We start from the raw sequence: 110891 nt of genomic DNA on the forward strand, positions 1-110891 counted from the left end.
AAGCTGAGCCAGGGTGCTGCCGATCGGGCTGGTCAGCGTAAGTTCGCCGGCCCGTGGCGCGCCGCGCAGCTCGAACAGGGCCGAGAAGGTTTGTACCGGCTCGCTATCGATGCGCAGCGACAGCCGGCCGCTCCAGGCTTCCGCGCCGGTTGCGCTGGTCGGGCCGACCGGACTGGCGCAGCCTGCCAGCAGCAACACGCCGGCGCAGCCGGCGCTCAATGCCAGGCGACGGTTCAAAGCTTCACGCGCAGGCGCTTGAGCGTTTCCTGCAGCGTCTCGTTGTCGGCATCGACCAGGTGAGCTTCCTTCCAGATGGAAAGCGCACGATCGCGCTGGCCCTTGGCCCAGAGAACTTCGCCGAGATGCGCGCCGATCTCCGGGTCGGGCCGGCGCTTGTAGGCCGCTTCGAGGATGCGCATGGCTTCGTCTATGTTGCCGAGCCTGAACTCGACCCATCCGAGGCTGTCCGCGATGAACGGATCTTCCGGAGCCAGCTGCACGGCCTTCCGGATCAGCGTGCGCGCCTCTTCCAGCCGGACCTTGCGATCGGCCAGCGAGTAGCCGAGCGCGTTGTAGGCGTTCTGGTTGTCGGGCTTGAGCTCGATCAGGCGGCGCAGCAGGCGTTCCATTTCGTCGAGACGGTTCAGCTTCTCGGCCACCATGGCCCGGTCATAGATCAGGTCGGTGTCCTGAGGTGAGGAGGTGCTGGCCTCGGTCAACATGTCGTAGGCGGCCTGGTACTGCTTGGCATCGCGCAGCAGCTGGACCTCGGCCAGAAACTTCTGCTTCTTTTCGTCCGCAGTGCGTTCCGGCAAGCCGCGGACCAGCTCGCGGGCCTGGGGCAGCTTGCCCTGGCGCACCAGCAGTGCCGCGCGGCGTGTCTGCGCGCCTACCAGGTCTTCGGTGCTGTCGATGCGGCCCAGCCAGTGCTCGGCACCCGTGAAGTCTTTGCGGCGCTCCGCCAGTTGCGCCAGCAGCAAGAAGGCCTGGGTCTGGCCGCGGCTGCGCGCCTCGGCATCGCGCTGCGTGTCGGCCAGGCCGATGTAGCGCTTGAGCGAGCTTTCGGCCGCCGCGTCCTGGCGCGCCTGTGTCTGCAGGCTGCCGAGCAGCAGCCAGGGTTCGGGCAATTCGGGACGGGCCACGGTGAGCGCGGCGAGTTCCGCGCTGGCATCCTCATAGCGGCGCCCTTCCACCAGCACCCGTGCGTAGGCGACGCGCAGTTCCGGGAGTGCCTTGGGGCCCGCGAGGTAGCGCTTCACCAGCGGTTCGGCCAGCGGCTGGCCGGGGTCCATCAGTTCCAGAGCCAGCATGGCGGGGCCGTCCGAGGAAGGATCGGCTTCCTGGCCTCTTCGCGCCGCCTCGAGTGCGCCCGAGGTGTCGCCCGCTGCCAACCGCAGGCGGCCGACCGTGCTCCAGGCCGCACCGCCCGTCGCGGGGCTTTTGAGTTCGTCGGCCAACGCCTGTTCGACCACCGAAGCGGCGAGCTTCTTGTCGGTGGCTCGCGCATAGTTGCGCGCGATCACGGCCATGAGGAACGGACGTTCCACCTGCGGCGTGGCGGCCAGTTCAGCCCGCAGCGGTTCGGCGGTTTCGCCGATGCGGTTCAGCGCGATCAGGATTTGCAGCTCGAAACGCCGTGCCTCGCGCGACTCGGGCAGCGTTTCCTTCCAGGCGCGAGCAGCTGCCAGTGCGGCATCGCCGGAGCGCGCCTGCAATGCGATCTCGACCGCCCGCTGGAACACCTTGCCGTCGCGCGACCTGCGCGCAGCATCGAGGACCAGCGCGTAGCCTGAGCCCGGATCGCCGGTGCGTGCGGTCAGCTCGCCCATCAGCACTTCGTAGAACAGCTCCGCCGTGAGCGCCGAGGCCTGGGCCTTTTCGGCGCGTTGGACCGCGGCGGCCGGTGTCGTTACCGCAGGCGCGGCCGGTTCGATGATGGGAGCCGGGCTGGTCGGCGCTGCAGGGACTGGCGTTCCGGGCTGCGCCTGGACGGCGAGCGCGGCAAGAGTCAGAAGCGCGGCCGCCGCAAGGCGGGATCGGCGGAGCGATGGGGTCATCGAACCATAATAATCCAGGCTTTTGAACGATGGTCACGCGGGGGCTTCGGCCTCGGCTTCTTTTCATGTCAGCCTTCGTCCATGCCGGAATTACCTGAAGTCGAAGTGACGCGGCTCGGCTTCGCCGATCGCATTGCCGGCGCGCGCATCGATGCCGTGCGCGTGGGCAAGCCGCTGCGCTGGGCGCTGGCCGTGGAGCCGGCTGAACTGGTGGGACGCACCGTGCGCGCCGTGCGCAGGCGCGGCAAGTACCTGCTGATCGACCTGGATGCCGGCCTTTTGCTGATGCACCTGGGCATGTCGGGCAGCCTGCGTTTCGATGCGGGCCTGCCTGCACCCGGTACACACGACCATTTCGACTTGGTGACCAGTCGCGGCACGCTGCGCCTCAACGACCCGAGGCGCTTCGGCGCAGTGGTCTATGTGCAGGACGAAGCCGCGCCGCTGGCGATCAAGCTGTTGGGCGGCCTGGGAATGGAACCCCTGGGCGAGGCTTTCGATATCGACCGCTTTTACGCCGGGCTGCGGCGGCGCCGGGCGCCGATCAAGCAGGTGTTGCTGGCCGGCGACGTGGTGGTGGGCGTCGGCAACATCTATGCCTCCGAGGCGCTCTTTCTTGCCGGCATCCGCCCGACGATGTCTGCTTCGCGAATCAGCCGGCCGCGCGCCGTGCGCTTGCATGCCGCGGTGCGGGAAATTCTGGCGCGGGCCGTCGAACGTGGCGGCAGCACCTTGCGCGACTTCTCCAATGTCGACGGCCAGAGTGGATACTTCCAGCTGGAAGCAACCGTTTACGGACGTACCGGGGAACCATGCCGCGTGTGCGCGACACCTGTCCGGCAGATGCGCCAAGGCCAGCGATCCACTTATTTCTGTCCAAAATGCCAAAAGCACTGAAAGCCCTACAGACAGATGCGGCGCCAAGCCCCGGTGGGTGCTATATTTTGTAAGCAACTTTTACATCGCCCTTGACACGTTCTTTCAATCAGCAATTCGACCAGCATGGCGCCTGGCGACGCAACTTCGCGCATCGCCTCAAATGGCTGTCGCGCTGGCTGGATGAGAACGAGCTGCTCGATCAGAGCGTGGCCGAGCGGTTGCGCGATCTGGAATCGCAGATGCGCACCAGCAAGGTCATGGTGGCCTTCGTCGCCGAGTTCTCGCGCGGCAAGTCCGAGCTGATCAATGCGATCTTCTTTGCCGCTTACGGGCGCCGCATCATGCCGGCCAGCGCGGGCCGCACGACGATGTGCCCGACCGAACTCGGTTACGACGCTGCCCATCTTCCCTGCCTGCGTCTGTTGCCGATCGAAACCCGGCTCGAGCCGTATTCGCTCTCTCATTGGCGTGACAAGCCCGAGCACTGGACCGAGATCTCGATCGACGTCGAGGATGCCGAGCAGTTGTCGCAGACGATGAACAAGGTGGCTGAAGTCCGATGGGTGCCCAAGGCCGAGGCGCGCTCGCTGGGCTTCTGGAACGACGGTTCCCCCGAGGACAACCCGGTGCCCGACGCCGAGGGGCGCGTCGAAATCCCGCGCTGGCGCCATGCGGTGCTGAACATGCCGCATCCGCTGCTCGAGCAGGGCCTCGTGATTCTGGATACGCCAGGACTCAACGCGATCGGCGCCGAGCCCGAACTGACCGTGAGCCTGATCCCGCAGGCCCACGCCGTGGTCTTCATCTTGGGCGCGGACACCGGCGTGACGCGCTCCGATCTCGCCATCTGGCGCGAGCACCTGATCACCGAAAGCGAGGCGGGCGAAACCCGCATCGTGGTGCTCAACAAGATCGACACCATGTGGGACACCCTCAGCACGCCGGCGCAGATCGACGCGCAGATCCAGCGCCAGCGCAAGGGCGCTGCCGAACTGCTCGGCGTGCCGCTGCCGCAGGTGCTGCCGGTGTCGGCGCAAAAAGGACTGCAGGCCAAGATCCGCCGCGATGTGCCGCTGCTGCAGGCAAGCCGGCTTCCCGCGCTCGAAGCCGTGCTGGGCGAGGGCCTGCTCGGCAAGCGCGAAAAGATGCTGCGGCTCGCCGTCGATGCGGGCATCGCGGCCCTGCAGGCCGAAGCGGCGCGCATCCTCAAGGTTCGCCAGCGCGATCTCTCGGAGCAGGCGCTGGAACTGCAGGGCCTGCGCGGCAAGAACGTGTCGGTCATCCGCCACATGCGAAGCCGCATCGAGCAAGAGCAAACCGAGTTCGAAGGCAGCAACGCGCGCATCCTGGCGCTGCGCTCGGTGCAGGGCAAGCTGTTGCGCGAGGTGTACGCGGTGCTCGGCAGCACCGCGCTCAAGGCCGACATGGGCCGCTTGGCCTCTGCGCTCAAGCGCCCGGGCATCAAGTTCAACGTGCGCAAGGTGTACGGAGAAACCTTCGACTCGTTACGCAACAATCTGCGCGAGGTGCAGGCGACCACGGCCGAGATCCAGTCGATGCTGCACGCCACGTTCCGCCAGCTCAATGCCGAGCACGGCTTTGCGCTGCAGGCGCCGGCGGAGCCCGACCTGCTGGGCTTCGAACAGCAACTGAGCCAGATCGAGCGCAGCCACATCCACTACCTCGGCGTCGGCAACCTGCTCAAGCTCGCGCAGCCGGATTTCTGCGACAAGCTCGTGCGCGCGCTGGCAAGCCGGCTGCGCGTGGTCAACGAAGCGGCCATGACCGAGGTGGAGCGCTGGAGCAAGGGCGCCGGCGCCCAGCTCGATGCGCAGCTCAAGGAGCGCCGCCGCAATTTCACCAAGCGCATCGAGGCGGTCGAGCGCATTCAGGGCGCGGCGGGCAATCTCGATGAGCGCCTCGCCGAGCTCGCTGCCCAGGAAAGCGGTCTTACGGAACTGCACATGCGACTGCGCGAATTCACCGGCCTGCTCACGAGCAATGAAGCGCCCACTGCCGCTGCGGCGCGCAACGAACTCAGTGCCGCCTAAAGATCCGGAACCAGCGGTGCAGGAGCTGGCGCCCTGCTTCGCCACGCACATCGTCGGCTGGCAACGCAGACATGGGCGCAGCGAGCTGCCATGGCAGAACACGCACGATCCCTATCGCGTCTGGCTTTCCGAGGTCATGCTCCAGCAGACCCAGGTGTCGACCGTGCTGGGCTACTTCGCGCGCTTTCTCGAACGATTTCCGACGGTGCAGGCTCTTGCTGCCGGCACCGAGGACGAGGTCTTCGGCTTGTGGAGCGGCCTGGGTTACTACAGCCGGGCGCGCAACATGCACCGCTGCGCGCAGGAGGTGGTCGAGCGCTTCGGCGGCGCATTTCCGCGCACCGCTGCCGAACTCCAGACTCTGCCCGGTATCGGCCGTTCGACAGCCGCCGCGATTGCTGCCTTCTGCTTTGGCGAGCGGGTCGCCATCCTGGACGGCAACGTGAAGCGGGTGCTTGCGCGGGTGCTGGCTTTCGAGGGCGATCTGTCGTCCGCCATGCAGGAGCGCGCTCTGTGGACCATGGCGGCCGAGCTGCTGCCGCTGGCGACACAGCGGCGTGCCATCGCACGCTATACGCAGGGATTGATGGATCTGGGCGCCACCGTCTGCCTGCCGCGCAAGCCGAGCTGCATGATCTGTCCGGTCAACGAGCTGTGCGCGGCGCGGCGCGAGGGCGAGCCCGAGCGCTTTCCGGTCAAGACGCGCAAGCTCCGGCGCAGCGCCCAGTCGCTGTGGATGCTGCAGGCGCGCGATGTGCACGGCCGCGTGTGGCTCGAGAAGCGTCCCTCGCGCGGCATCTGGGCGGGGCTTTATTGCCTGCCGGTCTACGAGAGCCGGGCCTCGCTGCTGGACGAGCTGGCGCCCGACGACCGCAGGACCGCACGCGACGATGCGGCTTTCGTGCACGTGCTCACGCACAAGGATCTGCACCTGCATCCTGTGTCGGTCGAGTGCGTTGCTGCGCAGCCCCTCAGCGACGCCGGCGCATGGTTCGAGGCCGGCCGGTGGTCGACGCTCGGCCTGCCCGCGCCCGTGCGCAAACTGCTGACGGCTTAGGGCCTGAACAGGCCCTACACGCTGTCGAGCTCGCGATGCCGCTTGAGCGCCGCCCAGCGTGCGCCGAAGCCGCGCGCCAGCTGCTCGACGAGAAAGACCGAGCGGTGCTGGCCGCCGGTGCAGCCGATGGCTACTGTGACGTAGCTGCGATGGTCGCGGGCCAGCGCGTCGAGCCAGCGATCGAGGAACTGTTCGATATCGCCATACATGCGGGCGACATCATCGTGTTCGCGCAGCCAGTCGATCACGGCCGCGTCGCGCCCGGTCAGCGGTCGCAGCGCGGGCACGTAGTGCGGATTGGGAAGCATGCGCACGTCGAACACGTAGTCGGCATCGAGCGGCACGCCGCGCTTGAACGCAAAGGATTCGAACACCAGCGTGAGCGTGCTCTCCGGCGCCGCGATCAGCGCCTTGATGTAGCTCTGCAATTGGGCCGGGCGGATGATGCTGGTGTCGATCACGTCGGCCCCGTCGCGCAGATCGGCCAGCAACTCGCGCTCGAGCTCGATGGCCTGGATCAGCGCTCGCTGCTGCTCGGGGGAATCGGTCCGACCTTCCTGGCGCGACAAGGGATGGCGGCGCCGGGTCTCCGAATAGCGGCGCACCAGCGCATCGGTGGTCGAATCGAGGAAGAGCGAGCGCAGCGATATGCCGTCGCGCCGCAGGCCGTCGAGCTGCTGCGGAACGAGCGGCAACGAAACCCCGCTGCGCACGTCCATCGCGATCGCGACCCGCGGCGTCTGCTGTTGCCGCTGCAGCGCGATGAAGGGCGCAAGCAACTCGGGTGGCAGGTTGTCGACGCAGTAGTAGCCCGCGTCTTCGAGGGCATGCAGCGCGACGGACTTTCCTGAGCCGGACATGCCGGTGATCAGCACGAGTTCCAGGCTCACGACGAGGTCTCCGGCGTCTTCTTGCCGAGCATCTCGCGCGCGTGCGCGAGCGAGGTCTGCGAAACGCGCTCGCCGCCCAGCATGCGTGCGATCTCGCGCGGCCGGGTGTCCTCGTCGAGCACCGAGACACCGCTTTCCGTGCGAATGCCGTCCTGGCTCTTGGCGCTGGTCTGATGCTTGGCGACCAGCAGATGGTGGTCCGCACAGGCGGCGACTTGGGGCAGGTGGGTGACCGCCAGCACCTGGCGGTCGCGGCCCAGTTGCTTCATGAGGCGGCCGACGGTTTCGGCCACGGCGCCGCCGACGCCCGCGTCGACTTCGTCGAAGATCAGCGTCTGTGCCGCGCCGAGCTGGCTGGTCGTGACCGCGATCGCCAGGGCGATGCGCGAGAGTTCACCGCCTGAAGCCACCTTGCCGATGGGGCGCGGCGTGCTGCCGGTGTGGCCGCTCACGAGAAAGGCGATGTCTTCGAGCCCGGCTCGGCCCGGTTCGGCGAGCGGCTCCAGTGCGACTTCGAAACGCCCGCCCTGCATGCCGAGGCCCTGCATGGCCTGCGTCACCGCCTGCGCCAGCCGCGGTGCCGCCTGCTTGCGCGCCTTGCCCAGCGTCTTGGCTTCTTTCATGTAGGCCTGCTGTGCCGTCTGTTCGGCACGCTCGAGGGCTTCGAGGTCGCTTTGCGCGTCCAGGGCTTGCAGCTCGGCCTGCCACCCGGCCAGCAAGGCGGGCAGCTCGGCCGGCGTGCGCTTGTAGCGGCGGGCGAGCGACATCCAGAGTCCCATGCGCTCGTCCAGTTCGGCAAGGCGCTCGGGGTCGGTGTCGGCCTGGCGCAGGTAGCCATGCAGCGAATGCGCAGCGTCTGAGGCTTGCGCCACGCTCGATGCCAGAACCTCGCCCAGCGCCTTGAACTCCGGCTCGATGTGCTCGCAATTCTGCAGCAGCGTGACGGCGCGGCTCAATGCGGCGAGCGCGCCGCTGTCATCGTCTTCCAGGGCGCTGCATGCGCCCTCGGCGGCATCGATGAGCGCCTGCGCGTTGGAGATGCGGGTGTGGCTGGCCGAGAGTTCCTCCCACTCGTCGGCGCCGGGCGCGAGCTTCATCACCTCGCCAACCTGCCACTGCAGTCGTTCTCGCTCGCGCTGCAGCGAGTCTTGCGCCGAGCGCGCCTTGTCGAGCGCAGCGATCGCCTGCCGCCAGTTCTGCCAGGCGCTGTCGAGCGCGGCAGTGCCGACACCGGCATAGGCATCGAGCAGGCCGCGCACGGCTTCGGGCCGGGTGAGGCTCTGCCAGGCGTGCTGGCCGTGGATGTCCAGCAACTGGTCGCCGAGCTCGCGCAGCTGGGTCGCGGTGGCGGGGCTGCCGTTGATCCAGCCGCGGCTGCGCCCCTGGAGGTCGACGGTGCGGCGCAGAAGCAGGACATCGCCCGCTTCGAAGCCACCTTCGTCCAGCCAGGCGGCCAGGGCAGGATCGGTGTCGAACTCCGCGCTCACGTCCAGGCGCTCGGCGCCTTCGCGCACGGCGCCGGCATCGGCACGGTTGCCGAGCGCCAGCTGGAGCGCGTCGATCAGAATCGACTTGCCCGCGCCGGTTTCGCCGGTGAGGACGGTGAAGCCCGTGGAGAGATCGAGTTCGAGCGCGCGCACGATCACGAAGTCGCGCAGGGCGATGCGGCGCAATGCCATGTCAGGAACCTCCTTCGTTCCAGTGCAGCTTCTTGCGCAATGTGTCGAAGTAGCTCCAGCCTTTCGGATGCAGAAAACGCACGCGGTAGTCGGAGCGGCGCACCACGACCTGGTCGCCGATGGCAAGAGAAGCCAGTGATTGCATGTCGAAATTGGCGCTCGCGTCGCGCCCGCCCACCAGCTCGATCAGGACCTCGTCGGCATCCGGCAGCAGGATCGGGCGGTTCGAGAGCGTGTGCGGCGCGATGGGCACCAGCACCCATCCCGGGACCGCGGGATGCAGCAGCGGGCCGCCGGCCGACAGCGCGTAGGCGGTGGAGCCGGTGGGCGAGGCGATGATCATTCCGTCGGCGCGCTGGTTGGCAACGAAATGGCGGCCGACCGAAACACGCAGTTCCACCATGCCCGAGGTGGCGCCGCGATTGACCACCACGTCGTTCATGGCGAGCGCATCGAACACCGACACGCCGTCGCGCATCACCTGGGCGTGCATGAGGCTGCGGTGGTCTTCCTCGTATTCGCCGGCCAGCATCGGGATCAGGGTCGCCTGGTAGTTGTCGAGGGAAATGTCGGTGATGAAGCCGAGCCGGCCGCGGTTGATGCCGATCAGCGGAACGCCGTAGCACGCCAGCTGGCGCCCGATGCCGAGCATGGTTCCGTCGCCGCCGACCACCAGGCCCAGATCGCATCGCTGGCCGATCTCTTCGACAGTCAGCGCGGGGTAGCGGGTCTGGCCGCACTCGCCGTCGCGCGGCTGTTCGACAAAGACCTCGCAGCCTTGCGCTTCCAGGAAGGCGCCGATGCCCTCCATGACCTCGTCCAGCGCGCCGGCCTGCGCCCGCGCGCCCGAAGCCTGGTATTTACCTATCAGGGCGACGCGCCGAAAGCTGGATGTCATGTACAAATTACAACATTAAAATCAGTCGATGCTGGACGATCGCGCCAAGTTGCTTCTCAAGACGCTGGTCGAGCGCTATATCGCCGAGGGCCAGCCGGTGGGCTCGCGCACGCTTTCTCGGGCTTCGGGGCTGGAGCTTTCGCCTGCGACCATCCGCAACGTGATGTCCGACCTCGAAGGGCTCGGGCTGATCGCCAGTCCGCACACCTCAGCAGGCCGCATTCCGACTGCGCGCGGCTATCGGCTTTTCGTCGACACCATGCTGACTGCCCAGCGCGAGCAGTTCACGCCGCCGAGCCTCGCGCCCGACCAGCCGCAAAAGGTGATCGCGAACGCGGCGAACCTGCTGTCGAACCTGTCGCAGTTCGTTGGCGTGGTGATGGCGCCGCGCCGCGCATCCGTTTTTCGTCAGATCGAGTTCCTTCGCCTTTCCGACCGCCGCCTGCTCGTGATCATCGTGTCGCCCGACGGCGATGTGCAGAACCGGGTGATCTTCCCCGAGGTCGACTATTCGCAGTCGCAACTGGTTGAGGCATCGAACTACATCAACACGCACTTTGCGGGTCTGTCGATCGAGCAGGTGCGCGATCGGCTTCAGTCCGAGATGGAGCAATTGCGCGGCGAGATCGCTGCGTTGATGCAGGCCGCTGTCCAGGTGAGTTCCGAGGTGCTGACGGAAGCCCAGGACGAAGTCGTGATCGCGGGCGAGCGGAATCTGCTGGCCGTCACCGATTTCTCCAGCGACATGAGCCACCTGCGTCGTGCGTTCGAGCTGTTCGAGCAAAAGGCCCAACTGATGCGCCTGCTCGACGTGTCGAGCAAGGCGGACGGCGTGCGCATCTTCATCGGCGGGGAAAGCCAGGTGGTGCCCTTCGACGACCTGTCGATCGTGAGCGCGAACTACGAGGTCGACGGCGAGGTGGTGGGTACGCTTGGCGTCATCGGTCCGACGCGCATGCCCTATGAGCGCATGATCCAGATCGTCGACATCACGTCGCGGCTGGTCACCAATGCGCTGAGCCACCGCAAATAGCGGCGCCCGGCGCCTACTAGAATCCCTGATGTGCGGGCCGTTAGCTCAGCTGGTTAGAGCAGCGGACTCATAATCCGTTGGTCGATGGTTCAAGCCCATCACGGCCTACCACCACGCCTTGTCGCCCTCAGTCGCGGGCCAACTCCTCAGGCCTTTGCCTGTGTCTCGATCCGGCGACCTGGATCCAGGGCATAGAGGACCGCTTTCTCGTCCTGGCCCTTGGTGGATGCGTCCCCGAGCGGCATTTGTGCCGAGCCGTAGAGCTCGCGCTCCAGTCTTTTGGCGCGTTCGGAATACATCCGGGCCAAGGCCCCGTGATGTTCGGCAGCAGCCTGATGCTCGATACGCGCGAGATGGGCTTCTTCGAGAAGCGCCATGACTCGCCTGAGGTGGCCGTTTCGATTGGGCTGGAAAAAGCTGAACATCGGGACCTCCATCCAATAAACCAATGGAAGCCGTTTTTAGCGCCAGTCGGCCAAGTGGCGCTGTAGGTGCAGTGCCCATGTGGTCGAAATGTCATGATTTAGTTCACATTTCTGCCAAGACTTTGATGCACAACTGACTCGACGTAGACTCACAGGCGGTTGATCGACGGCTCAAGTCCAACACGATCTACTGCTCTCTTTCTTTCGCTGCCCAGCGATGGGGTGTTGCGAGGATGCTATAATCGCAAGCTGTGCGGCTGTAGCTCAGTTGGATAGAGTACTTGGCTACGAACCAAGGGGTCGTGGGTTCAATTCCTGCCAGCCGCACCATCATCAGGAAAGCCCGCAACGAAAGTTGCGGGCTTTTTTCATTGGAGCTTTCTGCGATGAGCAAGGCATTCACCAAAGAAAACGATGCAGGCGATGATGACGACGGTACGGCCGGCGCCGCGCCGCCTCTCCCCGCCGGGAGCAAGAACTACATCACCCCGCAGGGCTACGCGCGCCTGCGTGCCGAGCTGCTCGAACTGATGGATGTCGAGCGGCCCAAGGTCGTGGAGGCCGTCCACTGGGCGGCCAAGAACGGCGATCGCTCGGAGAACGGCGACTACCTCTACGGAAAGAAGCGGCTGCGCGAGATCGACCGGCGGATCCGCTTTCTCACCAAGCGGCTCGAGGTGGCGGAGGTGACGGACCCTTCGGTCCATCATGGCCGCGACCAGGTCTTCTTCGGCGCCACCGTGCGCTACGCCGACGAGACCGGCGAGGAGCGCGTCGTGACCATCTTGGGCATCGATGAAGCCGAAAGCGCGCAAGCGCAGGTCAGCTGGATTTCTCCGATTGCCAGGGCACTGCTGAAGTCGCGGGAGGGGGATGTGGTCAAGCTTGCGACACCGGGCGGCGTGCACGAGATCGAGATATTGGCGGTGAGCTATCCGCCGCCCGCTGCAGCTTAAGGGGCCGGCACTGTCCGTGCGGCCGCGAGCACGGATGGCGTACGCCGCGCGGCCCGCAGCACGGCCTCGAGATGCGTGCGGTCGCGCACTGCGATCACGAAACGCAGATCGGTGGAGTCCTGCGGAGTTTCGTCGGCCATCTCCACGTGGGTGATGTCGGCCTCCGCGTCCGCCAGCGTTGCGGCGACGCGTGCGAGCACACCTTTGTCGTTGCGCACCGTGATGACGACGCCTGTCTCGAAGGTCCGGACCGGGTCGTCGGCCCATTCCACGGCAAAGAAACGTTCGCTGTCCTTGTGGCGCAAACGTTGGCCAACCCCGCACGCTTCGGTGTGCACGACCAAGCCTTCGCCATGGCCGAGGTAGCCCATGATCGGGTCGTCCGGAATGGGGCGGCAGCAGAGCGCGAAGCGGACCGAGGAGTTCTCGCTGCCGTCCAGCGTGACAGCCCCTTGCGAGACGGCTTCGTGCGCGGTGAAGCGCTCGCGGCTCAGCATCAGCGCATCGGGCTTCTCGCCGCGTTCTGCCAGGAGCGCCATGAGCCGCTTCGCAACGATGCTGGCGATGCGCTTGCCGAGACCGATGTCGGTCAGCAACTCCGAACGCGTGCGGTTGCCGGTGAATCGCAGCAGCTTTTCCCAGATCTGCTGGTGCTCCTCGTCATCGTCGGGCAGGTTGCCGAGGCCCTCGGCGCGCAACGCCTGGGCCAGGAGCTTTTCGCCCAGGCCTTCGGATTCGGCATGCGCCAGAGTCTTGAGGTAGTGGCGGATCTTGGAGCGGGCCCGTCCGGTTCGCACGAAGCCGAGCCACGCGGGATTTGGCGTCGACACGGGCGCCGTGATCACCTCGACCACGTCGCCATTCTTTAGCTCGGTGCGCAGCGGAACCTGGTCGCCGTTGATGCGCGCGGCTGAAGTGTGGTCGCCGATGTTGCTGTGGATCGCATAGGCGAAATCGACCACCGTCGCGCCACGGGGCAGCGCCAGGATCTGGCTCTTGGGCGTGAACACGTAGACCGCGTCGGGAAACAGGTCGACCTTGACGTGATCCCAGAATTCGGCCGCATCGCGCGTTTCATCCTGGATGTCGAGCAGCGACTGGAGCCACTTGGCGCCCAGACGATCGCTGGTCGCCGCGCTGGGCTCGGCCGCCTTGTAGAGCCAGTGAGCTGCCACGCCGGACTCGGCCACCACGTGCATGGCCTCGGTGCGCAGCTGGAATTCGACGTTGACGCCGGCCGGGCCGACCAGCGTGGTGTGCAGCGACTGGTAGCCGTTGAGCTTGGCGATCGCGATGTGGTCCTTGAACTTGCCGGGCAGGGGCTTGTACATCTGGTGCAGGATGCCGAGCCCGGTGTAGCAAGCGATCACCGTCGGCACGATCAGGCGGAAGCCGTAGATGTCGGTCACCTGGGCAAAGCTCAAATGCTTTTCTTCCATCTTGCGGTAGATGGAATAGAGCGTCTTCTCGCGGCCGGCCATCCGCACGCTCATGCCAGCTGCCGCGAAGGCAGTTTCGAGTTCCTGCTGCACCTTCTGAATCAGGTCGCGGCGTCGGCCGCGGGCCTTGGTGACCGCTTTTGCGAGGATCGCATAGCGCCAGGGCCTGAGATGGCGGAACGACAGATCCTGCAGTTCCCTGTAGGTCTGGTTGAGCCCGAGCCGGTGCGCGATGGGCGCGTAGATTTCGATCGTCTCACGCGAGATCCGGGCCCATTTCTCGCGCGGCGCATCGTCGAGCGTGCGCATGTTGTGCGTCCGGTCCGCCAGCTTGACGAGAATCACCCGCACATCGCGCGCCATGGCGAGCAGCATCTTGCGGAAGGACTCGGCCTGGTTCTCCTCGCGCGTGTTGAAGCGGAGCTTGTCCAGCTTGGTGAGGCCGTCGACGAGCTCTGCGACCGGTGCACCGAAGCGCTCGATCAGCTCCGACTTGGTCACGCCACAATCCTCGATGGCATCGTGCAGCAGGGCGGCCATCAGGGCCTGCGCATCGAGCTTCCATTCGGCGCATTGCGCCGCCACCGCGATAGGATGCGTGATGTAGGGTTCGCCGCTGTTGCGCAGCTGTCCCAAGTGCGCCTCATCGGCGAAGCGGTAGGCGCGGCGCACCTGTTCGACGTCTTCGACGCTCAGGTAGTCGAGCCGGTCGGTCAGCGCAGCGAAGCTGGCGGCAGCCGCGTTCAACGCCGCCGGACTCGGCCGTGGCGTGCCTCGGGGGGCATCGGACTGGGACTTGACAACCACGCTCATGGCTTCCACTTTAGCGTGGCAGTCGATTCGACGCGTCCAGGCATAAAAAAAGCACCGCAAGGCGGTGCTCTTTGTTGCAAGCGTGCGTCAACTCAGCCGGGCACTTTCTTGAGCATCTCGATCCCGATCTTGCCCTCTGCGATCTCGCGCAGGGCAGTGACACCGGGCTTGTTCTTGCTCTCGATCTTCGGCGCGTGGCCCTGGCTCAGCATGCGCGCACGGTAGGTGGCTGCCAGCACCAGCTGGAAGCGGTTCGGAATGTGTTGCAGGCAGTCTTCGACGGTGATGCGGGCCATGAGGATCTTTCGACGTACAGGTGATCGGGATCAGGGAATGTTCAGCGCGGCAAAAGTGTCGGCACGCGCGCGGCGCTGTGCCGAATACCGGAGCCGCTGAGCGTGGACAATCGCCTTGAGGTCAAAAAGTGCGCGCTCAAATAACTCGTTGATTATAACGAAGTCGAATTCGTTTGCGCGTGCCATCTCCTCGGCGGCGTTCTGCAGCCTCAGCTCGATGACCGCGGCGCTGTCCTCCCCGCGCCGTTCGAGCCGGGACCGCAGTTCCTCCCAACTCGGCGGCAGGATGAAGATCGTCACCGCGTTGGCAAAGGTCTTTCGGATCTGGAGCGCGCCCTGGAAGTCGATTTCGAGGATGACGTCCGCGCCTTGGGCGATCCGCTCTTCGATTGCCTTCTTCGAGGTGCCGTAGCGCTGGCCGTGAACGTGCGCCCATTCGACGAAGGCATCGGAGGCGACCATCGCGTCGAACTCCGAGTGCGAAGCGAAAAAGTACTCGCGACCATGCTTTTCCTGGCCGCGCGGGGGGCGGGTGGTGTGCGACACCGATGGCTGCACGGCGGAATCGAGCTCCATCAGGGCCTTGACCAGGCTTGATTTGCCGGCGCCGCTCGGCGCTGCGACCACGAAAATGTTGCCGGGGTAATCCATTCGCTCGTTCTCTGCTTATTCGATGTTCTGGACCTGCTCGCGCATCTGCTCGATCAGCACCTTCATGTCGACGCCGATCCGGGTGAGTTCGAGCGTCGCCGATTTGGAGCCCAGGGTGTTGGCCTCGCGATGCAGTTCCTGGATCAGGAAATCGAGGCGCTTGCCGATCTCGCCGCCCTTCTTGACCAGCCGCTCGATCTCTTCGAGGTGCGAGTTAAGGCGCGTCAGCTCCTCGGCGACATCAATGCGGATCGCAAAGGCCGTGGCTTCGGTCATGGCGCGATCCTGCGCCGCTTCCGGTGGCGTGCCGCCGGCGGCGAGGCCCATGGCCTCCTGCCAGCGCTCGAGAAAGCGGGTGCGCTGCTGCTCGACGAGCTGGGGCACCAGCGGCAGCGCCTGCTCGACCAGCTTGCGCAGCTGGGCAAGGTGATCCTGCAGCATCCGCGCAAGCCGGGCGCCTTCGCGCTCGCGCGCCGAAACAAGCGCCTTGAGCGTCTTCTCCGCCACCTCGGACAGCTCAGGCCCCAAGTCACCCTTCGCCTGTGTGTCGCCGGCCGCCAGGCGCAGCACGTCCGCCACGCTGAGTTCCCGGGCAGCCGGCAGCCAGGACTTGATGTTGTCCTGTACGCCGTTGAGCCGCTGGAGCAACTTGGGCGAGGGTTCGCCGATGCCCGCGGTACCGCCGCCTTCGATCGAGGCGCGCAGCTCGACCTTGCCGCGCTTGAGCTGCCCCGTCAGCAGTTCGCGCAAGGCCGGCTCGTGCTGGCGCAACTCCTCGGGCAATTTGAAAGTGAGGTCGAGAAAACGGCTGTTGACCGAGCGAATCTCGACCCCGAGCCGGCCCGCGCCATGGGGCCGCGGCTCGGTGTCGGCGTGGCTGCCCGCGGGGCCGTTCTGGCCGCTGGCATAGCCGGTCATGCTGTAAACTGGCATTGCGCCTCGCTGTGAAATTGTGTGTACGCACCGAGACGACGGCACGGCGTTCGCTTGCCGCACCATCGCCTTCGGGCGAAACTCCCGGATTATGTCAAAGGTCAAACCTTCGCCCCTGTTGCCTGACACGGTCATCGGCGGTTATCGCGTCGTGCGTCGGCTTTCTGCCGGTGGTTTCGGCGTCGTCTACCTCTCCGTCGACCAAAGTGGCCAGCAGGTGGCCATCAAGGAATACCTTCCTTCCTCCCTGGCAACCCGGGGCACCGGCGAGCTTGCGCCCCAGGTGCCGCCCGAAAAGCTGTCGCTCTACCGGCTGGGGCTGAAGAGCTTTTTCGAGGAAGGGCGTTCGCTCGCGCAGATCTCGCATGCCTCGGTGGTCAGCGTGCTCAACTTCTTCCGCGAGAACGAAACCGTCTACATGGTCATGAACTACCTGGAGGGCGCCACCCTGCAGGATTTCATCGTGACCGCGCGGGACCTCAAGAAACAGAAGGTCTTCCGTGAGTCCACCATCCGTTCGCTGTTCGACGAGATCCTGCGCGGCCTGCGCATCGTGCACCAGCACAAGATGCTTCACCTGGACATCAAGCCGGCCAACATCTTCGTGACCGACGACGATCGCGCGGTGATGATCGATTTCGGCGCCGCGCGCGAAGTGCTCTCCAAGGAAGGCAACTTCATCCGCCCGATGTACACGCCCGGCTTCGCGGCGCCAGAGATGTACCGCCGCGATTCGTCGATGGGCCCCTGGACCGACATCTACGCCATCGGCGCCTGCATCTATGCCTGCATGCAGGGCTATCCCCCGAACGACGCCCCGCAGCGCATCGAGAAAGACCGGCTCGGCCTGTCGCTCTCGCGCCTGCGCGGCATCTACTCCGACAACCTGATCGAAGTGGTCGAGTGGTGCATGTCGCTCGACCCGCTCTCGCGTCCGCAGTCGGTCTTCGCGCTGCAGAAGGAGCTGAGCCGCGAAGGCGAGCGCCGCTACACCAAGCTCACGGTGAGCGAGAAGGTCCGGCTGTCGATCGACAACATGCGGTCCTTCGAAAAGAAGGGGTTGCCGAAGGCGGCAGCGCCGACGACACGTCCGGCATGAAATTCTCCGTCTTCCAGGTCAGCCGCAAGGGTGGCCGTCTCAAGAACGAAGACCGCATGGGCTACTGCTACACGCGCGAATCGGGCCTCTTCGTGCTGGCGGACGGCATGGGCGGGCATCCCGAAGGCGAGGTGGCGGCCCAGCTGGCGCTGCAGACCATCGCGGCGCTGTACCAGCGCGAGGCGCGACCGATCGTCAAGGACGTCAAGGCATTCCTGACTGCGTCGGTGATGGCCGCGCACCAGCAGATCATGCGCTACGCAGGCAACAAGGGCATGCTCGACACCCCGCGCACGACGGTGGTTGCCGCCGTTCTGCAGGGGACCACCGCCACCTGGATCCATTGCGGCGACTCGCGGCTCTACGTGGTGCGCGACGGCGAGCTGCTGACCCGCACGCGCGACCACTCCCACGCCGAGCGGCCGCGCGCCAACGCCGGGGCCGAGATCGTCAACCGCAACCTGCTGCTGACCTGCCTGGGTTCCCCGACCACGCCGCTGTTCGACATCTCGGCGCCGCTGCAGCTCCAGCGCGGCGACCGCATCATGCTGTGCTCCGACGGCCTCTGGGGCGTGCTGGACGAAGCCCTGATCGTGCACACGCTCTCCTCCGGCAAGCCCGTCTCCGATGCGGCGCCCGACCTGGCCGAGATGGCACTGCGCAACGGCGGCACCCACAGCGACAACGTGACGCTGATCGCGCTCGAGTGGGAGATGCCCGAGGCGACGGGCCAGGCACGCGGCGTGTCGACCGACAGCATCAGCGACGGCGTGTTCGCCTCGACCATCCAGGCCGGCATGCCCTCCGACAGCGAACTCGACGACCTCGACGAGGACGCGATCGAACGCTCGATTGCCGAAATCAACGAGGCGATACGACGCTCCGCTGCGCGCAAAGCCTGATTTTTCTTCCTTCTTTTTTCGCTCCACATGACAGTTTTCGTACGAAGCGGCGGCCGTGCCGCCGACCAGTTGCGCCCCGTGCGCGTCACGCGCGGTTTCACGATTCACGCCGAGGGCTCGGTGCTGATCGAGTTCGGCCAGACGCGCGTGTTGTGCACCGCCTCGGTCGAGGAAAAGGTGCCGCCGCACAAGCGCGGCAGCGGCGAGGGCTGGGTCACGGCCGAGTACGGCATGCTGCCGCGCGCCACGCATACGCGCAGCGATCGAGAAGCGGCGCGCGGCAAGCAGAGCGGCCGCACGCAGGAAATCCAGCGCCTCATCGGCCGCTCCATGCGCGCCGTGTTCAATCTGGCCGCGCTGGGGGAGCGCACGATCCATCTCGACTGCGATGTGCTGCAGGCCGACGGCGGTACGCGCACGGCCGCGATCACCGGCGCCTTCGTGGCGGCGCAGGATGCAGTCGACAAGCTGCTGGCCGCGGGCAAGATCGCGGCCTCGCCCATTCGCGGTCACGTGGCCGCGGTCTCCGTCGGCATCGTGCAGGGCACGCCCTTGCTGGATCTCGAATACATCGAAGACTCGGCCTGCGACACCGACATGAACGTGGTGATGACCGGCGCCGGCCATTTCGTCGAAGTGCAGGGCACGGCCGAAGGAGCGGCCTTCTCGCGCGAAGAGATGAATGCGCTGCTGGTGCTGGCCGAAAAGGGTATCGCCGAATTGACTGCGCTGCAGGCGCAGGCATTGTCGAACGGATGAAGCTGGTTCTGGCCTCCAACAACGCCGGCAAGCTCGCCGAGCTGCAGGCCTTGTTTGCGCCGCTCGGCGTCGAGCTGGTGCGGCAGTCTGAACTCCAGGTCGGCGAGGCCGAGGAACCCTTTCTCACCTTCGTCGAGAACGCGCTGGCCAAGGCGCGCCACGCCTCGGCGGCGACCGGCCTGCCGGCCATCGCGGACGATGCGGGCCTTTGCGTCGAGGCATTCGGCGGGCTGCCCGGCGTGGCCACCGCCTACTACGCCACCCAGTTCGGCTACGAGAAGGGCGACGCGAACAACGTGCGCGCGCTGCTCGAGCAGATGGCCGGCGTCGCCGACCGCCGCGCCGCGCTCGTCAGCACGCTGGTTGCGCTGCGCCGCGCCGACGATCCCGAGCCCTTGATCGCGGTGGGCCGCGCCGCGGGCGAGATCACGCGCGAGCCCTTCGGCGACAACGGCTTCGGTTTCGATCCAGTCATGTGGCTGCCGCAGTTCGGCAAGACCTTCGCCCAGCTGGCGACCGAAGTGAAGAACGCCAACAGCCATCGCGGCCAGGCAGCGCGCGCGATGCTGGCCTTGATGCGGGAGCGCTGGCTGTGAGCCTCGTCGTCCCGATCACCAGCAACGCGCAGGAGCGCGCCGGTGGCGCGGCTCATGCCAACGACGTGCTGCACCTGATGCGGCCGGGGCCGCTGCAGCTGTCGGCGCTGCCGCCGCTGTCGCTCTACGTCCACCTGCCCTGGTGCCTGCGCAAGTGCCCTTACTGCGACTTCAACTCGCACGAGTGGCGCGGCGGCGATGGCGACGCATTGCCGGAGCAACGCTATCTCGATGCGCTGATCGCGGACCTCGACGCCGCTCTGCCCCTGATCTGGGGCCGCGGCGTGCACACCATCTTCATCGGCGGCGGCACGCCCAGCTTGTTCTCGCCGGCCGCCATCGACCGCCTGCTCGGCGACCTGCGTGCCCGGCTCAAGCTCGCGCCCGACTGCGAGATCACGCTGGAGGCCAACCCCGGCACCTTCGAGCGCGATCGCTTCCGCGCCTACCGGGCGGCCGGCGTCACGCGGCTGTCGGTCGGCGTGCAGAGCTTCAACGACGAGCACCTGAAGGCGCTCGGCCGCGTGCACGACCGCGCGCAGGCCATCGCGGCGGTCGAGGAGGCAGCGCTCGCCTTCGACACCTTCAATCTCGACCTGATGTACGCGCTGCCGGGCCAGACCCTGGAGGGCCTCGACGCGGACCTCGATCAGGCGCTGGCGCTGGCGCCGCCGCATCTGTCGGTCTATCACCTGACCATCGAGCCCAACACCTACTTCGCCAAGTTTCCGCCGGTGGTGCCGGAAGACGACGCCGCCTACGCGATGCTCGACCGCATCACCGAGCGCACCGCGCAGAATGGTCTCAACCGCTACGAGATCTCGGCCTATGCGCGTGCGGGCCATGCCTGTGCGCACAACCTCAATTACTGGCAGTTCGGCGACTACCTCGGCATCGGCGCCGGCGCGCACAGCAAGCTGAGTTTTGCGCACCGCGTGGTACGGCAGGTGCGCTTCCGGGAGCCGCGTCTCTACATGGACAATGCGCTCGCCGGCCAGGCGATCGCGCAGAGCGACGAGGTCGGCCTTGCCGAGCTGCCCTTCGAATTCATGCTCAACGCCCTGCGCCTCAAGGAGGGCTTCACGCTGGCGCAGTTCGGCGAACGCACCGGGCTGGCCATCACCGCCATTCAGTGCGGGCTCGAGGAAGCCGAGCGCAAAGGCCTGATCGAGCGTGACCTCGCGCGCGTCTGGCCGACGGCGCGCGGCTTCGACTTCCTGAGCGATCTGCAGGCCATCTTCCTGCCGGATGCGTGAGCGCAAAACCATGCCGAACCGAACGCTCCCGGATGAAACCCAGCGCAGGTCGCGTGGACGACCCAGTCCAGAGCAGGCGGCGGCCCTGCGCGAGTCCTTCCTCGCTGCTGCATTGAAGTCTTTTCTCGAGAACGGCTACGCGGCGACCAGCATCGAGGCCATCGCGCGCGATGCGGGCGTCGCCAAGATCACCATCTACCGCCAGTTCGAGAACAAGGAGGCCTTGTTTCGGGAGGTCGTGCACCGTGCGGTCAGCAGTGCCCGCGACACCATGCAGGCCACTCTCGTGCGGCACGGTGCTGACGAAAGGGAGATCCTGCTCGACCTGGTCGAACGCATGTACCTCGGCGCCACCGAGCCGAAGACGCTGGCCCTGCTGCGCCTGGTGATCGCGGAGGCCGTGCGCTTTCCTGAACTCGCGAAGTCGCTCTATGCCGAGAACAGCTACGTGCTCGCGCCGGTGGTCGAGTACCTGGCCGAGGCGCACCGCACCGGAAAGCTGCACGTGCCTTCTCCGGAACTGGCGGCGGTGCAGCTTTCGACGCTGGCCTTTGGCGGCGTGCGTTTCTTCATCTCGAAGCCGCTCGCAGGCCCCGAGGAGCGCCGCGCCTGGGCCACGGGCATTGTGGACCTGGTGATGCGCGGGTGGGCCCCGACTCCGCCCGGCGACTAAAATCGCCCGCACGCCTTCGCGCAAAGCGAAGACAGTCCCGGAGAGTTGGGTGAGTGGTTTAAACCAGCAGTCTTGAAAACTGCCGACGGGCAACCGTCCGTGAGTTCGAATCTCACACTCTCCGCCGGCCAGGTGCGCACCGGCTGCTATCGGCACGCGAAGCTGGAGGCCGATTCGATGCTGCCGCCTACGTAGGCCGCCGTTTTTGGATACGGGCACAGCGGCCGCGTGCGATCGGCCGACCAGTCGGCAGGCAATTCGGTGTTGACCACATTGGCGCCCGCCCCGCGAGCCGCGGCAATGATCGCCGTAGGCGCCTTGCCCTGTTCCACCCACGCGACGAGCGGCGTCAGCATGTCGAACTGGTCGGTGGCTGGGCCGCGCCCGCAATGATTCATGCCGGGCACCGGAAAGAAGCGAGCAAAGCCGGATGCATCGCCGCCGTTCGCCGCGCGCAATTGCTCGTACCAACTTGTCGTGTCGTCCGACGAGAACACCGCATCGCTGGTGCCGTGATAGACGATGAGCTTGCTGCCGCGGTCGCGAAGCGCGGAAAGGTTGCTCGGGTTCGGCGGCGTCATGAAGGACATCGATGACTCGGTGTAGAGCGCAGTGCTCGCGAAGATGCTCGGCGCATCGATGTCCATGCTGAATCCGAGCGCGAAATCGATGCCGGACGGGCGGCTCGGTCCCAGCGGCGGGGTGCTGAAAACGAAGCCGACCGCAGCGGTATCCAGGCTTTGCGAATTGGAGAACTCCCACTGGCGCCAATCGGCACGGTTGACGCCGGCATCGTAGGGAAAGCTGCTGTAGATCGCCGTGCCCGCGCTGTTCCTCGCGCCGGAGAAGACGTTTTCGAGCACGCTCTTTTGCGCGGCCGTGAGGCAGCTGCCGTCGCGCGCGCCGCCGCATGTGGGTACGGCGGTGGCCAGATCGAATGCCTGTTTGCACATCTGGACGTCCGCGACCATCCCGTCCGCCGCTCCGTCCAGTGCGTCGCAACGCGCGAGCACCGCGTTGGCCACCGTGTTCATCTCCGCTTGCGTGAAGGCGGACCGCACGGCCCTCTGAGGTGAGGCGGTTCGTGGGCCATCGATGTGACCGGGAAAACGGGGCTCGTCTTCAATGCCGACGGGGCGAGCATCTTGGACTCCTGGCCCGGGGTGGACCCGGGTAGTCATAACGTTATTTCAAATAATCAATATAGTTTTCAGAGATAACTAAATAATAGGGAAAACCCGCAGGACCCCGGTCGACACGGCGGCAGCGCGATGGCGTATCACACGTCTATGTCGTCTGATGTCATAAGTGTGCAGACGGACCTGATCCGCAGCCGTTGATTGCACTTCAGTGGCGGTTGTACTGTGCCAGTCATGGTTTCCACCAGTCCTGACTGGAAGCTCAAGTCATACGATGACCGACGACATGCTGCACCGTGGCGCCAAGAATCATGACAACCAGGCGTTCCGGCGCACATGCCGTCGAAACCGTGCCGTGCGCTCGCCGCCCGGCCGGGTCTCGTCCACGGCCCGATCCCCGGTCACCAGGGCATGAGATTCCCCCGGTGTTACCGGAGGTGGGCGAATCCACCTTTTGAGGAGCAGCGATGAAACGCAGAAGATTCGTGATGTCCGGACTCAGCCCGCTGGCCCTGGCCGCCTGCGGTGGCGGCGGCGATGGCGGGGCCCCAGCCCTTGCCAGCGCCGGGAGCTCGAAACCCGACGCTGTCGCGGACGAGAAACCTGATGCCGCAGACAAGTTCCGCAAGCGCGTCCGCTCGGCGCTGCGGCAAGCGGTCCGCTTCATGGACGAAGAAGTGTCTTACCGAGGCGGCTACGTCTGGGCCTACCTGCCCGACCTGTCGGTCAGCTGGGGCGAGATGGAGGCCAAGCGCACCATGTGCTGGATCCAGCCGCCCGGCACGCCTTCGGCCGGCCACGCCTTCCTAGACGCCTACCACGCGACCGGCGACGAGCTCTTCTACAAGGCCGCCGAGCGCACCGCGCTTGCGCTGATTGCGGCGCAGCATCCGGCCGGCGGCTGGAACTACATCCATGACTTCGCCGGCGAGGCCTCGCTCAAGCATTGGTACGAGACGATCGGCGCCAACGGCTGGCGGCTCGAGGAGTTCCAGCACTACTACGGCAACGCGACCTTCGACGACGCGGGCACCGCGGTGGCGTCGCAGTTCCTGCTGCGCATGTACCTCGAGAAGCGCGATCGGCGCTTCCGCGGCCCGCTGTACAAGGCGATCGACTTCGTGACCGGCGCGCAGTTCAGCAGCGGCATCGCCGACGGCGGCTGGCCGCAACGTTATCCGCCGTTCCCGGGCTCGGTCTCGTCGATGCCGCTGCCCAACCCGCAGCAGCTGCCGCCGGGCGCGACCCAGGGAATGGAAGACGGCGACTACACGCGCCAGATCACGTTCAACGACGACGTGGCCGGCGAGAACATCAAGTTCATGCTGATGTGCGTGGTGGGACTCGGCGAGACCCGCTTGATCGAACCGGTGCAGCGCGCGATGCAATGCCTGCGGCGCCTGCAGCAGCCGGGGCCGCAGGCCGGCTGGGCGCTGCAGCACCTGACCGAGGACCGCGACGGCCGCCCGGCCGGGGCGCCGGCCGGCGCGCGCACCTACGAGCCGCGCTCGCTCGCGACGCACACGACGCAGACCAACGTGCTGCAGCTGTTCCACTACTTCCGGCTGACCGGCGACAGGACGTTCCTGGCGCGGGTGCCGGAAGCGATCGCGTGGCTCAACAGCTGCAAGCTGACGCCCGAGATGATTGCCGACAACCCGCAGCTCGCCGGACGCACGCATCCCACCTTCATCGAGCTGGGGACGAACCAGCCGCGTTTTGTCCACCGCTACGGCTCGAACATCTGGAACGGTGCGTACTACTTCGATGACGACCATCGCGCCACGCTCAGCCACTACTCGGCGGGCCGCAGCGTCAACATCGGCAGTCTTCAGGCAACCTACGACCTGCTCGCGTCGATGAGCGATGCCGCGATTGCCGAGATGACTGCGGGGTCGCCGCTGAAGGTCAGCAGGCCGAGAGACCTGCCGAAGTACTTCTCGCTGCGCGAAGTCGACTTCCCCGACCTGTTCGCGGGCGCGACGATGACCAGCCCGACGGTCACCGAGGCGCAGGCACAGGCGGTGGTCGACGCGCTCGGCGACAAGGACTATTGGCTCTCGCCGATCGCGTTCGTCACCAACCCGTTCCGCGGCAACGGCCCCACCACGCCGTATTCGGGCGACGCCTACCGCAGCAAGCACGTGGGCGACGTCTACGACACCTCGCCGTACGACCCGCTCACCCCGCCCGAGATCGAGCCCTACCAGCCGCGCGAGCGGCCGCTGGGCATCTCGACCAGCGACTTCGTCGCCAACACGGGCAAGCTGGTCGCGTTCCTCGCTCCGGTGGTGTGAGAGCGCAGCGGGTGAATCCGCTGTAACAGAAAGGCTGGTGCAGCAGAGGGGCACCAGCCTTTCGGCTAGCCCGTCCGCTGCGCCTGCAGCAGATCGGCCACTTGCCTGCGCAAGTCTTCGTTCTCGGCCGTCAGGTCGGCCACGCGCTGTTCCAGCCGTTGCACGAGATCGGGCTTTGCCGAGTCGTCGGATGGCGCCGATTCCTCGCGCGGCTTGCGCCTGGCCTCGCGGACGCGCTTGGCGACCTGCTTCAGTTCATCCTTGCCGGCGATTGCGGCAGCCACCTGTTCTTCGGCCGGCAAGCTCGCCACGGCCGCCGCGGCATTGATCGAGATCGTGCCGGACTTGACGGCCGCCACCAGCTCGGGCGCGGCCTGCTTGCGGATCTTCTCGATCATCACCACCTGGCTGCTGCTGATGCGAGCGGCCTTGGCGACGGCTTCACGGCTGTTCAACGGCGCGGACGAGTCTGCCGAGGTCTGAACCTCTGCCGGCGCGGTCGCTGCCGGCGTGCGGGCCTGCCGTTCGGCCACGATCTCCTTCTTTCTGAGCGCCAGCACGCCTCGCAGGAAGTCCGAGACGCTGCGTCGGCCCAGGTGCTGGTCGATCATCCACAGGTGCACGTCCTCGATGGATTGGAAGCGCGTGTTCTGCACAGTCTGGAACGGCAGCCCGTGCTTCTGGCAGATGCCGTAGCGGTTGTGGCCATCTACCAGGACATCGCCCCACAGCACCAGTGCATCGCGACAGCCTTCGGTCAGGATGCTTCGCTCCAGCGCTTCGTGTTCCTCGGGGGTCAACGGGTCGATATAGGTTCTTAGTTCTTCGTTGACGACGATATTCATGGATGCGGGATCAGGGATAGGGGCGGCATTCTCTCAGAGCGCGAGTTGCATCTCCACCTGACGGATGCCGGTTGCCAGCCCGCGCGCGGTCACCGCGCGAAACAGGGCGCTGTCCGGCGGCTCGTCGACCAGCCGCCATGTCGTGCCGACGCGCGCGCAGGCGAGGGCGTCCAGCAGATCGGAAGCCGCGGCTTCGTCGAGCGCGCCGGCATCGAGCAGCGCGCTGTTCTCGCTGCCTTCGAGATAGACGGCGTAGCCGACGATGGCGGCGTCCCGCTGCACGCCGAGGGCTACTGCCCCCTCGGTCGCGACGGCGCCCAGCACCGTGGGGATTTCGCGGCGCCAGGTCGGACGTGTGTCCGCATTGCACAGCGCATGCGCGGATGCGAGGGCGGCAGCGTCGAGCGCCATACCGGCAGATGCGCGGCCTTGCGCAAGTGTTCCCTCCAGAACCACCAAGGGCCGAATCTCCGCGAAGCCCGCCTTGCGGTAGAGCATCCGGGCCGGGTTCTGTTCGATGACCTCGAGGACGATTTCGCGCATCCCCGCGTCCGACAAGGCCGAGATCTGTGCCTCGAGCAGCGCCCTTGCCAGCCCTCGGCCCCGCTGCGCGCCGGCGATGCCGAAGCCGGCCAAGTAGGCACGCTCCTGCCTGCGGCCCACGAGCGAAATGCCATGGAGCGCGTCGCCGATCAGGAGCAGCCTGGAAAGGTCCAGGTCGGCGCTCGCGCGCCGCAGATGTCTCTCGAAGAGCGGTTCGGTGAAGGCGATCGGAACGAAGTAGTTTTCGTAGGCGCGATTCCAGAGCGCGGTGAGTTCGCTGCGGCCGAATTCGGCGGCGGGGGCGAAGCGGGTGTCGGGCCTGCTCTGCATTCAAAGCCCCGCGGCCAGCGAACGCGGAACCTTGATCCGCATGTCCAGCAGCATCTGCCCCATGCCCTTGCCGAGCGGATCCATGCGCATCGATGAAGGCCCGCCGCCGTCGAGCGCATCGTGCAGCAGCAGGTTCATCGCGGCGATGCCGGGCAGGTAGAAGCGTTCCACCTTGCCGTGAACCAGGTGCGCGAAATAGGCGCCCACGGCATCGGGCGTCACGCGTTCCCACAGCAGCGGCAGCCATTCGGGGCGGCGTGCGACCAGGCCGATGTTCGAGAGGTTGCCCTTGTCGCCGCTGCGCGCCCAGGCGAGCTGGATGAGGCGCACTTTCTCCATCGGCTCATCGGGATCGATCCATGGAGAGGGCGTTGGCACATCGGGCGCGACACCGTCGCCCGTTCCCGCCGGAACGGGCACCGCATGCCGCTCGCCGTCGAGCACGAAGGCGACCGGCACTGCCTCTTTCTCCAGCAGAAAAGAGAAGGGCTCGATCAGAGGCGACACCGAAGGCCGCCCGCCGCCCGGGCCCGTGGTGCCGGGCGCCCACGAGGTGCCCGCCGGCGCGATCTCGCGCGCGAACATCGCGAGCGCGGCCTTCTGCGGATGATTGGCCACCACCCGCATCATGACCTCGCGCGACGCCCGCGTGCACGCATGCGGGCCGTAGAGCGACTCGGCGCCGATCACTTCGATGTAGGTGGAGGTGAAGGGCGGCTGCCCGCTCTCGCGCAGGATGCGGCCGGTGCGCTCGATGATCGCCTCGGCCGTGCGTCGGGCCTTCTTCTCGGCATCGATGCCGACGATCACCAGGCTGCCCGCGCAGCGGTAGCCACCCTGCTGGGTCGCCGAAACCTTGTAGCTCGGCGTCGGCGGGCGTCCTTTGGCAGGACTCACGCGCACGCGGTTCTCTCCCTGCTGCTCGATCACGACCTCGCGGAAGTCGCAGCTCACGTCCGGTAGCAGATAGGCGCCGGGGTCGCCGATCTCGTAGAGCAGTTGCTCGGCCACCGCCGCGCGGACCACCTTGCCGCCGGTGCCCTCGGGCTTGGTCAGGACGAAGCTGCCGTCGGCATGGCACTCGACGATCGGGTAGCCGATGTTTGCCCAGTCCGGGATCTCTTCCCAGTCGGTGTGCAGGCCGCCGGTCGCCTGGCAGCCGCACTCGATGATGTGGCCGGCGAGGCTGCCGGAGGCCAGCAGGTCGAAGTCGTCGTGGGTCCAGCCGAATTCGTGCATCAGCGGCCCCAGCGTCACGGCGCTGTCGACGCAGCGTCCGGTGATCACCACCTCGGCACCGGCCGCCAGCGCGGCGGCGATCGGCGCGGCGCCGAGGTAGGCGTTGGCGCTCAGCACCTTCTCGGGCAAGGCGTCGCCGCTGAACATGTCCTGGATGCCGCGCTCGCGCACGGCCGGCATCTGCGCGCCGATGTCGTCGCCTTCGACCACGGCGATGCGCAGCGCGATGCCTTCGGCTTCGGCCATGGCCTGCAGCGCAGCCGCGCAGCCGTGCGGATTGATGCCGCCCGCGTTGCTGATCACCTTGATCCCTTGCCGCTTCACCTCGCCGAGCACCGGCTTCATCGCGATGTCGACGAAGTCGGTGGCCCAGCCCAGCTCGGGCTGCTTGGCGCGCGCCGCCGCCAGGATGGCCATCGTGGTCTCGGCCAGGTAGTCGAACACCAGGTAGTCGAGCCGCCCTCCCTTCACCAGTTGCGGCGCGGCCACCATGCTGTCGCCCCAGAAGCCGGAGGCGCCGCCGATGCGGACGATCTTGCTGCTGCTTGTCATGGAGATGCAGCTTAGCGATCCGCCGCGCGCTGCGCTTGCGTCAACTCGCTAGTGGACCAGGGCCGCAGCCACTACGCGCAAGACCTGGGCGCGCCGGGCCGCTAGCCTTGGTCGCGACAAGGAGTCGTCAATGGACTTTCTCGATGCGCCGCCGCTGCCCTTCTATTTCAGTCCCGATCACGAGCAGTTCCGCGCCAGCGTCCGCGACTTCATCTCGCGCGAGATCACGCCCAACGTGAACGCGTGGGACGAGGCCGAGACCTTTCCGCGCTCGCTCTATGCGCGCTCGGCCGAACTCGGCATCCTGGGGCTGGGCTATCCGGAGGAATACGGCGGCACGCCGGCCGACGTGTTCTACCAGCTCGTGGTGGCCGAGGAGTTCGCGCGCTGCGGTTCTGGCGGCGTGCAGGCCTCGATGAACTCGCACGGCATCGCGCTGCCGCCGATTCTTGCCGCGGGCAGCGAAGAGTTGAAACGCCGCGTCATCCCGCCGGTGCTCGCGGGCCGCAAGATTGCTGCGCTGGCCGTCACCGAGCCCTCGGGCGGCTCCGACGTGGCCAACCTGAAGACCACCGCGATCCGCGACGGCGATCACTACATCGTGAACGGCGAGAAGACCTTCATCACCTCGGGCGTGCGCGCCGACTTCATCACGACTGCGGTGCGCACCGCCCCGAAGGTCTTGGGCGCCGGCGGCATCTCCGCGCTGGTGATCGAGGGTGGCACGCCGGGGCTCACCCGCACGCCGCTCAAGAAGATGGGCTGGTGGAGTTCCGACACCGCGCACCTTCGCTTCGACGACTGCCGGGTGCCGGTGGCCAACCTCGTGGGCGAGGAGAACCGCGGCTTCAAGCTCTTCATGCGCAACTTCAACACCGAGCGCCTGCTGATGGCGTCGCTGGCCTGCGGCTATGCCGAGGTCTGTCTGGAGGAGGCTGTGGACTGGGCGCGCCAGCGCACGATCGGCGGCACGGCGCTGTCCGAGCGGCAGGTGGTGCGCCACAAGCTGATGGACATGACCCTGCGCATCGACGCCGCGCGCGCGCTCGTCTACGACCTGGCCTACCGCATCGAGCACCAGCTCGCCGACCCGGCGCAACTGGTGGCGCGCATCTGCCTGGCCAAGGTGCAGGCGACGCAGGCCATGCAGTTCTGTGCCGACCAGGCGGTGCAGCTGCTGGGCGGCATGGGCTACATGCGCGGCACGAAGAGCGAGCGCATCTACCGTGAGGTCAAGGTGATGATGATCGGCGGCGGATCGGAAGAGGTCATGAAGGACCTGGCCGCGCGGCAGCTGGGCCTTTGAGGCGCAAGGAAAAAAGAACATGGCAAGCATCGAGTCGACCATCTATCCCGACAGCGAATCCTTCCAGGCCAACCGCGAGGGCATGCTGGCCCTGCTCGAACGCGTGCGCGCCTGCGAGCAGCGCAGCGCGGCGAGCTCGGCCCGATCGCGCGAGCGCTTCGAGCAACGCGGCCAGCTGCTGCCGCGCGATCGGGTTTCGCTGCTGCTCGATCCGGGCTCGCCTTTTCTCGAAATCGCATCGCTGGCCGGTCTCGGCCTGGACAAGCCCGAGCTCGACCAGAGCGTGCCGGGCGGCGGCATCATCGGCGGCATCGGCTGGGTCTCGGGCGTGCGCGTAATGGTCAATGCCTCCGACTCAGGCATCGATGCCGGCGCGCTGCAGCCCATGGGCCTCGACAAGGCGCTACGCATGCAGGAGCTCGCGCTCGAGAACAAGCTGCCTTACGTCCAGCTGGTCGAGAGCGCAGGCGCCAACCTGCTCACCTACAAGGTCGAGGAGTTCATCAAGGGCGGCAGCCTGTTCCGCAACCTCGCGCGCATGTCGGCGGCCGGCCTGCCGGTGATCACGGTGACGCACGGCTCCTCCACCGCTGGCGGCGCCTACCAGACGGGCCTGTCGGACTACATCGTGATGGTGCGGGGCCGCTCGCGCGCCTTTCTCGCCGGGCCGCCGCTGCTGAAGGCCGCGACCGGCGAGATCGCGACCGAGGAGGAGCTGGGCGGCGCCCTCATGCACACCTCGATCTCGGGCCTCGGTGACTACCTGGCCGAAGACGACCGCGACGCGATCCGCATCGCGCGCGAGATCCTCGCCCACATCGACTGGAACCGCGAGCTGCCGGCCGAGGCGCCGCGCCGCTTCAAGCCGCCGCGCCACGACGCCGAGGAGCTGCTGGGCATCATGCCCATGGATCCCAAGCGCCCGGTCGACATGCGGCAGGTGATCGCGCGCATCGCCGACGACTCCGAGTTCCTGGCCTTCGGCGAGAACTACGGCAGCGCCACCGTGGTCGGCCACATCAAGATCGAGGGGCTGCCGCTCGGCGTCGTCACCAACAACGGCCCCATCGACAGCGCCGGCGCCAACAAGGCAACCCACTTCATCCAGGCCTGCTGCCAGGCACGGACGCCGATCCTCTACCTCAACAACACGACCGGCTACATGGTCGGCAAGGCGCATGAGGAGGCCGGCATGATCAAGCACGGCTCCAAGATGATCCAGGCCGTGACCAACGCCACCGTGCCGCAGATCACGCTCTATTGCGGCGCCTCCTACGGCGCCGGCAACTACGGCATGTGCGGGCGCGGCTTCCATCCGCGCTTCTGCTTCTCGTGGCCCAACGCCAGGACGGCGGTGATGGGCGCCGAGCAGGCGGCCGGCACCATGGTCATGGTCAGCGAGGCCGCGATGAAGCGCAAGGGCGCGGTGGACCAGGCCAAGCTCGACGAGCTGGAGCGCCGCATCATCGAGCGCTTCGAGAGCCAGACCAGCGTGTTCACCACCAGCGCGCGCCTGCTCGACGACGGCGTGATCGATCCGCGCGACACGCGCGCCGTGATCGCCCAGGTGCTCTCGATCTGCCGCGATGCCGAGCTGCGCCGGCCGCAGGCGATGCAGTTCTCCGTGGCGCGTCCCTGAGTCATGGCCATGCCATCCACGCCCTTCCACAAGATCCTCATCGCCAACCGCGGCGAGATCGCGCTGCGCATCATCCGCAGCGCGCGTGCCCTCGGCTTTCGCACCGTGGCCGTGTATTCCACCGCCGATGCCGATGCGCGCCACGTGCAGGAGGCCGACCAGGCGGTCTGCATCGGCGAGCCCTTGCCGTCGCAGTCGTACCTGTGCATCCCGGCGATTCTCGAAGCGGCCGCATTGGCGGGCGCGGACGCGGTGCATCCGGGCTACGGCTTTCTGGCCGAGAACGAAGCCTTCGCCCGTGCCTGCAAGAAGGCCGGGCTGGTGTTCATCGGCCCTTCGCCCGAGGCGATCGCCGCGATGGGCCACAAGGCCGGTGCCAAGACATTGATGCAGGCCGCCGGCGTGCCCTGCATTCCGGGCTACCAGGGCGACGACCAGAGCGATGCACGCTTCGCCGCGGAAGCCGAGCGCATCGGCTTCCCGGTGATGATCAAGGCCGCCGCCGGCGGCGGCGGGCGCGGCATGCGGCTGGCGCCCTCGGCGAAGGCGTTTCCCGCGCTGCTGCAGAGCGCGCGCTCCGAAGCGGAAGCTGCCTTCGGCAACCCGGAGCTCATCCTCGAGCGCGCGATCGTCGCGCCGCGCCACATCGAGATCCAGGTCTTCGCCGACCGCCACGGCCATGCCATCCATCTCGGCGAGCGCGACTGCTCGGTGCAGCGCCGCCACCAGAAGATCATCGAGGAGGCGCCCTCGCCGGCGGTGGATGCGGTGCTGCGCGAGCGCATGGGTGCGACGGCCGTAGCGGCAGTGAAGGCCATCGGCTACGAGGGTGCGGGCACGCTCGAGTTCCTGCTCGACGGCAAGGGCAACTACTACTTCATGGAGATGAACACGCGGCTGCAGGTGGAGCATCCGGTCACCGAGGCCATCACCGGACTCGACCTGGTGGAGCTGCAGCTGCGCGTGGCGGCCGGCGAGCCCTTGCCGCTCGCGCAGCAGGAGGTGCGCTTCGACGGCCACGCGATCGAGGTCCGCCTCTGTGCAGAAGATGTTGCGCAAGGCTTCATGCCCCAGAGCGGCACCATGGCGCTGTGGCAGATGCCGCCGCAGTTGCGCGTGGAAGATGCGCTGCGCTCGGGCGCCGAGATTCCGCCCTTCTACGACTCGATGATCGCCAAGCTCATCGCGCACGGCCGCACGCGCGAGGAGGCGCGGCGCAAGCTGATGGCCGGCCTCGAGGATGCGGTGGCGCTGGGCGTGACGACCAATCAGCTCTTCCTGCAGCGCTGCCTTGCGCACCCGGTGTTCGCGGCCGGCGGTGCGAGCACCGCCTTCATCGACCAGCAGCAGGAAGAGCTGCTCGCATCGGACAGCGCCACGCAGGACCGTGCCGCCGCGCTCGCGGCCGTGCTGCTCTGCGACGTTGCCGGAGAGCGGCCGTCCCAAGGGCGCCCCCTGACGCACACGCTGCCGATCTCGCTGCGCTTCACGCTCGACGGCCGGATGCTCGGCGCCGGCGTCGTGCGCGCGCATCCCGATCGGTTCAGCGTGGGCATCGACGAAGGCGTCTTCGAGATCGATCGAGTCGAACGGGTGCAGACTTCGGTGCGCTTCGTCTGCAACGGCCTGGCCGAGCGCGCGGTCTGCCATCGCGACGGTCCCCTGCTGCTCCTGCACTACCGGGGCCGCCAATTGCGCGTGGAAGACCACACGCGCGCGGCCGCGCTCAAGTCCGGTGACGCAGCCGGCGACGGCAAGCTGCGCGCATCGATGAACGGCCGCGTGGTCGCGGTGATGGTGGCTGTCGGCGACAGCGTCGAGGCCGGCCAGCCCATGGTGACCCTGGAAGCCATGAAGATGGAGCACGTGCATGCGGCGCCGTCGTCGGGCCGGGTGACAGCATTGCATGTGAAGACCGGCGACCAGGTCGCGGCCAGCCGCGTGGTGGCCGAACTGGCGATCGAGGCGCCCTGAACTAGGCCTGCACCGCCCGGCGCAGCGCTGCCCGCGCCAGAAGGCGCGTGGAGTCGAGCAGCGGCAGCGGTGAATTGGTATCGTTGACGATCAACGGAATCTCGGTGCAGCCGAGGATGACGGCATCGCAGCCCTCGTCCTTCATGCGCCCGATGAGCTGCTGGAAGCGGGCCACCGCCTCGGGCTTGAACACGCCGTAGACCAGCTCGTCCATGATGATGCGCTGGATGTCGTCGCGTTCGGCATCGCTCGGCCGCATGCAGGCCAGCCCGCGCGCCGCCAGCTTTTCGGGATAGACCTCGCTGTCGACCAGCCAGCGCGTGCCGGTCAGGCCGAGCCGGCGATAGCCGCGTTCGACGGCCTCGGCCGCAACCACTTCGGCGATGTGCAGCCAGGGCAGCGGCGAGCGCGCTTCGATGAGCGGCAGCGCCTGGTGGATGGTGTTGTCAGGGCAGACCAGGAAGTCGGCGCCGGTCTTCGCGAGCTTGTGGGCCGAGGCGAGCATCAGTTCGCCCACGCCCTGCAGGTCGCCGCGGTCCAGGCACTCGACGTACCCGGCGAGCGAGGGCGTGTGCATCGAGACCTCGGGATGGGCATGCGGGCCCAGAAGCTGCGCGCCGTCGGCGCAAATGGTCTTGTAGCAAAGGGCCGCGCCTTCGGCGGAGCAGCCGACGATTCCGATGTGCTGGGGCATGGCCGGATTCTCCACCGGCGAAGGCGCAGGCCGCCTTCCCGCTAGAAACCGCTGGCCTGGAAGTCCGTGCTGTGCAGGCAGATGGCGGCCATCGGGTTCTCGCGGTAGCGGGCGGTCGCCAGCGCGTCGATGGAGTCGGCGTTCTCCGCATAGGCGCGCACCAGTTCGGTGTCGCCCTCAGGTGCATGGAAGCGGGCGTGCAGCGCCTCTTCGTCGATCCGGGCAATGATGCGTGCGCCGTCGTACCCGTCGGGGTAGATCGCGAACTGGACGCTGCTGGTCGCGGGATGGAAGGTTGCTTCGGAGGCCATAGGAACTTTCGTATTCGTTACGGAAGTATCGGATTTCCGGGCTCAGCAAGAAATAAGCCCGAAGCTCTATGACGTCTCGAAGATGTGATGCATTTCTCGAATCGCCGCGACAAATGGGGGCTGAAGCGCTCTCGTCTATGCGTGCGCCCGCTCAGTCGCCGACGAGCATGCCGCGCTCTTCGATGAAGGCCACGACCTCGGCCAGACCGGTGTGGGTCTTGAGGTTGGTCATCACGAAGGGCCGCTGCTTGCGCATGCGTCGGGTGTCGGCCTCCATCACCCCGAGGTCGGCGCCCACGTAGGGCGCGAGGTCGGTCTTGTTGATCACGAACAGGTCGCTCTTGGTGATGCCGGGGCCACCCTTGCGCGGGATCTTCTCGCCGGCCGCGACGTCGATCACGTAGATCGTGAGGTCGCTGAGTTCGGGGCTGAAGGTGGCGGCCAGGTTGTCGCCGCCGCTCTCGACGAAGACCACGTCGGCGTCGGGGAACTCGCCCAGCATGCGATCGATGGCTTCGAGATTGATCGAGGCGTCCTCGCGGATCGCGGTGTGCGGGCAGCCGCCGGTCTCCACGCCCATGATGCGCTCGGCCGGCAATGCGCCAGCCACCGTCAGCAGGCGCTGGTCTTCCTTGGTGTAGATGTCGTTGGTGATGGCGATCAGGTCGTACTTGTCGCGCATCGCCTTGCAGAGCATCTCGAGCAGCGTGGTCTTGCCGGAGCCGACCGGCCCGCCGATGCCCACGCGCAGCGGCGGCAGTCTCTTGGTGCGGTGGGGGATGTGGTGCAGGGCGGAGGACATGATGGTTCAGCTTCTAAAGAGGCGCGAATACTGGGTTTCGTGGCGCGCCGACAGCACGGCGAGCATGGGGGAAAAGGCCTGGCGTTCATCATCCGCCAGTGTGAGCGCACTCTCGACTGCTGTGGGAATTTCCGCGGCCAGCCGGCCCAGCATGCGCTGGCCGGCGCTTTGCCCCAGCGGCACGGCCTTGACCGCCGCCGCCACCATGTTCTCGGCCCAGCCGAAGGCGAAGGCCAGGCAGGCGTCGCGCACCGGTGCCCCGGTGCGGCTGGCGGCGAAAGCGAAGGCTACGGGATAGCTTGCGGGCAGGCTGTCGAAGACGCTCGCGGCGTCGGCATGGTGCAGCTTGAGCCATTCGACGAAGGAACGGCCCATCTGCTCGGTCTGCAGCAGGAACTCGGCGGATTCGCGGGTCTGGAACACCCAGTCGTTGAGCGCGCGGATGCGTGCCGTGTCGCCGCTGCGCCAGGCGGGAACCGCCTGCGCCACGACCGCGAGGTCGGCGCGCGCCAGGCTCAGATGGAGCTGGTCGGCCAGCCAGTCGGAGGCCGCCGCTTCGGTGGCGAGGCCGGCCCATTCGATGCCTGCTTCCAGCCCCTCCGAATAGGAGAAGCCGCCGACGGGCAGCGCCGGCGAGGCCAGCCAGATCAGCTGCAGCAAGCTGGCAGCGGACAGGGCGCCCGGCGCGTCGTCCATCAGTGCGAGTGGCCGTGGGAATGATCGTGGCCGTGATCGTGCGCATGCGGCGCCGCGTAGGCGTCCGGATGCAGCACCGGCCCCACCGGCGCGGCGCCATGCGAATGCCCATGGCCGCCGCCATGCGCGCCATACGCACCGCCTTCGGGTTCGAAAGCCTCCTCGGCTTCGCGCACGATCAGGTGCATCGAGCGCAGCATGCCGGCCAGCACGTGGTCGGGTTCGATCTTCAGGTGGTCGGGCTTGAGCTCGATCGGAACGTGCCGGTTGCCCAGGTGGTAGGCCGCGCGCGTCAGGTCGAAGGGCGTGCCGTGCTCGCTGCAATGCGTGATCACCAGCACCGGCTGTTTGGCTGCGATGACCTTGATCAGCGAGCCGTCTTCGGCCACCAGCACGTCGCCGCCGCGCACCGCGGTGCCGCGCGGCAGGAACACGCCGATCTGCCGGCCTTGCGAATCGGTGGCATCGAAGCGGCTCTTCTGGCGCACGTCCCAGTCGAGTTCGACGGTGGCGGCGCGCTTGAGCAGCACCGGCGCGAGGCCGCCGCCTTGGGGCATGAGTTTGTTGGCTGTGAGCATGGGCAATGTAGAAGGGCTTGATGCCGCGGTTGATCCTCGATAATATAACAACAGTTATAACTTCAGGGAATCGCGATGTCGGCGCTCAAACTAACGCAAATTGGTAACTCCGTGGGCGTGATCCTGCCCAAGGAAGTGCTGGCCCGCTTGAAGGTCGAGAAGGGGGACACGCTGTTCATGACCGAGGCTGCAAACGGGGTGACGCTGACACCGTACGACCCCGACGTGGAGGAGCAACTGAAACTGGGGCGCGAGTTCATGCGTGAGTTTCGGGACACGTTCCATCAGCTCGCCAAATGAGGGAGTGGCGCTGGATCGACCAGCGGTCTCTGATGCTGTTGCACGACGAGAGCCTGGCGGAGCATGGCGGTGCGCCGGGCTTGCGTGACGAAGGGTTGTTCCAGTCTGCATTGGCGCGGCCCCGCAATCTGGTTGCCTGCGGCAAGCCTGATCTCGCCGATCTGGCTGCAGCCTACGGCGCCGGGCTTGCCAAGAATCATCCATTTGTCGATGGCAACAAGCGCGCTGCGTTCCTTGCTGTGGGTTTGTTTCTTGCACTGAATCGTCAGCGATTGGTTGCTGCTCAAGCTGAAGCGACCTTGGTGATGTTCGACGTCGCCGCCAGCGCGATCGACGAGCAAGGCTTCGCCGCCTGGATTCGAGAGCACTTGCAGGCGCGAACCGGCTGAGCTGCTTCAGAACAAAAAGTACCGCTGCGCCATCGGCAGCGAAACCGCCGGATCGCAGACGAGCAGCTGCCCGTCGGCGCGCACCGCATAGGTCTGCGCATCGATCTCCATCTTCGGCGTGTAGGCGTTGTGCACCATGTGCTGCTTGCGGATGCCGCGGATGTTCTTCACCGCACTCAGGGTCTTGGCAAGCCCGTAGCGCTCGCCGATGCCGGCGGCCAGGCCGGCCTGCGAGACGAAGGTCAGCGAGCTCTTCGCCAGCGAGCCGCCGAAGGCGCCGAACATCGGGCGGTAGTGCACCGGCTGCGGTGTCGGAATGGATGCGTTGGGATCGCCCATCGCGGCCATCGCGATCGTGCCGCCCTTCAGGATCGCGAAGGGCTTGACGCCGAAGAAGGCCGGCTTCCACACCACCAGGTCGGCCCACTTGCCGACCTCGATGCTGCCCACCTCGTGCGCGATGCCGTGCGCGATGGCGGGGTTTATCGTGTACTTGGCGACGTAGCGCTTGGCGCGGAAGTTGTCGTTGCGCGCGCCGTCTTCCGGCAGCTTGCCGCGCTGGCCCTTCATCTTGTGGGCGGTCTGCCAGCAGCGGATGACGACCTCGCCGACCCGGCCCATGGCCTGGCTGTCGGAGCTGAACATGCTGATTGCGCCGAGGTCGTGCAGGATGTCTTCGGCCGCGATCGTTTCCTTGCGGATGCGGCTTTCGGCGAAGGCCAGGTCTTCGGGGATGCCGGCATCGAGGTGATGGCACACCATCAACATGTCGACGTGTTCGTCGAGCGTGTTCACGGTGTAGGGCATGGTGGGGTTGGTGGAGGAGGGCAGGAAGTTCGGCTCGCCCACCACGCGCAGGATGTCGGGCGCATGGCCGCCGCCCGCGCCTTCGGTGTGGAAGGCGCAGATCGCGCGGCCCTTCACGGCCGCGATGGTGTTCTCGACGAAGCCGGATTCGTTCAGCGTGTCGCTGTGGATCGCGACCTGCGTGTCGGTGGCGTCGGCCACGTCGAGGCAGTTGCTGATCGCCGCCGGCGTGGTGCCCCAGTCTTCATGCAGCTTGAGGCCCATGACGCCGGCATCGATCTGCTCGTGCAGCGCAGCCGGCAGGCTCGCGTTGCCCTTGCCGAGGAAGCCGAGGTTCATCGGAAAGGCGTCGGCCGCCTGCAGCATGCGCTCGATGTGCCAGGGCCCCGGCGTCGCAGTGGTCGCGAAGGTGCCGGTTGCGGGGCCGGTGCCGCCGCCGAGCATGGTGGTGACGCCGGACGCGAGGGCCTCTTCGATCTGCTGCGGGCAGATGAAGTGGATGTGGCTGTCGATGCCGCCGGCGGTGACGATGTTGCCCTCGCAGCTGATGACCTCGGTGCCCGGGCCGATGACGATGTCCACGCCAGGCTGCACGTCCGGGTTGCCGGCCTTGCCGATCGCGACGATGCGACCGCCCCGAAGGCCGATGTCGGCCTTGACGATGCCCCAGTGGTCGAGGATCAGCGCGTTGGTCATCACCGTGTCGACCGTGCCCTCGGCCCTTGTGCGCTGCGACTGCGCCATGCCGTCGCGGATGGTCTTGCCGCCGCCGAACTTGACCTCCTCGCCGTAGCCGCCGGCGCGCAGGGTGTAGTCCTCTTCCACCTCGATCACGAGATCGGTGTCCGCCAGGCGCACGCGGTCGCCCACGGTGGGGCCGAAGATTTCGGCGTAGGCACGCCGGCCGATCGTTGCCATGTTTAGAGCTTTCCTTGAACCAGTCCGCGGAAACCGTAGACGATGCGGTCGCCGGCGAAATCCACCAGTTCGACCGTGCGCTGCTGCCCCGGCTCGAAGCGCACCGCGGTGCCCGAGGCGATGTTCAGGCGCATGCCGCGCGCAGCCTCGCGGTCGAAGCCCAGCGCGCCGTTGGTCTCGGCGAAGTGGTAGTGCGAGCCGACCTGGATCGGACGGTCGGCGGTGTTCTGCACCACCAGCGTGATCGCGCGGCGGCCGGGATTGAGGACGTGATCGCCCTCTTCGGTGATGAGTTCGCCGGGAATCATGATGCCTCCGCCGCCGGGCCGCCCCAAGGCGGAGGCGCCTCCCCCTCGGGGGGTGGCGAAGCACACGAAGTGGCAAGCCGGGGGGCGGTCATGCAACGCCGCCGAGCAGTGCAACGCCGAAGATCGCCACCGCTGCGCCCGCAACGCGCGGCACCCAACGGTTCGCGTGGCGCAGCGACCAGCCGATCGCGATGCCGGCCGCATGCAGCAGCACCGTTGCAGCGAGCATGCCGGCCAGGGTGAGCGCGGCACCGGATTCGCCTGCCAGCGCTTGACCATGCGCGACGCCATGGAACACGGCGAACAGGCCGACCAGCGCGGCGGCGGCCAGCGCCGGCAGGCGGCGCTGCGTGACGACCAGCAGGCCCAGCACCAGCAGCGACGCAGCGATCATGGGCTCGACGACCGGGAGTTGCACGCCCGCCAACCCGAGCAACGCGCCGGCCAGCAGCATCAGCGCGAAGCCCAGCGGCGCCCACAGCAGGTCGGGCCAGGCACGGCGCGCGGTGAGCGCGCTCCACAGGCCGACCGCCACCATCGCAGCCAGGTGGTCAAACCCCGTCAGCGGGTGCAGGAAGCCGGACATGAATCCGTGGTGCAGGCCGGCATCGGCGCCGGTGTGGGCGGCCGCGGCCAACGGCAGCGCCGCAATCAAGAGCAGAGGGGCTTGGCGAAGAAGGCGCATGGTGGTGGCGGGTGGTTTTTCAAACGATGGGTTGGTGCACGGTCACGAGCTTGGTGCCGTCCGGAAAGGTGGCCTCGACCTGGATGTCCGGAATCATCTCGGCCACCCCGTCCATCACGTCGGCGCGCGACAGGACGCTGCGGCCCTCGCTCATCAGGGTGGCCACGCTCTTGCCGTCGCGCGCACCTTCCATCACGGCAGCCGAGATCAGCGCCACGGCTTCGGGGTAGTTGAGCTTCAGCCCGCGTGCGCGGCGCCGTTCGGCCAGCAGGGCGGCCGTGAAGATCAACAATTTGTCTTTTTCTCGCGGTGTGAGTTCCATGAGCGGCAATGTTGCAACACTCGTGCCGTGGCACGAAAGCTGCACTTTGAACCGGTGGACTCTACCGCCGTTCCCCCGCTCCCGAGCGACGAAGCCCCGCAGCGCATCGTCAAGGTCCGGCGCGACTACAACAGCTGGGTGGCGCGCGAAACGCTCGAGGACTATGCCCTGCGCTACACCCCCCAGCGCTTTCGGCGCATGTCGGAATGGCGCGTGGCGAGCACGGCCTTCGGCGGCGCGGCCTCCTTCCTGATCCTCGAAGCGGTCGGCGCCACGCTGCTGGTGCAGTACGGCTTCATCAATGCGGCCTGGGCGATCCTGGTCACCGGGCTCATCATCTTCCTGGCCGGCCTGCCGATCAGCGTCTATGCGGCACGCTACGGCGTCGACATGGACCTGCTCACGCGCGGCGCCGGCTTCGGCTACATCGGCTCCACGCTGACCTCGCTGATCTACGCCTCCTTCACCTTCATCTTCTTCGCGCTCGAGGCGGCGGTGATGGCCTATGCGCTCGAGCTGGCGCTGGGCATCCCCGTGGTGTGGGGCTACCTGGTCTGCGCGCTGGTGGTGATTCCGCTGGTCACGCACGGCATCTCGGCCATCAGCCGGCTGCAGGTGTGGACCCAGCCGATCTGGCTCGTGATGCTGGTGGTGCCCTTCGGCTATGTGCTGATGCGCGATCCTGGTGCGTTCGACGGCATCGTGCACTACAACGGCGTCAAGCCCGGCGCCATCGGATTCGATCTGCACCTGTTCGGTGCCGCCCTCACCGTCGGCATCGCGCTGATCACGCAGATGGGTGAGCAGGCCGACTACCTGCGTTTCATGCCGGTCCGCACCGCTGCCAACCGCGGGCGCTGGTGGGCCGGCGTGCTCGTCGGCGGGCCGGGCTGGGTGGTGCTGGGCGTGCTCAAGATGCTGGGCGGCGCGCTGCTCGCCTACCTCGCCATCGGCCACATGGTGCCGCCCGAGCGTGCGGTCGACCCCAATCAGATGTACCTGGCCGCCTACGAGTACGTGTTCCCCCAATACGGCTGGGCGGTGGCCGCGACGGCGCTGTTCGTCGTGATCTCGCAGCTCAAGATCAACGTCACCAACGCCTATGCGGGCTCGCTCGCCTGGAGCAATTTCTTCTCGCGCGTCACGCACAGTCATCCGGGCCGCGTGGTGTGGGTGGTGTTCAATGCGCTGATCGCCTTCATGCTGATGGAGATGAACGTGTTCGAGGCGCTGGGCGACGTGCTCGGCCTCTACGCCAACATCGCGATCGCCTGGATGATGGCGGTGGTGGCGGATCTCGTCGTCAACAAGCCGCTGGGCCTCTCGCCGCCGGGCATCGAGTTCAAGCGCGCGCACCTGTGGGACATCAACCCGGTCGGCGTCGGCGCGATGGCGCTGGCCTCGGCCCTGTCGATCACGGCGCACCTGGGTGTGTTCGGGCCGATGGCGCAGGCCTTCTCGGCGCTGATCGCGCTGGGCACCGCCTTCGTCGCGGCGCCGCTGATCGCCTGGGCCACGCGCGGCAAGTACTACATCGCGCGGGTGTCCGACGACTGCGGCTCGGCGCCTTTCGCACCGGACACCGGCCGCGCGGCGGTGCGCTGGGCGCGCGTCGAATCGGAGGCCGGCAGCTACCGGCGCCTCAGCACGCAGCGCTGCGTGATCTGCGAGCGCGAGTACGAAGGCCCCGACATGGCGCACTGCCCCGCCTACCAGGGCGCGATCTGCTCGCTGTGCTGCACGCTCGACGCGCGCTGCGGTGATCTCTGCAAGCCGCAGGCGAGCCTCTCGGCGCAATGGTCGGGCGCGCTGCGCTGGCTGCTGCCGCGTCGCGTCTGGCCCTACCTCGATACCGGGCTCGGCCACTTCCTGCTGCTGATGCTGATCGTGGTGCCGCTCCTCGCTGCGGTCTTCGGCGTGCTCTACCAGCAGGAACTGCGCGGCCTGGGCGAAGGGGTGCTGGCCGAAGCGGCGAACCCCGCGCACCTGCGCTCGGGCTTTCTCAAGGCCTACATGGCGCTGCTGCTGATCGCCGGCATCGTCGCCTGGTGGCTGGTGCTCGCGCACCAGAGCCGCAAGGTGGCGCAGGAAGAATCGAACCGCCAGACCCACCTGCTGGTGCGCGAGATCGAGCTTCACCGCGAGACCGACCGCGCCTTGCAGGCCGCCAAGCAGACGGCCGAGCAGGCGCGCGAGCAGGCGGACCAGGCGAACCAGGCCAAGAGCCGCTACATCAGCGCCATCAGCCACGAGCTGCGCACGCCGCTCAACAGCATCCTGGGCTATGCGCAGCTGATGGGGGAAGACGCGGCCGTGCCGCCGCACCGGCAGCAGGCGGTGGCGGTCATCAAGCGCGGCGGCGAGCACCTGCTGTCGCTGATCGAAGGCACGCTCGACATCGCGCACATCGAGGCCGGCAAGCTCACGCTGCATGCCAGGCCGATGGAGTTCGCCGAGCTCATGAGCGAGCTGGCCGACATGTTCGAGCTGCAGGCGGCCGAGAAGGGCCTGGCCTTCCGCTTCGAACCCGCCGGCGAACTGCCCGAGCTGGTGCGCGCTGACGAGCGGCGCGTGCGGCAGATCCTCATCAACCTGCTGGGCAATGCGATCAAGTTCACCGCCAGCGGGCAGGTCACGCTGCGCCTGCGCTATGCGCGAGAGTTCGCGGCCATCGAGGTCGAGGACACCGGGCCCGGCATGTCGGCCGAGGAACTGAGCCGCATCTTCGAGCCCTTCGCGCGCGGCACGAGCGCCGGCCCGTCCGCGCCCGGCGCGGGCCTGGGCCTCACGATCGCGAAGATGCTGATCGACCTGATGGGCGGCGAGATGAGCGTGCAGAGCGCGCCCGGCGCCGGCTCGGTGTTTCGGGTGCGGCTGTTCCTGCCGCGCGTGCACGAGGCGCCCGTCGCCGGCGGGCGGCGCAAGATCGCGGCCGCGCCACGGCTGCGGCGCGGCTACGAAGGCCCGCGCCGTCGCCTGCTGGTGGTCGACAACGAAGAGGCCGACCGCGAACTGCTCGTGCACCTGCTCGCGCCGCTGGGCTTCGAGCTGCGCACGGCGGCCAGCGGCCATGATGCGCTGGACCTGATCGCCGCCGGCTGGCATCCCGACGCGATGTTCGTCGATCTCGCGATGCCCGGCATCGACGGCTGGGAAACCATCCGCCGCTCGCGCGCGCTCGGGCTCGCGCAGGCGTCCGTCGCAATCGTCTCGGCCAATGCCTTCGACAAGCGGCTGGACAACGACGTCGGCATCGCGCCCGAGGATTTCTTCGTCAAGCCGGTGCGCCACAGCGAGCTGCTCGACTGGCTCGAGCGCCGGCTCGCGCTGCGCTGGACCGACAGCGCCGTGGCACCGCCGCCGGCGCCCTCGCTGCCGGCGGCCGTGCTGCCCGATGCGGCCAGCCTGCGAGCGCTCGAAGAGGCCGTCGGCCTCGGCTACTTCCGCGGCATCATGAACCAGCTCGACGCCATCGATGCGGCCCAGCCCGAATGCGCGGGCTGGACGGCGGCGCAGCGTACGCTGGCGCGGCAGTTCCAGTTCGAGGCCATGAGCCGTGCCTTGAATTCGGCGGCGGGCACCTCATGAGCAGCGAGCCCCCACCACCCCTGGTGCACAGCTTGCGCGAGCACGCCGGCACTGGCGACCTGGTGCTGATCGTCGACGACGTGCCCGACAACCTCGCGGTCCTGCACGATGCACTCGACGAATCGGGCTATGCGGTGCTGGTCGCGACCAGCGGCGAGCAGGCCCTGCAGCGCGCGGCCCAGGCGCGCCCCGACATCGTGCTGCTCGACGCGATGATGCCGGGCATCGACGGCTTCGAAGTCGCGCGCCGCCTCAAGGCCGATGCCGCGACGGCCCACATCCCGATCGTCTTCATGACCGGTCTCACCGAGACCGAGCACCTGGTCGCGGCGCTGGAGGCCGGCGGCGTCGACTACGTCACCAAGCCGATCAAGCCCAAGGAAGTGCTGGCGCGCATGAATGTGCACCTGCAGGGCGCGCGCGCCGCGCGGCAGGCGGTGCAGCAGGCCGGGCAGGCACGCAATGCGCTCGATGCCTTCGGCTACGCGAGCTTCACCGTGCGCATGCCCGAGGGCAGGCTGATCTGGCAGACCGCGCTGGCGCGCGACCTGCTGCAGCGCTACTGCGCCACGGCCGCGCCGGCCACGCCGCCGGTGGTGCTCGAATGGCTGCGCCAGCACCTGCCCGACGCGCAGCAGCGCCAGGTCGAGCCGCCCGTGCTCTCGATCGCGCAGGGCGCCGCCAGCCTCAGCCTGCGGCTGCATCAGCAGACCGGGCACGACGAGGAGGGCGACGACTGGCTGATCATCATGCGCGAGGTCTCCGGCACCGCGGTGATCGAGGCCATGAGCCTGAGCCTGAAGCTCACCGCACGCGAGGCCGAGGTTCTGTACTGGGTGGTCAAGGGCAAGACCAACAAGGACATCGGCGAGATCCTGGGCAGCAGCCCGGCCACCGCCAAGAAGCATCTGGAGCGCGTGTACGTGAAGCTTGGCGTCGAGACCCGTACCGCGGCCGCCGGCGTGGCAATGAAACGCATTCGCGAGCTGCAGCCGCAGTTCGAAATATGAGCCGATGAATTGACGCCGGCCGCTCCTAGAATGCGCGGCCATGATTCGACGCTATCTGATGGCCCCGCTGTGGTTCGCTGCAGCCTCCGCGCAGGCCGGCGGCCATTTCGACGTCGACGATGCGGGCACGCTCGATCGGGGCCAGTGCCAGTACGAGTTGTGGGGTACGCGCACCCGCAGCCAGCAGACCACGCTCTGGCACCTCGGGCCGGCCTGCCGCGTCGGCCCGGTCGAGCTGGGTCTCAACATCGATCGCATCGCGGTGGCCGGGGATCGCCTGCACACGGTGGGCCCGCAGCTCAAGTGGACCTTTCTCGGGCAGGCGCCCGATGCGCCGTGGAGCGCGGCCGTCTCGATGGGCGCAACCTTCGAGCTGCCGCGCCACGGCGGCCGCACCGGCGGCCAGTTCGTCGTTCCCGTGACCTGGCGCGCGACCGACAGCCTGCAGGTCCACGCCAACCTGGGTGCCGACTGGGCCCCCGGCACCGGCGCGCGCAGCGGCCGCGGCGGACTGGCCGGCGAATGGGCGCTGAACGACACCGTGTCCCTGATCGCCGAGCGCAACCGTGCATTCGGGCTCTGGACTTCGCGCGTCGGCGCGCGCTTCAGCCTGACGCCCCTGATCAGCATCGACGTGAGCGCGGCGCGCACCGGGCCCGGGGGCGTGCGCGGCGTGGCGATCGGCCTGAATCACGAGTTCGGACGCTGAAGCGTGGCTATACTGCGCAGGAAGGACTCCGCAGTATAACCGTGGCCACTGTCTCCGAACCCTCGCTCTTCGAGGATCTGTCGCTCTCGGCGCAGACCAACTTCGCCGAACTGGTCGAGCAGGCGCAGGCGCGCATGCTCGATCGCTCGATCGCAGATCTGAGCGGTTCCTTCAACAAGAAGGAGGTCAAGGGCGTCATCTATTGGTATTGGCAGTTCCGCGATCTGGCCGGCAGGAACCACCAGGTCTATCTCGGGCCCGACGATGAGCGCCTGCGTGAGCTCATCGGGCTGCGCTCCGAAGGCAAGTCGCATGGCCACGATGGCCTGGCCAGGCTCGCCAGCGCATGCACTTCGCTTGGCTGCCTGAACGTGACGCCCCAGCACTTCAAGGTGATCAACAGGCTCTCGGAGCATGGCTTTTTCAATGCCGGCGGCGTGCTGATCGGCACACATGCGTTCATCGCGATGGGGAACATGCTCGGCGTGCGGTGGACGGGGGGCTGGAAGACGAACGACATCGACTTCGCGCACGCGGGCAAGAATGTGTCGCTTGCCTTGCCGACGAACACCGAGTCCGACGTGCACGACGCGATCACTTCGCTTCAGATGGGCTTGCTTCCGGTGAAGTCGATCGCGAGCGGGGCTGGCGCCACCTACCTGAATTCCAAGGGTGGCGAAATGCGGATCGATCTGCTGACGACCGCCGGTAGGAGCGATGCGGTTTACCGGCACGAGCCGCTCAAGGTGAATCTCCAGCCTCTGAAGTTCATGGAATTCTCCCTGGAGAAGATCGCCCAGACAGCCGTGATCTCGGGGGAACACGCGCTGATGGTGAACATACCGTCGCCGGTGCGCTACGCGCTGCACAAGCTGGTCGTCATGGCCGAGCGCGAAGAGGCGTTCCGCACCAAGATCCAGAAGGATGCGGGGCAGGTCGCCGCCATTGTTTCGCATGCACTCGAGCGCTCCCCGTATGCGCTCGACGAGGCAGCCGAGGACATCATGGGCCGCGGCAAAGGATGGCGCAGCCGCATTGCCGAAGGCACGCGTCTGCTGGCGCAGCACCACCCGTCGATCGCGGGGCAGCTGACCATGGTGCTAGAGCTTGCCGGCGCCAGTCGGCCGCGAGCGCCGCGGCGTCAACCGCCTACCAAGGCACCGTAGGCGCGCCGCGTCGCCGGCGCCACCGCATCGAGCACCTGCGCGTAGGAGGTCTTGTGGCGCGCCAGCAGTCGTGCCGAGGCGACCGCCTTCGACCTGCAGAACCAGTGGCAGGTGTGCTGCATGAGGAAGAGCTCGGCCGACAGGGTGAAGGCCTTGCTCTTGGGCGTGCGCTGAGCGCTGTTCGCTACCGCATCGGCGATGCCCCGCGCGTGGATCGCCAGCGCCTCGCGCATGTCGAAGCTGCTGCCGGGAAACAGCGTCTGCGCGAAGGGCAGGGCGATCGGGAACTTGCTCACGCGCGCGTCGGCCGCGCCGACCTTCGAGAACTCTGCGGCGAAGCGCGTGAACTGGCCGGCAAGCGTCTGCTCGCTGGTGGCCAGCAGGCTCCAGATCTGATCGCGGCGCGCCGGGTCGTCCTCGCCGAGGCAGCGCAGGTAGCCATCGGTGAGCTGCTCCATCAGATGTTCGATCTGGTAGTTGCCGAGATGGCTGGCCAGGAGGGCGACGCGCCGTTTCTGTTCGCGGGACTTGATCAGGTAGGCACCGAAGAGGATCAGGGCCGTCAGGGTGAGAATTTCCATCGCCCGATTCTCAACGCCAGAGTCCCTCGAAGCCGTCGGGCGGCTCGAGCCGCTTGCCGCGCATCACCAGGCGCAGCGGCCCGGGCATGACGCGAATGCGCTCCGGATGGCGTTCGTCGCCGGGGTAGGCGGTGGCGCGCATGCCCTCGATCTCGAAGGTGTGCGGCCGCACGAGGCAGGGCGGGCGGCTGTCGGCGTCGGCCAGCATCGCATCGACGCTGTTGAAGCGGCCCAGGTGCGCGAGGCTCATGATCTGCGGCGCGGCCAGCACGATCTCGCCGCGCCAGTAGCTTTCGAGTGCGGCGCGCGGCCGCAGCCAGGCGCTGTGCACCGCTTCGTGCGCGTCATGTTGCGCCTCTTGCCCGGCCGGCGCCTTGGCGATGAAGAAGCGTGTGTCGAAGCGCTTGCCGGGCGACGACAGCGACAGCAGTGGCGTGACCCAGCGCGACCACGGCCGCAGCGTGCGCGTGTCCAGCCGCAGGCCGAGCCGGCCGAGCATGCCGTTGAACGAAACGCCGTCCGCCGCCAGCGCGGACGCCTGCCGCAAGGTTTCGGCGTCGAGTCCTCGCGCGAACAGCAGGCCGCATTCCTCGAAGATTTCGCGCACCGCCGCCACATGGATCGCTGTGGCGGTCGCGGTGTCGATGTCCTCCTCACACAGCAACGCGTGCAGGCGCTCTGGCGGCTGATCAAGGTGCGCGTCGATGTCGAGCCGGGCATCCGCCGGATCCACCTTGCCGCCGGGAAAGACGTAGGAACCGCCATGCACGTCCGACAGCGCATGGCGCTGGATCATGAGGACTTCGGGCCCGGCCGCGCTGTCGCGGCAGATGAGCACGGTGGCGGCGGGCCGGATGGGCGCCGGCGGCGCATCGGGTCGCTCGGCTTGCATCTTCAGCCCTCGGCGCCTTCCACCAGGAAGCGCACCCGCCGCACGCCCTGCCACTCGTCGGCATCGAGCCGGAACGCAATCACCACGCGCGGCGGCAGCGGTTCGGTGTGGCCGAACCAGATGCCGTCCACCGGCTTGCCCTGGTGCTTGAGTTTCAGCGCCAGATGCTTCTCGCCCACCAGCCGCTGCGAGATGACTTCCACTTCTTCGCTGAAGGTCGGCGGCGCAAAGCCTTGTCCCCACACTTCGCGGTGCAAGGTGTCGACCAGATCGACGCGCAGGTATTCGGGCGCTAGCGGCCCGTCGGTGTCGAGCCGCCGCGTCAGCGCTGCGGCATCGAGCCATTCCATCGCCACCTGCGCCAGCGCGCGCTCGAAGGTCTCGAAATGTGCCTCGGCCACGGTGCAGCCCGCCGCCATCGCATGGCCGCCGAAGCGTAGCAGCACGCCCGGATGGCGCTTGGCCACCAGGTCCAGCGCATCGCGCAGATGGAAGCCCGGGATCGAACGACCCGAACCCTTGAGCTCGTGCGACTTGCCGTCGGCGGCGCTGGCCGCGAAGACGAAGGCGGGCCGGTGGAAGCGGTCCTTGAGCCGCGAGGCGACGATGCCGACCACGCCTTCATGAAAGTCCGCGCCGAACACGCTGATGGCGGCGGGCGGGGCCTGGCTGTCGTCGAACAGCGTCTCGGCCAGCATCAGCGCCTGCTCGCGCATGCCGCCCTCGATGTCGCGTCGCTCGCGGTTGATGCCGTCGAGCATGCGCGCCAGTTCGTCGGCGCGCGCCGCGTCCTCGGTCAGCAGGCACTCGATGCCCAGCGTCATGTCGGCCAGGCGTCCGGCCGCGTTGATGCGCGGCCCGAGTGCGAAGCCGAAGTCGAAGGTGGTGGCCGCCTGCGCATTGCGGCCGGCGGCCTTGAAGAGCGCGGCAATTCCTGCCGGCATGGAACCAGCGCGGATGCGGCGCAGGCCTTGCGCGACCAGGCGGCGGTTGTTGGCGTCGAGCCTGACCACGTCGGCCACGGTGCCGAGCGCAACCAGCGGCAAAAGCGCATCGAGCTTGGGTTGCGTCGCGACATCGAACACGCCGCGCGCACGCAGCTCGGAGCGCAAGGCCAGCAGCACATAGAACATCACGCCGACGCCCGCGATGCTCTTGCTTTCGAACTCGCAGCCGGGCTGGTTGGGATTCACCAGCACGTCGGCCGCGGGCAGCGCCGGGCCGGGCAGGTGGTGGTCGGTCACCAGCACCGCGAGCCCGCGCGCCTTGGCGGCGGCCACGCCCTCGACGCTCGCGATGCCGTTGTCGACTGTGATCAGCACGTCGGCGCCGCTCGCGGCCACGCGCTCGGCGATCGGCGGCGTGAGGCCGTAGCCGTCGATCACGCGGTCGGGCACCAGGTAGCTCACCTGCTTCGCGCCGAGCAGGCGCAGGCCACGCACGGCCACCGCGCAGGCCGTGGCGCCGTCGCAGTCGTAGTCGGCCACGATGCACAGGCGCTTGTCGTCGCGGATCGCATCGGCCAGGAGCACCGCGGCCTCGCGCGCGCCGCGCAGGGTGGCGGGTGCGAGCAGGCGCACGAGGCCGTCGTCGAGCTCGTCCTTGCCCTGCACGCCGCGCGCGGCATAGAGCCGTGCCAGCAAGGGATGCACGCCGGCCTGTTCGAGCGCCCAGGCGCTGCGCGGGGGGATGTCTCGGGCGACGATCTTCATCACAGCGCTTCCAGCACGGCCGGTGCGCTCTCTCGCTGGAACAAGGACTTGGCCCAGCGCGCCAGGCCGCGCTGCTGCACGCCGAAGCGCCGCGCGCCGCGGTCGCCGCACAGCGTGATCGCCACGTCGGCGCCTTCGGTGTACACGGCCAGCAGCTCGGCCACCGGGCCGGCGTCCACCTCGCCCCAGGCCGCGGTCCAGGCGGCGGCATCGTCGCGCAACGCGGGAGCACGCAGCGCGTCGGCGACAGTGGGCCGCGCGTCGCCGAAGGAAGGGGGGAGGCGGCCGGTGCCGCTGAGCCAGAAGGAATTGATCGGCGGCACGCCGCGCGCAGTGCGCTCGTCGTTCACGCGCTCGGTGTAGAGCAGCATCTGCATCTCGTTCTGCAGCCGGCGCAGCGACCGGGCACCGTCGGCGAGCGGTGACCACTGCGAAATGGGGTAGCCGATCGCGCGGTCGATCGAGGCGGTGGCCAGGCCGTCGAACACCTGGCCTTGCGCAAGCCAGCGGCCCGGCGTGGGCGTGGCGTGCAGCGCGATGCCGTCTTCCTCGAAGAAGGGGCGCGCGGCCGCGAGCAGGGCGTCGGATTCGGCCGCGTCGATCCGGATCGCGGCTGGATCACCCAGCACCACGTCGTCGATGCCCACCTGCCAGTGACACAGGGTTGCGATGCCCCAGCTGTCGCCGTCACTGGTAGGCGAGAGCCCGGCCTGTTTCGCTTCCAGCGCCGCCCACGGGATCTGCCCATCGGCGGCTTCGATGCCGAGCGCCGCGGCCAGCGCACGTTCGTGGGGTGGCGAGAGCGTGCTGTCGTCCTGCGTGTCTTCGTGCACCAGCGCCAAGCGCGAGAGCAGCGATTCCAGCTTCGGCAGACGCAGGCCCGTCAGTGCTTCGCGGCAGGCCGGCGAGCTGCGGCCGGCAAAGGGAATCAGCAAATGGCGCGAAGTAGGCGATGGAGGCATGGGCCTATTGTCCGGGATGCCACAATCCGAGCGATGAACGACCCCCACGCTCTGCACGCCGTGTCATCGCTGCCCCCCGAGGGGGCGCAGGTCTCTCTTGGGGCGGCCCGGCGAGATACCTGATGCGACTCCCCTACGAACTGCAGCTCGGCTGGCGCTACACGCGCGCGGGCCGGGCGACGCGGCGCAACGGCTTCATCTCCTTCATCTCCGGCGTCTCGATGTTCGGCATCGCGCTGGGCGTGGCGGCGTTGATCATCGTGCTCTCCGTGATGAACGGCTTCCAGAAGGAAGTGACCGACCGCATGCTCGGCGTGATCTCGCACATCGAGATCTTTTCGCGCGACGGCCAGGCACTGGCCGACATCGATGCGATCGCCGCGGCGGCACGCAAGAACCCCAACGTCGTCGGCGTCGCGCCTTTCATCGCCGCGCAGGCGCTGATCGCGCGCGGCGAGGACATGAAAGGCACGCTGGTGCGCGGCATCGAGCCTTCGCTGGAGCCGCAGGTGACCGACATCTCCACCACCGCGCAACACGGTGCACTGGCGAAGCTGGTGCCGGGCGAATTCGGCATCGTGCTCGGCGTCGAGCTGGCGCGCTCGCTCTTCGTGCGCGTGGGCGACCAGGTCACGCTGATCGCGCCCGGCGGCCAGGTCACGCCGGCCGGCGTGGTGCCGCGCCTGAAGCAGTTCACCGTGGTCGGCACCTTCGATTCGGGCCACTACGAATACGACTCGGCGCTCGCGATGATCCACGAGCAGGACGCGGCCCGCGTGTTCCGGCTCGAAGGGCCGAGCGGCCTGCGCCTCAAGCTCAAGGACCTGCACCAGGCGCGCGAGGTGGCCGATCAGCTGGCCGTCACGCTGCCCGGCGAATTCCTGATCCGCGACTGGACGCGCCAGAACAAGACCTGGTTCGCGGCCGTGCAGGTCGAGAAACGCATGATGTTCATCATCCTCACGCTGATCGTCGCGGTCGCGGCCTTCAACCTGGTCTCGACCTTGGTGATGACGGTGACCGACAAGCGTGCCGACATCGCGATCCTGCGCACGCTGGGCTCGAGCCCGCGCAGCATCATGGGCATCTTCGTCGTGCAGGGCGCGATGGTGGGCGTGATCGGCACGCTCGGCGGGCTGCTGCTGGGCCTGGGCATCGCCTACAACATCGACGTCATCGTGCCGGCGCTGGAGCGGCTCTTCAACGCGCGCTTCCTGCCGCAGGACATCTACCTCATCAGCAAGATGCCGAGCGATCCGCAGCGCGGCGACATCATGCCGATCGCGCTGATCTCGCTTGCGCTGTCCTTCGTGGCCACGCTCTACCCGAGCTGGCGCGCCAGCCGCGTCAACCCTGCGGAGGCCTTGCGCTATGAATAAGCGGGCCCCCACGCTCGGCACTGACGTGTCTTCGCTGCCCCCCGAGGGGGCTGCCATCGGCTTGGGGCGGCCCGGCGCCGATGGGGTCGTCCTGCAAATCAGAGGCCTCACCAAGCGCTTCCACGAAGGCCGCATCGATCTCACCGTGCTGCACGGCGTCGACCTCGACGTGCGCGCTGGCGAGACGCTCGCCATCGTCGGCGCCTCGGGTTCGGGCAAGAGCACGCTGCTGCACCTGATGGGCGGGCTCGATGCGCCCACGGCCGGCAGCGTGGAATTGCACGGCAAGAACATCGCGCATGTCGATGCGGCCGAGCAGGGCCGGCTGCGCAATGCGCACCTGGGTTTCGTCTACCAGTTCCACCACCTGCTGCCGGAGTTCAGCGCGCTCGACAACGTCGCGATGCCGCTGAAGATCCGCCGTACCGAGCCGCAGGCCGCGGCACGGGCCGCGAACCTGATGCTGGCCGCCGTGGGACTGGCCGAACGCACCCACCACCGGCCGGCCGAGCTTTCGGGCGGCGAGCGACAGCGTGTTGCCATTGCGCGCGCGCTCGTGACCCAGCCCGACTGCGTGCTGGCCGACGAGCCCACCGGCAACCTCGACCGCAACACGGCCGACAGCGTGTTCGCGCTGATGCTGCAGCTCGCGCACGAGCGCCGCACGGCCTTCGTCGTGGTCACGCACGACGAGAGTCTGGCCAAGCGCTGCGACCGGGTGCTGCGACTCACCGCGGGCCGTCTCGCAGGCTGAGCTGCGGCCGCTTGCCAAAGCCGGGCGCGGTCACCACACTGGGGCTTCGTTCGACAGCGCAAGGAGCCCCATGGAAACCCCGGACCTCCCGCCTTCCACCACGCTCGAGCAGCGCAGCTCGTACCTGGAAGAGAAGGCCTTCAAATCGCGCACGCTACTGATCTTCGGCGCCATCACGGACCAGTCGGCCGCCGACGTAGCGCGCCGGCTCATCGCCCTCGACGCCGACAGCCAGGAACCCATCGACATCCTGGTCAGCTCGCCGGGTGGGCACCTGGAGTCGGGCGATACCATCCACGACCTCGTGCGCTTCATCAGCGCGCCGGTGAACATGATCGGCACCGGCTGGGTCGGCAGCGCCGCCACGCACCTCTACCTGGCGGTGCCGCGCGAGCGGCGTTTCTGCCTGCCCAATACGCGCTTCCTCATTCACCAGCCGAGCGGCGGCGCGGGCGGGCCGGCCAGCGACATTGCCATCCACGCACGCGAGATCCTGCGAGCTCGCACGCGCGTCGCCCAGGCGATTGCGCGCGAGACCGGCAAGCCGCTGGACGCCGTGCTCGCCGACATCGAGCGCGACCGATGGCTGTCGGCGGAGGAGGCGATCGACTACGGGCTGGTGTCGCGCATCATCCAGCGCAAGAGCGAGCTGCGCCCCTAGGCGCGCAGCTGCCGGCTTACTTCGGCTTGTAGGCCACCACGTCGATCTCGACCTTGGCGTCGACCATCAGGCGCGCCTCGGTGGTCGAGCGCGCGGGCCGGCCGGCACCGAAATAGCCCATGTAGACGCGATTGAAGGCACCGAAATCGCGCGCGTCCTGCAGCCACACGGTGGTCTTGCAGACGTCGTCGAGCGTCGCGCCGGCCAGCGCGAGCACCGACTTGATGTTCTCCATGACCTGCCGGGTCTGAGCCTCGATGCCGCCGACCACGATCTCGCCGTTCGCATCGGCGGGCACCTGTCCCGACACATAGATGAAGTCGCCCGCGCGCACGGCCGGGGAGAAGGGGCGGACCTGGTTGTCCGAGGCCTTGGGGGATGCACCGAGGTATTCGAGCGGCATGAAAAGCTCCTGGGTTGAGTGTGGATTGAAATTCTATTTCAGTAAAAATCCTGAAACATAGGGTTTACACCCGTGATTTGGCATGTTTGATGCTTCAAAGTCCGGCCGAAGAGAAAATATTTTTCACATCATCCGACCCACGAAGGAGTTTCACATGCAGACCCCCGGCCTCTCGAAGCGCAGCCTGCTCGGCGCGTTCCTCGTCAGTTTGCTGTTCGCCGTGGCGCCGGCCCAGGCCCAGGGACCGCGCAATTTCGCGACCCTTGCCATGGTGGCCGAGCCGCAGACGCTGGACCCGATGGCCTCCACCGCCGACCTGGTCGGCACGATCATGCAGCACGTCTACGAGCCGCTCTACACCTTCGATGCGAAGTGGAACGTGGTGCCGATGCTGGCCGAATCGATGCCGAAGATCTCGGCCGACGGCAAGGCCTACGCCATCACCCTGCGCAAGGGCGTAATGCTGCACAACGGCCGCGAACTGAACGCCGACGATGTGGTCGCGAGCCTGCAGCGCTGGATCGAGCAGTCACCGCGCGGCAAGGCGGTGGGCAAGGAGCTCGAGAGCCTCAAGGCCAAGGGCCCGCTGGGCGTCGAGCTGGTGCTCAAGGCGCCCTACGCGCCGCTGCTCGCCCAGCTGGCGCTGCCCAGCGGCATGGCCGCGATCATGGCCAAGGACTCGATCGCGCAGCCGCTGAAGGATTTTGTCGGCACCGGTCCCTACAAGTTCAAGGAGCGCCGGCCCGACCAGTACGTGCTGCTCACGCGCTTCGACAAGTACAGCGCTCGCAAGGAGCCCGCGAGTGGCTACGGCGGCAAGCGCGAGGCGGCGATCGAGGAACTTCGCTTCGTGCCGGTGCCCAATGCCAACACGCGCGTCGAAGGCGCGCTGGCCGGCCAGTACGACTTTGCCGACCTGCTGCCGGTGGAAGCCCTGGCGCGCCTCGAGAAGGCCAGCGGCAAGACGCTGCCGATCATGACGCCGTCCTTCGGCTTCCCCTACCTCGTCTTCAACACCAAGGAAGGCGTGGCCGCCAGCCAGCCGCTGCGCCAGGCGATCCAGGTCGCGCTCGGCGAGGGCGAGATGCTCGCGGCCGGCTTCGGCGACACGCGCTTCTTCGTCGCCGAAGGCAATCACTTCCCCAAGGGCTCGCCCTTCTATGCCACGGGCGGCATCGATCTCTACAACCAGCGCAATGCGCCCAAGGCGAAGGAGGCCGCTGCCAAGGCCGGCTACAAGGGCGAGCCGATCCGCGTGCTGACCAGCCGCCAGTACGACTTCCACTACAACATGGCGCTCTTGATGGCCGAGCAGCTCAAGCGCGCCGGCTTCAAGGTCGATCTCAACGTGGTCGACTGGGCCACTCTGGTGCAGCGCCGCAACGACCCGAAGCTGTGGGACGTCTACGTCACGCATTCGGGCCAGTTCCCCGAGCCGATGCTCTCGCCGCCGCAGCTCGGCGACGGCGCGCCGGGCTGGTGGGATTCGCCAGCCAAGAAGGCCGCGCTGTCCGCCTTCAATGTCGAGAGCGATCCCGCCAAGCGCGGCGCGCTGTGGGGCAAGGTGCAGCAGGTGGTCTACGACGAGGTGCCTTACGTGAACGTCGGCAAGTTCAACGGGCTGTCGGCCAAGAGCCCGGCGCTGGACAACTACCAGCCGGCCACCTGGCCGTATTTCTGGAATACGCGCATCAAGTAACCCCACCCCGTTCGGGCTGAGCTTGTCGAAGCCGTCGTCGCACGTGCAAGCCCTTCGACAAGCTCAGGGCGAACGGTCGGAGAACTGAATGGTCCGCTATCTCTCGTCCCGCCTCGCGGGCATGCTGGTCGTGCTCGCCATCGTGGCGGTGCTGGTCTTCATCCTCACGCGCGCCGCCTCGGGCGATCCGGTCTCGGTGCTGCTCGGTGACCAGGCCACCGCCGCCGACATCGCGCGCGTGCAGAAGGAATACGGCCTCGACAAGCCGCTGCCGGTGCAGTTCGGCTACTGGCTGCGCGAAGTGCTGCAGGGCAACCTGGGCCAGTCGATCTTTCTGCAGCGGCCGGTCACGCAGGCGCTCATGGAGCGCGCGGAGCCGACCACGCTGCTGGCGCTGATGGCGGTGGCGATCGCGGCGCTGATCGGGCTGCCCTGCGGCATCGTCTCGGCGGTGTTCCGCGGGCGCGTGGTCGACCAGGTGTTCACCGGCATCGCGATGCTCGGCGCCAGCATCCCGAGCTTCTGGCTCGGCATCGTGCTGATCCAGCTCTTCGCGGTCTCGCTCGGCTGGTTCCCGGTTTCGGGCTACGGCGCGCCCGACGCGCCGCTGGCCGAGCGCCTGCATGCGCTGATCCTGCCGGCCGCGGTGCTGGGGCTCTTGAACTCGGCGTTGATCATCCGCTTCACGCGCGCCTCGATGCTCGACGTGCTGGGCGAGGACTATGTGCGCACGGCGCGTTCCAAGGGCCTGGCGGAAAGCACGGTGGTGCTCAAGCATGCGCTGCGCAACGCGCTGGTGCCGATCGTCACCGTGCTGGGGCTCACCATCGCGCTGATGATCGGCGGCGCCGTCGTCACCGAGACGGTGTTCGGCCTGCCCGGCGTCGGCAACCTGGTGGTGAACGCGGTGCTGCGGCGCGACTATCCGGTGATCCAGGGAGCCTTGCTCGTGATCGCTGCGATCTACGTGCTCATCAACTTCTCGATCGACTTGTTGTACGCCGTGGTCGACCCGCGCGTGAAGATCTGAATCATGCAAATGCCTCGAATGCTCCGCCAGCTGATGCACCGCCGCATCGTGATGGTCTCGGCCCTGGTGCTGCTGGTGATCGCGGTGCTCGCGCTCGGCGCGCCATGGTTCGCCTCGGTCGACCCCAACGACACGGCCGTGCTCGACCGCCTCAAGCCGCCGAGCGCCGCGCACCTGATGGGTACCGACGAGCTGGGGCGCGACATGTACTCGCGCATCGTCCACGGCGCGCGCTATTCGCTCGCGATCGCGGCGCTGACGGCGCTGGGCTCGGTGATCGCGGGCACCCTCCTGGGCCTGGTGGCCGGCTTCTTCCGCCGGCTCGATGCGCCGCTGATGCGCGTGGTCGACGCGATGATGTCCTTCCCCGACATCCTGCTCGCGATCGCGCTGGTCGCCATCCTCGGCGCCTCGCTGGGCAACGTGGTGCTGGCGCTGGTGCTGGTCTACACGCCGCGCGTCGCGCGCGTGGTGCGCGCCTCCACGCTGGTGGTGCGCGAGCTGCTCTTCGTCGAAGCCGTGCGCGCCTTGGGCGTGCGCACCTCGCGCATCCTGTGGCGCCACATCCTGCCCAACCTGATGTCGCCGATCCTGGTGCAGGTGTCCTTCATCTTCGCCTACGCCATCCTGGCGGAGGCGGGCCTGTCCTTCCTCGGCGTCGGCGTGCCGCCCGAGATCCCGACCTGGGGCACCATGGTCGCGGGCAGCCAGCAGTATGCGGACCGGGCCTTCTGGGTCGTGCTGTTTCCGGGGTTGGCGATCATCTTCACCGCGCTCTCGCTGCAGTTGCTGGGCGACGGCGTGCGCGACCTGCTGGACCCCAAGCTCAAGAAGGCAACGTGATGACGATGCACGCAACTCCACGTCTCGCGGTACGCAATCTCGGCACCTCCTTCCCCACCGAAGACGGTCTCGTGCGTTCGGTGGCCGAGGTGAGCTTCTCGATCCAGCCCGGTAAGACCACCGCGCTGGTCGGCGAGTCGGGCTCGGGCAAGTCGGTCACCAGCTTGACGCTGATGCGTCTCTTGCCCAAGACCGCCAACGCACAGGTGAGCGGCGAGACCGCCTTCGCCACGCGCGACGGCCGCATGGTCGACCTGCTCACGATCGGGGACCGCGACATGCGGCGCCTGCGCGGCAACGAGCTCGCGATGATCTTCCAGGAGCCGATGACCAGCCTGAACCCGGTCTTCACCATCGGCGAGCAGATCGCCGAGAGCGTGCGCCTGCACAAGGGGCTGGACCGCAAGGCCGCGCTCGCGCATGCGCTGCGCATGCTGGAGCTGGTCGAGATCCCGGCCGCGGCGCGGCGCCTGCATGAATACCCGCACCAGCTCTCGGGCGGCATGCGCCAGCGCGTGATGATCGCGCTGGCCATGGCTTGCGACCCGACGCTCTTGATCGCCGACGAGCCCACCACCGCGCTCGACGTCACGATCCAGGCGCAGATCCTCGAGCTGATGCGCCGGCTGCAGGCCGAGACCGGCATGAGCATCCTGTTCATCACCCACAACCTCGGCGTGGTGGCGCACCATGCCGACGACGTGGTCGTGATGTATGCGGGTCGCGTGGTCGAGAGCGCACCGGTGCGGCCGCTGTTCGCCACGCCCGAGCATCCCTACACGCAGGGCCTGCTGGCCTGTCTGCCCGGCAAGGCGCACCTGCGCGGAGGGGCCAAGCCCAAGCGGCTATTCGCGATTCGCGGCCAGGTGTCGAGCCCGCTGGCGCCGCCGCCGGGCTGCGCCTTCGAGCCGCGCTGCGACTATGCGGTGGAGGCCTGCCGGCAGGTGATGCCCCCGCTGATCGATACCCATGAAGATCGCCAGGCACGGTGCATTCGCGTGCCGGCGATGCAAAGCCTGGCGAGGGCTGCATGAACGCTCCATTGATCGAGGTCCGAGGCCTCAAGAAATACTTCGGCAGCGGCGAGCGCCCGGTGCGCGCGGTCGACGACGTTTCCTTCGCGATCCGCGCCGGCGAAACGCTGGGCCTGGTCGGCGAATCGGGCTCCGGCAAGAGCACCATCGGCCGCACGCTGCTGCGCCTGGTCGAGCGAACGGAGGGCGAGGTGCTCTACCGCGGCGACGACATCGGCAAGCTCTCTTCCGGGCCGCTGCGAAAGCTGCGCAGCAAGCTGCAGATCATCTTCCAGGACCCGTACGCGAGCCTCAACCCGAAGATGCGCATCAGCGCCATCCTCGGCGAGGCGCTGGCCACGCACGGGCTGCACAAGGGCGCCGCTGCACGCGACAAGCGCATCGCCGAACTGCTCGAAACCGTGGGCCTGCGCCCCGAGCATGCAAGCCGCTTTCCGCACGAGTTCTCGGGCGGCCAGCGGCAGCGCATCGGCGTGGCGCGCGCGCTCGCCGTCGAGCCCGAGTTCATCGTCGCCGACGAGCCGCTGTCGGCGCTGGACGTGTCGATCCAGTCGCAGGTGATCAACCTGCTGGCCGATCTGCGCGAACGCCTGTCGCTGACGATGCTATTCATCTCGCACGACCTGGACGTGGTGGAATACCTGTGCGACCGCGTGGTCGTGCTTTACCTCGGCAAGGTGATGGAAGTGGCGACCACCAGCGAACTCTTCGAGCGCCCGCAGCATCCCTACACGCGAGCCCTGTTGGCCGCGAGCCCGAAGCCCGATCCGCTGCTGCCCAACGAACACGTCGCGCTGAAGGGCGACATCCCGAGCCCGGTCGCGCCGCCGTCCGGCTGCGTGTTCCGCACGCGCTGTCCGCATGCCGTCGAGGCCTGCGCCCAGACCGTGCCGCCGCTGGACGAACTCGCACCGGGCCATTTTTCCGCCTGCATCCGCAAAGAGCTGATTTCCCTATGACCACCGAACACGACGACTTCATCGATCCGCTGCTCAACACCGGCTTCAAGGGCTACCCGCGCACCCAGCCGCCGAAGCGCCGCAGCGAGATCGGCAAGGCCGGCTGGCATGTGCTGGCCGGCGACCTGCCGCTGCCGCTGGCCGTGCTCAAGCGCGAGGCGCTGGAACACAACCTCCAGTGGATGCAGGCGCGCGTGCGCCAGTGGGGCATCGACCTCGCGCCGCACGGCAAGACCACCATGTCGCCGCAGCTCTTCAAGCGCCAGCTCGACGCCGGCGCCTGGGGCCTCACTTTCGCGACGGTGACGCAGCTCGCCGTCGGCGTGGCCGCCGGCGCGCGGCGCACGCTGATCGCCAACCAGGTGGTGAACGACGAAGACCTGGCCGGCATCCAGCTGCTGCTGCATGCGCACATCGACCTGCGCGTCGTGTTTCTGGTCGATTCGCCGGCGCAGCTTGCGCTGATCGAGGACTGGACAGAGCGCCACCCGGAGCACCTGCCTTTCGAGGTGATGCTCGAAATCGGCGTCGACGGCGCGCGCACCGGCTGCCGCACGCACGAGGAAGCGGTCACGCTCGCCACCCGCCTGCACGAGAGCGACGCCGTCAAGCTCGCCGGCATCGAATGCTACGAAGGGCAGGGCGCCACCGGCGAGAGCGGGCCCGACACGACCTATGCGAACACGCTGATGGACCGCGTCGAGGCCGTGGCCCGCCATTGCGACGTCAACGGCCTGTTCGACACCGAGGAAGTGCTGGTCTCGGCCGGCGGCTCCGCGATCTTCGACCTGGTGGCCGGCCGACTGAAGCCGGCGCTCCAGGCCCGCGTGCGCGGCCTGCTGCGCTCGGGCTGCTACGTGACACACGACCACGGCTTCTACCAGCGCATGCTGAGTGCCGTGGACGAACGGTTGGGCTGCGACTGCGGCGAGAGCCTGCGCCCTGCGATGGAGGTGTGGGCCACGGTGCAGTCGCGCCCCGAACCGAAGCTCGCGATCCTCGCGGTCGGCAAGCGCGACATCTCCTTCGACCTTTCGCTGCCGGTGCCGATCGCGCGCGCCGCGCGCGGCAGCCTGGTGCCCGCCGCGGTGCCGCCGGGCTGGAAGATCACGGCGCTGAACGACCAGCATGCCTACCTGCGCTGGGACGATGCCGAGGAGCCGCAGGCGCCCGCGGTCGGCGAGCGCGTCGGCCTCGGCATCTCGCACCCCTGCACCACCTTCGACAAGTGGCACTGGATGCCGGTGGTCGAAGAGGACTACCGCATCAGCGATGCGGTGGCCATGCACTTCTGATGGCGCCCGTGATGACATCCTCCCTGCTTCAGAAGATGGCCGAGATCCGCGACGGCGCCTCGGCCACGCGGCGCGCCATCCTCGACCTGATCCTCGAAGACCCCGACCGCGCGCTCGAGGAAAGCTTCGAGACGCTGGCCGAGCGCTCGCGCAGCTCGGTGCCCACCATCATGCGCACCTGCCGCGATCTCGGCTTCGCCGGCCTGCGCGAATTCAAGCTTGCGCTGGCGCAGGAACTGGCGCTCGGCGGCTCGCCGCTGCACCGGCGCGTGAACATCGAGGACGCGGCCGACGAGGTGGTCGGCAAGATCGCGCGCAGCGCCGCGGCCTCGGTCTCGGGCGTGCGCAACCAGCTCGACATGGAAGTGCTCGACGGCGCCGTGGCCGCCATCGCGGCGGCGCCGCACGTCGATCTCTATGGCGCCGGCGCCACCTCGTGGTTCATGGCCAACGACCTGCAGGCGCGGCTGTTCCGCCTCGGCCTCTCGGCCAACGCCTGGGCCGACTACCACCTGCAGCAGGTGGCCGGCGCGGCCCAGCGCCCGGGTGGCGTGGTGATCGCGATCTCGCACGTGGGCGGCATGCCCTCGCTGCTCGATGCTGTCGACATCGCGCGCGGGCAGGGCGCCAAGGTGGTCGCACTCACGCGGCCCGGCACGGCGCTCGCGGCGAAGGCCGATTTCCTGCTGGGCCTCTCGGTGCCCGACGACGCGGTGATGCACGTGGGCATCGACGCCTACCTCACGCACCTGACGGTGATCGAGATCCTGACCGTGCTGGTCGCGCAGCGCCGCGGCGAACCCGCGGTGCAGCGCCTGCAGCGCGCGCGCGAAGCCTTCCAGCGCCACGGCATCGATGCGAGCACGCATCCGCTGCAGAGCTGGGATGGCGGAGGAGTGAAGCATGGCTGAACAAGCGATCTTCTTGCTCGAAGGCGGCCTCGTGGTCGACGGCTCCGGCGGCCCGAGCTGGCCCGGCGACGTGCTGCTGGCCGGCGACCGTATCGCAGCGCTGGGCGAAGGCCTGCGCGAGCGCCTGCCCGAAGGCATCGCAGCGGCCGATCTCGAAACCGTCGACTGCCGCGGCAAGGTGATCGCCCCCGGCTTCATCGATGTCCACACGCACGACGACGCGATCGTGCTGCGCGATCCGCTGTGCCTGCCGAAGGTCTCGCAAGGCATCACGACGGTGGTCACCGGCAACTGCGGCATCTCGCTCGCGCCCTACCGCACGCCGCAAGCCCAGCCGCCGCTCACGTTGCTGGGCATCGATTCCTTCCGCCACGCCACGATGGCCGAGTACCGCGCCGCGGTCGAGGCGGCGCAGCCGGCGCTCAATGTCGCGGCGCTGATCGGCCACACCACTTTGCGCTTCGCGACCATGGACGCGCTCGACCGCGCGGCCACCGAGGACGAGCGCGCGCGCATGGGCCAGCTGCTCGAGGCCTGCATGCTGGACGGCGCCCACGGCCTCTCCTCGGGCCTGTTCTACGAGCAAGCCTTCGCCGCGCCGGCCGACGAGGTGACGGCGCTCGCGCGCATCGTCGCGCGCCACGGCGGCGTCTATGCCACGCACCTGCGCAGCGAGATGGAAACCATCATCGAGGCAATGCACGAGGCCGGCGACACTGCCTTCAGCGCCGGCGCGCCGCTCGTGATCTCGCACCACAAATGCGCCGGCCCCGCCAATTGGGGCCGCACGCTCGAAACCCTGCCGCTGGTCGACGCGCTCGCGAAGCGGCAGGACATCGCGCTCGACGCCTACCCCTACGTCGCCGGCTCTACCGTGTTGCGCGAGGATCTGGTGGACGGCGTGATCGACATCCTGCTGACCTGGTCCGATCCGCATCCCGAGGTGACGGGCCGCATGCTCGCCGACGTCGCGCGCGAATGGGGCGTGGACCAGAAGGAAGCCTGCCGCCGCCTGCAGCCCGGCGGCGCCTGCTACTTCCAGATGAAGGAAGAGGACGTGGAGCGCGTGATCGCCCATCCGCGCACCATGATCGGCAGCGACGGCCTGCCGCACGACCGCCATCCGCATCCGCGCCTGTGGGGCGCCTTCCCGCGCGTGTTCGCGCGCTACTGGCGCGAGCGCCAGCTGTTCACGCTCGAACAGGCAGTCCACAAGATGACCGGCATGACCGCGCGCAACCTGCGCATCGCCGACCGCGGCCTGCTGCGCGTGGGCGCGATGGCCGACGTGGTGGTGTTCGATCCGCGCACCATCGCCGACACCGCCACCTACGACCGGCCGCAGAGCGCCAGCGTGGGGATCGAGCGCGTGTTCGTCAACGGCGCCTGCGCCTTCCGAGGCGGCGAAGAAGAGCCCGAGGTGCGGGCGCGGGCGGGGCGGATGCTAACGCGGGCGGTCTGAGAACCGGTTGAGAAGAGCGCCCGGGTCAACGCACGAAGCGGCCCTCGGGCGTGACGCGAACCATTTCGATGAACTTCGACCCGGTGCTGCTGCCTGACGTGAAATCGATGTCCATGCCGGCCAGCCGCATCTTGAATGCGCGCAGCGCCGCATGCAGGCGCGCACGTGTCAGGTCGCGGCCGGCACGCTTGAGCCCCTCGATCATCACCAGCCCGTTCAGGTAGCCCTCGAAGCTGCCGTAGCCCACCGGCACCTGCGCGCGTTCCGCCAGGCGTCGGTAGTCGCGCGTGACGGTCTCCACCTCGCCCCAGGGATAAGGCATGACCTGCGAGATGGCCAGTCCGCCCGCCTGCAGGTTCACCACCTTGGCCGTGACCTCGCCCGGGACGACCGACATGCCATAGAACATCGGCTTGCTGCCGGCGCCGTAAGTCGCCTTGATGACCTCGCCGGCCACCGTGCCGGCCAGATACATCAGGACGGCCTGCGGCTGGCTGTCGGCCAATGTCTTGCCGGCGGCGGCGGAGGTCGAGCCGTCTCCCTTCACCGAGACCACCGCCGTCGGCGTGAGCTTGTGGGTGGCCATGGCGGCCTCGATCAGCTTGACCGCTTCGGCGCCGCCCGGGTTGTCGAGATGGGCGATCGCCATCTTGTTCACGCCGACGGTCGTGAGGTGCTCGACCAGGGCCTGTGCTTCGCGCGCATTGCTGGCGCGCACGAAGTAGGCGGAGCCGGCAACGCGTTCGCGCGCCGTGTCGCCCACGCCGTAGCCGCCCACGCTGGGTGCGCCGCTTTGCTGCAGCAGCTTGGCCGCGGCGGCCGTGGTGCCCGAGCCGACGCAGCCGAAGAACGCGAACACGCGATGGTCGTTCAGCAGCTTGCCGTAGTTCTCCACCGCCTTCTCGGGCTTCAGCTCGTCGTCCAGCGACACCAGCTTGATCTTGCGTCCGCCCACGCCGCCTTGTTCGTTGACCGCATCGAAGGCCAGTCCGGCGCCGTTGTGCACGACCTTGATCTGCGAGCCGAGCGGGCCGCTCAGCACGGCGCTGCTGCCGAGCAGGATCTCGCTGTCGCTCACCCCTGTTTCTGCCTGCGCGGACGACAAATGTGCCAAGCCAGTGGCAAATACGGCAGTGGAGGCGACAAAACTTCTGCGCTGCATGAGCAAGGCCCTTTTCCAATGAATTTAGTTAAGTTGAATAACTATTGGAAATGAGCCGTCGGTGCCGCCGAGTCAGGGTTTACCCACGCGGTCGCGGCATTCGTCACGCTCTTGCAATCACTCGTGTCCCGTCAGCATCAGCGCTGCTCTGTAGGCCGCACGGCCGGCCGTCTTGGCTTCTTCGACCAGCGCCTTCAGCCGCTGCCCGCGCTCCTTCGGCGCCAGGAGATGGAGCGGTTCGGCCATCAATTGCCGGGCCGCGCCGAGCAGGACGTGCGCCGAAGTGACGCAGACGCGGACGGCCGCACGCTCGCCGGCCGGGGTGTTCTCGCCTTCGCGGTCATTGAGAACGGACTCGATCAAGGCGAGCGCATTGTCGAGGCAAGCCTGCGCGAGGTCGCGCTGTGTCGCTCCTGCTTGAATCGTCAGGGGCGGGCTGGGGCCATCGAGCGCGGCATCGCGCGGAGTGTCGAACATGGTGAGAAGACCGGGTTGCTTTCTTTGGAGTCGAATCAGCGCGCCGCCAGCGCTGCCTGCGGAACTGCTGCGCGCGGCGTGACAGCTTCATGCCCATGCAGCCAGCGGCGCAAGATCCGCAGCAGCGCCCCCGGCTGGTCGGCATGCACCCAATGGCCGGCGTCGTCGATGTGTTCCAGGTGCGCGCGCGGAAACAGGCGCGCGATGCCGGCATGCGACTCGGCTTGCACATAGGCCGAATCGGTGCCGGCGAGGAACAGCGCCGGCCCTTCGTAGTGCCGGTGCAGGAGCCTCTGCGGAAATCCGCACAGCTCCTGCATGCACATGGCCACCGCCAGCAGGTTGAGCCGCCAGTCGAAGCGCTCGTCGTGGCGCCGCAGGTTCTGCATCAGGAAGTCGAGGACCGGCGTGTCGCCTTCCTGGCCCTGCGCCAGCGCCTGCCGGGCCTCGTTGCGGCCGGTCGCGGCGGCCGCGTCGAAGCCGCGCATGGCCATCATGTAGGGCGAGAACTGGTCGCTGTAGCGCTCGGGTGCGATGTCGATCACCGCCACGCCGGAGATCGCCTGCGGATGCTCGAGGGCCAGGGTCATGGCGGTCTTGCCGCCCATGCTGTGGCCGATCAGCAGCGGCTGCTGCAACTGCTCGCGCTCGATGAGCGCCAGCACGTCCTGCGCCATCTCGGTGTACGACATGGTCTGGCCCCGGGGCGACGCGCCGTGGTTGCGCGCATCCGGCAGGTAGACCCGATGCCTGTCGCCGAGCGCTCGGGCGATCCGCGTCCAGTTGCGTCCGGCACCGAACAGCCCGTGCAGGATCACCAGGGGAGGGCCGTCGCCCACGGCCTCGAATGCGAGCTCAATAGCCACGGGATTCCGGCGCAGGCAGAGCGTTGGCGGGGCGCGTGTTCACGGGTTCCGTCTCCATTTATGTGGGGCCCCCATTCGAGGGTTTGACAGAGGTTAGGGACGCAGGAGCCGTCAGTAAAATGGTTTGCATCCATGCCGTGGATCGATCGCGTGGATACCTTGCAAGGCGGACCGGGGTTTTCAAAGGGACGAGGTCAGCTCATGCGGTTCAACAAGCTCGACTTGAACCTGCTGGTGGCCCTGGATGCGCTCCTCACCGAGCGCAGCATCAGCCGGGCCGGGGAGCGCCTGCACCTGAGCCAGTCCGCCACGAGCAATGCGCTGGCGCGGCTGCGGGCCTATTTCAACGACGACCTGCTGGTGCAGGTCGGCCGCAAGATGGAGCTCACGCCGCGGGCCGAGACGCTGAAGGATGCCGTGCGCGACGTGCTCGTGCGGGTGGATTCCGCGATCCTTGCCCAGCCGCGCTTCGATCCCGCCCAGGCGGAGCGCTGCTTTCGCCTGATCGTCTCCGATTACAGCTCGATAGTCCTGATGCCGCAGCTGCTCACGCTGGTGAGCCAGCAGTCGCGCACCGTGCGCTTCGATCTGCTGCCGCTGCTGCAGCCGCCCCATCGTGAGCTGGAGAGCGGCGAGGCCGACCTGCTCATCCTGCCGCTGGAATATCGCACGCCCGAGCCTCATCCCTTCGACATCCTGTTCGAGGAGCAGTTCGTCTGCGCGGTCTGGAGCGGCGGCCGCTTCGGGCACGCCGACAAATTGACGGCCGATCAGTACGCGACGGCCGGCCACGTCGTGATGCAGCCCTCCGGCATGGACGAGCCCACACTCGCGGGATGGCTGAAGCGACGCTACCCGGGGGTGCGGCGCATCGAAGTCACCAGCTACAGCTTCGCCGCGGTTCCCTATCTGATCGTGGGCACCGATCGCATTGCCATGCTGCACGCACGGCTCGCCCGACTGGCCCAGAAGTCCCTGCCGCTGCGGCTGCTGCCGGCGCCGGTGCCGATGCCGGCGATGAAGCAGACGATGCAGTGGCACACGTACCGCACGCAGGACCCGGGCCTGGTCTGGTTGCGCGGCCTGTTGCACCAGGCCGTGGCGAGGATGGATGCGGAACTGGAACCTGCCTACGCGGACGGTGTGGCCGAAACGGTTCGCATGGAATGACTGCGGGCGCGGGCGCCTCGCGCCACCTCAGGCTGCGATCGAGTAGCCGCCGTCGACGGGGATTGCCGTGCCCGTCACGAAGTCGGAGGCCTTGCTCGCGAGAAAGACCGCGATGCCGGCCAGGTCCTCCGGCCGGCCCCAGCGCCCGGCGGGCGTGCGCGCGTTGACGCGCTCTTCGAGGCCCTGCACCTGCGCACGCGCGCCGTCGGTCAGCTCGGTGCGGATCCAGCCCGGCAGCACGGCATTGACCTGGATCTTGTCCGGTGCCCATGACGCGGCCAGCGCGCGGCTCAGCTGCACGATGCCTCCCTTGCTCGCGCCGTAGACCGGCGCGTAGGGCGCGCCGAAGATCGACAGCATCGAACCGATGTTGATGATCTTGCCGCCGCCGGCCGCCTTGAGGTGGGCGTGGGCCGCGCGGCAGCACAGGAAGGCGCTGGTGAGGTTGGTGTCCATCACCATGTGCCATTCGGCCAGCGCGAGCTGGTCGGCCGGCTTGCGCACCGTGGTACCGGCGTTGTTGACCAGGATGTCGAGCCGGCCGCAGCGCTCGGCCACCTGGTCGAAGAGCCGCTGCACCGAAGCCTCGTCGGTCACGTCGGCCGAAAGCGCGAAGCTGTCGCTGCCGAGGGCCTTCAGGGTCTCGACCGCGGCGGCCGATTTCTGCGGATTGCGCGCTGCAACGATCACGCGCGCCCCGGCCTTCGCCAATCCCTCGGCCATGCCGAGTCCGATGCCGCCGTTGCCGCCGGTGACGAGCGCGGTCTTTCCTGTCAAATCAAACATCAGTGAAGGCGGCTACAGGATTCTGTTGAACCACAGCAAAGAGAGTCCGGCTGACAGCAAGGCCAGCACGGCCGCGCCGAGCGCGAACAGCGCCGAGATTTCGGTCTCCTTCTTCTCGACCGTGAGCCTGGAGCTCAGCGTGTTGTAGACCTTGGTGAGGTCTGCCGCGGTGCCTGCGTAGTAGTACTCGGCCTGCGTCTTGTTGGCGATCGCCTTGAGCGTTTCCTCGTCGAGGCGCACGCGCATCGACCAGCCTTCGAAGCCGATGGTCTCGCCGTCGACCGTGCCGATGCCCACCGTGTAGACGCGCACGCCGCGCTCGGCCGCGACCTTGGCCGCGTCGAGCGGGTCGACGCCGGTAGTGCGCTGGCCGTCGGTCAACATGATGATGGCGGCCGAGGTGTAGGAGCCGGGCGCCACCGGCGTGAATTCCTTCTGCGGCGCCTTGCCGGCCTGCTCGAGCGGCACGCCGCGCTGGCGGCTGCTCTGGGGACCGAAGTTCGAGACGTCGATGCCCGCATCCGGGAACAGCGTGGCCAGCGAAACGACGATGGCATTGCCGGTGGCCGTCGCGCGCTGCAGCTGGAAGGAGTCGATGGCCGTGACCAGGTCTTCGCGGTTGGTGGTGGGCAGCTGCGCGACATTGGCGCTGCCCGCGAAGGCGACGATGCCGACCTTCACGTGCCGCGGCAGCTCCTTCAGAAAGCTCTTGGCCGCTTCCTGCGCGGCCACCAGCCGGTTGGGCAGCACGTCGGCCGCGCGCATGCTGCCGGACACGTCCATCGCCAGGATGATGGTCTGCTGGTTCGAGGGCAGCACCACCACCGCCATCGGCCGCGAGGCGGCGATCAGCATCGCGACCATCGCGAGCAGGAACAGGAAGGGCGGGATGTGGCGCCGCACGCTCTGTCGCACGCCCATCGCCTCGCGCACGATGGACAGGCTGGCATAGCGCAGCGCCAGCTTCTTCTTGCGCCGCATGAGCCAGGCATACAGCAGCACCAGGAGCGGCGCCGCCAGCAACAGCCAGAGGAATTGAGGCCAGAGGAAGTTCATGCTGCCACCGCCTTCGGGTTGGACGACCCGGCGCGCACGCGGCGCTTGCGCATGTCGGCAAAGCGCACGATGGCTTCCACCAGATCGTCGTTGGTCGAGAGTTCGAGCGCGTCGACGCCGACCTTGGCCAGCGTCTCGCGCAGGGTTGTTTCGCGCTCCGCGGCGACGCGGGCGAAGCGCTTGCGGAAGCTCGCGTCGTGCGTGTCGACCCAGAGCTGCTCGCCGGTCTCGGCATCGGTGAGCGGCACCAGGCCGAGGTCGGGCAGCTCGAGCTCGAGCGGGTCGAAGAGGCGCACCGCCACCACCTCGTGACGCCGGACCAGCTGCGCGAGCGGGAGCTCCCAGCCGGGCTCGCTCAGGAAATCGGACACCACGAACACGGTCGAGCGGCGCGGCATCAGCACCGCTGCCGACTTGAGCAGATCGGCCAGCCGGGTCATGCCCTTCTGGGCCGGCGCGTTCTTCTTTTCCGCGCGGCGTTCCATCGAATGCAGCAGATGCAGCACGTGCCGCCGGCCGCTGCGCGGCGGGATCACCGCCTCGACGTCGTTGCCGTAGACCAGCGCGCCAACGCGGTTGCCGTGCCGCGTGAGCAGGCGTGCGATGACGCCGACGAAGCCGGCCGAGATCTCGCGCTTGGCCTTGCGGCCGGAGCCGAAGTCAACCGAGCGGCTCAGGTCGAGGATGAACCAGGCGGCCATCTCGCGGTCTTCAGTGAACACGCGCACGTGCGGCGTCTGCAGGCGCGCGGTGACGTTCCAGTCGATGTGGCGCACGTCGTCGTGGTGCTGGTACTCGCGCAGGTCGGCCAGGTCGAGGCCGGTGCCGCGCATCAGCGTGCGGTAGTCGCCCTGCAGCAGGCCGTCGAGCCGGCGGATCACCGTCCATTCGAGCCGGCGCAGCGTGCGTTCGGCGGAGCCCGCCGCGGCCTCGCCCGCGAGTCGTTCGTCGTTGGCGGCGCGCGCGCGCCGGCTAGGCCACCAGCTTTTCATGTTCGAGCGGCTTGGCTGGCGCGGGTACGGCCCGCATGATCTTGTCGATCAGGCCGTCGGGCGTGAGCCCTTCGGAGAGGCCTTCGTACGACAGCGTCACGCGGTGCCGCAGCACGTCGGGCACCAGCGCCGTCATGTCCTCGGGCAGCGCGTAGCTACGGCCGCGCAGCAGCGCCAGGGCGCGCGCGCCTTCGGTCAGGTTGATGCTGGCGCGCGGGCTGGCGCCGAAGGTGATGAAGCGCCGCATGTCCTTGAGGCCGTGCCTCTCGGGCGTGCGCGTGGCCGACACCAGCCTGACCGCGTACTGGATCAGCGAAGGGTCGACATAGACGCGCCGCGCTTCGGCCTGCAGCGCCGCGAGCTGGTCGGTGGTCGCGACCGGGCTGGCCTCGACCGGGGCGCCGATCACGCGCTCGACGATCACGAACTCTTCCTCGTCGGTCGGGTAGTCGACCAGCACCTTCATCATGAAGCGGTCCACCTGCGCCTCGGGCAGCGGGTAGGTGCCCTCGGTCTCGATCGGGTTCTGCGTCGCCATCACGAGGAAGGGGCGCGGCACCTTGTGCGACTCGCCGGCGATGGTGACCTGGCGCTCCTGCATCACTTCGAGCAGCGCGCTCTGCACCTTGGCCGGGGCGCGGTTGATTTCGTCGGCCAGAAGCAGATTGGCGAACACGGGCCCCAGCGAGGTGCTGAACTCGCCGGTCTTCTGGTTGTAGATGCGCGTGCCGATCAGGTCGGCCGGCACCAGGTCGGGCGTGAACTGGATGCGCTTGAACTGGCCGCGCACCGCTTCGGCCAGCGTCTTGACGGTCAGGGTCTTGGCCAGCCCGGGAACGCCTTCGACCAGCAGGTGACCACCCGCCAGCACAGCGACCATCACGCGCTCGAGAAAACGGTCCTGGCCGACGACGACGCGCTTCACCTGGTAGAGGATCTGCTCCATCAGCTCGGCGGTGGAAGCGGAGGCGGAGGTCGGTTCGTTCTCTGTGCTCATGCTTGCTGCTTTCGGTGAGGAATCGGAAAGACCATCAGAAAGGCGGAGAGCCGGCGGCCGAGGCCGCGTTCTCGATCGGCACTGCAAAACCGATGCCAATGAAGGTGCGCTGCTGGGTCGGGTTGAGGATCGCGGTCACGATGCCGAGCACCTCGCCGTTCATGTTGATGAGCGGCCCGCCCGAATTGCCGGGGTTGGCGGCGGCGTCGAACTGGATCAGGTTGCCGAGCTCCTGCTTGCCCTCGGGCGAGCGGAACGAGCGCTTGAGGCCCGAGACCACGCCGGCCGAGACCGAGGGGCCGATGCCGAAGGGAAAGCCGACCGCGACCACTTCGTCGCCGGGCTGGAGGTCGGCGGTCGAGCGCATCGTGGCCGGGATCAGGTCGTCGGGCAGCTTCTGCGCCTGCAGCACGGCGAGGTCGTTCTCGGGCTGCACGCCGGTGATCACGGCGGGCGCCTCGAGGCCGTCGGCAAAAGTGACCCTGATCTTCTCGGCGCCGGCGACCACGTGCAGGTTGGTCAGGATGATGCCCTTGTCGACGATCACCACGCCGGTGCCGACGCCGCGCTCCACCTCGCCCGGCGGCTCGTCGGCCTCGGGCGGCTTGCCCTTGGCGACGTTGTTTCCGCGCTTCTGCGTCTGGGCTTCCGGCGTCTTCTTTTCGGGCCCGTAGCCGACCACCCGCACCACCGAGGGACGGATGATCTCGGCCGCCTTGGCGGCCGGCGAGGGCAGGGTGGCGGTCTGCAGCGTGCGCAACACGGCGGCGTCGATGTCCTTCTGCGTGTACGGGCGGACGTTCTGGCGCGGCCACAGCGCGATGCCGGTGGCCGATGAGCCGACGCAGAGCGCGAGCAGCAGCGCGAAGCTGCGCCGCCCGGGCTGCCAGCGCGGCGCAGCGGCGGCTGGCGCCGCTGCGGGCACCTCCGAGTCATCGGACGCCTGGGGCGTGCCAGGCTCGGCCGCGTCCTGCGGCGCGCGGGGTGAGCGGCTGTAGAAAGCAGGCCTGCGCATCGGGGCACCTCCGGCAAAAAAATCGACGCGTGAGAGAGGCACGGTAGCACGCTTTCTCCGGCTGTGCATGCGTTCGGGCATCATTGGCCGATGGCCGTCTTCATCGATACCCACTGTCACCTCGATGCACCGGAATTCGGCACCGAAATGGCCGCGATACGGGATCGCGCAGCAGCCCGGAACGTGGCCCTGTGCGTGATTCCGGCAGTGGCGGCCGCCAACTTCGCAACAGTGCGCGAACTCGCGCATGCCCAGAACGATGCCTACGCGCTGGGCATCCACCCGATGTGCACCACCGAGGCGCAGGACGAGCACCTGGCGCTGCTCGACGCGGAACTTGCCGCGCGCCGCGACGATCCGCGCCTGGTGGCGGTGGGTGAGATCGGGCTCGATTTTTTCGTGCCCGGCCTGGACCCCGACAAGCAGGAGCGCTTCTTTCACACTCAGTTGCAACTCGCGCGCAAGCACGGGCTGCCGGTGATCGTTCACGTGCGCCGGTCGGTGGACAAGGTCTTGAAACACCTGCGGCAGGTCGCGCCCGGCCAGACCTGGCAGGGCATCGCGCATGCGTTCAACGGCAGCGCGCAGCAGGCGCAGGCCTGTATCGATTGCGGGCTCAAGCTGGGCTTCGGCGGCGCCGTGACCTTCGAGCGCGCATTGCAGCTGCGGCGTCTTGCCGCGACGCTCCCGCTCGCGTCGATCGTGATGGAAACCGACGCGCCCGACATCCAGCCGCATTGGCTCTACCGCACCGAAGCGCAGCGTGCGGCGGGCGAGGCGCAGGGTCGCAACGAGCCGGGCGAGCTGCCGCGCATCGCCGAAGTCGTGGCCGGGCTGCGCGGCATCACGCTCGACGCGCTGGCCCAGGCGACCACGCGAAATGCCGTTTCGGCACTGCCGCGTCTGTCCTCGCTGATCGATGCGTCGGCCGGCATCCCGCAGCACGCGTAGGCCAAGTGCCCGACTTTCGCACAAGCGCGTTCACGACGTCGTCCGGGTGTCATCCTTGGGCTTCGAGTGTTCGTTGCATGCCAGTGGCAAGTTCGTCACTCCAACTCATCAAAGGAGCTTTCCCATGAACAAATCGTCCATTCGCACCTTGCCCGCCGTGCTGGCCCTGGCCCTGGCATCCATCGGCCTGTCGGCCGCGGCGCAAACCCAGCCCGCACCGGCGGCACCGGCGGCTCAGGAGCCGACCATGACCGAGAAGGCCAAGGAAACCGGCAAGGACGCCGTCGACGCCACCAAGCGCACGACGAAGAAGGTGGTCGGCGCCACCGAGCGCGGGGTCAAGAAGGCGGGCACCGCCACCAAGAAGGTCGCCAAGAAGACCGGCAATGCGGTGGCGACCGCTGGCCACAAGACGGCCGACGGCATGCGCACCGCAGGCAAGAAGGTCGGCGAGAAGGTGCCCGGCACGGCAGAGCATGACGCTGCCAAGAAGCCCTGAGTCTGGGAATCGGGCTCTTGCCAAAAAACCCGCTTCGGCGGGTTTTTTTGTGTCTACTGCGCGCATGAAGAAAGCATCGCCTGCGCCGCCGCTGCGGCTCACCGGCCTCGATCCGATCGTCTCGGACCGCACCGTCGTTCTGGTCCTCGGCAGTTTCCCGGGCGGCCGCTCGCTCTCCGAGCGGCAGTACTATGCGCACCCGCAAAACCACTTCTGGAAGATCTTGCAAGCGATTTGGCCCGACCACCCGCTCCCGGCGGGCGCAGACAGTTATCCCGCCCGCCGCGCCTGGCTGCTCGAGCGCGGCCTCGGCCTCTGGGACGTGTACGCCGCCTGCGAACGCGAAGGCAGCCTCGATTCGGCGATCCGCAACGGCGAGGCGAACGACATCGCGGGCCTTGCGCTGCCCAGGCTTGCCGCGATCGCGCACAACGGCGGTGAAAGCTTCAAGCATGCGCGACACACCCAGGGCCTCGGCGTGCCGGTCTACCGGCTGCCGTCTTCGAGCGCGGCGAACGCATCGTGGACCTTCGAGCGCAAGCACGATGCGTGGCGCGACGTGTTCCTGAAGCACGGACTGCTCTGATGGCGGCGAAGAAAGCCGCGGCGCCTGAACTTCCGGAAGTCAATTTCTCCGACTGGGGCGATGTGCGCTACCTGCACCTCGGCACCGAGTGGGTGCAGGGCTCGATGAAGCTCGATGCGCCCTTCGAGATCGAGCTCGAGTACGTGCAGCGCATGATGGCCTGGCTGCTCTTCGTCGAAGCCGCGAGCGTGCGCAGCCGCCATGCGATGCAGCTGGGTCTGGGCGCGGCCAGCCTCACCAAGTTCTGTCGCAAGACGCTGGGCATGCGCACCACGGCGGTCGAGCTCAATCCGCAGGTGGTGGCGGCCTGCCGTGGCTGGTTCAAGCTGCCGGCCGACGACACCAGGCTGCAGGTGGTGGTGGCCGACGCGGCGACGGAGATCCGCAAGCCGCAATGGCAGGGCGCGGTGGATGCGCTGCAGGTCGACCTGTACGACCACGAGGCCGCCGCGCCGGTGCTCGACAGCGAAGCTTTCTACGCCGACTGCCGCGCCCTCCTGACCGAGGACGGTTGCATGACGGTCAACCTGTTCGGCCGCTCCTCGAGCTACGAGCGCAGCCTCGAGAAGATCGCCACCGCCTTCGGCGAAGATGCGCTCTGGGCCTTCAAGCCCACGCGTGAAGGCAACACCGTGGTGCTGGCCCAGCGCACGCCCAGCCAGCCGAAGCGCCCCGCGCTTGCCGATCGCGCCCAAAGCATCCAGACTCGGTGGGGCCTGCCGGCGCCGAAGTGGCTGCGGGTATTCAAACCATTGACCTGACCATGAGCGCTGTCTCTCCACCCAAGTCCGCCGCCTCCCGCCACGAAGGGCCGCTCGATCTGCGGCATCTGATCGAATGGCTCGCCAAGGATGGCGTGATCTCGCCGGTGGAGGCCAAGCGCACGCTGGCGCGCTGCGCGCAGGCCGAGAGCCGCCAGCATCCGCTGGTGCGGCTCGCGAATGTCGCGATGACGCGCGAGAGCGACGGCAAGCCGCTCGACCTGGAGATGCTGAGCCAGTGGCTCGCCGGCCGCGCCGGCCTGGCCTATCTGCGCATCGACCCGCTCAGGGTCGACGTGGGCAAGGTGGCCGACACCATGAGCGCGGCCTATGCGGAGCGGCACAAGGTGCTGCCGGTGCAGGTCACGCCCGCCGAGGTGGTGGTGGCGACGGCCGAACCTTTTCTCACCGACTGGATCGCCGAGGTCGAGCGCCAGGCGCGCCGCGCGGTGCGGCGCGTGGTCGCGAACCCGGTCGACATCCAGCGCTATACGGCGGAGTTCTTCTCGCTGGCCAAGTCGGTGCGCGCGGCGCAGAAGGCCGGCGGCAATGCGGGCGGCGCCAGCTTCGAGCAGCTGGTCGAGCTCGGCAAGAGCAACAAGCAGCTCGATGCCAACGACCAGAGCGTGGTGCAGGTGGTCGACTGGCTCTGGCAGTACGCCTTCGACCAGCGTGCCAGCGACATCCACCTGGAGCCGCGGCGCGAGCAGGGCGTGATCCGCTTCCGCATCGACGGCGTGCTGCACCCCGCCTACCAGATGCCGATGGGCGTGATGAACGCGATGGTGTCGCGCATCAAGCTGCTCGGCCGCATGGACGTGGTCGAGAAGCGGCGGCCGCTCGATGGCCGCATCAAGACCCGCAACATGCGCGGCGAAGAGGTCGAGATGCGGCTCTCCACGCTGCCGACCGCCTTCGGCGAGAAGATGGTGATGCGGATCTTCGACCCCGACACCGCGGTCAAGGACCTCGATGCGCTCGGCTTCGCGCAGCACGATGCGCAGCGCTGGGAGCAGCTCGTGACGCGCCCGCACGGCATCATCCTGGTGACCGGACCGACCGGCTCCGGCAAGACCACCACGCTCTACTCGACGCTCAAGCGTGTCGCGACCGAGGAGGTCAACGTGAGCACGATCGAGGATCCGATCGAAATGATCGAGCCCTCCTTCAACCAGACGCAGGTGCAGCCGCAGCTGGACTTCGGCTTCACCGAGGGCCTGCGCGCGCTGATGCGGCAGGACCCGGACATCATCATGGTGGGCGAGGTCCGCGACATCGCGACGGCCGAGATGGCGGTGCAGGCCGCGCTCACCGGCCACCTGGTCTTCAGCACGCTGCACACCAACGATGCACCGAGCGCGATCACGCGGCTGATGGAGCTCGGCGTGCCCAACTACCTCGTCAACGCCACCATGCTCGGCGTGCTGGCCCAGCGCCTGGTGCGCACCCTGTGCCCGCATTGCAAGGCGCCGGACGACAGCGTCACGCGCGAACAGCTCGGCGAGTTCGTCAAGCCCTGGCAGATCACGGGCTCGGTGCGGGCCTACAAGCCGGTCGGCTGCGTCGACTGCCGCATGACGGGCTACCGCGGCCGCATGGGTCTGTACGAACTGCTCACCGTGGGCGAGGGCTTCAAGGCGCTGGTCAACAAGGAGCCCAACCTCGCTGGCCTGCGCCGCCAGGCCGTGGTCGACGGCATGCGGCCGCTGCGGCTGGCGGGTGCGCTGCGCGTGGCCGAGGGCCTGACGACCATCGACGAAGTCTTGAGCGCGACCCCGCCGCTCGAGTAGCTTCGGCGCGGCCTCGCGACCCGGGATAACCCTAGGCTCTTGCTAGGTGGAATCCACATCAAGCTGACCACTGCCTGACCACACAATCCGCTGTTCGAATTTTTCGAGGGGACTGTTCGTGAAAATCAAGAGTCAGAAGGACTTCTTTGCGGGGCTGATGTTCACCATCGTCGGCATCGCCTTCGCATGGGGCGCGACGACCTACAGCGTGGGCAGCGGCGCGCGCATGGGCCCGGGCTACTTTCCGCTGATGCTGGGCATCCTGCTGGGCATCCTGGGGATCATCGTGATCTTCACGGCCCTCACCATCGAGACGGTGGACGGCGAGCCGATCGGAAAGATCGCATGGCGGCCGCTCGGCTACATCATCGGTTCCAACCTCATGTTCGGCATTCTGCTCGGCGGCCTGCCCAGCATCGGGTTGCCGGCCATGGGCCTGATCGCCGCGATCTACGCACTGGTGCTGATCGCCGGCCTCGCGGGCGAGCACTACAGCCTCAAGTCGAGCCTGATCCTCGCCACGATCCTGGCCGTCGGCAGCTACCTGGCCTTCGTGGTCCTGCTGAAGCTGCAGTTCCAGGTGTGGCCCACCTTCATCACCGGCTGAGAGCAACGTCGCCATGGAACTCATCAACAACCTCTCCATCGGGTTCGCCGCGGCCTTCACGCTGCAGAACCTCATCTACGCCTTCGTCGGCTGCCTGCTGGGCACGCTGATCGGCGTCTTGCCCGGCATCGGCCCGGTCGCCACCATCGCGATGCTGTTGCCGGCCACCTACGCGCTGCCGCCGGTGGCCGCACTGATCATGCTCGCGGGCATCTACTACGGCTCGCAGTACGGCGGCTCGACCACCGCGATCCTGGTCAACCTGCCGGGCGAATCGTCCTCCGTCGTCACGGTGATCGACGGGCACCAGATGGCCAAGCAGGGCCGAGGGGGAGCGGCACTTGCGGCCGCCGGCCTGGGCTCCTTCTTCGCCGGCTGCGTGGGCACGCTGATCCTGGCCGCCTTCGCGCCGCCCTTGACCGAGCTGGCCTTCAAGTTCGGCCCGGCCGAATACTTCTCGCTGATGATTCTGGGCCTGATCGGCGCGGTGGTGCTGGCCTCGGGCTCGCTGCTCAAGGCGATCTGCATGATCGTGCTGGGCCTGCTGATCGGCCTGATCGGCACCGACGTGAATTCGGGCGTGGCGCGCTACAGCTTCGACATCCCCGAACTGACCGATGGCGTCGGCTTCATCGTGATCGCCATGGGCGTCTTCGGCTACGGCGAAATCATCTCCAACCTCTCGCGGCCCGAGGAAGAGCGCCAGGTCTTCACCTCCGAGGTGCACCACCTGTGGCCCACCAAGGAAGACTTCAAGCACATGACGCCGGCGGTGCTGCGCGGCACCACGCTGGGTTCCTGCCTCGGCATCCTGCCGGGCGGCGGTGCGCTGCTGTCGGCCTTCGCGGCCTACACGCTCGAGAAGAAGATGAAGCTCAAGCCGGGCGAGATTCCCTTCGGCAAGGGCAACATCCGCGGCGTCGCAGGCCCCGAAGCGGCCAACAACGCCGGGGCGCAGACCTCCTTCATCCCGCTGCTCACACTCGGCATCCCGCCGAATCCGGTGATGGCGCTGATGGTCGGCGCGATGACCATCCACAACATCCAGCCTGGCCCGCAGGTGATGACCAGCAACCCCGAGCTGTTCTGGGGCCTGATCGCCTCCATGTGGATCGGCAACCTGATGCTGATCATCCTGAACCTGCCGCTGATCGGCATCTGGATCAAGCTGCTGTCGATTCCCTATCGCTGGCTGTTCCCGGCCATCGTGCTGTTCTGCGCGATCGGCGTGTACTCGACCAACAACAACACCTTCGACGTTTGGATGGTCGCGATCTTCGGCGTCATCGGCTACGCCTTCATCAAGCTCGGATGCGAGCCGGCGCCGCTGCTGCTGGGGCTGATCCTCGGCCCGATGATGGAAGAGAACCTGCGGCGCGCGCTCTTGCTCTCGCGCGGATCGTGGGCCGTGTTCGTCACGCGCCCGATCTCGGCCGGCCTACTCGTGGCGGCCGCGCTGATGGTCGTGATCGTCTTGCTGCCCGCGGTGAAGTCCAAGCGCGAAGAAGCCTTCGTCGAGCCTGATTGACTGGGCTCGCCGAACAAAAAGGCCGCCTGAGGGCGGCCTTTTTGTTTTTCAACTAGGCTTTGCCTCCTCGTCAGAATCGATGCCCATGAAAAGAATCAACTTCCTTCGCGCGGCTGCGATCGTGCTGTGTACGGCAGCCATGCCGACCGCCTTCGCGCAGGCCTATCCCAGCAAGTCCATACGTCTCATCGTGCCCTTCCCTGCCGGTGGCGCCACCGATCTTTTTGCACGCACCCTGTCGCAGAAGATGGGCGAGAAGCTCGGCACCACGCTGGTCATCGACAACAAGCCGGGCGCCGGCGGCGCGATCGGATCCGATCTCGCGGCCAAGGCGCCGGCCGACGGCTACACGCTGCTGCTGGCCACCACCAGCACGCACGCCATCGGACCCGCGATCAACGCCAGGCTGCCCTACGACACGGTGCGCGACTTCACGCCGATTGCCCACGTGGGCGATGCGCCGAGCGTCATGCTGGTGCCCAACAGCTCGCCGGCGAAGACGGTGCGCGAATGGATAGCGTACGCACAGAAGAATCCCGGCAAGCTCAACTACGCATCGAGCGGCAACGGCACCATCGTGCAGCTCACCACCGAGCTGTTCAAGTCGCAGGCCGGCGTGTTCGTCACGCACATCCCGTACAAGGGCACCGCGCTCGCGATTCCCGACCTGATCAGCGGCAAGATCGACGTGCTCTTCGATTCGCTGCCCACCGGCATGCCGCATGTGCGCGACGGCCGGCTGCGCGCGCTGGGCGTGACGACGCTGAAGCCCAGCCCGCTCGCGCCCGAGTTGCCGGCCATCGCCGAGGTGCTGCCGGGCTTCGAATCGAACACCTGGTTCGGGCTCTACGGTCCCAAGGGCCTGCCGGCGGACATGACGGCGCGCATCAACAAGGCGGCCAACGAGACGCTCGCCGATCCGGAAGTGCGCGACAAGTTGTCGAAGCTAGGCATCGCACCGACGATCGGCACGCCCACGCAATTCGCGAGCATGGCGGCGCAGGACGCCGCCAAGTGGAAAAAGATCATCACCGAACGAAAAATCACAGGCGACTGAGCAATGAAATTCGACTACGCCAATCCCTATCCCTCGATCCGCATCCCCGTCTTCGCACGCAACGTCGTCTCGACTTCGCATCCATTGGCCGCGCAAGCGGGCCTTCGCATCCTCCAGCAGGGCGGCAATGCAGCCGACGCGGCCATCGCGACGGCTGCGGTGATGACCCTGGTCGAACCGGTCAGCAACGGCCTGGGCAGCGATGCCTTCTGCATCCTGTGGGACGGCGAGAAGCTGCATGGGCTCAATGCCTCCGGCTCGGCGCCGCAGGCCTGGACGCCCGAGTACTTCCGCCGCAAGTACGGTGCCGATGCCGCGACGCCACCGCAGCGCGGCATCGACTCGGTGACGGTGCCGGGCGCGGTCGGCGGCTGGGTCGCGTTGTCCGAACGCTTCGGCAAGCTGCCCTTCGAAGACCTGATGGCGCCGGCCATCGAGATCGCCGAGCGCGGCTACCTGATGCCGCCGGTGGTGCAGCAGAAGTGGGCCGCGGCCACGCCGATCCTGCAATCGCAGCCGGGTTTCGCGCAGGCCTTCCTGCCATGGGGCCGTGCGCCCGAGGTCGGCGAGCTGTTCCGCTTTCCAGCCGCGGCGCGCGCCCTGAAGGCCATCGCCGCGACCAGGGGCGATGCCTTCTACAGCGGCGAGATCGCCGAGGCGTTGGGGAAATTCTCGAACGCCAACGGCGGCAGCCTCAAGGTGCGCGATCTCGCCAACTGGAAGCCCGAGTGGGTCGAGCCGATCTCGCAGAACTACCGCAAGCACACGCTGCACGAGATCCCGCCCAATGGGCAAGGCATCGCGGCGCTGATTGCGCTCGGCATCCTCGAGCACTTCGACATGGCATCGATTCCGGTCGATTCGGTCGCTTCGCAGCACCTGCAGATCGAGGCCATGAAGCTGGCCTTTGCGGACACCTACCGCTACGTCTCGGACCCATCGTCGATGGAGGTGACGCCCTTGCAAATGCTCGATGGCACCTACCTCGCCTCGCGTGCCAAACTCATCGACGTGAACAAGGCGCAGGACTTCAAGGCGGGCAACCCGGTCAAGGGCGGCACCATCTACCTCACCGCCGCCGACGAGCGCGGAATGATGGTGAGCTTCATCCAGAGCAACTACATGGGCTTCGGCTCCGGCTGCGTGGAGCCTGAATTCGGCATCAGCCTGCAGAACCGCGGCCACGGTTTCAGCCTCGATGCCAAGAGCCCCAACGTGGTGGCGCCTGGCAAGCGGCCTTTCCACACCATCATTCCGGCCTTCCTCACGAAGGACGGGCAGCCCGTGATGAGCTTCGGCGTGATGGGCGGCAACATGCAGCCGCAGGGCCACATGCAGACACTGGTGCGCATGCTGGACTACGGCCAGAACCCGCAGGCCGCCTGCGATGCGCCGCGCTGGCGCTTCAACAGCGGGCTCGAGATCAACGTCGAGGCCGCCATGAATCCGGCGACGGTGCGCGGCCTCGCGGAGCTCGGCCACAAGGTCGACGTGATCAACGACTCCTACCAGGACTTCGGCGCCGGCCAGTTCATCTGCCGCGCGGGCGATCCGGCGGTCGAAGGCTACGTGGCCGCGAGCGATCCGCGCCGCGACGGCCTGGCGGCGGGGTTCTGAGATCGATGTCTGCGGTTCAGGCCACGCCCGGGCAGCTCGCGCACAGGAGCATCGGACCCGGCCTGGCTCTCGCCACCGCTGGCGCGATCGCGTTCAGCGGCAAGGCGATCATCGTCAAGCTCGCGTACCGCTACGGCGTCGATGCGGTCACGCTGATCATGCTGCGCATGCTGTTCGCGCTGCCGCTGTTCGCGCTCATGGCCTGGTGGGCCGGGCGCGGCAAGGCGGCGCTGACGCGGCGCGACTGGCTGGGCGTGTTCGGTCTCGGCTTTTCGGGCTACTACCTCTCGAGCTTCCTGGACTTCGCGGGCCTGGCCTACATCACGGCCAGCCTGGAGCGGCTGATCCTGTACCTCAACCCCACGCTGGTGCTGCTGTTCGGCTGGATCGTCTACCGCCGGCGCATCACGCGCTGGCAGGTGGCGGGCATGGCCGTCAGCTACGCCGGCGTGCTGCTGGTGTTCGGCCACGAGGTGCAACTGGGCCAGAGCGCGGCCGCAGCCTGGGGCACGCTGCTGGTGTTCCTGAGCGCGGTGAGCTATGCGGTCTACCTCGTCGCCAGCGGCGAGTTCGTCAAGCGCCTCGGGTCGCTGCGGCTGGTGGGGCTCGCGACCAGCGTGGCCTGCGTGCTGTGCATCGCGCAGTTCGTCCTGCTGCGGCCGATCAGCGCGGCCCTGCAGGTGGCGCCCGAGGTGATCTGGTTGTCGGTGCTCAATGCCACGCTGTGCACCGCATTGCCGGTGCTGGCGGTGATGATGGCCATCGAGCGCATCGGCCCCGCGATGGCAGCGCAAACGGGTATGGTCGGGCCCATGTCGACCATCCTGATGGGCGTGCTGATCCTCGGCGAGCCCTTCACCGCGTGGATCGCGGCCGGGACCGTCCTGGTGATCGCCGGCATTTTTGTCTTCACTCGAACCGGGCGCTGAAGGCCCGAAGGAAACGACCATGGATTTTGGAATTGCAGGCAAGACCGCGCTGGTGTGCGGTGCGAGCAAGGGCCTCGGCTACGGCTGCGCGGAAGCGCTGGTGCGCGAGGGCGTGAACGTGGTGATCGTCGCGCGCGGCGCCGAGGCGCTGGAGGTCGCGGCGAAGAAGCTGTCGGCGCTCGCGGGGCCCAAGCCTTTCGTCAAGCATGTCGCGGCCGACATCACGAGCGCCGAAGGCCGCGCCGCGGTGTTCGCGCTACACAAGGATTTCGACATCGTGGTCACCAACGCCGGCGGCCCCCCGCCCGGCGATTTCCGCGACTGGGACCGCGAGGCCTGGATCAAGGCGGTCGACGCCAACATGCTGACGCCGATCGAGCTGATCAAGGCCACGGTCGACGGCATGGCCGCGCGCGGTTTCGGGCGCATCGTCAACATCACCTCGAGCTCGGTGAAGGCGCCGATCGACATCCTCGGCCTCTCCAACGGCGCACGCAGCGGCCTCACCGGCTTCGTCGCCGGCGTCGCGCGCACGGCCGTAGCGGCGAAGGGCGTGACCATCAACAACCTGCTGCCGGGCTCCTTCGACACCGACCGGCTCAAGGGCACCATGGCCGGCGCGGCGAAGAAGTCCGGCCAGGACCTGGACACCGTCATGGAAAGCCGCAAGAAGAACATCCCGGCGCGGCGCTTCGGCACGCCGGAGGAGTTCGGCGCCATCTGCGCCTTCCTCTGCAGCGTGCAGGCGGGCTACCTGACGGGGCAGAACGTGCTGGCCGACGGCGGGGCCTATCCGGGGACCTACTGAGCCGCAGGCACGGTCGTCGGCGTCAGCGCACAGCTCTGTTTCTACGCTGTATCGCGAGAGAAAGCAGGACGCCAAGCGCACAACACGCGCTCAGGGTTCCAAGCGCCCAATGGCATCCCTGCGTAAAGCTGGCAAGATCGGCGTCGCTCAAATGACCCAGGGAGCCGCCATATGCGGCGCGCTGCGCCAGTGGGGGCAACGGTGCAGTCGCGATGCTCAGCGTCAAGGCCGTGCCGATCACAAACCCCGCGTTTTGCAGAGTGGAACGCACGCCGTTGGCGATGCCGCGGCGCTCCGTGCCCACACTGCGCAGGATGGCAGTGTTGTTGGGCGTGACGAAGATTCCAATGCCGACACCGAACAGAAGCAGACTCGCACCGAGCTTCGCTCCGTCGACATCGGGGCTCAGGAAAAAAGTCAACCCGGCAAGACCGCAAGCGGCGAGCAACATCCCCGCCGTGCACAGATGTTCGGCGGCAATGCGACGGGTGAGCGCGCCGGCAACGGGTGCGGCCAACAACATTCCCAAAGCGACCGGCGCAATGCGGATTCCCGCGCCCAGCGAATCCAAACCGCCGGCTACCTGCATGAACAATGCAACGAGCACCACGGGTGCCGCTTGGGCCACGGACAGCAAGAGCACGCAAACATAAGCCCCCGCGCGCGAAGGATCTGCAAAGAGGCCAGGATCGACCAGGGGCTGTGTCCGGGTCATCTGCGTCACAACAAAGGCCGCGAGTGCAACGGCCCCCACCACCGCGCCAATGCATACCCCAGGACTCAGCCAGCCTTGAGGGCCGCCCATCGACAGCGCATACACCACGCCACCCAGTCCCGCGAAGGACAGCAGCGCGCCGATGCCATCGAACCGTTCGACGCTGGGTGCCGACATGAATGGCAGTGCGCACCATGACCATACGAGCGCTCCAACGCCCAGTGGGACATTGAGCAGGAATATCGCGCGCCAACCCCATACGGCTGCTACTGCGCCTCCGATGAGGGGTCCCAGAACCTGTGCGAGCGCCGCGACCATCGCCAGGATCCCCAATGCCAAGCCCAGCCTGCCGCCGCCAAACGCGTCACTCACGAGGGCGCTGGTGTTGGCAAACACCGCCGCTGCGCCAACCGCCTGCAATACCCTGAACATGAGCAAGACCGGCGCCGTGGCCGACCACGCGCAGCCTGCGCTGGCAAGCACAAAAATCGCCAATCCTGCAAGGTAGAGCCGACGCCGCCCCCAGATGTCTGCCAGGCGCCCGAAACTCAAGATGCAGATCGTGCTGACCAGCATGTAAGACAACAAGATCCAACTCGCCTGCGCTGGCGTGGCCTCCAGGCTCCCGGCCACCAGTGGCAGAGCCACGCTCAACGCACTGGCATTGACGAAACAAAGCGCCGCGCCCAGGCATGCGCTCAGGAGCACCGGCCACCCTGCAAGCTTGCGGGGCGATGACAGCAAGGGCGGGCGGGCCGTTGCTTGCGACACCTCAGTCCTCGCTCTTGAAGCCGGATGCTGCGACCACCGGACGCCAGAACGCCCGCTCCGTGCGCATCGTGTTCTGCAGTTCCGCGCCCGGCAATCCGCTGGCCTCCAGTCCGAGGCGATCCAGCTGTTCTCGCACTTGCGGCACCTTCATGGCGGCGATCATGGCCTGCTCAAGCCGCGCGACGACTTCCTTGGGTGTGCCGGCTGGCGCGTAGGCCCCATAGGAAGCATTCGCGTGATCGAATGCTGTGATACCCGATTCGTTCAGCGTGGGAACGTCAGGCAGCCATTTCAGGCGGGTCTTGCCCGACACGGCAAGAATGCGCAGCTTGCCGGCGCGGTGCAGCTCCAATTGGCTGGCGAGCGCGTCCGTGCCGATCGGAACGTGTCCGCCGACGATGTCGGCGGCCAAGGGCGCCCCGCCTTTGTAGCTGACCGCAGCAAGGGGCGCATCGACGGCCTTGGCCAGCATCAAGATGCTGAAATGCAGCGCGCCGCCGAGGGATGTCAGGCCGAATCCAGTCTGCGTGGGGTTCTGCTTGACCCACGCAACATATTCCTTGACGGTGCGGTAGGGTTGTTGCGCGCCGGCCGACACCACCGTCGGTGCATACGCGAGGTGGGCCACCGGAATGAAGTCCTTGTCCACGTTGTAGTTCAAGCGGCTGTACGTCATTGGAAAGATGACAAACGGCGGCGTCGATCCGAGCAGGATGGTTCTGCCGTCCGGCCGCGAATTCTTCACCGCCTCGATCGAAATGCGCGTGGAGGCTCCGGGGCGGTTCTCCACCAGCACCGGTTCCTGCAGGGACACCCTCATCTGTTCAGCCACGGCACGGGCCAGCGTGTCCAGCGCGCCGCCTGGCGGGAAGCCCACGATCAGCCGCATCGGCGCTGCGGGCGCGGTGCTGGTCTCGGCGGCCGTCGCAGTGGAAATCAGGGCGAGCGTCGCGCTGAACAGGAAAGAGTTCAAAAGCTTGGTCATTGGAGGCTTTCGGGAGGGAGGGAAAGACGACCGGCAAGGCGCAGGCAAGCACCTGCACATCAGCAAAAAGCCAACTCGGGCGTGAACGTCTCGTGCGCCTGCGATGCTTCGAAGAGAGCCGCCACGCGCAGCAAGGCCGCGTCCTGACGAAAGCGGCCCACGATCTGCAAGCCGATCGGCAGTCCAGCGGAATCGACACCGCACGGCAGACTGATGGCCGGATGCCCGGTCAGGTTGAAGGGCATGGTCCAGGGAAACCAGTTCGCCCGCACCTCCGGAACAACATTCCCGTCGATGTTCATGGAGCCGAAGAGGTCCTGATCGATCGGCAGTGCCGTACAGGAAAGCGTGGGCATGACCAGGAAATCGCTGCGCGCCAGCAATTCCTGCACGTGCCGAAAAAGCTCGGTGCGGGCGAACATCGCGTGCTGGTATTCGACCCCATCGACATCCTTCGCCAAGGCGAGTTGCTGCAAGAGCGAAGGGCTGAGCTTGTCGCCGTGCGCCGCGGCCAGCGGTGCAAAGCGGCCCCGCCAGCTGGTGTGGTTGATCACCCGCCACAGCGGCTCGATATCGAAGCCCTGGCCGGACATTTCCTCCAGCTCGGCGCCCAAGTCACGCAGGCTGCCCAGCGCCCGTTCGAATGCGCTGCTGACGTCGCGGGCAATCGGACGCCCCTTCGGCGCTGCACAGAACAGGAGGCGAAGACCTTTCAGGTCTCCATCGTGGCGCAGCACATCGTGGTAGGGGGTGACGGGCATCCCGATCGACCAGGGATCGGATCCATGTTCGCCGGCCATGGCCTGCAGCATGAGTGCCGTGTCGGCCACGTTGCGGGTGGTTGGAGTCACATAGGTGTAGTTGGCGAAGGCGTCTTGAACCTGGCTGTGCGGAACAACACCCTGGCTCTGCTTCAGACCCACGACACCGTTGCAAGCGGCCGGAATGCGCGTCGATCCGCCGCCGTCGGTGGCTACGGCCAACGGCGCAATACCCGCTGCCATGGCCACCGCCGCACCCCCGCTCGATCCGCCGCTGGTGCGCGTGGCATCCCACGCGTTGCAGGTCCGCCCGAACAGCGGGGCGTCCGTCAGGCACTTGGCGCCGAATTCGGAAGTGGTCGTCTTGCCGATCAGGATCGCGCCCTGCCGGCGCAAGCGTGCCACTGCTTCCGCATCGTGGTCGGGCACATGATCCTGGTACAGCACAGAGCCGAAGGTGGTACGGACGCCTCGCGTGTTGACCAGGTCCTTCACCGTCAAGGGCACGCCGTGCAGTGCGCCGAGCGCCTCGCCACGCATCACGGCCGCCTCTGCCGCCTTCGCCGCGCGCAGCGCTTCGTCGTGACAGATGGTGATGAAGCAGTTGAGCCGTGGCTGGAGCGCATCGGCTCGCGCGAGGACGGCCTCGGTGATCTCGACCGGCGACAGCTCGCGTCGCGCCACCCGGGCGCGCACCTCGGTGGCCGACATCTCGCACAACTCTTGAAAGGGGGGCTTGCCTGAAGACTGCATTCGCAAATCTTTTCATGACCAGTTCCCGCGGGTCCAATACTGTTTTACAAGAAATGCATATGAATCTAGTATGGGTCATGGACCTGAGAAGCTTGCGCTATTTCGTTGCCGTCGCAGAAGAGAAGAGCGTGGGAAAGGCGGCGCGGCGTCTGAACATGGCGCAGCCTCCGCTTTCGGTCCACATTCGAAATCTGGAGCAGGCGCTGGGTACGCCGTTGTTCAGGCGCGCGTCGCGCGGCATGGAGATCACCGATGCCGGAAGCGCACTTCTGTCGCGGGCCCGGGAGGCCCTGCTGCTGGCGCACGAGGGTTTCGAAGCGGCACGCGCCGTCGGTTCCGGCCATCGAGGGCGCCTGACGATCGGCACCATGTTTGCCCTGTCCTATCTCGTGCTTCCCAGGCTCGCTCCCGAACTCAAACGACGGCTCCCCGATGTCGAGGTCCGCTACATGGAGTTGAGCGCAACGACAAGCACATCAGCCATCACCAACCTCGAGGCGACGGTCGCGCTGTGCATGCCATCCATCGCTCGCGAAGGTATTGCGTCGGAGCGGATCGGCACACAACCGCTGTTGCTGGCAGTCAGCGCGCGGTCGGCCTTGGCGCGCATGTCGACAGTCCCCATCGAGCGCCTGGCAGGCCTGCCATTGATCGGCTTGCCAACACTGGAGGAAGGTGTCGACAAATCCGTGGTGGCGTCCATGCTGCGCAGAAACAATGTCACGATGCACATCGCGCATCGGGTAGAGACAGTGAACTCGGCGCTCGCGCTGGTGATGGCCGGTGAGGGATGCGCAATACTCCCGGCCTGCGCGCAAATTGGCCGACCACCTGGTGTTGTGTTCAGGCGCTTCCGCAACGTTCGGGACGCCCTGGAGGTTGCCGTTTGCTGGCGGCGAGATCTCGACAATCCGCTGATCGAGCCCTTCCTCGCGTGTGCTCGTGCTGCGCTAGGCTGATTTCATCAACGCCTGCCCCATCCGGATCGGTGTGTCGGTCTCGATGCCCTTGGCCAGCGTGAAGCCCTTGGGGGCGAAGACGATGATGGTCGAGCCGTGCTCGAACCAGCCCATCTCCTCGCCCTTGCGATAGTCGGCCTCGCAGTCGGTGCGCTTCGGCCCGCGGTAGCGCAGGTTCAGCAGCACGTCCAGGCAGTGCAGGCGCAGGCTGGCCACCAGGATCGCCGCCACCGGCACCATCGCGATGCGATGGCCGCCGGCATGCAGGCGCGCCTCGATCAGTGCGCGCTCGTTGCGGCAGAACAAGCGCTCGATGCGCTTGAGCGCGATCGGGTTGACGTTCCAGGTGTCACCCGACAGATAGGTGACGCGCTCGACCCGGCTGTCGTGCGGCGCGTGGAAGCGGTGGTACATGCTCGAGGTCAGCCTGAGCGTCGCATAGCAGCCGTCGCGAAACGGTTCGACCGCGCGCGCATCGCCGAACAGTTCCGCGACCGAGTACGGAAAGCCCTTGGCCTGGAACACCTCGATGCCGTTCACCGCACCGCAGGCGCCGACGATGGCGTCGCAAGGGCTCGCCAGCACCGAGGGGTCGGGATCGACGGCACGGGACCCCGGCTTGAGCTCGCGGATGAAGCAGTCGTGCAGGCTGTCGAAGCGGGTTTTCTTCGCGTCGCTCAGGTCGAGGTCGGCGAACAGGCGCCAGACCGCGATCGAGGCGTCGCGCACCCATGGATGGCGCAGCTTGCTGAACCAGCCCATGAAGCGCGTCAGCAGGATGCGTGGCACGCGGTTGGTGAGCAGGAAGTTCAGGTCTTCCTGCTGCAGCAGGGCATCGCGGAGTCTTCGGATTTTCATCGGGCCGTCAAGAAGCTGTTGTAGACAGGGAGGTCCTGTCCGACTTCGAATCCATGAACGAAACATTCCTTTTGTCCGCCGTGGCGCTGGCTGCGGGCGCCGCCATGCTGCCGCTCGGCCTGCGCCGCCTCGAACTCTCCCGCGCCAAGCATCCTTCGCTCACCGGCCACTCGCGCATGGCCAAGCGCATCGCGGGGCTGCTGCCGGGCTATGCCTACGATGCCGACCGCTTTTTCGTCTCGGACGGCGCACCCGCGGAAGTGATCGAACGGCGGCGCGCCGGCCTGGCGGCGCTGGCGGCCCTGTACCGCACGCGCTATGCACGCTCGCTCGCGGCCACGGCCGAGGCGCGGCCCGGATTGCCGGACCTGCAGTTCACCGGCGCCTACCGCGTGCCCTTCCAGTACAGCCCCTATCTGCGCGAGCACCTGCAGGTCGGCGCCTTCCTCCAGGCCTCGCACGGCGTCACGATGGAAGACCTGGACGGCAACGTCTTCTACGACCTCACCGGGTCCTACGGCGTCAACGTCTTCGGCTACGACTTCTACAAGGAGTGCATCGCCGAAGGCGCCTCGCTCGTGCAGGCGCTCGGGCCCGTGCTCGGCGCCTACCACCCTTGCGTGAGTTCGAACGTGCAGCGCCTGCGCGAAATCTCCGGCCTCGACGCGGTGTCCTTCCACATGTCGGGCACCGAGGCGGTGATGCAGGCGGTCCGGCTGGCCCGCTACCACACCCGCCGCACCCACCTGGTTCGCTTCTGCGGCGCCTACCACGGCTGGTGGGACGATGTGCAGCCCGGCCTCGGCAACCCGATGCCGCCGCGCGAGACCTACACGCTGCGCGAGATGGACGATCGCGCGCTGCGCGTGCTGCGCAAGCGCAGCGACATCGCCTGCGTGCTCGTCAATCCGCTGCAGGCGCTGCACCCGAACGCCGGCGCGCCGGGCGATTCGTCGCTGGTGGACAGCGGCCGGCGCGCCGGCTTCGACCGGGCCGCTTACGCCGACTGGCTCAAGGCCTTGCGCAAGGTATGCACCGAGCGCGGCATCGTGCTGATCTTCGACGAGGTCTTCGTCGGCTTCCGCCTCGCGCGCGGCGGCGCGCAGGAATACTTCGGCGTGCGCGCCGACATGGTGACCTACGGCAAGACGCTCGGCGGCGGGCTGCCGGTCGGCGCGGTCTGCGGCCGCGGCGATCTGATGAAGCGCTTCCGTGAAGACCGTCCGGCCGACATCTGCTTCGCGCGCGGCACCTTCAACTCGCATCCTTATGTGATGGGCGCGATGCATGCCTTCCTGGACCGGCTCGAACGGCCCGAGGTGCGCGCGCTCTACGATGGAATCGACGAGCGCTGGAACGGGCGCGCCCAGTTGCTCAACGCGCGCCTGCAGGAGGCGGGCGTGCCGGTGCAGGTGGCGAACCTGTCGTCGATCTGGACGGTCTTCTATACCCGTCCTTCGCGCTACAACTGGATGTTGCAGTACTACCTGCGCGCCGAGGGGCTGGCGCTGAGCTGGGTCGGCACCGGCCGGCTGATCTTCAGCCTCAACTACTTGGACGCCGACTTCGATGCGGTCGTGCAGCGCTTCGTGGCGGCCGCGCGCGCGATGCAGGCCGACGGCTGGTGGTGGGACGATGCCGGCCTGACCAACAAGTCGATCAAGCGCGAAATCTTGCGCGAGATGCTCGCGCATCGCTGGCAGGGGCAGTAGTCGCGAGGGCGCGGGCGCGCGCCTCACGCCTTCTGTTCGATCAGCTCGCCGCGCAGCAGATGCAGCGGCGCGCGATGGTAGAGCTTGATGTCGTGGAAGGGGTCGGTCAGGATCTTGGTCATCCACACCAGGCCGGTGCGGACATCCTTGAGCCAGAAGAGGTGGAAGGTCCGGAACAGCAGGCCGCCGGCACCGAGCGCCAGCCACACCATGCCGAGCTGCCGCACATAGCCCTCGAAACCGCTGCCCGGCGCCATCAGCTCGAACACCGTGGGGTCGAGCCACAGCAGCACCGGCGCCGCCGCCCACAGCCCCATCAGCACCACCTTGCGCCGCAGGTTGTAGCCGACCTTGATCTCTTCCTTGTGCTCGTGGGTCGCCTGGTTGACGTGGTCGTAGCCCTTGGGCTCGAAGAAGAAATGGCCGGCCTGGCGGCTGGTCATCGACACCAGCCAGCCGATGAGCGCCGCGGCCACCGGATCGACGAAGAGCAGCGCGTAGGCGATCACGAAACTGACTGCGCTCACCAGGTGCAGCGACTGGTTGATGCGGCTGTGGTGGTAGTAGCGGTGGTCGTCCCAACGCTGGATCTCGAGGGCGCGGAAGAAGTCTTTCAAGTTTTCTCCTGTGGAGCGCCGATGGCGGATAAGCGCGGCGCGTGACGGAATGGTGACGAGCGTGCGTGAAATTTCGGTGACGCTGCTGTCACGGCAATGTTGCAATCGATCGGCAGCATGCCGCGCATGGCCTCTTCGCTCTCACCCATTGTGGTCGACGACATGCCGGCAGCGCAACGGTCGCTGCGCATCGCGCTCGTCACCGAGACCTATCCGCCGGAAGTGAACGGCGTGGCGCTGACCCTGCAGCGCATCGTCGAGGGGCTGCATGCGCATCACCACGACATCCAGCTGGTGCGACCGCGCCAGACCGTGGAGGACATGGCTTTGCGCGCCGATCGCTTCCACGAGGTGCTGATGCGCGGCTTCCCGATTCCGCGCTATCCGGAGATGAAGATGGGCGTGCCCTCGAAGAAGGCACTGGTTGCGTTGTGGAGCCGGCGGCGGCCCGACCTGGTCTACATCGCCACCGAAGGGCCGCTGGGCTGGTCGGCGCTGCAGGCCGCCGCCGTATTGAAGCTGCCGGTGTGCTCCGATTTCCGGACCAACTTCCACGCCTACAGCCGGCACTACGGCATCGGCTGGCTGCAACGGCCCATCATGGGCTATCTGCGCAAGTTCCATAACCGCACCGCCTTCACCATGGTGCCGAGCGAGCGGCTGCGCGTGGAGCTGGTGACGAACGGCTTTCAGCGGCTGGTGCTGGTGTCGCGCGGCGTCGACACGGCGCTTTTCGATCCGGCGCGACGCAGCGAGGAATTGCGTCGCGCATGGGGCGTCGAGCCCGGCACCGTCGTGGTCCTCTACGTGGGGCGTCTGGCGCCGGAGAAGAACCTCGGTGCGCTGGCCTCCGCCTTTTTCGCGATGCGCCGGGTGCATCCGGCGACGCGGCTCGTCGTCGTCGGCGACGGGCCTGCCAGGCACACGCTCGTTTCGGCGATCCCCGATGCGATCTTCGCGGGAACGCGCTACGGTGAGGATCTCGCCGCGCACTATGCGTCGGCCGATGCCTTTCTCTTTCCCAGCATGACCGAGACCTTCGGCAACGTGACGCTCGAGGCCTTGGCCAGCGGGCTGCCCGTGCTGGCTTACGACTATGCCGCGGCGGGGCAGCTGATTCGAAGCGACGAGAACGGCTTGCTGGCGCGGCTCGGCGACGAGCCCGAGTTCATTCGCCAGGCCGTGCGGCTTGCCGCCGAACGCGAGCACGCGCTGCGCATGGCGCTGAACGCCCGCCAGACCGCGAACGAGCTGGGCTGGGAACGCATCGTCACGCAGGTCGAGTCAGTGTTCGCCGCGACGCTGGCTGCCGGCTCCGAGCCGCGCGCAGCCGGTGCGGCGGGCCGCGCCGTGGCGGGCGCGATGTAGCTCAGGTTTCGGGCACGGCGACCGGCGGCGGCCTGCTGCTCTCCATCCGCATCAGCAGTGCGATCGCCGCGGCGATCATCAGGCCGAAGCCCCACATCAGCGGCACGATGGGAACATCGATCGCGAGCAGCGCGGCGTAGCCGGCCAGCATCAGCAGGATGCTCAAGTTCTCGTTGAAGCCCTGCACAGCGATCGACCGGCCGGCGCTCAGCAGCACATGGCCGCGGTGCTGCAACAGCGCGTTCAACGGCACGACCAGCACGCCGCCCACCGCGCCGGCGAGCACCAGCAAAGGCACCGCGACCGCCAGCGACGAGGCGGAAGCGATCGCCGGCATCAGGAGGCCGAGCACCACGCCCGCCGGCAGCACGCGCTTGGCCTGATCGAGGCTTACGTACCGCCCCGCGAGGGTGGCGCCCGCGATGACGCCGATCGCCACTGCGGCCTGAAGATAGGCAGCGTGCTCCAGGCTCAGCTGCATGACGTCCGCGGCCCAGCGCAGCACCACGAACTGCAAGGTTGCACCTGCGCCCCAGAAAATCGTCGTGACCGCGAGCGACAAGCCACCGTCGCGGTCGCGCCACAGCGTGCGGTTGCCGCGCTCGAAGTCGCGCACCAGTGCGACCGCGTGGATGCGGCTGGCAGGGTAGCGCGCGCCGCTGTCCGGCACGCCCAGGTTCAGCAGTCCGGACAGCACGTAGATGAAGAAAATCGCAACGATCGAGAGCGTCAGCGTCGTCGCGGAAGACCCCGGCACGCTGGCAGCCAGCCAGGCCTGAAGCGTCAGGCTGGCGCCCGACGAACGAACCAGGTCGGCCACCAGCAGCCCTCCGAACATGGTTCCCAGCAGCGCCGCGCAGATGACGGAGACCTCGATCCATCCGTTGGCCGCGACCAGCTGGCGCGGGCCGACGATCTCGGTGACGAGGCCGTACTTGGCCGGCGCGTACGCCGCCGCGCCGAAGCCGATCACCGCGAAGGCCGCGAAAGGGTGCAAGCCGGCGAACAACATCGCGACGCCGATCATCTTGACCGCATTCATCAGGCTCATGAGCCGGGCCTTCGGCATCGCATCGGCCAGCGGCCCGATCAGCGGCGCGAGAAAGACATATGACAGGGTGAAGGCGAACTTGAGCAGCGGCGACCACCAGCCGGGCAGGCCGCGCGCTTCCAGCAGCGAGATCGTCACGATCAGTACGGCGTTGTCCGCCAGCGCCGAAACCGCTTGCGCGGCGATCAGCAGGTGGAATCTAGGCGACATCGACGCCGATGGTCACGAGGCTGTGTGACGCCGGTGTGAACCGGCCCCAAGCTGTCTAACATATGTCACTTTCGCCACAGCCGATTCAGGAAACATATGAGCAAAGCCGTCCGCATCGACCGCCCCGGCGGTCCCGAGGAACTGAAGATCGTCGACGTCGAGGTCGGTGAGCCCGGCCCGGGAGAGATCCGTATCCGCCACCATGCCGTGGGCCTCAACTTCATCGACACCTACCAGCGCAGCGGCCTCTACCCCTTCGCGATGCCGCTGCAGCTCGGCATGGAAGCCGCGGGCGTGGTCGAGGCGGTGGGCGAGGGCGTCACGCACCTGAAGCCCGGCGACCGCGCCGCCTACGCGAGCCAGCCGCCCGGCGCCTACAGCGAGCTGCGCGTGATGCCGGCCAAGTGCGTGTGCAAGCTGCCGGATGCGATCTCCTTCGAGACCGGCGCCGCGATGATGCTCAAGGGCCTGACGGCGCAGTACCTGCTCAAGAAGACGCTGCCGGTCGAGGGGTTGCAGCCGGGCGACTTCATCGTGTTCCATGCGGCTGCGGGCGGTGTCGGCCTGATCGCCTGCCAATGGGCCAAAGCGCTCGGCCTGCAGCTCATCGGCACCGCCGGCACCGATGCCAAGTGCCAGCTGGCGCTGGCGAACGGCGCCGCGCACGCGATCAACTACAGCACCGAGAACTTCGCCGAGCGCGTCAAGCAGATCACCGGCGGCAAGGGCGTGAAGGTGGTCTACGACTCGGTCGGCAAGGACACCTTCGAGGGCTCGCTCAACTGCCTGCGCCCCTTCGGCCTGCTCGCCATCTTCGGCAACGGCTCGGGGCCGGTGCCGCCGGTCAACATCGGCACGCTCGCGTCCAAGGGCTCGCTCTACCTGACGCGGCCGACGCTGTTCACGCACATCGCGACGCGCGAGAGCACGCAGGCGATGGCCGACGACCTGTTCGCGGCGGTGGTCAGTGGTGCGGTGAAGATTCCGATCGACCAGCGCTATGCGTTGGCCGACGTGCAGCAGGCGCATCGTGATCTCGAGGCGCGCAAGACCACGGGCTGCACCATCCTGACGCTCTGAGCCTTATTCCAATGCGCTGAGGCGCGATTCGCGCAGCCGGCTCGGCGCCAGCGCGCCAGCCGAATCGAGGATCGGGTAGGCGATCGAGCAGATGTGGGAGTTGATGCGCTTCAGGTCGCTGATCAGGTCGATGTGCAGCGAGCTGGTCTCGATGCTCGACGCGGTCTGCTCCGAGAGGCGGCCGAGGTGCGTGGTGGCGTAGGCGCGCTCCAGGTCGCGGAAGCGCGCCTTCTCTTCGAGCAGCTTCTGGGCGTCGCGCACGCTGCCGTTCAGGAACACGCTCATGCTGAGCCGCAGGTTCGCGACCAGGCGTTCGTGCAGTTCCACGATCTCGCGCATGCCGGCGTCCGAGAAGTTGCGCTGCTTCTTGATCTTCTTGTCCTCGATGTCGATGATCACGCGCTCGATGATGTCGCCGATCTGCTCCATGTTGATGGTGAAGCTGATGATGTCGGTCCAGCGCCGGCTCTCCTCTTCGCCCAGCGCCTCGCGCGAGATCTTGGTCATGTAGTACTTGATGGCCGAGTACAGCTGGTCGACGGTGTCGTCGAGCTTGCGCAGCTCGGCGGCCAGGCGCAGGTCGTTGTCGCGGATCACCTTGAGCATGCCGATCAGCATGGTCTCGACGATGTCGGCCTGGTGCAGCGCCTCGCGCGCGGCATTGGAGATCGCGAGCGAGGGCGTGGACAGCGCCGAGGGGTCGAGGTGGTGCGGCCGCTGCATGGCCGCGGGTTCCGCCAATGCGGGAAGCAGCCGCGTCACCAGCTTCGCGACCCCGTCCGTGAGCCCGATGAAGCCGATGCTGACGACCACATTGAAAGCCAGGTGGAAGAGCACCACCAGCTGCGTCGCATCGCTGATGTAGGGCCTGACCTCGCGCAGGTACAGGCCCACGAAGGGCGTCGCGATCGCCACGCCCAGTAGCTTGAAGACCAGGTTGCCGACCGTGACCTGCCGCACCGGGATCGCCGACTTCGCGGTGGTCAGCACCGCGAGCAAGCCGCTGCCGAGGTTGGCGCCGAGCACCAGGCCCAGCGCGACATCGAGCGGCACCACGTTCGAGCTGGCCATGGCCGCGACCAGCAGCACCACCGCCAGGCTGGAATAGGCGGCGATCGCGAGCGCAGCGCCGATTGTGATCTCGAGCAGCACGTCGCTGCTGAGCGAGGCCAGCAGCGCCAGCACCGGCGGCGAAGAGAACAGCGGCCCGGTGGCCTCCACCACCAGCTGCAGGGCCAGCAGCATGAGGCCGAGGCCGATCAGCACCCGCCCGATGCGGCCCGCTGCGGTCGATGCGCGCGTGATGAAGAGCACCACGCCGACGAAGATGAAAAGCGGCGACAGCCACGAAAGATCGGCCGAGAACAGCACCGACATCAGAGCCGTGCCGACATCGGCGCCGCGCATCACCGCGAGCGCGGCCGGCAGCGTGACCAGGCCCTGCCCGACGAAGGAGGAAGTCATCAGCGAGGTGGCGGTGCTCGACTGCACCAGCGCCGTCACGCCGATGCCCGAGAGCGCCGCCGTGAAGCGGTTGCGCATGCTGTGCACCAGGATCTTGCGCAGATTGGCGCCGAAGACGCGCAGCACCCCGGTGCGAACGAGATGGGTACCCCATACCAGCAGCGCGACCGCTGCCAGCAGATTCAACAGATGCTTCATGGAAGCGGAGGACTATACGCCGCACATCCGGCCCGCCTCAGTCGATCAGCGCGCCGTTGTCGTGAAAGGGATACGGGCCTTCGAAGGTGCCGCTCGGCACGAGATGGGTCACCAGACGCTCGCCGGCCCAGGCATGGACGCGAAAGCCGGGCGGCTCCAGCATCCAGGCCGAAGACGCATCCGGCGCCAGGTCGAGCGCGACCTGGTGCGCCGGGGACGGCGCCGTGGAGGCGATGCTGCCGCCGAAGCGCACGTCGATGGCGCGGTGCAGGTGGCCGCAGATGACGCGTTCGACCTTGGGATGCCTCGCGATCAGGGCTTCGAGCGCTTCGGCGCCCTCCAGCAGGCCGATCTCGTCCATGTGGCCGATCAGCGTCTCGAAGGGTGGATGGTGCATCGCGACCACCACGGGCTCGCCGCGGTAGAGATCGAGCTGCGTTTCGAGCCAGGACAGCCGCTGTTCGCAGAGGGTGCCATGGCTCTGGCCCGGCACGCAGGTGTCGAGCGCGAGCAGGCGCAGGTCGCCGATCTTCACCGCGAACTGGACAAAGCCCTCGGTGCCCAAGTAGGCGTGGCCGGGAAAGCTGCGGCGCAACTGTTCGCGGTCGTCGTGGTTGCCGGGCATCAGGTAGACCGGCATCGAAAGCGGCGCCAGCAATTCTTCGAGATGGGCGTATTCGGCCGCGCGGCCGAAGTCGCTCAGGTCGCCGGTGATCACCACCGCGTCGGGCTGCTGCTTCAAGCGCAGGATGGATTGCACCGCGCGCTGCAGATAGGGGGCAGTGTCGAGCCGGCCGTAGGCGAGGCGGCCTGGTTCGCGGATGTGCAGGTCGCTCAGTTGAACGAGAAAGGTGGTCATGCGAGCTCCTGGGAGGTCATGAGGCGGGCGGGATCGATTCGGATGCCGACGCTGTCGCCCGGGCGGAAAGCGATGTCGCGGCCGACATCGGCGACGAGCAGCGGCTGTCCCTCCGCGCGCAGCTTGAGTTGTACGCGGTCGCCGAGAAAGGTGCGTTGCTCGACCCGGGCTGCACCCCAGCCGATTTGGGGCACGCCGACCTCCAGGTCTTCGGGCCGGATGAGCAGCGTCGTGTGCGTCGTCCATGCGCTCGGGCAAGCAAAGGCCGCGCCGCCCAGGCGCAGCACACCCTCGGCGACCGCGTCGGGCGCGCGCTCCAGCCGGTTCACGCGGCCCAGGAACTCGGCCACGAAGGGATGCTGCGGCGCGCGGTAGAGCTCCTCGCCGCGGCCGATTTGCACGATGCGGCCGGCGCTCATCACGGCCAGCCGGTCGGCGATCGCCATCGCTTCCTGCTGGTCGTGCGTGACGTGGATGGCGGTGATGTGCAGCCTGCGCAGCAGCTCGGCCAGTTCGTCGCGCAACGATTCCTTGAGCTTGGCATCGAGCGCCGCCAGCGGCTCGTCGAGCAGCAGCACGCGCGGGCGCACAGCCACCGCGCGGGCCAGCGCCACGCGCTGGCGCTGGCCGCCGGACAGCTCGGCGGGCCGCTTCTTCTCCAGGCCACCGAGCCGCGTGAGATCGACCAGCTCGCCGACCAGGCGCCGCTCTTCGGCCGGCGCCACGCCGCGGATGCGCAGGCCATAGCCGATGTTGGCTTCCACCGTCATCTGGGGGAAGAGCGCGTAGCTCTGGAACACCATGCCGACGCCGCGCTGCTCCACCGGCCGCGCGGTGACGTCCTGCTCGCCGAAGACGATGCGGCTGCCTTCGTCGGGCGACTCGAGGCCGGCGATCAGGCGCAGCAGCGTGGTCTTGCCGCAGCCCGAGGGGCCGAGCAGCGCCAGCACCTCGCCGGGCTCGACATGCAGCGTGGTCGGCAGCAGGCCGCGCGTGCCGTCGGCATAGGTCTTCGCGCAGTTGGAAATATCGACGGGGATGCGCTCAAGTTCCATAGCGTCTTTGCACTTGATGGGCCAAGTATTGGAGGCCCCACAGGACCGGCAGGATGACGATGAAGAAGACCAGCGTGTAGGCCGAGCCGATTTCCAGTCGCATCGATGCATAGCTGTCGGCCAGGCCGACGGGCAGGGTGCGAGTCAGCGGCGTGTGCAGCATCCAGGTGAGGTTGAACTCGCCGACCGACAGGGTGAACACCATCAGGCTGCCGGCCACGATGGCCGGGAACACCGCGGGCACCAGCACGCCGAGAAAGCGCTGCCTGAAGTTCGCGCCCAGCGAGCGCGCGGCTTCTTCCAGCGCAAGCAGTTCGTCGCGCTGGAAGGCCGAGGACACGGTGCGCACCATGAAGGGCAGCGTGAACACGATGTGGCCCACCAGAATGAAGGCGAAGCTCTGGCGGAAGGCGGTGAGCTGGCCGTAGGCCAGGATCAGCGCCAGTGCCGTGGCGAGGCCGGGCACCGCCACCGGCAGCGTGATCAGTTCCTCGAAGGCGCGGGCGGCGCGCGTGCGGCTGCGCGCCAGCGCGTAAGCGCAGGGCACGCCCAGCAGCAGCGTGCCGATCACGCAGCCCAGGGCGAGCGCGATCGACCAGCCGACGGTGTTGCCGTAGACCTCCCAGACTTCGCCGAGCCAGCGCAGGGTCAGCCCGCTCTTGATGCCGGCGCTGTAGTTGTTGACCAGGCCGGCCATGATCGACAGCAGCATCGGCGCGATCATGAAGAGGCTCACGAGCACGGTGACGGTCAGCAGGAACGGAGCGGGTGTCGTGGTGGTGCGCATCGCCTGCCTAGCGTGTGGGGTCCGCGCCGAAATGCCGGGCCACGAAGAGAACGGCCCAGGTCACCAGGCCCAGCGCGATCGACAGCGAGGCCGCGAGCGCGAAGTTGGCGTAGTTGGTGAACTCGTTGTAGATCGTGATCGGGATCACCTCGAACTTGCTCGCGAGCGTGAACGCGGTGCCGAAGGCGCCCATCGAGGTGGCGAACAGGATCGCGCCGCAGGCCACCGTGGTCGGCGCGAGTTCCGGCAGCCAGACGTCGCGCACCACGCGCAGCCGCGAGGCGCCGAGCGAGCGCGCGGCTTCTTCCAACTGCAGGTTCATGGCCTCGGCGGCCGCCGCGTAGGTGGCAATGGCGCGCGGCAGCGAGAAGTAGAGATAGGCGAGGAAGAGACCGAGCAGGCCGTAGGCGAAGGTGATGCGCTCCAGGCCGATGGCCGCGCCCAGGTCGGCGACCAGCCCTTGGCGGCCGCCGAGCAGAATCACGAAGAAGCCGATGATCACGCCCGGAAAGGACAAGGGCAGCGTCAGCAGCGACAGCAGCAGGCGCCGGCCCGGAAAGGCGCGGCGCGCCAGGTAGATGCCGACCGCGCTGCCGAGCACCAGCGTCGCCACCGTCACCGCCAGCGACAGTGCGACCGTGTTGAGCATGCTCGCCAGGTAGCGGCCGTCGGTCAGCACGGCGAAGTAGGTCTCCCAGCCTTTGGCCGCCGGCAACGCGAGCAGGCGCGCCACCGGCAGCAGCCAGAAGGCGAGGAAGAACACGGCCGCCGGCGCCAGGCAGGCCGGCAGCAGCCAACGCTGATGAATGTTCAGCGCACTTCCTTCAGATAGCGGTCGGAGAACGCGCGCTGGGCCTGCGCCATGCGGCCGTAGTCGACGGACTTGGCGCGTGCGTACTCGGCGGCCGGCAGGAACTGCGCCTCGACCTCCTTGGGCATCGCACCGGCGCGCACCGGCCGCAGGTAGGCCTTGGCCCAGAGCGCCTGGCCTTCGTCGGAGAGCACGAAGTCCAGCACCTTCTTGCCTTCGGCGGCATGCGGCGCGTTGGCGACCAGGCTCATCACGTAGGGCACCACCACCGTGCCTTCGCTCGGGATGACGAAGGCGACGTTGGCCTTGTCCTTGTACTTGGCGCGGTAGGCATTGAAGTCGTAGTCGAGCAGGATCGCGATCTCGCCGGACAGCACGCGCGCATAGGAGGTCTGCTTGGGCACGATGGGCTCGTTCTTCTGCAGCGCCTTGAAGTAGTCCATCGCCGGCGCGAAGTTGTCGAGCGAGCCGCCGCGCGCCTCGTTGACCGCGACCGCGCCCACATAGCCGACGAAGGCCGAGGCCGGATCGAGATAACCGATCAAGCCCTTGTACTCGGGCTTGAGCAAATCGGCCCAGGACTTGGGCACCGGCTTGCCGCGCAGCGCGTCGACGTTGACCATGAAGCCGAGCGTGCCCGAGTGGATGGTGAACCACTGACCCGCCGGGTCCTTGAGGCCGTCGGGAATGTCTTGCCATGCGGCGGGCTTGTAGGCCTGGACCACGCCGTCCTTCTGCGCCTGGATCGCGAAGGTGACGCCTAGGTAGGTGACGTCGGCGACCGGGCTGGCCTTCTCGGCCACCAGCTGCGCGAGCGACTGGCCGGAATTCTTGTTGTCCGGCGGCACGGTGATGCCGGTCTTGGCCTTGATGGCGCGCAGCTGCGTGCCCCAGTCGGCCCATTCGGTCGGGCAGTTGTAGCAAATGGCGGTCTGCGCCATGGCCGAGCCGGCGGCGAGGCCGAGGGCCAGCAGCGCGGCGCGGGCGATGCGATGGAGAGGCAGTGACATGGGAGTTCCTTGATTGAGGAGGGACGGGTGGGTCAGGGGACTGGTGCGCAGGATTCACCGGCGCGAAACGCATGGGGCAGCACGAGGCTCGCGCCGGCGTTCGGGACCGTGCCGCCGGCCAGCGCCTGCACGAGCAGCTCGACGCTGTGGCGGCCGATGTCGCCGTTCGGCTGGGTCACGGTGCTGAGCGCCGGCGTCAGGTCCTCGCCGAGCGCGATGCCGTCGAAGCCGATCACGCTCAGGTCGCGCGGCACTTGCAGCCCGCTCAGATGGGCCGCGCGGATGCTGCGGATGGCCAGCAGGTCGTTGGAGCAGACGAGGGCGGTGGGCCGCGGCGCGGCTTCGAGAAAGCGCGTCAATTCGTCGACGGCGGTTTCGATGAACGGCACTTCGACCAGTGCCGGCGGCTCGAGCCCGGCAGTCGCCATGCCCTGGAGAAAGCCGCGCCAGCGTTGTTGTGCGCGGTCCGATGCGGCCAGCGTGCCGCTGACCATGGCGATGCGGCGGTGCCCGAGCTCGACCAGGCGCGCGACGGCGCCCGCCACCGCGCTCTCGCTGTCCACCGAGATGCAGGGGTGCTCGGGGTGCCGGTTGTAGACCAGCACATAGGGAAGGCCGGCGCCGCGCAGCCGCTCGAGCGCCGCCGAGGTGGCCGGGTTGGAGACCACCAGGATCAGGCCGTCGACATTGCCGGCCAGGAGCAGATTGACCGCGCGCTGTTCCTCGTCGAGCTGGTAGCCGGTGGTGATCGGAATGATCGCGTAGCCGCCCGCGGCGGCGGCTCGGGCGATGCCCTGCAGGCATTCGGCGAAGACCGGATTCAGCAGCGTGGGCAGCACCACGCCGAGCACCCGGCTGCGCTGGGTGCGCAGCGTGCGGGCGCTCGAATTGGGCAGATAGCCGAGCTCGCCGGCGACGCGTTCGACGTGCTCGCGCGTGGCCGGCGTCACCTTGTCCGGGAAGTTGAAGACGCGCGAGACCGTGGCCACGGAGACCCCGGCTTTCTCGGCGACGGACTGGATGCTCATGGCGGCGTTGCTGGTATGTAATCGATTACATTTCAGCGCCGCAGTGTGACCCCGTCATGACAACGGGTGGCCAAGGGCAAACCCTTGGCGACTCAGGAAAGGTGGTTCAGCGCCCGCGCCGGACGCGCCGCAGTTCGTCGAGGATCAAACAGATCGCCCCGATGGTGATCGCGCTGTCCGCCACGTTGAAGGCCGGGAAATGCCGGCCCGCGAGATGGAAGTCGAGGAAGTCGACCACGTAGCCGTGCATCAGGCGGTCGATCACGTTGCCGATCGCACCGCCGAGGATCGCGGCCATGGCGAAGGAGAACAGTTTCTGCCCGGCATGCGACTTGAGCATCCAGACGATGAAGATGGCCGCAGCCACGCCGACGGCCGTGAAGAACCAGCGCTGCCAGCCTGCCGCATCCGCGAGGAAGGAGAAGGCGGCGCCGGTGTTGTGGGCGCGCACGATGTTGAAGAAGCTCGTGATGTAGGTGGCATCGCCGAGCTTGTAGTAGCCGAGGATCAGCGTCTTGGTGAACTGGTCGAGGATCAGGATCACCAGGGCCAAGCCGAGCCAGGGCCAGATGCCGGTGCGCGGCGCGGCGAGGGAGCGGGTGGCCATCAGGCGATGCTCCTGGCTTCGCCGGCACCGTAGAGGTTGCTGGTGCAGCGGCCGCAGATGGCCGGATGCGCTGGGTCGTGCCCGACGTCATCGCGCCAGTGCCAGCAGCGTTCGCATTTGGTGGCCGAACTCGCCGTCACCTGCGCCGACAGGTTGTCGCCGGCCGCCAGCTCGACGGCGGAGGTGATGAAGACGAACTTGAGGTCGTCGCCGAGCGAGGCCAGCAGCGCGTGGTCCTCGGCCGGCGCGACGAGCTTCACGTTGGCCTGCAGCGAGGAGCCGACCTGGCCGGCCGCGCGCACGGTTTCGATTTCCTTGTTGACGCTGTCGCGGATCTCGCGGATGCGGCTCCACTTGGCGAGCAGCGCCTCGTCGGGCGTGCCCAGGTCGCTGAAGACCTGGGTGAAGATCGACTCGCCGTTGCCGACGAACTTCCACGCCTCTTCGGCAGTGAAGCTCAGGAAGGGCGCCATCCAGCGCAGCATCGCCTGCGTGATGTGCCACAGCGCCGTCTGCGCGCTGCGCCGCGCGTGCGAGCCGGGCGCGGTGGTGTAGAGGCGGTCCTTCAGGATGTCGAGGTAGAAGGCGCCAAGGTCTTCCGAGCAATACACCTGCAGCTTGGCCACCACCGGGTGGAACTCGTAGACCTTGTAGTGCGCGAGCACCTCGGCCTGGAACTGCGCGGCGCGGCTCAAGGCATAGCGGTCGATCTCGAGCAGCTCGCCCCGCGGCACCGCGTCCTTCGCGATGTCGAAGTCGCTGGTGTTGGCGAGCAGGAAGCGCAGCGTGTTGCGGATGCGCCGGTAGGCGTCGACCACGCGCGCAAGGATCTTGTCGTCGCCCGCGATGTCGCCCGAATAGTCGCTGGCCGCGACCCAGAGCCGGATGATCTCGGCGCCGAGCTTCTTGTTGACTTCCTGCGGGTCGAGGCCGTTGCCGAGCGACTTGCTCATCTTGCGGCCCTGGCTGTCGATGGTGAAGCCGTGCGTCAGCAGGCCCTTGTAGGGCGCGCGACCTTCGAGTGCGCAGGCGATCAAGAGCGACGAATGGAACCAGCCGCGGTGCTGGTCGTGGCCTTCGAGGTAGAGGTCGGCTTCCGGGCCGGTCTGGTGGTGGACGTTCGGGTGCGTGCCGCGCAGCACGTGGAAGAAGGTCGAACCCGAGTCGAACCAGACCTCGAGGATGTCGGTGCTCTTGGTGTAGTGGGGCGCGTCGGCGGCGCCAAGGATCTCTTCGACCGTCACGCGGCTCCAGGCCTCGATGCCGCCTTTCTCGACGATGTCGGCCGCCTGATCGAGGATCTCCATCGTGCGCGGATGCAGCTCGCCCGAGTCCTTGTGCAGGAAGAAGGGGATCGGCACGCCCCAGCTGCGCTGGCGGCTGATGCACCAGTCGGGCCGGTTGGCGATCATGTCGTGCAGGCGGGCCTTGCCGTTCTCCGGATAGAAGCTGGTCTCTTCGATCGCATCCAGTGCCATCTGGCGCAGGGTCTTGGGCGCCTTGTCCTTGGTGAACACGCCTTCGCCTTCGTCCATGCGGACGAACCACTGGGCCGCCGCGCGGTAGATCACTGGCGTCTTGTGGCGCCAGCAGTGCGGGTAGCTGTGGGTGATGGTCTCGGTCGTGAGCAGGCGGTTGGCATCGCGCAGCGTCTGGATGATGTGCGGCACGGCCTTCCAGATGTTCTGGCCGCCGAAGAGCGGGAAGTCGGGCGCGTAGCTGCCGTTGCCCTGCACCGGGTTCAGGATGTCGTCGTAGGCGACGCCGTGCGCGATGCAGGAGTTGAAGTCGTCCACGCCGTAGGCCGGCGAGGAGTGGACGATGCCGGTGCCGTCGTCGGCCGTCGCGTAGTCGGCCAGGTAGACCGGCGACAGGCGGCGGTAGCCGGCATCGACGTCGTAGAGCGGATGCTCGAACTCGAGGCCGCCGAGCTTCTCGCCCTTGGCGGTGGCCAGCACCTTGCCGTCGAGCGCATAGCGGTTCATGCACATCTCGACCAGCGAAGCGGCCAGCACCAGCAGGCCGCGCTCGGTATCGACCAGCGCGTAGTCGAGCTCGGGGTTCAGGTTGAGGGCCTGGTTGGCGGGGATGGTCCAGGCAGTGGTGGTCCAGATGACGACGAAGGCGTCCTTGGCGAGCGCCGGCAGGCCGAAGGCGGCTGCGAGCCTGGCCGGCTCGTGCGCCTTGAAGGCGACGTCGAGCGTCTGGCTCTTCTTGTCGGCGTATTCGATCTCGAACTCGGCCAGCGAAGAGCCGCAGTCGAAGCACCAATAGACCGGCTTGAGCCCGCGGTAGACGAAGCCGCGCTCGATCACGCGCTTGAAGGCGCGCAGCTCGCCGGCCTCGTTGGCGAAGTCCATGGTCTTGTAGGGATGGTCCCATTCGCCCAGCACGCCCAGGCGCTGGAAGTCGCCCATCTGCTGCGCGATCTGCTCGGTCGCGTAGGCGCGGCTCTTGGCCTGCATCTCGTCGCGGCTCAGGTTGCGGCCGTACTTCTTTTCGATCGCGTTCTCGATCGGCAGGCCGTGGCAGTCCCAGCCGGGCACGTAGAGCGCGTCGTAGCCCTCGAGCTGGCGCGCCTTGGTGATCATGTCCTTCAGGATCTTGTTGACGGCGTGGCCCATGTGGATCTGGCCGTTGGCGTACGGCGGGCCGTCGTGCAGGATGAACTTGGGCGCGCCGTGGCGCGCGTCGCGCAGGCGGTGGTAGCGGCCTTCGTCGTTCCACTCTTTCACCCAGCCCGGTTCGCGCTTGGGCAGGTCGCCGCGCATCGGGAAGGGGGTGTCGGGCAGGTTCAGCGTGGCGCGGTAGTCGATGGAGGGTGCAACGTCAGACATGATGGAGTTCGAAACAGGGCTTCGACAGGCTCAGCCCGAACGGTTAGGCGTCGGCGCGAATAAAAAGCCGTTCGCCCTGAGCTTGTCGAAGGGCGGCAGCACGGTGCGTGCAGGGCTAAATTCGGTCGCGCGTGGTCTGGCGATGGGTTTCGGCGTGGGTGGAAGCAAAGAACGCACGTGCGTCGCGGCCATCCTTCGCGATGCCCGCCGTGAGCGCCTCGAGGCTGGTGTAGCGCAATTCGTCGTGCAATTTGTGCAGCAGTTCCACGCGCACGATTTTACCGTAGGCCCCTTCCGCGCCGAGGTGGGCCGGCCAATCGAGGCAATGGGTCTCCAAGAGCACCCGGCCGGCGTTGACATCGTTGGCGTCGAGCGAGGGACGCACGCCGAGGTTGGCGACGCCATGCAGTGGTGCATCGCCGAGACCGTGCACCAGCACCGCGAAGATGCCGCTGGCGGCCGGCTTCCAGTGCTTGAAGCGCAGGTTGAGGGTGCGGAAGCCGTCGTCGCGGCCGGGCTCCGAGGCGCCCAGCGCGCGGCCGAGCTTGCGGCCGTGCACCACATGGCCGGAGATCGCATAGGGCCGGCCGAGCAGGGCCTGCACGTCACTCATCCGGCCTTCGGCCAGCGCCTCGCGCACGGCAGAACTCGAGACGCGCAGGCCGTGCACTTCGTAGCTCATCATCCGCGCCACGTCGAAGCCATGCCGGTCGCCGGCCTGGTCGAGCATCGCGTAGTCGCCGGCGCGCTTGGCGCCGAAACGGAAGTCGTCGCCGACCAGCACGTAGCGCACGCCCAGGCCCTCGATCAGCACGTGCTGGATGAATTCGTCGGGGGTCTGCGAGGCGAGGCGGGCGTCGAAAGGCAGCACGATGGTCTGTGCCACGCCGCTGGCTGCCAGCTCGCTGAGCTTGTCGCGCAGCGTGCCGATGCGCGCCGGCGCCAGTTCGGGGCGCTTGTTGACGGCGGCGAAGTAGTCGCGCGGATGCGGCTCGAAGGTCAGCACGCAGCTGGGCAGCCCGCGCAGGCGCGCCTCGGTGTTGAGCAGCCCCAGCATGGCCTGGTGGCCACGGTGCACGCCGTCGAAATTGCCAATGGTCAGGGCGCAGGCCGGAGCCACACCCGGATGCCTGAAACCCCGGAAAACCTGCATCGGTTGATATCTTTTTGATAGCGCTTTGCGCCCGCCGAATGGGCCCATTCGGGGCTTTTTGTCACAAAGCCGGTATATTGTGACGCAGTGCGTCATCCGCAAGCCCTCCGGCAGGCGTGATGGCCTGGTCTTTCCGTGGTTCTTCTTTTGTCGAGGAGGCGTGTGGTGAAGGTCTTGAAGTTGTCGGCCCAAGGGCTGCCCCAATCGTGGATTTCGCTCGAACAGGCGGTGATCCACTACGCGGCGGACGAAGTGCGCTGGGAAGTCGGCGCGCAGGTCGCGCTGTTCCGCGGGGGCCACAACGCGATCACGGGCGAGCAGTCGCAGATCGCGGTCAACAGCATCATCGGCACCAAGGGCGTGCCGCGCATCAACCCCTTCACGCAGCGCCCCGGCCTCACCAACAGCAAGCTGTTCGCACGCGACCGCAACGTCTGCGCCTATTGCGGCGGCCACTTCCACGAGGAAGAACTCACGCGCGAGCACATCATCCCGTTCGCGCAGAGCGGCATCGACACCTGGATGAACGTGGTCACGGCCTGCAAGCCCTGCAACCACCGCAAGAGCAGCCGCACGCCCGAGCAGGCCAACATGCCGCTGCTCTACGCGCCTTACGTGCCCAGCCTGTGGGAAGACTTCATCCTGCGCAACCGCCGCATCCTGGCCGACCAGATGGAGTTCCTGATGGCGCACTTGCCGCACAGCTCGCGGCTGCACGGCTAGCGCCGGGCCGATCTCGATCCGCTAGTAGGTCAGCTCGAGCACGCTGACATCGCCCTGTGCCGCCGGCCAGTTCTGGCCGGCCACGCGTTCGCCATTGAACTCGGCCACGACGCTGCGCAGCGCATCACTTGAAAGCTTGAGCTTCGAGCTCGACACGCCCGCGCCCTGCGGCGGCACCCCGGGCAGCGTGGCTTGGCCGTCGAAGCGCATGGCGTCGCGCTGGGCATCGAAATAGCCGCGCGGCCGCGTGAAGACGACCAGCGCCTTGGCGTCGCGATCGGCTTCGGCGATGCGCTCGGGCCGCAACTGCACCACGGCGCTCGAACGCGGGAAGGGACTGCGGTAGATGTGCGTGGTGGCATAGCCCGGCGCGCTCAGTACGAATTCGTAGGCCGTGGCCGATTGCGCGTTGAAGGGGCCCCAGCGGCCGTCCTGCGCGATGGTCTGCTCCCACGCGGCTGCGCCGCGGCGTGCGCCGGTCGCGGTATCGACCGCGAAGACCGCGAGCCGGGCGCCGGCGAGCGGCAGGTTGTTGACGAAGGTGCCGCTCGCGGGATGGAGCGGATCGAGCCCCAGGCCCGTGACCTTGCCCGACAGCGTGATCGTCGATTCGGCCACCGGCTGGAGCGTGCGCGGGGCCTCGCCGGTCAGGAAGCGCCAGCCCGCATCGAAGGCGGCCGGCGAGAACGAAGTTTCGCGATGGTCGACGCGCGGCAGCGCCACGTTGGTCGCGCCTTTGAGCGCCGGACCGTCGAAGCCGATGTTCGTGGGCGTGCCCTTGGCGCCGATCCACACGCCGTCGGGCTGTGCGTACTTGTCGTTGTTGTCGGAGCGCACGGTCAGCCACTTCACGCCCGGCGTGACCTCGTCGCCGGCCCCGTTCTTCGGTGCGTTGAGCCGCTGCATGAAGGGGCTCAGGCCGGAGAACTCGTTGCCCTCGCGCAGCCCCTTGACGGCCCAGATGCCGTGCGCCGGGTTGCCGCCCAGTACCACGTGGCTCACGACCTGGTCGCCACCGCCGTTCTGCACGTAGTTGCGGATCGTGTTGCCGCCGCGCGAGTTGCCGATCAGGACGACCTTGCTGGCGCCCGTGGTCTTCAGCACGCGCTCGACCTCCGCTTTCAGGAAGGCCATCGACTCGGCGGTCGAACTGCGCCCCGGCTGCGCCACCGCATCGTCGTCGCGCGCCAGCGGAAAGGGCTGGTCGACCGTGAAGAGCCGTTCGCGCGGCCAGCCGTTCGATTCGAAGCGCCACAGCGTCGTCTGCCACAGTGCGGCGGAGTCGCCGTTGCCGTGCATGAACACGATCGGCGGCCGCTCGCTGGAAAGAGGCGCGGTGTTGCAGGCGGCGAGCATGGTCGTGGCGAGGCAGAGGGCGATCAGATGACGGCGAGTGTGCATGGGCAGGCTCCAATACAAAAAAGCGCCCGCGAGCGCAGGGCTGGCGGGCGTGGTGCTATCGGAAAAAGATAGCAGTTCCGTGTGTCAGGCGAAGACGCCGGCTGTGTCCTGCATGCGCGACGATACCTCGCCCAGGTGGTGCAGCGCATCGCCGAAGCTCATCTCCAGCTGCGTCAGCTTCCTGAAGTAGTGGCTCCCGATGTACTCGTCGGTCACGCCGATGCCGCCGTGCAGTTGCACCGACTGCTGGCTGATGAAGCGCATCGACACGCCCAGCTGGTACTTGGCGCGCGCGGCGCCCTGGCGGCGCTCGGCGGCCGGGGCATTGAGTTTCAGGGTTGCGTAGTAGCTCATGGAGCGCGCGAGTTCGAGCTGCATCTTCATGTCGGCCACGCGGTGGCGCAGGGCCTGGAAGCTCGCGATCGCCACGCCGAATTGCTTGCGCGTGTTCATGTACTCGACCGTGAGGGCGAGCGTCTTGTCCATTACGCCCACGGCTTCGGCGCAGGCCGCGGCGATGCCGATGTCGACCGCGTGTTCGAGTGCGGGCAGGCCATCCTTCGTGATGAGGGTAGCGGCGGCCTTGTCGAACACGACTTCGGCGGCGCGGCTGCCGTCCTGCGTGCCGTAGCCGCGTGCGGCCACGCCGTCTTCGGAACGCGGGACGAGAAAGAGCGCGATCCTGCCGTCCAACTGCGCGGGGACGATGAAGGCATCGGCCTCGTCGCCGGCCGGCACCACGCTCTTGCTGCCGTTCAGGCGATAGCCATCGCCGTCCTTGACCGCGCTGGCCTCGCAGACGTCGAGCCGATAGCGCGCCTTGCGTTCCTGGTGTGCGAGCACGACCAGGGCCTGTCCGCCTGCGATGCGCGGCAGCCAGCTGTCCTTGGTGTCCTCGTCGGCATGCGCTGCGAGCACGGCACCGGCGATGAAGGACTGGGCGAGCGGCTCCAGCACGATGCCGCGGCCCAGCTCCTCCATCACGACCATGCCTTCGACCGGCCCCATGCCGAGGCCGCCCTCGTCTTCGGGAATGTAGAGACCGCCCAGGCCCAGTTCGGCCAGCTCGTCCCAGGCTTCGCGCGAGAAGCCGCCGGCGGCCTCGATGCCGCGGCGGCGCTCGAAGCCGTAGCCTTTTTCGACCCACTTGGCGACGGCGTCGCGAAGCTGTTGCTGGTCATCGCTGAAATTGAAGTCCATTGTCTTGATCCTTGATGCCTGCGTTCAGCCCAGAACGGTCTGGGCGACGATGTTGCGTTGCACCTCGTTGCTGCCGCCGTAGATGGTGGTCTTGCGCATGTTGAAGTAGGTCGTCGCGAGCGGCGCCACTTCGGCGTGGCCGCCGGGGAAGTCGCCTTGCCAGCCGGCTGCCATGGCTTCGCGGATCAGCGGTAGCGCGAAGGGGCCCGCCGCCAGCATCATGAGTTCGGAATAGCGCTGCTGGATCTCGCTGCCCTTGATCTTGAGCAGGCCCGCGATGTCGAGCGAGTTCTTGCCCGAGGTGGCGGCCGAGAGCACGCGCAGCACCAGCATCTCCAAAGCGATCACGTCGACCTCGAGCTTGGCGATCTCGTCGCGGAAGCGCTGGTCTTCCCAAACGCCCTCGCGTTTGGCAATGCGCTTCAGGCGCTCCAGCTCGCGCTTGGCGCGGTTCGCATCGGCGATGTTGGTGCGTTCGTGCGAGAGCAGATGCTTGGCGTAGGTCCAGCCCTTGTTTTCTTCGCCGATCAGGTTCTCGGCCGGCACTTCGACGTTGTCGAACCAGACTTCGTTGACCTCATGGCTGCCGTCGAGCAGCTTGATCGGTCGCACCGTGACGCCGGGTGACTTCATGTCGATGAGGAGGAAGCTGATGCCGGTCTGCGGCTTGCCCTCGTTGCTGGTGCGCACCAGGCAGAAGATCCATTCGCCGTACTGGCCGAGCGTGGTCCAGGTCTTCTGGCCATTGACGATGTACTTGTCACCCTTTCGTTCGGCCTTGGTCTTCACCGAAGCGAGGTCCGAACCCGAGCCGGGTTCGCTGTAGCCCTGGCTCCACCAGACCTCGCCGCTCGCGATGCCGGGCAGGAAGCGCTTCTGCTGCTCGGCATTGCCGAAGGCCTGGATCACCGGTGCCACCATGACCGGACCGAAGGGGACGATGCGCGGCGCGCCGGCCAGCGCGGTTTCTTCCTCGAACAGGTGCTTCTGGATCGCGCTCCAGCCGGGGCCGCCGAATTCGGTCGGCCAGCCGTAGCCCAGCCAGCCCTTCTTGCCGAGGATCTTGGCCCAGCGCTGCAAGTCTTCGCGCGTGAGTTCCAGTGCGTTGTGCACCTTGTGGGAGATGTCTTGGGGAAGGTTGTCTTTGACCCAGGCGCGAATCTCTTCGCGGAACTTCTGTTCTTCGGGCGTGAAGCTC

The 110891-nt window shown here is 67.5% G+C and carries 103 protein-coding genes, 3 tRNA genes and 1 pseudogene (2 of these 107 only partly in view); 52 read left to right on the plus strand and 55 right to left on the minus strand.

Annotation, left to right across the window (positions count from 1 at the left end):
- Both ACSQ86_RS06055 and ACSQ86_RS06060 read right to left on the minus strand, forming a co-directional pair.
- Window positions 1–237: the start of a lipoprotein insertase outer membrane protein LolB gene (locus tag ACSQ86_RS06055; protein WP_436302998.1), read on the minus strand. The gene continues 255 nt to the left of window position 1, outside the view; the window shows 237 of its 492 coding nt (coding positions 1–237); it begins with the start codon at window positions 235–237; its stop codon lies beyond the left edge, outside the window.
- Window positions 234–2057 (minus strand): tetratricopeptide repeat protein, encoded by a 1824-nt coding sequence (locus ACSQ86_RS06060; RefSeq protein ID WP_436302999.1) that lies wholly within the window; start codon window positions 2055–2057, stop codon window positions 234–236. Before ACSQ86_RS06060 ends, ACSQ86_RS06055 begins: the two co-directional genes overlap by 4 nt.
- Window positions 2058–2138: 81 nt before the next feature.
- On the opposite strand from ACSQ86_RS06060, the gene mutM reads away from it, so the two are divergent.
- From mutM to mutY, 3 genes are all read left to right on the plus strand, one after another.
- Window positions 2139–2954, plus strand: coding sequence for a bifunctional DNA-formamidopyrimidine glycosylase/DNA-(apurinic or apyrimidinic site) lyase (gene mutM, locus ACSQ86_RS06065; protein ID WP_093109027.1), 816 nt, complete (start codon window positions 2139–2141; stop codon window positions 2952–2954).
- A gap of 71 nt (window positions 2955–3025) precedes the next feature.
- Window positions 3026–4987: a dynamin family protein gene (locus ACSQ86_RS06070; RefSeq protein WP_436308616.1), complete on the plus strand. Its 1962-nt coding sequence runs from the start codon at window positions 3026–3028 to the stop codon at window positions 4985–4987.
- A gap of 25 nt (window positions 4988–5012) precedes the next feature.
- Window positions 5013–6044 carry an A/G-specific adenine glycosylase gene (mutY, locus tag ACSQ86_RS06075; protein WP_436306262.1) on the plus strand — a complete coding sequence of 344 codons (1032 nt, stop codon included), beginning with the start codon at window positions 5013–5015 and terminating at the stop codon, window positions 6042–6044.
- 14 nt (window positions 6045–6058) lie between these two features.
- On the opposite strand, the gene rapZ is transcribed toward mutY, so the two are convergent.
- Genes rapZ through ACSQ86_RS06090 form a run of 3 tightly spaced genes read right to left on the minus strand, consistent with a single transcriptional unit; the run spans window position 6059 to window position 9511 of the window.
- A complete protein-coding gene (gene rapZ, locus ACSQ86_RS06080; RefSeq protein ID WP_436303001.1) occupies window positions 6059–6934 on the minus strand; it encodes an RNase adapter RapZ in 876 nt (291 codons plus the stop codon).
- Complete coding sequence (gene recN / locus ACSQ86_RS06085) at window positions 6931–8613, minus strand: DNA repair protein RecN (protein ID WP_093109023.1); 1683 nt, start codon at window positions 8611–8613, stop codon at window positions 6931–6933. Before recN ends, rapZ begins: the two co-directional genes overlap by 4 nt.
- A gap of 1 nt (window position 8614) precedes the next feature.
- Complete coding sequence (locus ACSQ86_RS06090) at window positions 8615–9511, minus strand: NAD kinase (RefSeq protein WP_093109022.1); 897 nt, start codon at window positions 9509–9511, stop codon at window positions 8615–8617.
- A gap of 28 nt (window positions 9512–9539) precedes the next feature.
- On the opposite strand from ACSQ86_RS06090, the gene hrcA reads away from it, so the two are divergent.
- Together hrcA and ACSQ86_RS06100 are read left to right on the plus strand one after the other, a co-directional pair.
- On the plus strand, window positions 9540–10544 hold the full coding sequence (hrcA, locus tag ACSQ86_RS06095; protein WP_093109021.1) for a heat-inducible transcriptional repressor HrcA: 1005 nt from the start codon (window positions 9540–9542) through the stop codon (window positions 10542–10544).
- A 34-nt stretch (window positions 10545–10578) separates the two neighbouring features.
- Window positions 10579–10655 (plus strand) — tRNA-Ile (locus ACSQ86_RS06100).
- A gap of 35 nt (window positions 10656–10690) precedes the next feature.
- Here the strand turns inward: ACSQ86_RS06100 and ACSQ86_RS06105 are convergent.
- Window positions 10691–10969, minus strand: a complete 279-nt coding sequence (locus ACSQ86_RS06105) for a hypothetical protein (protein ID WP_093109020.1) — start codon at window positions 10967–10969, stop codon at window positions 10691–10693.
- Window positions 10970–11222: 253 nt separating this feature from the next.
- Here ACSQ86_RS06105 and ACSQ86_RS06110 point away from each other — a divergent pair.
- Window positions 11223–11299: transfer RNA gene (locus tag ACSQ86_RS06110), tRNA-Arg, on the plus strand.
- 56 nt (window positions 11300–11355) lie between these two features.
- Window positions 11356–11925, plus strand: coding sequence for a transcription elongation factor GreB (gene greB, locus ACSQ86_RS06115; RefSeq protein WP_436303002.1), 570 nt, complete (start codon window positions 11356–11358; stop codon window positions 11923–11925).
- Here the strand turns inward: greB and ACSQ86_RS06120 are convergent.
- The 4 genes from ACSQ86_RS06120 to ACSQ86_RS06135 form a co-directional block, all read right to left on the minus strand.
- Window positions 11922–14177 carry a RelA/SpoT family protein gene (locus tag ACSQ86_RS06120; RefSeq protein WP_436293905.1) on the minus strand — a complete coding sequence of 752 codons (2256 nt, stop codon included), beginning with the start codon at window positions 14175–14177 and terminating at the stop codon, window positions 11922–11924. The genes greB and ACSQ86_RS06120 overlap by 4 nt on opposite strands.
- Window positions 14178–14269: 92 nt before the next feature.
- Window positions 14270–14473, minus strand: a complete 204-nt coding sequence (gene rpoZ / locus ACSQ86_RS06125) for a DNA-directed RNA polymerase subunit omega (protein ID WP_093109017.1) — start codon at window positions 14471–14473, stop codon at window positions 14270–14272.
- Between the two features lie 30 nt (window positions 14474–14503).
- Entirely contained in the window at window positions 14504–15124 is a 621-nt protein-coding gene (gmk, locus tag ACSQ86_RS06130) for a guanylate kinase (protein WP_093109016.1), read from the minus strand.
- 15 nt (window positions 15125–15139) lie between these two features.
- Window positions 15140–16057: a YicC/YloC family endoribonuclease gene (locus ACSQ86_RS06135; protein ID WP_093109015.1), complete on the minus strand. Its 918-nt coding sequence runs from the start codon at window positions 16055–16057 to the stop codon at window positions 15140–15142.
- A 91-nt stretch (window positions 16058–16148) separates the two neighbouring features.
- Between ACSQ86_RS06135 and ACSQ86_RS06140 the strand changes: the two genes are divergently transcribed.
- The 7 genes from ACSQ86_RS06140 to ACSQ86_RS06170 all read left to right on the plus strand — a co-directional run bounded on the left by ACSQ86_RS06140 (window position 16149) and on the right by ACSQ86_RS06170 (window position 21466).
- On the plus strand, window positions 16149–17156 hold the full coding sequence (locus ACSQ86_RS06140; RefSeq protein ID WP_093109014.1) for a serine/threonine protein kinase: 1008 nt from the start codon (window positions 16149–16151) through the stop codon (window positions 17154–17156).
- On the plus strand, window positions 17153–18058 hold the full coding sequence (locus ACSQ86_RS06145; protein ID WP_093109013.1) for a PP2C family protein-serine/threonine phosphatase: 906 nt from the start codon (window positions 17153–17155) through the stop codon (window positions 18056–18058). The genes ACSQ86_RS06140 and ACSQ86_RS06145 overlap by 4 nt, the downstream gene beginning before the upstream one ends.
- A 27-nt stretch (window positions 18059–18085) precedes the next feature.
- Complete coding sequence (rph, locus tag ACSQ86_RS06150; protein WP_436303003.1) at window positions 18086–18817, plus strand: ribonuclease PH; 732 nt, start codon at window positions 18086–18088, stop codon at window positions 18815–18817.
- Entirely contained in the window at window positions 18814–19413 is a 600-nt protein-coding gene (gene rdgB, locus ACSQ86_RS06155) for an RdgB/HAM1 family non-canonical purine NTP pyrophosphatase (protein ID WP_436303004.1), read from the plus strand. The genes rph and rdgB overlap by 4 nt, the downstream gene beginning before the upstream one ends.
- Window positions 19414–19490: 77 nt before the next feature.
- Window positions 19491–20669, plus strand: coding sequence for a radical SAM family heme chaperone HemW (gene hemW, locus ACSQ86_RS06160; protein WP_436306263.1), 1179 nt, complete (start codon window positions 19491–19493; stop codon window positions 20667–20669).
- 10 nt (window positions 20670–20679) lie between these two features.
- Entirely contained in the window at window positions 20680–21342 is a 663-nt protein-coding gene (locus ACSQ86_RS06165; protein WP_436308617.1) for a TetR/AcrR family transcriptional regulator, read from the plus strand.
- Window positions 21343–21381: 39 nt separating this feature from the next.
- Window positions 21382–21466, plus strand: a tRNA-Ser gene (locus ACSQ86_RS06170).
- Between the two features lie 22 nt (window positions 21467–21488).
- Here ACSQ86_RS06170 and ACSQ86_RS06175 read toward each other — a convergent pair.
- Window positions 21489–22403, minus strand: a pseudogene (locus ACSQ86_RS06175) (tannase/feruloyl esterase family alpha/beta hydrolase); the annotation flags it as partial.
- Window positions 22404–22948: 545 nt separating this feature from the next.
- Between ACSQ86_RS06175 and ACSQ86_RS06180 the strand changes: the two are divergent.
- On the plus strand, window positions 22949–24778 hold the full coding sequence (locus ACSQ86_RS06180; RefSeq protein WP_436308618.1) for a pectate lyase: 1830 nt from the start codon (window positions 22949–22951) through the stop codon (window positions 24776–24778).
- Window positions 24779–24843: 65 nt separating this feature from the next.
- Here the strand turns inward: ACSQ86_RS06180 and ACSQ86_RS06185 are convergent, their stop codons facing one another.
- From ACSQ86_RS06185 to ACSQ86_RS06195, 3 genes are read right to left on the minus strand one after another with little or no spacing between them, the layout of a single operon-like run.
- Entirely contained in the window at window positions 24844–25623 is a 780-nt protein-coding gene (locus ACSQ86_RS06185; protein ID WP_436308619.1) for a plasmid replication/partition related protein, read from the minus strand.
- A 33-nt stretch (window positions 25624–25656) separates the two neighbouring features.
- Complete coding sequence (locus ACSQ86_RS06190; RefSeq protein ID WP_436303009.1) at window positions 25657–26496, minus strand: GNAT family N-acetyltransferase; 840 nt, start codon at window positions 26494–26496, stop codon at window positions 25657–25659.
- Window positions 26497–28287 carry an acyclic terpene utilization AtuA family protein gene (locus ACSQ86_RS06195; protein WP_436303010.1) on the minus strand — a complete coding sequence of 597 codons (1791 nt, stop codon included), beginning with the start codon at window positions 28285–28287 and terminating at the stop codon, window positions 26497–26499.
- Between the two features lie 130 nt (window positions 28288–28417).
- Here ACSQ86_RS06195 and ACSQ86_RS06200 point away from each other — a divergent pair, with 130 nt between their 5' ends.
- The 3 genes from ACSQ86_RS06200 to ACSQ86_RS06210 are packed head-to-tail and all read left to right on the plus strand — an operon-like array spanning window position 28418 to window position 33206.
- Window positions 28418–29593 carry an acyl-CoA dehydrogenase family protein gene (locus ACSQ86_RS06200; protein WP_436303011.1) on the plus strand — a complete coding sequence of 392 codons (1176 nt, stop codon included), beginning with the start codon at window positions 28418–28420 and terminating at the stop codon, window positions 29591–29593.
- A gap of 19 nt (window positions 29594–29612) precedes the next feature.
- Window positions 29613–31232, plus strand: coding sequence for an acyl-CoA carboxylase subunit beta (locus tag ACSQ86_RS06205; RefSeq protein WP_436308620.1), 1620 nt, complete (start codon window positions 29613–29615; stop codon window positions 31230–31232).
- 3 nt (window positions 31233–31235) lie between these two features.
- Window positions 31236–33206: an acetyl/propionyl/methylcrotonyl-CoA carboxylase subunit alpha gene (locus ACSQ86_RS06210; protein ID WP_436308621.1), complete on the plus strand. Its 1971-nt coding sequence runs from the start codon at window positions 31236–31238 to the stop codon at window positions 33204–33206.
- 1 nt (window position 33207) lies between these two features.
- Here the strand turns inward: ACSQ86_RS06210 and ACSQ86_RS06215 are convergent, their stop codons facing one another.
- From ACSQ86_RS06215 to ureE, 5 genes are all read right to left on the minus strand, one after another.
- Entirely contained in the window at window positions 33208–33900 is a 693-nt protein-coding gene (locus tag ACSQ86_RS06215; protein ID WP_436308622.1) for an aspartate/glutamate racemase family protein, read from the minus strand.
- A gap of 41 nt (window positions 33901–33941) precedes the next feature.
- A complete protein-coding gene (locus ACSQ86_RS06220) occupies window positions 33942–34211 on the minus strand; it encodes a hypothetical protein (protein ID WP_093109002.1) in 270 nt (89 codons plus the stop codon).
- 151 nt (window positions 34212–34362) lie between these two features.
- Window positions 34363–35013: an urease accessory protein UreG gene (gene ureG, locus ACSQ86_RS06225; protein ID WP_093109001.1), complete on the minus strand. Its 651-nt coding sequence runs from the start codon at window positions 35011–35013 to the stop codon at window positions 34363–34365.
- A 6-nt stretch (window positions 35014–35019) separates the two neighbouring features.
- Window positions 35020–35709, minus strand: coding sequence for an urease accessory protein UreF (locus ACSQ86_RS06230; protein ID WP_093109000.1), 690 nt, complete (start codon window positions 35707–35709; stop codon window positions 35020–35022).
- On the minus strand, window positions 35709–36287 hold the full coding sequence (ureE, locus tag ACSQ86_RS06235; protein ID WP_093108999.1) for an urease accessory protein UreE: 579 nt from the start codon (window positions 36285–36287) through the stop codon (window positions 35709–35711). The genes ACSQ86_RS06230 and ureE overlap by 1 nt, the downstream gene beginning before the upstream one ends.
- Window positions 36288–36362: 75 nt before the next feature.
- Here ureE and ACSQ86_RS06240 point away from each other — a divergent pair, with 75 nt between their 5' ends.
- Both ACSQ86_RS06240 and ACSQ86_RS06245 read left to right on the plus strand, forming a co-directional pair.
- Window positions 36363–36587 carry an AbrB/MazE/SpoVT family DNA-binding domain-containing protein gene (locus ACSQ86_RS06240; protein WP_093108998.1) on the plus strand — a complete coding sequence of 75 codons (225 nt, stop codon included), beginning with the start codon at window positions 36363–36365 and terminating at the stop codon, window positions 36585–36587.
- Window positions 36584–36976 carry a type II toxin-antitoxin system death-on-curing family toxin gene (locus ACSQ86_RS06245; protein ID WP_436303016.1) on the plus strand — a complete coding sequence of 131 codons (393 nt, stop codon included), beginning with the start codon at window positions 36584–36586 and terminating at the stop codon, window positions 36974–36976. The genes ACSQ86_RS06240 and ACSQ86_RS06245 overlap by 4 nt, the downstream gene beginning before the upstream one ends.
- Window positions 36977–36982: 6 nt before the next feature.
- Here ACSQ86_RS06245 and ureC read toward each other — a convergent pair whose 3' ends face one another.
- The 4 genes from ureC to ACSQ86_RS06265 all read right to left on the minus strand — a co-directional run bounded on the left by ureC (window position 36983) and on the right by ACSQ86_RS06265 (window position 40016).
- Window positions 36983–38701, minus strand: coding sequence for an urease subunit alpha (gene ureC / locus ACSQ86_RS06250; protein ID WP_436293893.1), 1719 nt, complete (start codon window positions 38699–38701; stop codon window positions 36983–36985).
- 2 nt (window positions 38702–38703) lie between these two features.
- Window positions 38704–39009 carry an urease subunit beta gene (locus tag ACSQ86_RS06255; protein WP_436303018.1) on the minus strand — a complete coding sequence of 102 codons (306 nt, stop codon included), beginning with the start codon at window positions 39007–39009 and terminating at the stop codon, window positions 38704–38706.
- A gap of 88 nt (window positions 39010–39097) precedes the next feature.
- A complete protein-coding gene (locus ACSQ86_RS06260; protein WP_436303019.1) occupies window positions 39098–39694 on the minus strand; it encodes a HupE/UreJ family protein in 597 nt (198 codons plus the stop codon).
- 19 nt (window positions 39695–39713) lie between these two features.
- Complete coding sequence (locus ACSQ86_RS06265; protein ID WP_436308623.1) at window positions 39714–40016, minus strand: urease subunit gamma; 303 nt, start codon at window positions 40014–40016, stop codon at window positions 39714–39716.
- A gap of 54 nt (window positions 40017–40070) precedes the next feature.
- Between ACSQ86_RS06265 and ACSQ86_RS06270 the strand changes: the two genes are divergently transcribed.
- The 4 genes from ACSQ86_RS06270 (at window position 40071) to ACSQ86_RS06285 (ending at window position 46489) form a co-directional block, all read left to right on the plus strand.
- Entirely contained in the window at window positions 40071–43604 is a 3534-nt protein-coding gene (locus tag ACSQ86_RS06270) for a hybrid sensor histidine kinase/response regulator (RefSeq protein ID WP_436303020.1), read from the plus strand.
- Window positions 43601–44614 carry a response regulator transcription factor gene (locus tag ACSQ86_RS06275; RefSeq protein WP_093108992.1) on the plus strand — a complete coding sequence of 338 codons (1014 nt, stop codon included), beginning with the start codon at window positions 43601–43603 and terminating at the stop codon, window positions 44612–44614. The genes ACSQ86_RS06270 and ACSQ86_RS06275 overlap by 4 nt, the downstream gene beginning before the upstream one ends.
- Window positions 44615–44654: 40 nt before the next feature.
- Window positions 44655–45323, plus strand: coding sequence for a hypothetical protein (locus tag ACSQ86_RS06280; RefSeq protein WP_436308624.1), 669 nt, complete (start codon window positions 44655–44657; stop codon window positions 45321–45323).
- 134 nt (window positions 45324–45457) lie between these two features.
- Entirely contained in the window at window positions 45458–46489 is a 1032-nt protein-coding gene (locus ACSQ86_RS06285; protein WP_436303022.1) for a GSU2403 family nucleotidyltransferase fold protein, read from the plus strand.
- Here ACSQ86_RS06285 and ACSQ86_RS06290 read toward each other — a convergent pair.
- Genes ACSQ86_RS06290 through ACSQ86_RS06305 form a run of 4 tightly spaced genes read right to left on the minus strand, consistent with a single transcriptional unit; the run spans window position 46465 to window position 50636 of the window.
- Window positions 46465–47070, minus strand: coding sequence for a hypothetical protein (locus ACSQ86_RS06290; RefSeq protein ID WP_436303023.1), 606 nt, complete (start codon window positions 47068–47070; stop codon window positions 46465–46467). The two genes, ACSQ86_RS06285 and ACSQ86_RS06290, sit on opposite strands and share 25 nt — an antisense overlap.
- Before the next feature lie 10 nt (window positions 47071–47080).
- Window positions 47081–47962 carry an NUDIX hydrolase gene (locus ACSQ86_RS06295; RefSeq protein WP_436308625.1) on the minus strand — a complete coding sequence of 294 codons (882 nt, stop codon included), beginning with the start codon at window positions 47960–47962 and terminating at the stop codon, window positions 47081–47083.
- A 2-nt stretch (window positions 47963–47964) separates the two neighbouring features.
- Entirely contained in the window at window positions 47965–49674 is a 1710-nt protein-coding gene (gene recJ / locus ACSQ86_RS06300; RefSeq protein WP_436303025.1) for a single-stranded-DNA-specific exonuclease RecJ, read from the minus strand.
- Window positions 49674–50636 (minus strand): hypothetical protein, encoded by a 963-nt coding sequence (locus ACSQ86_RS06305; RefSeq protein ID WP_436303026.1) that lies wholly within the window; start codon window positions 50634–50636, stop codon window positions 49674–49676. The genes recJ and ACSQ86_RS06305 overlap by 1 nt, the downstream gene beginning before the upstream one ends.
- Window positions 50637–50758: 122 nt before the next feature.
- On the opposite strand from ACSQ86_RS06305, the gene ACSQ86_RS06310 reads away from it, so the two are divergent.
- From ACSQ86_RS06310 to ACSQ86_RS06320, 3 genes are all read left to right on the plus strand, one after another.
- The gene (locus ACSQ86_RS06310; RefSeq protein ID WP_093108986.1) at window positions 50759–52015 is read left to right on the plus strand and encodes a lipoprotein-releasing ABC transporter permease subunit; all 1257 of its coding nucleotides are present in this window, start codon (window positions 50759–50761) and stop codon (window positions 52013–52015) included.
- Window positions 52008–52769: a lipoprotein-releasing ABC transporter ATP-binding protein LolD gene (lolD, locus tag ACSQ86_RS06315; RefSeq protein WP_436303027.1), complete on the plus strand. Its 762-nt coding sequence runs from the start codon at window positions 52008–52010 to the stop codon at window positions 52767–52769. The genes ACSQ86_RS06310 and lolD overlap by 8 nt, the downstream gene beginning before the upstream one ends.
- A 70-nt stretch (window positions 52770–52839) precedes the next feature.
- Complete coding sequence (locus ACSQ86_RS06320; RefSeq protein WP_436303028.1) at window positions 52840–53430, plus strand: ATP-dependent Clp protease proteolytic subunit; 591 nt, start codon at window positions 52840–52842, stop codon at window positions 53428–53430.
- Window positions 53431–53446: 16 nt separating this feature from the next.
- On the opposite strand, the gene ACSQ86_RS06325 is transcribed toward ACSQ86_RS06320, so the two are convergent.
- Window positions 53447–53833 carry a RidA family protein gene (locus ACSQ86_RS06325; RefSeq protein ID WP_093108983.1) on the minus strand — a complete coding sequence of 129 codons (387 nt, stop codon included), beginning with the start codon at window positions 53831–53833 and terminating at the stop codon, window positions 53447–53449.
- Between the two features lie 154 nt (window positions 53834–53987).
- On the opposite strand from ACSQ86_RS06325, the gene ACSQ86_RS06330 reads away from it, so the two are divergent.
- The 8 genes from ACSQ86_RS06330 to ACSQ86_RS06365 all read left to right on the plus strand — a co-directional run bounded on the left by ACSQ86_RS06330 (window position 53988) and on the right by ACSQ86_RS06365 (window position 63066).
- A complete protein-coding gene (locus ACSQ86_RS06330; RefSeq protein WP_436303029.1) occupies window positions 53988–55532 on the plus strand; it encodes an ABC transporter substrate-binding protein in 1545 nt (514 codons plus the stop codon).
- Between the two features lie 88 nt (window positions 55533–55620).
- On the plus strand, window positions 55621–56562 hold the full coding sequence (locus ACSQ86_RS06335; protein ID WP_093108981.1) for an ABC transporter permease: 942 nt from the start codon (window positions 55621–55623) through the stop codon (window positions 56560–56562).
- A gap of 3 nt (window positions 56563–56565) precedes the next feature.
- Window positions 56566–57405, plus strand: coding sequence for an ABC transporter permease (locus ACSQ86_RS06340; protein WP_436303030.1), 840 nt, complete (start codon window positions 56566–56568; stop codon window positions 57403–57405).
- Entirely contained in the window at window positions 57405–58439 is a 1035-nt protein-coding gene (locus ACSQ86_RS06345; protein WP_436308626.1) for an ABC transporter ATP-binding protein, read from the plus strand. The genes ACSQ86_RS06340 and ACSQ86_RS06345 overlap by 1 nt, the downstream gene beginning before the upstream one ends.
- Window positions 58436–59398 (plus strand): ABC transporter ATP-binding protein, encoded by a 963-nt coding sequence (locus ACSQ86_RS06350; protein ID WP_436303032.1) that lies wholly within the window; start codon window positions 58436–58438, stop codon window positions 59396–59398. Before ACSQ86_RS06345 ends, ACSQ86_RS06350 begins: the two co-directional genes overlap by 4 nt.
- Window positions 59395–60693 carry an amino acid deaminase gene (locus ACSQ86_RS06355; protein ID WP_436308627.1) on the plus strand — a complete coding sequence of 433 codons (1299 nt, stop codon included), beginning with the start codon at window positions 59395–59397 and terminating at the stop codon, window positions 60691–60693. Before ACSQ86_RS06350 ends, ACSQ86_RS06355 begins: the two co-directional genes overlap by 4 nt.
- 11 nt (window positions 60694–60704) lie before the next feature.
- On the plus strand, window positions 60705–61604 hold the full coding sequence (locus ACSQ86_RS06360) for a MurR/RpiR family transcriptional regulator (protein WP_093109083.1): 900 nt from the start codon (window positions 60705–60707) through the stop codon (window positions 61602–61604).
- The gene (locus tag ACSQ86_RS06365; RefSeq protein WP_436303034.1) at window positions 61597–63066 is read left to right on the plus strand and encodes an N-acyl-D-amino-acid deacylase family protein; all 1470 of its coding nucleotides are present in this window, start codon (window positions 61597–61599) and stop codon (window positions 63064–63066) included. Before ACSQ86_RS06360 ends, ACSQ86_RS06365 begins: the two co-directional genes overlap by 8 nt.
- Before the next feature lie 25 nt (window positions 63067–63091).
- On the opposite strand, the gene ACSQ86_RS06370 is transcribed toward ACSQ86_RS06365, so the two are convergent.
- The 3 genes from ACSQ86_RS06370 to ACSQ86_RS06380 all read right to left on the minus strand — a co-directional run bounded on the left by ACSQ86_RS06370 (window position 63092) and on the right by ACSQ86_RS06380 (window position 65571).
- Window positions 63092–64144 (minus strand): ABC transporter substrate-binding protein, encoded by a 1053-nt coding sequence (locus ACSQ86_RS06370; protein ID WP_244503940.1) that lies wholly within the window; start codon window positions 64142–64144, stop codon window positions 63092–63094.
- A gap of 201 nt (window positions 64145–64345) precedes the next feature.
- Entirely contained in the window at window positions 64346–64705 is a 360-nt protein-coding gene (locus tag ACSQ86_RS06375) for a hypothetical protein (protein WP_436293878.1), read from the minus strand.
- A gap of 35 nt (window positions 64706–64740) precedes the next feature.
- Complete coding sequence (locus ACSQ86_RS06380) at window positions 64741–65571, minus strand: alpha/beta fold hydrolase (protein WP_436303035.1); 831 nt, start codon at window positions 65569–65571, stop codon at window positions 64741–64743.
- 201 nt (window positions 65572–65772) lie between these two features.
- Between ACSQ86_RS06380 and ACSQ86_RS06385 the strand changes: the two genes are divergently transcribed.
- Window positions 65773–66741 carry a LysR family transcriptional regulator gene (locus tag ACSQ86_RS06385; protein WP_436303036.1) on the plus strand — a complete coding sequence of 323 codons (969 nt, stop codon included), beginning with the start codon at window positions 65773–65775 and terminating at the stop codon, window positions 66739–66741.
- Window positions 66742–66768: 27 nt separating this feature from the next.
- Here the strand turns inward: ACSQ86_RS06385 and ACSQ86_RS06390 are convergent, their stop codons facing one another.
- The 5 genes from ACSQ86_RS06390 to ACSQ86_RS06410 are packed head-to-tail and all read right to left on the minus strand — an operon-like array spanning window position 66769 to window position 71587.
- Complete coding sequence (locus tag ACSQ86_RS06390; RefSeq protein ID WP_436303037.1) at window positions 66769–67527, minus strand: SDR family NAD(P)-dependent oxidoreductase; 759 nt, start codon at window positions 67525–67527, stop codon at window positions 66769–66771.
- Window positions 67528–67539: 12 nt separating this feature from the next.
- A complete protein-coding gene (locus ACSQ86_RS06395) occupies window positions 67540–68583 on the minus strand; it encodes a VWA domain-containing protein (RefSeq protein ID WP_436303038.1) in 1044 nt (347 codons plus the stop codon).
- The gene (locus ACSQ86_RS06400) at window positions 68580–69575 is read right to left on the minus strand and encodes a DUF58 domain-containing protein (protein WP_093108970.1); all 996 of its coding nucleotides are present in this window, start codon (window positions 69573–69575) and stop codon (window positions 68580–68582) included. The genes ACSQ86_RS06395 and ACSQ86_RS06400 overlap by 4 nt, the downstream gene beginning before the upstream one ends.
- Window positions 69556–70572 (minus strand): AAA family ATPase, encoded by a 1017-nt coding sequence (locus ACSQ86_RS06405; RefSeq protein WP_093108969.1) that lies wholly within the window; start codon window positions 70570–70572, stop codon window positions 69556–69558. The genes ACSQ86_RS06400 and ACSQ86_RS06405 overlap by 20 nt, the downstream gene beginning before the upstream one ends.
- A gap of 34 nt (window positions 70573–70606) precedes the next feature.
- Window positions 70607–71587, minus strand: coding sequence for a S1C family serine protease (locus tag ACSQ86_RS06410; RefSeq protein ID WP_436303039.1), 981 nt, complete (start codon window positions 71585–71587; stop codon window positions 70607–70609).
- A gap of 90 nt (window positions 71588–71677) precedes the next feature.
- Here ACSQ86_RS06410 and ACSQ86_RS06415 point away from each other — a divergent pair, with 90 nt between their 5' ends.
- From ACSQ86_RS06415 to ACSQ86_RS06465, 11 genes are all read left to right on the plus strand, one after another.
- The gene (locus tag ACSQ86_RS06415) at window positions 71678–72538 is read left to right on the plus strand and encodes a TatD family hydrolase (protein ID WP_436303040.1); all 861 of its coding nucleotides are present in this window, start codon (window positions 71678–71680) and stop codon (window positions 72536–72538) included.
- Window positions 72539–72662: 124 nt separating this feature from the next.
- A complete protein-coding gene (locus ACSQ86_RS06420) occupies window positions 72663–73037 on the plus strand; it encodes a hypothetical protein (RefSeq protein ID WP_093108966.1) in 375 nt (124 codons plus the stop codon).
- Window positions 73038–73101: 64 nt separating this feature from the next.
- The gene (locus ACSQ86_RS06425) at window positions 73102–73623 is read left to right on the plus strand and encodes a DNA-deoxyinosine glycosylase (RefSeq protein WP_436303041.1); all 522 of its coding nucleotides are present in this window, start codon (window positions 73102–73104) and stop codon (window positions 73621–73623) included.
- Window positions 73623–74384, plus strand: coding sequence for a spermidine synthase (locus ACSQ86_RS06430; RefSeq protein ID WP_093108964.1), 762 nt, complete (start codon window positions 73623–73625; stop codon window positions 74382–74384). Before ACSQ86_RS06425 ends, ACSQ86_RS06430 begins: the two co-directional genes overlap by 1 nt.
- Before the next feature lie 2 nt (window positions 74385–74386).
- On the plus strand, window positions 74387–76174 hold the full coding sequence (locus tag ACSQ86_RS06435) for a GspE/PulE family protein (protein WP_436308628.1): 1788 nt from the start codon (window positions 74387–74389) through the stop codon (window positions 76172–76174).
- 118 nt (window positions 76175–76292) lie between these two features.
- On the plus strand, window positions 76293–76781 hold the full coding sequence (locus ACSQ86_RS06440) for a tripartite tricarboxylate transporter TctB family protein (protein WP_436293871.1): 489 nt from the start codon (window positions 76293–76295) through the stop codon (window positions 76779–76781).
- Between the two features lie 13 nt (window positions 76782–76794).
- Window positions 76795–78309, plus strand: coding sequence for a tripartite tricarboxylate transporter permease (locus ACSQ86_RS06445; protein WP_436303042.1), 1515 nt, complete (start codon window positions 76795–76797; stop codon window positions 78307–78309).
- An 85-nt stretch (window positions 78310–78394) separates the two neighbouring features.
- Window positions 78395–79366 carry a Bug family tripartite tricarboxylate transporter substrate binding protein gene (locus ACSQ86_RS06450; protein WP_436303043.1) on the plus strand — a complete coding sequence of 324 codons (972 nt, stop codon included), beginning with the start codon at window positions 78395–78397 and terminating at the stop codon, window positions 79364–79366.
- Window positions 79367–79369: 3 nt separating this feature from the next.
- Window positions 79370–80983: a gamma-glutamyltransferase family protein gene (locus ACSQ86_RS06455; RefSeq protein ID WP_093108959.1), complete on the plus strand. Its 1614-nt coding sequence runs from the start codon at window positions 79370–79372 to the stop codon at window positions 80981–80983.
- 5 nt (window positions 80984–80988) lie between these two features.
- Window positions 80989–81912, plus strand: coding sequence for a DMT family transporter (locus ACSQ86_RS06460; protein ID WP_436303045.1), 924 nt, complete (start codon window positions 80989–80991; stop codon window positions 81910–81912).
- A 19-nt stretch (window positions 81913–81931) separates the two neighbouring features.
- Complete coding sequence (locus tag ACSQ86_RS06465; RefSeq protein WP_436308629.1) at window positions 81932–82720, plus strand: SDR family oxidoreductase; 789 nt, start codon at window positions 81932–81934, stop codon at window positions 82718–82720.
- A gap of 22 nt (window positions 82721–82742) precedes the next feature.
- Here ACSQ86_RS06465 and ACSQ86_RS06470 read toward each other — a convergent pair whose 3' ends face one another.
- From ACSQ86_RS06470 to ACSQ86_RS06480, 3 genes are read right to left on the minus strand one after another with little or no spacing between them, the layout of a single operon-like run.
- Entirely contained in the window at window positions 82743–84179 is a 1437-nt protein-coding gene (locus ACSQ86_RS06470) for an MFS transporter (RefSeq protein WP_436308630.1), read from the minus strand.
- 28 nt (window positions 84180–84207) lie between these two features.
- Entirely contained in the window at window positions 84208–85191 is a 984-nt protein-coding gene (locus tag ACSQ86_RS06475; protein ID WP_436303048.1) for a tripartite tricarboxylate transporter substrate-binding protein, read from the minus strand.
- A 59-nt stretch (window positions 85192–85250) separates the two neighbouring features.
- A complete protein-coding gene (locus ACSQ86_RS06480; protein ID WP_436303049.1) occupies window positions 85251–86663 on the minus strand; it encodes an amidase in 1413 nt (470 codons plus the stop codon).
- Window positions 86664–86719: 56 nt separating this feature from the next.
- On the opposite strand from ACSQ86_RS06480, the gene ACSQ86_RS06485 reads away from it, so the two are divergent.
- Window positions 86720–87664: a LysR family transcriptional regulator gene (locus ACSQ86_RS06485; RefSeq protein WP_436303050.1), complete on the plus strand. Its 945-nt coding sequence runs from the start codon at window positions 86720–86722 to the stop codon at window positions 87662–87664.
- Here ACSQ86_RS06485 and asd read toward each other — a convergent pair.
- Entirely contained in the window at window positions 87656–88522 is an 867-nt protein-coding gene (asd, locus tag ACSQ86_RS06490; protein WP_436303051.1) for an archaetidylserine decarboxylase, read from the minus strand. The two genes, ACSQ86_RS06485 and asd, sit on opposite strands and share 9 nt — an antisense overlap.
- 53 nt (window positions 88523–88575) lie before the next feature.
- Here asd and ACSQ86_RS06495 point away from each other — a divergent pair, with 53 nt between their 5' ends.
- Entirely contained in the window at window positions 88576–90234 is a 1659-nt protein-coding gene (locus ACSQ86_RS06495; protein ID WP_436303052.1) for an aminotransferase class III-fold pyridoxal phosphate-dependent enzyme, read from the plus strand.
- 23 nt (window positions 90235–90257) lie between these two features.
- Here the strand turns inward: ACSQ86_RS06495 and ACSQ86_RS06500 are convergent, their stop codons facing one another.
- Complete coding sequence (locus tag ACSQ86_RS06500) at window positions 90258–90851, minus strand: hypothetical protein (protein ID WP_436293862.1); 594 nt, start codon at window positions 90849–90851, stop codon at window positions 90258–90260.
- Between the two features lie 126 nt (window positions 90852–90977).
- Between ACSQ86_RS06500 and ACSQ86_RS06505 the strand changes: the two genes are divergently transcribed.
- Window positions 90978–92219 (plus strand): glycosyltransferase family 4 protein, encoded by a 1242-nt coding sequence (locus ACSQ86_RS06505; protein WP_436308631.1) that lies wholly within the window; start codon window positions 90978–90980, stop codon window positions 92217–92219.
- Window position 92220: 1 nt separating this feature from the next.
- On the opposite strand, the gene lplT is transcribed toward ACSQ86_RS06505, so the two are convergent.
- Window positions 92221–93480, minus strand: a complete 1260-nt coding sequence (gene lplT, locus ACSQ86_RS06510; protein WP_436303054.1) for a lysophospholipid transporter LplT — start codon at window positions 93478–93480, stop codon at window positions 92221–92223.
- Window positions 93481–93576: 96 nt separating this feature from the next.
- On the opposite strand from lplT, the gene ACSQ86_RS06515 reads away from it, so the two are divergent.
- The gene (locus ACSQ86_RS06515; protein ID WP_436303055.1) at window positions 93577–94560 is read left to right on the plus strand and encodes a quinone oxidoreductase family protein; all 984 of its coding nucleotides are present in this window, start codon (window positions 93577–93579) and stop codon (window positions 94558–94560) included.
- A gap of 3 nt (window positions 94561–94563) precedes the next feature.
- Here the strand turns inward: ACSQ86_RS06515 and ACSQ86_RS06520 are convergent, their stop codons facing one another.
- The 10 genes from ACSQ86_RS06520 to ACSQ86_RS06565 all read right to left on the minus strand — a co-directional run bounded on the left by ACSQ86_RS06520 (window position 94564) and on the right by ACSQ86_RS06565 (window position 106369).
- Window positions 94564–96222 carry a Na/Pi cotransporter family protein gene (locus ACSQ86_RS06520; RefSeq protein WP_436303056.1) on the minus strand — a complete coding sequence of 553 codons (1659 nt, stop codon included), beginning with the start codon at window positions 96220–96222 and terminating at the stop codon, window positions 94564–94566.
- A 37-nt stretch (window positions 96223–96259) separates the two neighbouring features.
- The gene (locus tag ACSQ86_RS06525; RefSeq protein ID WP_436303057.1) at window positions 96260–97081 is read right to left on the minus strand and encodes a phosphodiesterase; all 822 of its coding nucleotides are present in this window, start codon (window positions 97079–97081) and stop codon (window positions 96260–96262) included.
- Window positions 97078–98136: an ABC transporter ATP-binding protein gene (locus tag ACSQ86_RS06530; RefSeq protein ID WP_436303058.1), complete on the minus strand. Its 1059-nt coding sequence runs from the start codon at window positions 98134–98136 to the stop codon at window positions 97078–97080. Before ACSQ86_RS06530 ends, ACSQ86_RS06525 begins: the two co-directional genes overlap by 4 nt.
- A complete protein-coding gene (locus ACSQ86_RS06535; RefSeq protein WP_093108947.1) occupies window positions 98126–98923 on the minus strand; it encodes an ABC transporter permease in 798 nt (265 codons plus the stop codon). The genes ACSQ86_RS06530 and ACSQ86_RS06535 overlap by 11 nt, the downstream gene beginning before the upstream one ends.
- Window positions 98924–98930: 7 nt before the next feature.
- Complete coding sequence (locus ACSQ86_RS06540; RefSeq protein WP_436306264.1) at window positions 98931–99737, minus strand: ABC transporter permease; 807 nt, start codon at window positions 99735–99737, stop codon at window positions 98931–98933.
- A complete protein-coding gene (locus ACSQ86_RS06545; RefSeq protein ID WP_436303059.1) occupies window positions 99734–100744 on the minus strand; it encodes an ABC transporter substrate-binding protein in 1011 nt (336 codons plus the stop codon). Before ACSQ86_RS06545 ends, ACSQ86_RS06540 begins: the two co-directional genes overlap by 4 nt.
- A gap of 32 nt (window positions 100745–100776) precedes the next feature.
- On the minus strand, window positions 100777–101772 hold the full coding sequence (locus ACSQ86_RS06550) for a LacI family DNA-binding transcriptional regulator (protein WP_436308632.1): 996 nt from the start codon (window positions 101770–101772) through the stop codon (window positions 100777–100779).
- 106 nt (window positions 101773–101878) lie between these two features.
- A complete protein-coding gene (gene lspA, locus ACSQ86_RS06555) occupies window positions 101879–102379 on the minus strand; it encodes a signal peptidase II (protein ID WP_170855667.1) in 501 nt (166 codons plus the stop codon).
- Window positions 102379–105216, minus strand: a complete 2838-nt coding sequence (gene ileS, locus ACSQ86_RS06560) for an isoleucine--tRNA ligase (RefSeq protein WP_436303060.1) — start codon at window positions 105214–105216, stop codon at window positions 102379–102381. The genes lspA and ileS overlap by 1 nt, the downstream gene beginning before the upstream one ends.
- A 115-nt stretch (window positions 105217–105331) precedes the next feature.
- Window positions 105332–106369 (minus strand): bifunctional riboflavin kinase/FAD synthetase, encoded by a 1038-nt coding sequence (locus ACSQ86_RS06565; RefSeq protein WP_436303062.1) that lies wholly within the window; start codon window positions 106367–106369, stop codon window positions 105332–105334.
- A 165-nt stretch (window positions 106370–106534) separates the two neighbouring features.
- On the opposite strand from ACSQ86_RS06565, the gene ACSQ86_RS06570 reads away from it, so the two are divergent.
- Window positions 106535–107092 carry an HNH endonuclease gene (locus ACSQ86_RS06570; protein WP_436303063.1) on the plus strand — a complete coding sequence of 186 codons (558 nt, stop codon included), beginning with the start codon at window positions 106535–106537 and terminating at the stop codon, window positions 107090–107092.
- A 21-nt stretch (window positions 107093–107113) separates the two neighbouring features.
- Here the strand turns inward: ACSQ86_RS06570 and ACSQ86_RS06575 are convergent, their stop codons facing one another.
- The 3 genes from ACSQ86_RS06575 to ACSQ86_RS06585 form a co-directional block, all read right to left on the minus strand.
- Entirely contained in the window at window positions 107114–108493 is a 1380-nt protein-coding gene (locus ACSQ86_RS06575; RefSeq protein WP_436303064.1) for an alpha/beta fold hydrolase, read from the minus strand.
- An 84-nt stretch (window positions 108494–108577) separates the two neighbouring features.
- Window positions 108578–109693 (minus strand): acyl-CoA dehydrogenase family protein, encoded by a 1116-nt coding sequence (locus ACSQ86_RS06580; protein WP_436303065.1) that lies wholly within the window; start codon window positions 109691–109693, stop codon window positions 108578–108580.
- Between the two features lie 24 nt (window positions 109694–109717).
- Window positions 109718–110891, minus strand: the 3' portion of a protein-coding gene (locus ACSQ86_RS06585) for an acyl-CoA dehydrogenase family protein (RefSeq protein WP_093108938.1). The gene runs 8 nt beyond the window's last position; only the last 1174 of its 1182 coding nucleotides appear in the window; the start codon falls outside the window, past its right edge; it ends in the stop codon at window positions 109718–109720.

This window comes from Variovorax sp. LjRoot130 (genome assembly GCF_964253755.1).
Classification (GTDB): domain Bacteria; phylum Pseudomonadota; class Gammaproteobacteria; order Burkholderiales; family Burkholderiaceae_C; genus Variovorax.

Bases quoted from the DNA above. Each gene is read 5' to 3' on its own strand.
- ACSQ86_RS06060 (WP_436302999.1), bottom strand. From the start codon at position 2,057: ATGACCCCATCGCTCCGCCGATCCCGCCTTGCGGCGGCCGCGCTTCTG.
- mutM (WP_093109027.1), top strand. From the start codon at position 2,139: ATGCCGGAATTACCTGAAGTCGAAGTGACGCGGCTCGGCTTCGCCGAT.
- recN (WP_093109023.1), bottom strand. From the start codon at position 8,613: ATGGCATTGCGCCGCATCGCCCTGCGCGACTTCGTGATCGTGCGCGCG.
- ACSQ86_RS06090 (WP_093109022.1), bottom strand. From the start codon at position 9,511: ATGACATCCAGCTTTCGGCGCGTCGCCCTGATAGGTAAATACCAGGCT.
- hrcA (WP_093109021.1), top strand. From the start codon at position 9,540: ATGCTGGACGATCGCGCCAAGTTGCTTCTCAAGACGCTGGTCGAGCGC.
- ACSQ86_RS06105 (WP_093109020.1), bottom strand. From the start codon at position 10,969: ATGTTCAGCTTTTTCCAGCCCAATCGAAACGGCCACCTCAGGCGAGTC.
- greB (WP_436303002.1), top strand. From the start codon at position 11,356: ATGAGCAAGGCATTCACCAAAGAAAACGATGCAGGCGATGATGACGAC.
- ACSQ86_RS06120 (WP_436293905.1), bottom strand. From the start codon at position 14,177: ATGAGCGTGGTTGTCAAGTCCCAGTCCGATGCCCCCCGAGGCACGCCA.
- rpoZ (WP_093109017.1), bottom strand. From the start codon at position 14,473: ATGGCCCGCATCACCGTCGAAGACTGCCTGCAACACATTCCGAACCGC.
- gmk (WP_093109016.1), bottom strand. From the start codon at position 15,124: ATGGATTACCCCGGCAACATTTTCGTGGTCGCAGCGCCGAGCGGCGCC.
- ACSQ86_RS06135 (WP_093109015.1), bottom strand. From the start codon at position 16,057: ATGCCAGTTTACAGCATGACCGGCTATGCCAGCGGCCAGAACGGCCCC.
- ACSQ86_RS06140 (WP_093109014.1), top strand. From the start codon at position 16,149: ATGTCAAAGGTCAAACCTTCGCCCCTGTTGCCTGACACGGTCATCGGC.
- ACSQ86_RS06145 (WP_093109013.1), top strand. From the start codon at position 17,153: ATGAAATTCTCCGTCTTCCAGGTCAGCCGCAAGGGTGGCCGTCTCAAG.
- rph (WP_436303003.1), top strand. From the start codon at position 18,086: ATGACAGTTTTCGTACGAAGCGGCGGCCGTGCCGCCGACCAGTTGCGC.
- rdgB (WP_436303004.1), top strand. From the start codon at position 18,814: ATGAAGCTGGTTCTGGCCTCCAACAACGCCGGCAAGCTCGCCGAGCTG.
- hemW (WP_436306263.1), top strand. From the start codon at position 19,491: ATGCGGCCGGGGCCGCTGCAGCTGTCGGCGCTGCCGCCGCTGTCGCTC.
- ACSQ86_RS06165 (WP_436308617.1), top strand. From the start codon at position 20,680: ATGCCGAACCGAACGCTCCCGGATGAAACCCAGCGCAGGTCGCGTGGA.
- ACSQ86_RS06180 (WP_436308618.1), top strand. From the start codon at position 22,949: ATGAAACGCAGAAGATTCGTGATGTCCGGACTCAGCCCGCTGGCCCTG.
- ACSQ86_RS06185 (WP_436308619.1), bottom strand. From the start codon at position 25,623: ATGAATATCGTCGTCAACGAAGAACTAAGAACCTATATCGACCCGTTG.
- ACSQ86_RS06190 (WP_436303009.1), bottom strand. From the start codon at position 26,496: ATGCAGAGCAGGCCCGACACCCGCTTCGCCCCCGCCGCCGAATTCGGC.
- ACSQ86_RS06195 (WP_436303010.1), bottom strand. From the start codon at position 28,287: ATGACAAGCAGCAGCAAGATCGTCCGCATCGGCGGCGCCTCCGGCTTC.
- ACSQ86_RS06200 (WP_436303011.1), top strand. From the start codon at position 28,418: ATGGACTTTCTCGATGCGCCGCCGCTGCCCTTCTATTTCAGTCCCGAT.
- ACSQ86_RS06205 (WP_436308620.1), top strand. From the start codon at position 29,613: ATGGCAAGCATCGAGTCGACCATCTATCCCGACAGCGAATCCTTCCAG.
- ACSQ86_RS06210 (WP_436308621.1), top strand. From the start codon at position 31,236: ATGGCCATGCCATCCACGCCCTTCCACAAGATCCTCATCGCCAACCGC.
- ACSQ86_RS06215 (WP_436308622.1), bottom strand. From the start codon at position 33,900: ATGCCCCAGCACATCGGAATCGTCGGCTGCTCCGCCGAAGGCGCGGCC.
- ACSQ86_RS06220 (WP_093109002.1), bottom strand. From the start codon at position 34,211: ATGGCCTCCGAAGCAACCTTCCATCCCGCGACCAGCAGCGTCCAGTTC.
- ureG (WP_093109001.1), bottom strand. From the start codon at position 35,013: ATGTCCTCCGCCCTGCACCACATCCCCCACCGCACCAAGAGACTGCCG.
- ACSQ86_RS06230 (WP_093109000.1), bottom strand. From the start codon at position 35,709: ATGGACGACGCGCCGGGCGCCCTGTCCGCTGCCAGCTTGCTGCAGCTG.
- ureE (WP_093108999.1), bottom strand. From the start codon at position 36,287: ATGCTCACAGCCAACAAACTCATGCCCCAAGGCGGCGGCCTCGCGCCG.
- ACSQ86_RS06240 (WP_093108998.1), top strand. From the start codon at position 36,363: ATGTCGGCGCTCAAACTAACGCAAATTGGTAACTCCGTGGGCGTGATC.
- ACSQ86_RS06245 (WP_436303016.1), top strand. From the start codon at position 36,584: ATGAGGGAGTGGCGCTGGATCGACCAGCGGTCTCTGATGCTGTTGCAC.
- ureC (WP_436293893.1), bottom strand. From the start codon at position 38,701: ATGGCAACGATCGGCCGGCGTGCCTACGCCGAAATCTTCGGCCCCACC.
- ACSQ86_RS06255 (WP_436303018.1), bottom strand. From the start codon at position 39,009: ATGATTCCCGGCGAACTCATCACCGAAGAGGGCGATCACGTCCTCAAT.
- ACSQ86_RS06260 (WP_436303019.1), bottom strand. From the start codon at position 39,694: ATGCGCCTTCTTCGCCAAGCCCCTCTGCTCTTGATTGCGGCGCTGCCG.
- ACSQ86_RS06265 (WP_436308623.1), bottom strand. From the start codon at position 40,016: ATGGAACTCACACCGCGAGAAAAAGACAAATTGTTGATCTTCACGGCC.
- ACSQ86_RS06275 (WP_093108992.1), top strand. From the start codon at position 43,601: ATGAGCAGCGAGCCCCCACCACCCCTGGTGCACAGCTTGCGCGAGCAC.
- ACSQ86_RS06280 (WP_436308624.1), top strand. From the start codon at position 44,655: ATGATTCGACGCTATCTGATGGCCCCGCTGTGGTTCGCTGCAGCCTCC.
- ACSQ86_RS06285 (WP_436303022.1), top strand. From the start codon at position 45,458: ATGCTCGATCGCTCGATCGCAGATCTGAGCGGTTCCTTCAACAAGAAG.
- ACSQ86_RS06290 (WP_436303023.1), bottom strand. From the start codon at position 47,070: ATGGAAATTCTCACCCTGACGGCCCTGATCCTCTTCGGTGCCTACCTG.
- ACSQ86_RS06295 (WP_436308625.1), bottom strand. From the start codon at position 47,962: ATGCAAGCCGAGCGACCCGATGCGCCGCCGGCGCCCATCCGGCCCGCC.
- recJ (WP_436303025.1), bottom strand. From the start codon at position 49,674: ATGAAGATCGTCGCCCGAGACATCCCCCCGCGCAGCGCCTGGGCGCTC.
- ACSQ86_RS06305 (WP_436303026.1), bottom strand. From the start codon at position 50,636: ATGCCTCCATCGCCTACTTCGCGCCATTTGCTGATTCCCTTTGCCGGC.
- ACSQ86_RS06310 (WP_093108986.1), top strand. From the start codon at position 50,759: ATGCGACTCCCCTACGAACTGCAGCTCGGCTGGCGCTACACGCGCGCG.
- lolD (WP_436303027.1), top strand. From the start codon at position 52,008: ATGAATAAGCGGGCCCCCACGCTCGGCACTGACGTGTCTTCGCTGCCC.
- ACSQ86_RS06320 (WP_436303028.1), top strand. From the start codon at position 52,840: ATGGAAACCCCGGACCTCCCGCCTTCCACCACGCTCGAGCAGCGCAGC.
- ACSQ86_RS06325 (WP_093108983.1), bottom strand. From the start codon at position 53,833: ATGCCGCTCGAATACCTCGGTGCATCCCCCAAGGCCTCGGACAACCAG.
- ACSQ86_RS06330 (WP_436303029.1), top strand. From the start codon at position 53,988: ATGCAGACCCCCGGCCTCTCGAAGCGCAGCCTGCTCGGCGCGTTCCTC.
- ACSQ86_RS06335 (WP_093108981.1), top strand. From the start codon at position 55,621: ATGGTCCGCTATCTCTCGTCCCGCCTCGCGGGCATGCTGGTCGTGCTC.
- ACSQ86_RS06340 (WP_436303030.1), top strand. From the start codon at position 56,566: ATGCAAATGCCTCGAATGCTCCGCCAGCTGATGCACCGCCGCATCGTG.
- ACSQ86_RS06345 (WP_436308626.1), top strand. From the start codon at position 57,405: ATGACGATGCACGCAACTCCACGTCTCGCGGTACGCAATCTCGGCACC.
- ACSQ86_RS06350 (WP_436303032.1), top strand. From the start codon at position 58,436: ATGAACGCTCCATTGATCGAGGTCCGAGGCCTCAAGAAATACTTCGGC.
- ACSQ86_RS06355 (WP_436308627.1), top strand. From the start codon at position 59,395: ATGACCACCGAACACGACGACTTCATCGATCCGCTGCTCAACACCGGC.
- ACSQ86_RS06360 (WP_093109083.1), top strand. From the start codon at position 60,705: ATGACATCCTCCCTGCTTCAGAAGATGGCCGAGATCCGCGACGGCGCC.
- ACSQ86_RS06365 (WP_436303034.1), top strand. From the start codon at position 61,597: ATGGCTGAACAAGCGATCTTCTTGCTCGAAGGCGGCCTCGTGGTCGAC.
- ACSQ86_RS06375 (WP_436293878.1), bottom strand. From the start codon at position 64,705: ATGTTCGACACTCCGCGCGATGCCGCGCTCGATGGCCCCAGCCCGCCC.
- ACSQ86_RS06385 (WP_436303036.1), top strand. From the start codon at position 65,773: ATGCGGTTCAACAAGCTCGACTTGAACCTGCTGGTGGCCCTGGATGCG.
- ACSQ86_RS06390 (WP_436303037.1), bottom strand. From the start codon at position 67,527: ATGTTTGATTTGACAGGAAAGACCGCGCTCGTCACCGGCGGCAACGGC.
- ACSQ86_RS06395 (WP_436303038.1), bottom strand. From the start codon at position 68,583: ATGAACTTCCTCTGGCCTCAATTCCTCTGGCTGTTGCTGGCGGCGCCG.
- ACSQ86_RS06400 (WP_093108970.1), bottom strand. From the start codon at position 69,575: ATGAAAAGCTGGTGGCCTAGCCGGCGCGCGCGCGCCGCCAACGACGAA.
- ACSQ86_RS06405 (WP_093108969.1), bottom strand. From the start codon at position 70,572: ATGAGCACAGAGAACGAACCGACCTCCGCCTCCGCTTCCACCGCCGAG.
- ACSQ86_RS06410 (WP_436303039.1), bottom strand. From the start codon at position 71,587: ATGCGCAGGCCTGCTTTCTACAGCCGCTCACCCCGCGCGCCGCAGGAC.
- ACSQ86_RS06415 (WP_436303040.1), top strand. From the start codon at position 71,678: ATGGCCGTCTTCATCGATACCCACTGTCACCTCGATGCACCGGAATTC.
- ACSQ86_RS06420 (WP_093108966.1), top strand. From the start codon at position 72,663: ATGAACAAATCGTCCATTCGCACCTTGCCCGCCGTGCTGGCCCTGGCC.
- ACSQ86_RS06425 (WP_436303041.1), top strand. From the start codon at position 73,102: ATGAAGAAAGCATCGCCTGCGCCGCCGCTGCGGCTCACCGGCCTCGAT.
- ACSQ86_RS06430 (WP_093108964.1), top strand. From the start codon at position 73,623: ATGGCGGCGAAGAAAGCCGCGGCGCCTGAACTTCCGGAAGTCAATTTC.
- ACSQ86_RS06435 (WP_436308628.1), top strand. From the start codon at position 74,387: ATGAGCGCTGTCTCTCCACCCAAGTCCGCCGCCTCCCGCCACGAAGGG.
- ACSQ86_RS06445 (WP_436303042.1), top strand. From the start codon at position 76,795: ATGGAACTCATCAACAACCTCTCCATCGGGTTCGCCGCGGCCTTCACG.
- ACSQ86_RS06450 (WP_436303043.1), top strand. From the start codon at position 78,395: ATGAAAAGAATCAACTTCCTTCGCGCGGCTGCGATCGTGCTGTGTACG.
- ACSQ86_RS06455 (WP_093108959.1), top strand. From the start codon at position 79,370: ATGAAATTCGACTACGCCAATCCCTATCCCTCGATCCGCATCCCCGTC.
- ACSQ86_RS06460 (WP_436303045.1), top strand. From the start codon at position 80,989: ATGTCTGCGGTTCAGGCCACGCCCGGGCAGCTCGCGCACAGGAGCATC.
- ACSQ86_RS06465 (WP_436308629.1), top strand. From the start codon at position 81,932: ATGGATTTTGGAATTGCAGGCAAGACCGCGCTGGTGTGCGGTGCGAGC.
- ACSQ86_RS06475 (WP_436303048.1), bottom strand. From the start codon at position 85,191: ATGACCAAGCTTTTGAACTCTTTCCTGTTCAGCGCGACGCTCGCCCTG.
- ACSQ86_RS06480 (WP_436303049.1), bottom strand. From the start codon at position 86,663: ATGTCGGCCACCGAGGTGCGCGCCCGGGTGGCGCGACGCGAGCTGTCG.
- ACSQ86_RS06485 (WP_436303050.1), top strand. From the start codon at position 86,720: ATGACCAGTTCCCGCGGGTCCAATACTGTTTTACAAGAAATGCATATG.
- asd (WP_436303051.1), bottom strand. From the start codon at position 88,522: ATGAAAATCCGAAGACTCCGCGATGCCCTGCTGCAGCAGGAAGACCTG.
- ACSQ86_RS06495 (WP_436303052.1), top strand. From the start codon at position 88,576: ATGAACGAAACATTCCTTTTGTCCGCCGTGGCGCTGGCTGCGGGCGCC.
- ACSQ86_RS06505 (WP_436308631.1), top strand. From the start codon at position 90,978: ATGGCCTCTTCGCTCTCACCCATTGTGGTCGACGACATGCCGGCAGCG.
- lplT (WP_436303054.1), bottom strand. From the start codon at position 93,480: ATGTCGCCTAGATTCCACCTGCTGATCGCCGCGCAAGCGGTTTCGGCG.
- ACSQ86_RS06515 (WP_436303055.1), top strand. From the start codon at position 93,577: ATGAGCAAAGCCGTCCGCATCGACCGCCCCGGCGGTCCCGAGGAACTG.
- ACSQ86_RS06520 (WP_436303056.1), bottom strand. From the start codon at position 96,222: ATGAAGCATCTGTTGAATCTGCTGGCAGCGGTCGCGCTGCTGGTATGG.
- ACSQ86_RS06525 (WP_436303057.1), bottom strand. From the start codon at position 97,081: ATGACCACCTTTCTCGTTCAACTGAGCGACCTGCACATCCGCGAACCA.
- ACSQ86_RS06530 (WP_436303058.1), bottom strand. From the start codon at position 98,136: ATGGAACTTGAGCGCATCCCCGTCGATATTTCCAACTGCGCGAAGACC.
- ACSQ86_RS06535 (WP_093108947.1), bottom strand. From the start codon at position 98,923: ATGCGCACCACCACGACACCCGCTCCGTTCCTGCTGACCGTCACCGTG.
- ACSQ86_RS06545 (WP_436303059.1), bottom strand. From the start codon at position 100,744: ATGTCACTGCCTCTCCATCGCATCGCCCGCGCCGCGCTGCTGGCCCTC.
- ACSQ86_RS06550 (WP_436308632.1), bottom strand. From the start codon at position 101,772: ATGAGCATCCAGTCCGTCGCCGAGAAAGCCGGGGTCTCCGTGGCCACG.
- lspA (WP_170855667.1), bottom strand. From the start codon at position 102,379: ATGGCCACCCGCTCCCTCGCCGCGCCGCGCACCGGCATCTGGCCCTGG.
- ileS (WP_436303060.1), bottom strand. From the start codon at position 105,216: ATGTCTGACGTTGCACCCTCCATCGACTACCGCGCCACGCTGAACCTG.
- ACSQ86_RS06565 (WP_436303062.1), bottom strand. From the start codon at position 106,369: ATGCAGGTTTTCCGGGGTTTCAGGCATCCGGGTGTGGCTCCGGCCTGC.
- ACSQ86_RS06575 (WP_436303064.1), bottom strand. From the start codon at position 108,493: ATGCACACTCGCCGTCATCTGATCGCCCTCTGCCTCGCCACGACCATG.
- ACSQ86_RS06580 (WP_436303065.1), bottom strand. From the start codon at position 109,693: ATGGACTTCAATTTCAGCGATGACCAGCAACAGCTTCGCGACGCCGTC.